Source organism: Microlunatus flavus (assembly GCF_900110855.1).
In the GTDB taxonomy this organism is placed as follows: Bacteria; Actinomycetota; Actinomycetes; order Propionibacteriales; family Propionibacteriaceae; genus Microlunatus; species Microlunatus flavus.
The window spans coordinates 114,534-227,955 of record NZ_FOFA01000001.1 but is presented as its reverse complement, the minus strand read 5'-3'; the positions used below and the strand labels follow the sequence as shown (position 1 = coordinate 227,955).

Here is a 113,422-nt window from a genome sequence, read left to right as displayed (position 1 = left end):
CGGGCGTGGCGGACGAGATGCTCATGACGGCTCCGGCGGGTCGGCGTGGACGCCTCCGGCGGTGCCGGACGCATGCTCACGCTAACGACGCCTGGCGCCCACCAGCGGGAGGCCCTGCTGGGGGGCGACATGCCTCAGCGGCGCCGCCAGGTCGTCCGCGCGACGACCGTCCCGCAGACGCCGGCCACGGCCGTCGCCGTCCCGCCGACCAGCGCGCCCACGAACAGCGCCGGGTTGTACGCGCCGAGGACCATGAGCATCCCTCCCGCGACGAGCAGGGCCATCACCATCACCGCGGCGAGCAGGGGCACGAGCGCGCCGGAGGGGCGGGTCTCGACCGGCTCCGCGGGCTCGGCGCGCAGCGCCGGCGGCGGCGTCCGGCGCGGACCGAGGTCGGCGAACAGCACCCGCAGGTCGCCCTGCGAGCGGGCGGCCATTGCGCGGGCGAGCCGGTCGTCCAGCTCGGCCGGGTCGAGCCGTCCCGCGGCGTAGTGGTCGGCGAGGGCGTCGCAGGCGGCGGCCCGCTCGACCTCGCCGACGCGCAGCGCGGCGCCGGGCCCGAGGGTGAGCGGGCGGGTGGGGGAGGGGCGGTGGGAGTAGGGCGTCAGCTGGTCCACGTACGGCAGCCTCGCCGCCGTGCGGCAGCGGCGGAAGGCCTCGGCCCGGTCCGGGGACGCAGGTCGGAGCAGCCCGAGACCCGGGTCGTACGCGCCCTGCCCGGCTCTGGCGGACGGGGTCAGACCGGGTAGACGGTGACCGCCGTCGCCTTCACCGCCAGGTGCACCGCGCGCCCCGGGTAGAGGTCCAGCTCGCCGACCGCCGCCGCCGTCACCGCGGCGGTCACCGTCTCTCCCGAGGTGGTCTCGGTGGTCACGCGGACCTCGTCGGCGTACGGCTCGAGCTCGACCACGCGCGCCGTCAGCACCGTGCGGGGGCTGCCGTGCGGCGCGTCGACGAACACCGACACCACCGACGGCGCGAACGCCGCGGCGACCGGCGACCCCGCGGGCAGCCCGGCGGTGCTCGCCCCGACGTGCAGACCGAAGGCCGTGGTGACGCCGGCGGGTCCGGCGGTCCCGAGCAGGAGGTTCAGCCCGGCGAGCCGGGCCGCGAACGGGGTCCGCGGGTGGCGCAGCACCTCCGCCGTCGGGCCCGCCTCGACCACGCGACCGGCGTCGAGGACGACGACCCGGTCGCTGAGCAGGAGGGCGTCGAGGAGGTCGTGGGTGACCAGGACGCTCGTGCGCCCGACGAGGACCTGGCGCAGCACGCGGCGCACCAGGGGGGCGAGCGTGACGTCGAGCGCGGCGAGCGGCTCGTCGAGGAGGAGCAGCCGCGGGTCCGTCGCCACCGCCCGGGCGATGGCGACGCGCTGCGCCTGGCCGCCGGACAGCTGCGCGGGCCGGCGCCCCGCGAGGTGCTCGGCCTCCACCGCCGCGAGGCAGGTCCGCGCAGCCTGCTCGGCCGCGGGGCGGCCCACCCCGGCGGCGCGAGGTCCGAAGGCGACGTTCGCGAGGACGGTGAGGTGCGGGAAGAGCAGCGGGTCCTGGGCGAGCAGCCCGACGCGCCGCCGGTGGGGAGCCGGCCAGCGCCGCGCAGCCACGTCGAAGAGCGGCTCCCCGTCGAGCTCGGCACGGCCGGTGTCCGGCCGCACCGTGCCGGCGAGGACGCCGAGGAGGGTCGACTTTCCCGCGCCGTTCGGGCCGAGCACCGCGAGCCGCTCGCCGTCGCCGACCTCGAAGGCGACGTCGAACCCGCGCTCCTGGAGCCGTGCGGAGAAGGACAGGGCCACCTCAGAGCACCCGCCCCGTACGGCCGGCGGCCAGGCCGACCACGCCGACGGCGACGGCCACCAGCAGCAGCGAGAGCGCGACGGCGGTGCTCGCGTCGGTCTCACGCTGCAGGTAGATCTCCAGCGGGAGGGTGCGCGTGACCCCCTGGAGGCTGCCGGCGAACGTGAGCGTCGCGCCGAACTCCCCGAGGGCGCGCGCGAACGCCAGGACCGACCCCGACAGCAGGCCGGGCAGCACCAGCGGCAGCGTCACACGGCGCAGCACGAGCGTCGGCCCCGCCCCGAGCGTGGCGGCAACGGTCTCGTAGCGCTGCCCGACCGCCCGCAGGGTGCCCTCGAGGCTGACCACCAGGAAGGGCAGCGAGACGAACGTCTGCGCCAGCACCACCGCGGTCGTGGAGAAGGCGACCTGGAGCCCCAGGACCTCGAGCGCGTGCCCGAGCAGTCCCCGCCGGCCGAACGTGTAGAGCAGCGCGATGCCGCCGACCACCGGCGGCAGCACCAGCGGCAGCAGCACCAGGGCGCGGACGACGCGCTGGCCGGGGAACGCCGTTCGGGCGAGCACCAGCGCCATCGGCACCCCCAGGACCAGGCACAGCAGCGTCGAGGCCAGGGACGTCCGCAGGCTCAGCCCGAGGGCGTCGAGCGACGCGGGGCTCGTGACCAGCGCGCCGAAGCGCGCCCAGTCCACGCGCGTGGCCATGGCGACGAGGGGCAGCACCACGAAGAGCGCCCCGAGCGTCGCGGGGACGTAGACCCAGAGGGGTACGCCCGACCAGCGGCGAGCCATCGATCCCGGGTCCCGGTCAGGCCGGGCCGAAACCGGCGTCGGCCAGCACCTTCTGGCCCTCCGTCCCCGTGACCAGCCGGACGAACTGGCCGGCGAGCTCGCCCTGCCTGCTCCCGCTCAGGGCGGCGACCGGGTAGGTGTTCACGGCCTGCTTCGACTCGGCGAAGGGGATGCCCTTGACCTGGTCGCCCGCCCCCTTGACGTCGGTGACGTAGACCAGGCCGGCGTCGGCCTCGCCGGAGGTGACCTTGCCCAGCACGTCGGTGACCGCGTTCTCCTCGCTCACCGGCTCCAGGGTCGTGTTCGTCGCCTTCTCGATCGTCTGCGCAGCGGCCCCGCACGGCACCTGCGGGGCGCAGAGGACGACCTTGACCCCGGGCCTGGTCAGGTCGGCGAAGGAGGTGACCCCGGCCGGGTTGTCCGGCGGGACCGCGATCTCGAGGGTGTTGGTCGCGAAGTCCACGGGGGAGCCCGCGACGAGCTGGTCGTCGACGGCCTTCTGCATGTTCTTCGTGTCGGCGGAGGCGAAGACGTCGGCGGGAGCGCCCTGCTGGAGCTGGGTGACGAGGTCGGACGACCCCGCGAAGCTGAACGTCACCGTCGTGCCGGGGTGAGCAGCCTCGAACGTCGTGCCGAGCGTCGTGAACGTCTGCTTCAGCGACGCGGCCGCGAAGACGGTGAGCGTCTGCGTGCCCGCCGAGCTGCTCGTCGGACCGGACGCGCCGGGCGTCGCACCGCACGCCGCCACCAGGGCCAGGAGGGCCGTGCTCGCGAGCGCCGGCGCGACGCGCGAACGCGGCCTCACGCTGCGGACCCGGAGCCGCCGGGGGTCTCGACGATCACCGTGGTGGCCTTGACGACCGCGACGGCGACGGATCCCGGTTCGAGGCCGAGCTCGCGCACGGCCTCGCTGCTCATCAGGGAGACCACCCGGAACGGCCCGCACTGGAGTTCGACCTGCGCCATCACCGTGTCGGCCTGCACCGCGGTGACCAGGCCGACGAAGCGGTTGCGGGCCGAGCGCTCGACGCGCGAGGGGTCAGCCGCCGGGTTGGCGTGCGCGCGGGCGAACTCGGCGAGCGCCCGCCCGTCGACGACCTTGCGGTTGCTCGCGTCGGTCTCCACCGGCAGCGACCCGGCCTCGATCCAGCGGCGCACGGTGTCGTCGCTGACGCTGAGGAAGGCCGCGGCGTCCCGGATGCGGATCTTCGGCACGAGCGCGATCTTACGTCAGCAGGTGCGGCACGATAGGCGGCGTAGTTCCGCGAGAGCGGAACCGAGAACGCTCCCTGAGCTCGTCGAAGGGCCTCGGAGAGGTCGGCGTTCCGACCCGAGCAGCACGCGGTGGAATGCTTCCTGAGCTTGTCGAAGGGCCTCGGAGAGGTCGGCGTGCCGAATCGAGCCCAACGCGGTGGAACGCTCCCTGAGCTTGTCGAAGGGCCTCGGAGAGGTCGGCGTGCCGAAGCCGCCGCACGCTAACCCGTTCCGGGCCCTTCGACAGGCTCAGGGAGCGTGCTTGCCCTTCGACAGGCTCAGGGAGCGTGCTTGCCCTTCGACGGGCTCTGGGGAGCGTTCGGCGGCGCTTCGACAGGCTCAGGGGGCGTTCGTGGGGCCCGGCCGATGAGCGCGGGCGTCGAGGCCGGTCGTAGAGGCGCGGGCGCATGCCCGTCACGAGGCGAACCATCCAGGAGGAACGCATGCTCGCCGGTTCACCCGCCTTCCACGGCTTCTCGGTCGACGACATCCCTGCGGCACGGGCCTTCTACGCCGACGTGCTCGGGCTGGAGGTGAGCGAGGAGAACGGGATGCTCTGGCTCCACCTGGCGCAGGGCACCCGCACGCTCGTCTACCCCAAGCGGGACCACGCGCCGGCGACGTACACCGTCCTGAACTTCCCGGTGCCCGACGTCGAGGCGGCGGTGGACGCCCTCGTCGAGCGGGGCGTGGCCTTCGAGCACTACCCCGGGATCGACGACCCCAAGGGCATCCAGCGCGCGTGGGGCCCGACGATCGCCTGGTTCACCGACCCCGCCGGGAACGTCTGCTCGGTGATCGAGGAGTGAGGCCCGACCGGCCCTCGAGGGGCCGGTCCCAGGCCACGTCCGGCGCGGCCGGTCCGCTGCGCGCGGGGTCGGGACCGGGGCCGGGCTGGCAGCGCGGGCACCACCAGGTGCGGCGGCGCTCGGCGTCGCCGGGCACCTCGTCGACGACGCGGACGGGCGTGCCGCAGCGCAGGCACGCCTTGCCGGCCCGGCCCGAGACCCAGTGCGAGCGGCCGTCGCGGGTGTCGCCGGTGGTGACCTGGTAGGCGCCGGGCACCAGCGCCGAGTGCCGCAGGCAGCGGGCCGCGAGCGTCACCAGGGCGGGCACGTCGAGCTCGCCGACGGGCGTCCAGGGGCTCGTCCCGCGCAGGAAGCAGAGCTCGTTGACCCACAGGTTGCCGAGCCCGGCGAGGTTGCGCTGGTCGAGGAGGGCGGCCGCCACGGGCCGGTCCGGCTGCGACTCCAGCCGGCGCACCGCCTCCGGCGCGGCCCAGTCCTCGCGCAGCGGGTCGGGGCCGAGGTGCCCGACCGCGTCGACCTCCCGTGACGTCGGCAGCACCTCCACCACCGGCAGGTCGAGCCCGTACGCCGTGGCGCCGCTGTCCAGGGCCAGCAGCACCCGCACCGAGTCCATCAGCCGCGCCGGCAGCCGCTTGCCCGCGCCGACGACCGTCCAGCTGCCCGACATCTTGAGGTGCGTGTGGAGGGTCAGCGCCTCGGCCTCGGTCGTCACGAAACGCGTGAGCTGGTGCTTGCCGTGCGTCTCGATCGAGGCGATCGACGCCCCGGCCAGGTCGAGCGTCGCGTACGCGGGGACGCGGAGCTCGGCCCGCGTCACCCGGCGCCCGACCAGCGCGGGGCGCAGCTTGCGCGCCAGCACGTAGATGCTGTCTCCCTCGGGCACCCCGCCAGTGTCCCCGTCGCACTAGGGTCGGGCCATGGCGGTCGCGGCGGTGCTCCCGGGCGCGGCACCCGTGCGCCTGGCGCCGGCCGTCGCGCTGCTGCGTCGCCTCCCGCGCCCGCTGACCCTCGGCCTCTGCCTGGCGCTGCTGCTCACCGCCGGCGGGGTGGTCCTGGCCCGGGTCGCGCCGCAGGACGCCGACGTCCCCCTCTACAGCGGGACGGTCGCCGTCAGTGCCGGCGGCGTCGTGACCGAGGTCGCGACCGGGGACGCGGCGCTGGTGCCGGGGACCCGGGTGCTCGCGGGCCCGGGCAGCGCCGCGGCCGTCGCGGCCGAGCAGGCGTGGCTCGACGCCGGCACCGCCCCGGTCGTCCCCGGCCTCGACGGCGACCTGGTGCGCGGCGCGCTGCTCGACCTGCACGTCCTGACGCAGGCGTACGGGGTGCCGGTGGCGGGCTGGAGCCCCGCCTGGCGCTACGTCTGGCCGCGGGACGCGGCCTTTGCGGCGGTCGCTTTTGCGCGCACCGGCCACCTCGACGACGCGGGGCGGATCCTCGATTTCCTCGGCCGGGTGCAGCCCGCGTCGGGGGTCTTCCAGGCGCGCTATCTGCCCGACGGCAGCGGGGTGCCCGACGACCGCGGAGCCCAGCTGGACGGGGTCGGCTGGGCGCTCTGGGCGACCGCCGAGGTGGCCGCGACGCTGCCGCCTGCCGCCCGAACCGCCTTCCTCGCGCGCCACCGGGGGCTCGTCGACCGTTCGACCCGCGCGGCCCTCGCCGCCACGGCCGGGCCGAGCGGGCTGCCGCCCGCCTCGCCCGACTACTGGGAGGTGCGCGAGACGCGCACCACGCTGGCCACCGCCGCGGTGCTGCGTTCGGGCCTCCAGGCCGCCGCCCGCGTGCAGACCTGGAACGGCGACGCGGTCGCCACGGACCGGGCGAGGGCGGGGGAGGAGCGCCTGGGCTCCGCGATCGCGGCGACCTTCGGCGCGCACGGGTATCCCCGTCGGCTCGGGGGTCGGGCGGGTAGCGTCGACCTCGGTGTGGCCTTCCTGCTGCCCCCGTTCGCGACGGACGTGGACCCGGCGGCGTACGCGCGCTTCGAGCAGGCGGGATCGCTGCTGGCCCGCCCGGCCGGGGGCCTCGCGCCCGGCGGTTCGTGGAAGCGCGACGGCGTCAGCTGGACGCCGACGACGGCGACCTGGGCCCTCGCAGCCGCGGGCAGCGGCGACACCAGGCAGGCGCTGGACCGCCTCCGCTGGCTGGCCGAGCACCGGACGGCGGAAGGTTCGCTGCCGGAGAAGGTCCTCGCCGACGGCCACCCGGCCGCCGTCGCCCCGCTCGCCTGGACCGCGGCCGCGGTCGTGCTCACGGCCGACCTGCTGGCGCCCGCGGGGGATGCGGAGCGCTGACCTCTTCGAGGCCCTTCGACGGGCTCAGGGAGCGTTCCTGCGCTCGGGGAGCGTTGTTGCGCTGACCTCTTCGAGGCCCTTCGACGGGCTCAGGGAGCGTTCCTGCGCTCGGGGAGCGTTGTTGCGCTGACCTCTTCGAGGCCCTTCGACGGGCTCAGGGAGCGTTCCTGCGCTCGGGGAGCGTTGTTGCGCTGACCTCTTCGAGGCCCTTCGACGGGCTCAGGGAGCGTTCCTGCGCTCAGGGAGCGTTCGGCGGGCTCAGAGAGCGAGCGTGCGCGTGGTCAGCGGGAGCTGAGGATCGCCCAGACGAGCAGCAGCACCAGCGCGACGCCGCCGCCGGCGGCGAGCAGCACGACCACGTCGAGGCCGCCCTTGGTCGGCGGCTCCTTGACCACCGGCGGGAGGCCGCGACGGGCGCGGTGCAGGTCGCGGCGCCGCTCGTAGTCGTGCTCGACCGCCTTGCGCGGGTCCTGGCGCCCGTCGAGCTGGGCGGGCCCGGCGACGTAGAGCAGGTTGAAGACCACGAGGGCCTTGAAGCGGTACCAGAGCCCGAAGCTGTCCTGAGCCGGAATGTTCTGCTTGCTTCGCGTCACAACAGTTAGTGTACGAAGTGTTAGCGGGCGCGTAAAGTTCTGCGGTGTGACGACCGAAACACCAGCGAACGCCGGTACCGAAGCGGGCGTCGACCCGCTCGCCCTCGAGCGCCAGGTCTGCTTCGCCCTCGCCGTGGCCGCGCGGAACGTGATCGGGGTCTACCGGCCGATCCTCGAGCGGCTCGACCTGACCCACCCGCAGTACCTGGTGATGCTCGCCCTGTGGGAGCGCTCGCCGCTGACCGTGACCGAGATCGGGCGCCTGCTGCAGCTCGACCTGCCGACGCTGTCGCCCCTGCTCAAGAGGCTCGAGGCGCTGGGCCACGTGGACCGGCGCCGCAACCCGGCGGACGAGCGCAGCTTGCAGGTGAGCCTGACCGAGAGCGGCCGGGCTCTGCGGGAGGAGGCGCTCAAGGTGCCGGGCGCGGTCATGGAACAGCTCGAGCTGACCGAGGACGACGTCGTCTCCCTGCACGCGGCGCTGGTCCCGCTGATCACCCGGAGCCGGGCCGCGCTGGCGAGCCGTACGGGTGGCTCACGGCTCTGAGAATCTGCTGTCACCTCGCGCACGACACGTTGTCGCCACGAGGGCTGGGTAACACGCACTCGGCGCCGGGCAGACCCCGCGCGGCGACCAGAGGCCCCAGGAGGAAGGTTCCATGAGCACCGTCAAGAGCAGTGTCGAGGTCGACGTCCCCGTCAGCACCGCGTACAACCAGTGGACCCAGTTCGAGTCGTTCCCGCAGTTCATGGACGGCGTCGAGTCGATCACGCAGGCCACGGAGACCAGCAACCACTGGAAGGTCAAGGTGGGCGGCGTCGAGCGTGAGTTCGACACCCAGATCACCGAGCAGACCCCCGACCAGGTCATCGCCTGGAGCTCGACGGGTGGGGACACCGGCGGCCACTCCGGCCGCGTCCTCTTCACCTCCCTCGGTGCCTCGCGCACCAAGGTCGACGTCGAGCTGGGCTGGGAGCCCGAGGGCATCGTCGAGAAGGCCGGCGCGGCGCTCGGCTTCGACCAGCGTCAGGTCGACTCCTCGACCCGCGACTTCAAGACCTTCATCGAGTCCCGCGGCACCTCCACCGGCGAGTGGCGCGGCGACGTCTCCGGCGGCAGCGCGCACTGACGACCGTCCGCACCTCCGGGCGGTGACGGCCCTGCCGGGTCGCGACCGCCTCCGACGCCCCAGACCCGCGAGGTCTGGGGCGTCGTGCGTCCGGGGTCCTAGCCCCCCGACGGGGGCACGGTCGGGCGGCGGACCTGGTAGCCGCCCACCGTGGCCACCACCGGCCAGCGCCCGATCGTGCGGCGGGTCGCGCGGCTGAGGCCCGGCGCCGTCCGGAACCGGACCACCACGGCCAGCCGGCCGCTCGCGAGGTGGTCGGTGAGGAACGCCTGCCACTGCTGGTTCGCGGGCCGGCTCACGTGCCGGGCCGCCGACGGCTGGAGGTCGTAGGAGTAGCCGCTCGGGTCGACGACGACCGGGCAGCGCAGGGCGAGGTCGCGCCGCAGGGCGCCCGTCTCGACCAGGGCGATCGGGTCGTCGGTGGTGACGCAGCCCGGCACCTGCGCCAGGACCCGCTCCAGGGACGCGCCCGGGAAGCGTGAGCCGGGGTGCAGGGCCGGCAGCGACACCGCGGCGCAGCCCAGGACGGCCGCGACCACGAGCACCCCGGCGGCGGCCCGGAGCGGACGGCCCCGCTCGCCGAGGCGGGCGACCGCGGAGCCGACGACGAGGGCCACCGACGGGGCGGCGAGCCCGGTGTAGGCGACCGACCAGGGCGGGGTCGCCAGCAGCACGGCCGTCGTGACCACGAGCAGCAGCGCGGCGAGCCGGCCGACCGGGTCACGCACGGCCAGCACGAGCGCCGCCGCGCCCAGGACGAGCGCGGCGCCGGCCAGCACCCTCGTGCTCGCGATCCCGTGCAGGCCCGACCACCCGGCGACGTCGACCACCCGCTGGGCCAGCCCGCCCGGCACGCGGCGGCGGCCCAGCTGGTCCAGCACGACCATCCGCCACATCGGACCCGGGGCCGCCACGAAGAACGGCAGGCAGACGAGGACCGTCGTCCCGACGGCCCCGGCGAGCACCAGCCCCGCCCGGCGCACGCCCAGCCGGGCCGTGGCCCAGCCGACCAGGGTGAGCACGACCGCGGCGCCCCAGATCTTGGTCCCCGTCGACACCCCCACCAGCGCGCCCGCGGCCACCAGCGGCCAGACCGGCCCGGTACGCCGGTCGCGCCCCGCGGTCAGCAGGGCCACCGCGCCGAGCAGGCACGACGAACCCACCGCCTCCAGCGAGGTTGTGTGCTCGCTGACCACGGCCGGGACGCAGAGCGCGTATGCGGCCGCGCCCAGCACCGCCGGCCAGCGCCCGCGCCGGCGCAGGACGACGAAGACGAGCGCGGCGCTCACCGCGCCCGCGGCGAACCAGGCCAGCCGGGCCAGCGCGAGGGCGTCCGGGTCGCCGACGACGGCGCCGAGCGCGGCGAAGGGCAGCAGGGCCAGCACGATCCCCGGCGGGTGCAGCAGGAGGAAGTCGCGGTAGGGGAGCACCCCGTGCGCGAGGGCCACCGCGGAGGCGTAGTAGACCGAGCCGTCGTAGCCGATGCGCCCGTGCAGCCCGCCGCTGCGCAGGTCGACCGCGAGCGGGACCGCGAAGGCGAGCGCGGCGAGCCCCAGGACCCAGGCGACGTCGACGCGCCGGGAGCGCGAGCGGACGGGCAGGAGCACCAGGACCTCCAGGGTGGGCGGGAGGTCATCGTCGGCCGCGTCCCCTGTGCCCGGCCTGAGCGGTGCCCGGCCGGAGGGGTGCCGGGCGGGCGGGGGCTCAGCGCAGGCTGGCGAAGACGTCGTCCACGACCGGCCCGGTGCGGCCCCGCTCGACGAACCACTCCGTCCCGAGCACCCGGCGGAACAGGGGCCTTGGCAGGCGCAGCAGCAGCGAGAGGGTGCGGGCCCCGCCCGCGGAGCTGGCCTGGCTGACGTGGGCGCGCATGGCCCGCCGCTTGACGTCGGCGTACGCGCGGACGTCGACGCGGTGGGTGATCTCCTCGGGCCCGCTGTAGTTGCGGTCGTAGTCGGCCAGCACCACCTCGGGCAGCAGCCCCGGCGTCGCGGCGACCAGCCGGATCAGGGGCCGGATGCGGGACCGGTCGACCGTCGCCTCCAGCACGAGCGGGGTCCCGGCGACCCGGGCCGCGTACGTCCCGACGGCGTGCACCTGGACGTGGTCGGGGTGCCCGTAGCCGCCCGCGGGGTCGTAGACGGTGAGCGCGTCGGCCCGCTCGCGGCGCAGCAGCTCGACCAGCGGCGCGGCCGCCTCCGGGACCGGGAGCCGGCTGAACGACCCGGGCGGCGCCGCGGTCCGGTAGCCGGAGTCGGCGAAGTCGAGGCGCACGACGTCCGCGCAGCCCAGGGCGGCGGCCGACGCCTCGAGCTCGGCGAGGCGCCGCGCGGCCAGCCCGCCCCGGTGGTGCTGCGGTGCGGCGAGGCCCGCGGAACCGTTCGTGGCGACCGCGACGACCACGCGGTGCCCCTCCGCCGCGGCCCGGGCCAGGGTGCCGCCGGTGTAGAGGACCTCGTCGTCGGGATGCGCGTGGAACGACACCAGGGTGAACGGCACCGGGGCAGCCTAGGTCGGCGACGCTGCTCAGGTTCGGCACAGGACCGGCTGCGCACCATCGCCTCGATGAGCGTCCACGAGGGCCGGCGGTCCCCCCTCCGGCTCCTGGCGTCGGTGGGGGTCGCCGGCGTCGCCGTGGCGCTCGTCGCGTGGGTGCCCGGGCAGAGCGGCAGCAGCTGGAGCGGCGTCGCGCAGGTCGTCCGTGAGGTCTCCGCCCCGGACCTCGCGGCCCTCGCCGTCCTCTGGCTCGCGGGGCTGGTGGCCAGCGCCACCGGTCTCGCCGCCTGCCTGCCCGGGCTCCTCGTCCGCCGGGCCCTCGCCCTCAGCCTGGCCGGGAGCGCTGTCGCCAACGTGCTGCCCCTCGGCGGCGCCGCGGGCATCGGCACCAACTACGCGATGGTCCGCTCCTGGGGCCACGGCCGCGCCGCCTTCGCGACCTACACGGTCGTCACGAATCTGTTCGACGTCGTGAGCAAGGTCGTCGTGGTGGCCGTCGCCGCGGTGCTCGTGCTCCTCGCCGGGCAGGCGGTGCTGCCCGGCGCGCTCGCGACGACGGCGCTCGGCGTCGCCGGCGCCGTGCTGCTCGGGGCCCTCCTGCTGCTCCGCACGAGTGTGGCCACGGCCGTCGGCGGCGCGGTGGACACGGCCGCGGCCCGCCTCGGGCGGGTGGTCCGGCGACCGCTCCGCACCGACCTTCGGCACCGGCTCCCGCAGCTGGGTGCCTCCTGCGTCACGCTCCTGCGCCGGGCCTGGCCCCGGGTCGTCGCGGCCGGCACCGCGTACGCCCTGCTCCAGGCCGTCCTGCTCGCCGCCTGCCAGCGCGTCTGCGGCCTCCACCCTGGCCTCGCCCTCGTGGCCGCCCTCTTCGCGACCGACCGGCTGCTCACGCTCGTGCCCGTGACGCCCGGAGGGGTCGGGGTCGTCGAGACCGCGCTGTCCGCCGTCGTCCTGGCCGGGGGGCTGCCGGCCGCACCGGGACTGGCGGCGGTGCTGCTCTACCGCGCGCTCACCGTCGCCGCGGAGGTCCCGGTCGGCGGGGCCGTCCTGCTCGGCTGGGGGTTGCGGCGCTCGTGGGGCCGGGGCGTCCGGGACCTCGCGCCCGAGCCGGCCGCGGAGGGCGCCGCGTGAGGATCCTGCACGTCAGCGACGTCTACCTGCCCCGGCTCGGCGGTATGGAGCTGCACGTCAGCGACCTCGCCCGCCGGCAGGCCCTGGCCGGCGAGGACGTCACCGTGGCCACGGCGACCGCCGGCCCCACCGAGGAGGGCGTCGTCCGCCTCGACCGCCCGGGCCGGCGGCAGGCGGACCTCGAGCGGCTGGTGGCCCGGCTCGACGTGGACGTCGTGCACGCCCACAGCTCGCTCGTCTCGCCGCTGGCCTGGGCGGGCACCCGCGCCGCGGCGGCGGCGGGCGTCCCGGCGGTGGTCACCCTGCACTCGCTCTGGCCGCAGGGCGCGCCGGGTCGCGCGCTGGGGGCGCTGCTGCGCGACGTGCCGGAGGGCACGGCCTGGACCGCCGTGAGCACCGTGGCGGCCCGCGTCCTCGCCCCCGCGCTGCCCGGGCGCACCGTCGGCGTGCTGCCGAACGCGGTCGACCCGGCGGCCTGGGCCCCGCGGACGCCGCTGACGCCCGGTCCGGCGCCGGTGCTGGTCTCGGTGATGCGGTTCGCCCCGCGCAAGCGACCCCTCGCCCTCCTGCGGGTGCTGGAGGAGGTCAGGCGCCGGGTCGGCGAAGAGCTGCCGCTGCGGGCCCTGCTCGTCGGCGAGGGACCGCTCGACGCGGCGGTCCGGCGCCGGATCGCCCGGCCGGCCCTGTCCGGGTGGGTCACCGCGACCGGGCGGTTGGACCGCCCCGAGATCCAGCGCCTGCTGGAGCGGGCCGACCTCTACCTGGCCCCGTCGCGGCAGGAGTCGTTCGGGATCGCCGCGCTCGAGGCCCGCTGCGCCGGGCTGCCCGTGGTCGGGATGGCCGGGACGGGCCTGGCCGACTTCGTCACCGACGGTGTCGACGGCCACCTCGTCGGCAGCGACGAGGAGCTGGCCGACCGGCTGGTCGACCTCGTCCGGGAGCCGGGTGCGCTCGAGGCGCTGCGGCGCACGGCCCGCCGCCCGGTCGAGGGCCTGGACTGGGCGACCGTCCTCGACCGGCACCGCGCGCTCTACGGCTCGCTGCTGCCGGCCGGCGCAGCCGCCGCGGTCAGCACGGGCGCGGCGGCCCGGCGCTAGGACCGGACGTCGCGCAAGGGCTCCTCGGTGGCGCGCGCGAGCAGCGCGCCGTGCGGACGCACCCCCTCGTCGCGGCGGTGGTGCTCCTCGACGACCTCGAGGCCCGCCGCCGCCAGCAGGTCGGCCAGCGCGTCGGCCGACCACGCGTACGCGGTCACGACCGTGTGCGCGAACGCCGCGCCCGGCTCGCCGTCCACGAAGCCGAGCAGCAGCGTGCTGTCCGGGCGCAGCACGCGCCGCAGCTCGGCGAACGTCGCCGGCAGGGCCTGCGGAGGCTGGTGGATCAGCGAGTACCAGGCCAGCACACCCCCGACGCAACCGTCGCGCAGCGGCACGGCGTCGGCGGACGCGCGCACGAACGCGACGCCCGGCCACGTCGCGCGGGCGTGCGCCAGGAACCGTGCCGAGAGGTCGAGGCCGACCGCCGACCGGCCGCGGGCGGCGAGGAGGGCGGTCCAGTGGCCGGGTCCGCAGCCGGCGTCCAGCAGCGGACCCTCCGCGGCGTCGCACCACCGCTCGACCAGCGCCCGGTCCGGCGGGGCCGCACGGTCCACGTCGCCGAACCGTTCGGCGTACGCGTCCGCCCAGGTGTCGTACGCCGCTCCGACCGCCTCGTGCGCCACGCGGCGATGCTCGCACGCGCCGCCGCCGTGCCCGTGTGCCCCGCTCCGGAGGTGCGCTCCCCGGCTCAGCGGTCGGCGTCGAGGCGGTAGCCCAGGCCGCGCAGGGTGTGCAGGGTGGTGAGCCCGAAGGGCGCGTCGAGCTTGCGGCGCAGGTAGCCGATGTAGACCTCGACGATGTTGTCGCCGCCCTCGTAGGCGGAGTCCCACACGTTGTCGAGGATCTGGGCCTTGCTCAGCACGTCGCCGGCGTTGCGCATCAGGTAGAGCAGCAGGCCGTACTCGCGCGCCGTCAGGGTCACCGCGGTGCCGCGGCGCGTGACCGAGCGCCGCGACGGGTCGAGCACGAGGCTGCCGACGGTGAGGAGGACGGGCCGCTCCGGGGCGCCCCGCCGGATCAGCGCCCGCAGCCGGGCCACCAGGATCATGAAGCTGAAGGGCTTGGTGAGGTAGTCGTCGGCACCGAGGTCGAAGGCGTCGGTCTCGTCGTACTCCCCGTCCTTCGCCGTGAGCATCAGCACGGGGGCCCACACCTTGCGGTTCCGGAGCTCCTTGAGGACGTCGTAGCCGTTCAGCCCGGGCAGCATGATGTCGAGGACGATGACGTCGTACGGGTTCGACGACGCGGCCCACAGGCCGGTGACCCCGTCGGACACCACGTCGACGGAGAAGCCCTCGGCGACCAGCCCCTCCTTCACCACCTCGGCGAGGCGGTGCTCGTCCTCGACCAGCAGGATCTTCACCCCGACGCCCTCCCCGGCAGGCCCGTCGCCATGCTCGTCCGGCATCGTGCGCCGCGCCCGCTGAGCCCGACCTGAGCAGGACCCGGACCGGCAGCGCCCGCGGGCCGTTCAGGACCGGCACAGCCGCCGCGGAGGACCGTGCTGCGCGTGCCGACCCCAGGACGCGTCGCGAGGTCCGGACCGGCGTGGCCCTGGGCCCCCGTCCGGACGGCTCGCGTCGTGCCGACGGCGTCGTGGCGCCCGCCGTGGGACGATCGCCCCGAGGTGGCGGCGGGGAGAGGTGGGGTGCGCACGCCGATGAGGCGCAGGCTGCAGCTCCTGGGCGCACGGACCGGCGTACGGGTCCGGTCGGTGCTGGTGGCGGTCGTCGTGGTGCTGGTGGCGCTGCTGCTCGGCGGTTCCGCGCTGGTGCTGGCGCTGTGGACGTCGCTGGAGCAGTCGGCCGAGGCGACCGGGGTCACGCGGGCCGCGGAGGTCGTCTCCCAGGTCGCGGCCGACGGCGTGCCGGCGACCGCCGCGACGCTGGGGGAGCGTGGCCGGACCGACGCGGTCACGCTGCTCCTGGACGACCGGGGCACGGTGGTCGGCTCCTCGCGCCGGTCCGCGACGGCGGCCCTGTCCCTGGAGCGGCCGGACGTGGGCGCGTACAGCTCTGTGGAGCGCGACATCGACACCCTCGACGAGGGCGGGGAGTGGAAGGTCGTCACCACCGCCCTGCGGTCGGCCGACCGGACCTGGTTCGTGCAGGTGGCCGTGCCGATCCGCGTGCAGCGTGACACCGTCCGCACCGTCACCGTCCTGCTCCTGGCCGCCGCGCCGCTGCTGCTCGCCGCGGTCGGCGTCGCGGTGTGGGTGCTGGTCGGGCGGGCGCTGCGCTCGGTCGACCAGATCCGCGCGACGGTGGCCGAGATCGACGCGCGGCGGCTGGACGCCCGGCTCGAGGTGCCGCCGACCCGGGACGAGATCGCTGCGCTGGCCGGGACGATGAACGCGATGCTCGACCGCCTGCAGTCCTCCGACACCGCTCAGCGCACGTTCGTGTCCGACGCCAGCCACGAGCTGCGCAGCCCCCTGGCGACGCTGACGACGGCAGGGGAGCTGGCGGCGAGGACGGGCGACGACGAGGCGCGGGCCCGCCTGCTCGCCACGATGAACGCCGAGCTCGGCCGGCTCGGCGCCCTGGTCGCGGACCTGATGACGCTGGCGCGGGTGGACGCGCACGAGACCGTCACCGCCCCGGCCGACGTCGACCTCGACGACCTGGTGGACACCGAGGCGCGGCGCCTGCGGACGACGACGGACCTCGAGGTGCAGAGCCGCGTGGAGGCGGTCCGGGTGAGCGCGGAGCCGGCCCGGGTGGCGCAGCCCCTGCGGAACCTCGTCGACAACGCGGCCCGCCACGCCGCCCGTACGGTCGTGCTCACGCTGGTCCGGGAGGGTCGCGAGGCGGTCGTCCGGATCGACAACGACGGCCCGCCCATCGACGCCGCCGACCGCGACCGGGTGTTCGAGCGGTTCGTCCGGCTCGACGCCAGCCGTTCCCGCGACGCCGGGGGCAGCGGGCTCGGGCTCGCGATCGCGCGGGCGGGCATCGCCTCCCAGGGCGGTCGGCTCGCGGTCGTCGAGCACCCCGAGGGCTGGTGCCGCTTCGAGGTGCGCCTCCCGCTGCCCGACGCCGGCGGAGCCGTCGGCGACGGACCTGACGCTCTCGGTCCGGGCACTCTCGTCCCCGACGGCGGTGGAGGCGCGTGACGCGAGGCGGCCGGCGAGGTGGCCGCGCACGTCGTCAGTCGGAGAGGTCCTCGCCCCACCCGTCGTCGACGGCCAGCGGCAAGGTCCCGGTGTGGGCCAGCACGGCCCGGTCCCAGCGCGCCACGGCTCGCCGTACAGGGTCGTTGAGGTCGGCCAGCCGCACGAGGCCGACCGGGCCCTCGGGCAGCGCCGCCAGGGCGTCGAGGTGGCGGCCGAGCTCGGTGACCAGCGCCTCGGCCGCTCGCCGCACCTCGCAGAAGGTCGGGTCGCTCACCGTCCGCACCGCTGCCTGCACGCTCATCCGTCCAGCGTCCGACCGGACGGCTGAGCCGGGCCTGAGCCGGTGCCACCGGGTCCGGGGAACCAGCCGGTGACGAGCCTGTCGGTGCACCTGGTCGTGGCCCTCGCCGTCCTGACGGGGCTGGCGGTCGTCGTCGCGGCGCTCGCGCGCCTGGGCACCGCCCGGGCCGACGCCGTCGCGGTCGTCCGGGCGCTCGGCCAGCTGGCCCTCGTCTCCCTCGTCCTCGTCGCCGTCCTCGGCCGGCTGTCCTTCTCGATCGCCTTCGCCGTGGTGATGCTCGGCGTCGCGGTCGGCACCTCGGCCCGCCGGATCGGCGCCGGACGGGCCTGGCCGTGGGTCCTGGTCGCGATGGCCTCGGGTGCGGTCCCGGTGCTGGTGGTGGTCTTCGCCTCGGGTGCCGTGCCCTGGACCGGGGCCGCCGTCGTCCCGATGGCGGGCATCGTCATCGGCGGCGCGATGACCGCCAGCAGCCTCAACGGGCGCCGCCTGTTCGCCGCCCTCCGCGAGGAGCGCGACACGTACGAGGGCGCCCTCGCGCTCGGCCTCCCGGTGCCCGTCGCGGTGCGGCTCGTCGTCGCCCGCCACCGCGCGGAGTCCCTCGTGCCCGGGCTCGACCAGACCCGCACGGTCGGCCTCGTGACCCTGCCCGGTGCGTTCGTCGGCGTGCTCCTCGGCGGCGGCAGCCCCGCGCAGGCCGGCGCCGCCCAGCTGCTCGTGCTGGTCGGGCTGCTGGCCGCCCAGACCGTCGTCGTGGTGGTCGGTTCCTGGCTGGTCGAGCGGGGCCTGCTCGTGCCGGAGGACCTGCGGGCCGCGATCCGCCGGCCGCGGCGACCCCGGGACGGGGTGCCGGTCGAGCTCTGAGCCGAGCGTTCAGGTGCGGCTCAGCGGGCGCACCGAACACTGGCCCGGCGGCCGTCGTCCTGCCCCAACCAGACGCCGGCCGCGACGCCGAGGCAGCGCCGCGCTCGGGTCGCCCGCCGACCGCCCGTCCCGAGGACCGCCATGACCGCCGCCCCCGTGCCCACCGCCGCCGCCCCCGCCGACACCCCGGCCGTCACCGACGCGACGGGTGCCCGCTCCGACCTCGCCGTGAAGGTTCCGGCGCTGACCGTTCTGTTCTGGGTCGTCAAGACCCTCACCACGGGCATGGGGGAGGCACTTTCGGACTTCCTGGCGAACTCCGACGTCGTCGTCGCCGTGGCCGTGGGGGTCGTCGGCCTGGCCGGCGCGCTCTGGCTGCAGCTGCGGACCCGTCGCCTCCGCACGCCGGTCTACTGGCTGGCCGTCGCCATGGTGGCGGTGTTCGGGACCATGGCGGCCGACGCCGTGCACCTCGTCGGGCTGCCGTACGCGGTGACGACCGCGGTCTACCTGCTCGTCGTCGCCGGGCTGCTCCTCGCCTGGCACCGCGGCGAGGGCACGCTCTCGGTGCACAGCATCACCACGCGCCGCCGTGAGCTCTTCTACTGGGCGACCGTGCTGGCCACCTTCGCGCTGGGCACGGCGGCCGGAGACCTCACCGCCGACCAGCTGGGGCTGGGCTACCTGACGTCGGCCGTCGTCTTCGCGGTCGCGATCGCCGTCCCCGCCCTGGCCTGGCGCTTCCTGCGGCTGAACCCGGTCGTCGCCTTCTGGAGCGCGTACGTCCTCACCCGCCCGCTGGGCGCCTCCCTCGCCGACTGGTGCGGCAAGCCCGCGTCGCACGGCGGGGGGCTCGGGCTCGGCGACGGGACGGTCGCCGCGGTGGCGTGCGTGCTCATCGCGCTCCTCGTCACCGTCCTGACGCTGCGCCGCCGCGAGGCCTGACCGCCTCGCCGAGGGTCCTGCCGGCCCAGGACGACGAACGGGAAGGTTCCTGCACCATGGTGGTGCGGGAACCTTCCCGGTGCTGGTGGGAGCCGGTGCCGCGCGCCTCAGCGCAGCGGCGTCGTCAGGCCCAGCGGGTCGTAGAGGCACGCGTCGCGGGCGGCCAGGACGGCGCCCTCCGTCACCGGCGGGGCCTCCTCCTCGGTGACGAGGATCCGCGTGCCGGCGTACGGGCCCTCGTGCACCCGGGCCCGGAGCTGGCGGTCGAGAGCCGGCATCAGGTACGACGCCAGGTGCCCGACGTAGCCGCCCAGGATCACCGCGTGCGGGTTCACGGAGCCGAGGACGTCGTCGACCGCGCGGCCGAGGGCCGTCCCGGCCCGGTCGAGGGCCCGGCAGACCGCCTCGTCGCCCGCCGCCGCACCGTCGGCGAGCAGCTTGACCGCTCCCTCCGGATCGGTGACGACGAGCTCGGCGGCCTCCTCGGGCGTCCGCAGGCCCGCGTGCGCCAGGAGCTCCTGGACGCGGACCACCGAGTTCAGGCAGCCGTGGCGACCGCACCAGCACTCGGCGCCGTCGGCCTGGACGTGGAGGTGGGCGAGGTCGCCCGCGCCGCCGCCGGCGCCGCGGAAGATCTCGCCGTTGACGACGAGCGCGCTGCCCATCTCGGTGACGCCGCCGAAGTAGGCGACGACGGTGGAGGAGGCGTCGCTCAGCTGGGCGCGGGCCGCGTAGAGGCCGGCGAGGTGGAAGTCGGAGGACAGGCCGACGCTGACGTCGGGGAGCCCGGCGTCGGACAGGGCGGCGCGCACGGCCTTGCCCACGCCCGCACCGTCCCAGCCGAGCGCGCGCGACGTGACGGCCATGCCGTCCGGGGTGACGTAGCCCGGGACGGCGATCTCGACCGCGACCAGCTGGAGACCCTCACCCACGTGGGCGAGCTGGTCGACGACCAGCCGGGCGAGCACCTCGGCGCCGTCGTGGTGGTCGGTGAAGGAGGCCGTGGCCGTCTCCTGCCACAGGTCGGTCCCGCCGACGGTCGTGCCCTTGACGTGGATCCGGTCGACCTCGACGTGCACGCCCATGACGGCCCACGGCTCGCCGTCGAGGGCGATCGGACGGGTGGGCCGGCCGGCGCCGGGACGCCGGATGGGGTCGAGCTCGACGACGAGGCGGCGCGAGCGCAGGTCGCCCACGAGGTCGGTCATCGTCGAGACGCCCAGGCCGCAGCCGCGGGCGGTGTCGTGACGGCTGCTGGGACCGTGGTCACGCAGGTAGCGAAGGATCGCGGTGAGGTTGCTCTGGCGCAGCTCGCCCGAGCCTCCGCCCCGCGCGAAGCCGTCCCGAACCCCCGTCGGTTCAGCCATACGTATCCCTGCCATGAGATTGAACCTTAACCGTTGAAAGAGAAACTGACGCCTGTTGGGAAACCTTGTGGAAATCTTGACGAAACCCGAACCTGACAGCGCTTTTTCTCGTCCTGGTTGGAAAGTCGCGCCGAAGGGGTCGAAGCGGGCTACATCCCTGGTCACGCTGCGATAACGGTGTCGGAGGGTCTCCGCCAACCCCCTGACCGGGCTTCCGGGCGCGCCACGCCGGTGTCGTCGGGCCGTCGGGCGGGCAAGCCCTTACCGAGCCCGCCAGGGGCCACCACCGCACCGTCGGCGACCGCCACGCGTCGCTGGGTCCGCCCCTCGTGGACGGCCACTAGGGTGCTGGTGCGCCGGCGCCGTGCCGGTCCTGCTGCAGGGAGCCCGCTCACGTGACCGTCCTCGGTTCTGACCTCGAGTCCGCCGACGTCCCCGACGCCTTCACCCAGGCCGCGTCGCGCTACGACCGGATGGTCTCGCTGAACCCGGGCTACCACCGCCACCTCCGCTCGGCCGCGGCCGGGCTGCTGGAGACGCTGGACCCCCACCGCCTGCTGCGCCTCGTCGACCTCGGCTGCGGGTCCGGGGCCTCGACCCGCGCCCTCCTGGCCGCCGCGCGGGCGGAGCGTGCCGACGTCCGTGTCACCGGCGTCGACGCGTCGGGGGGCATGCTCGAGCAGGCCCGCGCCAAGCGCTGGCCCGTCGGCGTCGACTTCCACCAGGGGCTCGCGCAGGACCTCGGCGCGCACCGCGAGGAGTGGGGGCTCCAGGCGCCGGCGGACGGCGTGCTGGCGGCGTACCTGTTCCGCAACGTCGTCGAGCGGGACGCCGTGCTCGCCGACGTGCACGCCCTCGTCTCCGACGGCGGGACGCTCGTGGTCCAGGAGTACTCGGTCGCGGGCTCCCCGCTCGCTTCGGCCGTGTGGACGCTGGTCTCATGGGCCGTCGTCATCCCGCTGAGCTGGATCACCTCGCGCCAGACGCGCCTCTACCGCTACCTGTGGCGCAGCGTGCGCGAGTTCGACTCGGTGCAGACGTTCGTCGACCGCCTGTACGCCGCCGGCTTCGTCGACGTGGAGGTCCGGACGGTCCCGGGCTGGCAGAACGGCATCCTGCACACCTTCCGAGCCCGAAAGCCAGCGTGACCTCTTCCCCCTCCGTACGCCCCCGCTCCTCCTCGTCCACCCGGCCCGCAGCGGCCGGCCGGGTCCTCGGGGTCGGCGCGTGAGCCGCGCCTGGACGCCTGGGCGTGACCCGCGGGCCGTCCGGCACGCAGCCGCGGGCGGACGGAGCCGGCTGCCCGACGACGCTGGACCCACCGTCGTCGTCGGGGGCGGGATCGCCGGCATCGCCGCGGCCACCGGGTTGGCCGAGCGCGGGGCGCGGGTCGTGCTCGTCGAGCCGGAGGAGCAGCTCGGCGGCCGCGTCCGGGCCTGGCCGCTGGCCGACGGGCGGAGCATGAGCCGCGGGTTCCACGCCTTCTTCCGGCAGTACTACAACCTGCGCGCGCTGCTGCGCCGCGCCGACCCCGCCCTCGAGCGGCTGGTGCCGATCGAGGACTACCCGCTGGTGCTCGCCGACGGGCCCTCGGACTCCTTCACCGGCATCCCGCGGACCCCGCCGCTGAACCTGGCCGCCTTCGTCGCCAAGAGCCCCTCCTTCACCCTCGCCGACCTGGCGCGGGTGGACGCGGGGGCGGCGATGGAGCTGCTCGACGTGTCCTTCCCGCAGACGTTCTCGCGCTACGACGGCGAGAGCGCGGCGGCGTTCCTCGACCGGCTGCGGTTCCCCGAGCTCGCACGGCACCTGGCGCTGGAGGTCTTCGCCCGCAGCTTCTTCGCCGACCCGGACGACTTCGCCGCCGGGGAGCTGGTGGCGATGTTCCACGCCTACTTCCTGGGCTCGTCGGAGGGCCTGCTCTTCGACGTCCCCGTCGACGACTACGAGACGAGCGTGTGGGGCCCGCTGCGGCGCCACCTCGAGGGGCTCGGGGTGGACGTGCGGACCGGTGAGGCCGTCGTCGGGCTCGACCTGTCGGCGCCCGGCGCGGCGACGCTCCTGCTCGCCTCGGGCGAGCTGCTCGAGGCCGGGTCGGTCGTCCTCGCCGCCGACCCGACGACCGCGCGGCGGCTGCTGCTCGAGGCCGGGGTGGACGACCCGTCCTGGCGCGACCGGGTGGCCGCCCAGCGACTCGCCCCGCCGTTCGCGGTCTGGCGCCTGTGGCTCGACCGCACCGCCGACGCCTCGCGGCCGCCGTTCCTGGGCACCAGCGGCTTCGGCCCGGTCGACAACGTGTCGCTGGTCGAACGCTTCGAGGAGGGCGCCCGCGCCTGGACGGCGGAGCACGGCGGCTCGGTCGTGGAGCTGCACGCGTACGCGCTCCCCAGCGGGCTCGACGACCTCGACGAGCCGGCGCTGCGCCGCCGGATGCGCGACGAGCTCACCCGGGCCTACCCCGAGCTGGCCGACGCGCAGGCCGTGCACGAGGAGTGGCTGGTCCGGCAGGACTGCCCGCTCGCCGCCCCGACCCCGTGGCTCGACCGGCTGACCGTCGAGACCCCCGACCCCCGGCTCGTGCTCGCGGGCGACGGTGTCCGCTGCGACCTGCCCGTCGCGCTCATGGAACGGGCGGCGACCACCGGGTTCCTCGCGGCCAACGCGCTGCTCGCCCGCCACGACGTCCGCGGCCACGACCTGTGGAGCGTCCCGATGCAGGCCCGCAACCGCGTCAGCCCGCCCCTGCACCGCCTGCTCGAGCGCGCCTCCTGACCCTGAGGGGTCGCGCCGGAGGTACGTCGAGCGTGGTCCCACCTCGGCGAGCGGTAGCCCTTCCCGCTCACGAACCTCGTCGGAGCGGGAAGGCGTACCGCTCGCGGACAAGCGAACCGAGGGCACACGTGGGGACGCAAGAGGGGGACGGCCCGTACGGACCGTCCCCCTCGTGCTGCGCCGGTGTCAGGCCGGCGCGGCGTCTGGTGCGTCAGCCCTTGGCGGGCGTCTTCAGCTTGAGCGCGCGGGCGATGGTGAAGTGCAGGTCGGTCTGGTCGGTCAGGCCGACGATGTTCGCGGCCTGCGGGCCGTAGCCGGCGATGCGCACCTGGGTGCCGGTGTGCTCCTGGCTGGAGCCCTCGGCGGCGGTGCCGTAGCTGAGCGTCATCGGCGCCTTGTCGGCGGTCTCGAGGCGCACCGTCAGGCCGGGCGTGGTCTCCCCGTCGTAGACGATCTGGCTCGTGTGGCCGTGGTCGGCGGTGACGAAGACCGAGGTGTTGCCGTCCTTCTTGGCGAAGTCGAGCGCGACCTTGACGGCCGCGTCGAAGCCGACGGTCTCGCCGATCTGGCCGCACGCGTCGGCGGCGTGGTCACGCTTGTCGATGCTCGCGCCCTCGACCTGGAGGAAGAAGCCCTTGTCGGCGCCCTTGAGCAGGGAGATCGACTTGGAGGTCATGGCCGCCAGCTGCGGCTGGGCCGGGGGCAGGTCCGGGTTCTGCTTGCAGCGGGCCGGGTCGGCGAGCGCGCCGTCCTTCGTGGCGGCCGGGCCGGTCCACTGCACCGGCAGGTTGCCGTCGGCGAAGAGGCCGAGCAGCGGCTTCTTCTGGTCGGCCTTCGCGACGCTCTTGAGCTCGCCGTCGGTCGTGATGACGCGGTAGCCGCGGGCCTTGGCCTGGTCGGCCAGGGTCAGGCCCTTGTACTTCCCGGCGGTCGCCTTCTCCGCGAAGGACGCCGCCCCGCCACCCATGGTGATGTCGGCGCGCGTGGCGAGCAGCTGCTCGGTGATCGAGCCGTCGCCGCCGTTCTCGAGCGCGTTCGTCGGGCAGGTCTTCGTCGTCTCCTCGGGGCCGTAGCAGGAACGGTCGGTGACGTGGGAGACCTGGACGGCCGGGGTGGCGTCCTGGATCTCGGAGGTGGTGATGTCACCGGTCTTGAGGCCGCGCTGCTTGGCGAGCTCGAGCAGGGTGACCTGCTTCTTGCCCTTGACGTCGACCGAGATCGCGCCGTTGTAGGTCTTGGTGCCGGTCGCCCAGCCGCTGCCGCTGGCCGCGGAGTCGGTGACGTAGTTGGGCTTGCCGGTCTCCTGGTCGAGGGAGAACGTCGTGTACTGGCCGGTCAGCGGCAGGGCGTCGATGCCGGGGAAGCGGCCGTCGGCGCCGAAGCGGTAGTTGCGGGCCGAGGTGATCTCGGAGTCGCCCATGCCGTCGCCGATCAGCAGGATGACGTTGCGCGCCTTGCCGCCCTCGACGGCCTTGCGGATCTTCTTGGTCTGGTCGCCGTCGAGGCGCGTGGCGCCGCCGTGCGCGGCCAGCTGGGCCGGCGAGGTCGTCGCGGGCCCGGCGACGGCGACGCCGGCGCTGAAGGCCACGGCGGTCGCGGCGAGGCCGACGACGAGCGCACGTGCGCGCGGTCGCGGGAGGGAGAGAGGCATCTGTGCACCTTCGCTACGGAGCTCCTGCCCCGTGCAGGAGTCGCACGGTGATCTGATCCACCCCCGGGGAACACCGCGTGAACGGCGGGTGAACCTCCCGGCACGGGCGGGTCAACACTGAGAGCAGGCTGTCGCGAACCTGTGCGCAGGCTGTCGGACCTGATCTTGGGACGCCTGATCAACAGGGTTGTCCACACCCTGAGGACGATCGTCGGCGAGGAGGCCGAGCCGGCGGCGGACCATGATCGCGACCGGGGCCGCTCCTGGTCAGGCCATGATCAGCCGGGGAACTCGCCCCGTCGCCGCAGCTCGTAGCGCCGCTCGGCGTAGTCGCGGTCGTCGACCCAGAGCTGGTGCGCCGTCCTCTTGATCATCGGGATCAGCAGCGGGGCCGCCAGGTTGGCGATCTTGAAGCCCTTGCGCTCGCTGTACGCGATGGTCGCCTCGGTGATCATCGTCAGCGGACGACCCTCGGCGTCGACGCCGAGCGGCGTCGCGTGCGTCTCCACGACGCTGCCGGCACCCTCGCCGTCGGTGATCGTCATGACGATCGTGCGCGGGTCGGGGCAGGCGAACTCCGCGCGCACCGGCACGCCCCAGGTCTTGTTGATCCGGAACGTCACGTCCACGACGAGGCACTCGGGCGTGCTCGCGGCGTCGTCCACGACCAGGTGGCTGAAGGCGTACGGGTGGAACCACGCGCCGTGCCACGGGTCGAGGCGGTTGGCGATCACGTCCTGCGGCTCGCACACCGCCGGCTCGGAGATGACCGCCGCCACGGAACCCTTCGCGGGCGGTCGCACCGGCAGCGACGGCCGGTCCGTGGGCGGCTCGCCCGCGGTGGGCAGGCCGACCCAGATCAGCACGCCGTCGTCGAACGTCCGGTACGGGCTCCACGTCCGGTCGCCCTCGCGGGTGAGGGCGAGGCCGTGCCAGCGGCAGTACATCGTCCCGTCGATGACGGGGCAGCGGTCCATCAGCGCCCCCAGGTGGGGGCACGAGCCGGGGCCGGCCACGAGACCGCCGTCCTCGTCGCGCCAGAAGACCACCTCGCGGCCGGCGATGGTGCGCGTCACCGACTCGGTCCGGCCCACGTCGGCGCTGACGCCGGCGACGAACCAGCCGCCGCCGGTCCGGGCCTGGGACAGGTCGAGGGACTTCCCGATCCGCGAGGGGCGTGCCAGCCGCCAGGTCTCGCTCATCTTGTCCTCGCGCGGCTGCGGCACCCGCTCGATGGGGATGCGCGCCGGCGTGCGGCCCGCGACGGGGACGGCCGGCGGGCTCGGCGGCGTCCGGCGTGCGCGGGCGCCGGTGGCGGGCTGCGCGGTGCGCTCGGCCTCGATGCTCACGCGAGCTCCTTCGTGGTCGGCGACGGGTGCGAGAGGGACCGCGGCGGCCCGGCGACCAGCACCCGGCCGGTGGTCAGCGCCTTGCGCCAGGTGGGGACCCGGACGCGCTCGCCGAACACGTCGTACCCGGCCCGCTCGATCCGCTCGAGGATGCGCGCGTAGAGCACGCGGGCGGCGCCGACGCAGCGCGCCGAGCGCGGCGGCAGCATCGCGATGCCGGTGTCGGCGTAGGTGTAGAGCTCGCGGTTGCGGGCGATCTCGAACGACAGGCAGGCGCGCCACTCCGGGGTGACCTTCCGCCCCTCGGGGCCGTGCCCTGCGGGGGGGACGACCCCCCCGGGCCCCCCCGCGACAAACGGGGACAGGTCCACCCCGAACCGGCGCAGGTCCTCCTGCGGCACGTAGACACGGCCGCGGTCGAGGTCCTCGCCGACGTCGCGGAGGAAGTTCGTGAGCTGGAAGGCGAAACCGAGCGCGCGGGCCGGCTCCTTGGCCGCGGGCGAGGTCGGCTGGAGGACCGGCAGCATCATCTCCCCGATGACGGCCGCCGAACCCTCCATGTAGCCCAGCAGGTCCTCCCACGTCTCGTACGTCGTGGTGGTCAGGTCCATCGCCATGGCGGCGAAGAACCGGTCGAAGCACTCGGGGTCGACCGCGCAGACCCGGACGCTGTGCACGATGGCGGCCATCACGGGGTCCTCGCTGCTCCCGGCGGCCAGCGCGTCGCGGAACCCCTGCGCGAAGGCCTCGAGCCGGGCGGCCGTCCGCGGGTGGTCCTGGGCGGGTTCGGGGCGCCGGGACTCGGGGTCCGGCCCCTCCTCCTGCGGCAGGTCCACGATGTCGTCGGCCAGCCGGCACAGCGCGTACACCGCGAAGACGTGGCGCCGGCGTTCCTTCGGCAGCAGCGCCGCACCCCAGTAGTAGGTGGTGCCGTGGCGCCAGGTCAGGCGCGCGCACTCGGCGTAGCCGCGCTCGAGCTTCGCGGCCTCCACGCTGCCGTCGACGGCCGTGGCGAGGCGGACGGGTCGGGCGGGCGCGGTCACCGGCCCGGCCCGGGCAGGTAGTCCGACACCCGGCGGGCGGCGAGCTTGCCCGAGATCAGGACCATGGGCACCCCGACGCCGGGAACCGTGCCGGAGCCGGCGAAGAACAGCCCCGGCAGACGGCGCTCGACGTTCGGCGGCCGGAAGGGTCCGGTCTGGGGGAACGTGTGGGCCAGCGCGAACGGCGTGCCCGCCGCCATGCCCTGCTCCTTCCACTCCAGCGGCGTCAGCAGCTCCTCGACGACGACGTCGTCGGGGTAGCCGTTCTGGCCGAGGAAGGCGTGCAGGCGGTCGCGCATCCGCGGCGCCTCCTGCTTCCAGTCGATGCGCCCGGCGTCCAGGTTGGGGACGGGCTCGAGCACGTAGAGCGACGAGCAGCCCTCCGGCGCCTGGTCGGGGGCGTCGAGGGAGTGCACCGAGACCAGCCGTGACGGGTCGGGCATCAGCGTGCCGCGCTCGAGCAGCGCATCGAAGCTCTCGTCCCACTGCTCGCCGAAGTGGATGTTGTGGTGCGCGGCCTCGGCCGGCGGGAGCCCGTTGACGCCGACGTGCCAGACGACGGCCGAGGGGGAGTAGTCGCCCTTGCCGGGGCGGGCGGCCCGTGGCGGGCGGAGGTCGGGGAGCAGCTGCTCGTATGCGACGGGGGTGTCGAGCGTGCACACCACGGCGTCGGCGCGGACGGTCTCGCCGCCGGCGAGGCGGACGCCGGCCACCCGCCCGCTCGGCGAGCGGAGCACGGCCTCCACGGGGGAGTCGTACATCAGCTGGGCGCCGGCCTTCTCGGCCGCGGCCGCCAGGGCCTGGGGGACGGCGTGCATGCCGCCCTCGGGGAAGTAGACGCCCTCGATGCTGTCCATGTAGGTGATGACGGCGTAGATCGCCAACGCCTTCTCGGGAGCGAGGCCGGCGTACATGGCCTGGAAGCTGAACAGCTTGACCAGCCGCGGGTCGGTGAAGAAGGAGCGGACGGCGTCACCGAGCTTGCGGAACGCGCCGAGGCGCACGAGCTGCGCCGCGGCGCGCGGGCTGCGGAGCAGGTCGAGCGGGGAGTCGAAGTTCACGTCGATGAAGTGCGGCATCTCGGCGAGGTAGAGCTTGCGCAGCCAGGCCACGAACTCCTCGAACGCGGCCGCGTCGACGCTGCCGCAGGTGTCGGCGATCTCCTGGCGCATCTCCTCGCGGCTGCCGCGGACCATGATCGTGCTGCCGTCGGCGTAGCGGGCGCGGTACGCGGGGTCGAGCCGCTTGAGCGGGCCCAGCGCCGACAGGTCGGACCCGGCGGCGCGCAGGGCGTCCGAGATCAGGTCGGGCATGGTCAGGACCTTGGGACCGGTGTCGAAGGAGAAGCCCCCGCGCTGCAGCTGCCCGCTGCGGCCCCCGGGGCCGGACGCGCGCTCGACGACCGTCACCTCGTAGCCCGCCCCGGTCAGGTGGCAGGCGGCGGCGAGGCCGGCGAGGCCGGCTCCGATGACGACGACGGGGCTCAACGTGTTCTCCAGGTCCTGCCCGGCGGGAGGGTGAGCCAGGTGCTCACCGGTCCCTCCAGGCGATCAGGTGGGCCATGCCGGTCAGGCCGGCGACGCCGTCCTCGGCGAGGTCGACGCGGGCGAGGGCCTCGCCCGCGGAGCGGACGTGGGCGCTGATGCGCGCCTCGACCGCCTCGACGACGCCCTGCTCGGCGAGCGCCGACTGCAGCAGCGTCACGTCGGCCGGGCTCAGCTCCGGAGTCCCGACGCGGCGCAGCACCCGCCGGGCGCTCCCGTGCAGGCGCTCGTCGGCGAGGGCCATGATCACGGTCGGCTTGCCGCTCAGCAGGTCGTCGCCGGCGGGCTTGCCGGTCGAGCGCGGGTCGCCCCACACCCCGAGCAGGTCGTCGCGCAGCGCGAAGGCCTCACCGACCTCCTCGCCGTAGTCGAGCAGCGCGTCGCGCACCTCGGCCGACGCACCGGCCGCGGCCGCGCCGAGCTCGAGGGGGCGCTGGACGGTGTAGCGGCCCGACTTCATCCGGGCCACCCGGCGGGCGTGGTCGAGGTCGCGCCGCCCCGCGGCGCTGCCCGTCAGGTCACGGCTCTGGCCGTGGACGAGCTCGATCACGAGCAGCCGCCAGATCTCGCGCATCGGCCGCGGGAGCTCGGTGACGAGGTGGTCGGCCTCGGCGTGGGCGAGGTCGCCGACCAGCACCGCGATCGACTCGCCGAAGTGGCGCGCGTCGCCCCGCGCGCCCGCGTGCAGGTGCAGCTGGGCTGCGAGCGTGTGGACCGAGGGCTGGCCGCGGCGCGAGTCCGACTCGTCCATCACGTCGTCGTGGATCAGCGCGAAGATGTGGAGCAGCTCCAGCGCGGCCCCGGCCCGGACGACGTGGGCCGCCCCGCCGTCGTCCGTCGTGCCGGCGCCCTCGGCCCCGGGACCGCCGCAGGCGACCCAGCCCCAGTACGCCATGCTCGGCCGGATCCGCTTGCCGCCGGTGCCGTTGAGCGCCTGCAGCATCTCCGGCAGGTCGTGGTCGAGCAGGATGTCGGCGGGCGGCGCCGGCGGGCTGCCCGGTCCGAGCGGGCTCGCCAGCTCCACGCGCCAGGTGTGCACCAGCCGGGCGATGGCGTCGTGCAGCGCCCGGTCCACCTCGGCGAGGTAGTCCTGCGTCAGCGCGCCGGTCGAGGCCGGCGGGAGCGAGCTCACCGAACCGTCGCCCCGGCCGGGACCGGCCCGGAGCGGCCCTGCCGCCGCGGCGCTCACGCGGCTCCCCGCGACGCGACCACGCAGCGCGGCACGCCGATCAGGCGGGGCGTGGGCCGGCGGGTCAGAGCCACGCCGTCGTCCGCTCGTCGAGCTGGGGCACCTGCAGCGCCGCCCACGGGCTGAAGGCGAACGGCGTCGCGCGTACGGCCTGCGCCAGCGAACCCCACTCCACCCACCTCCACTCCATGACCTCCGAGGCGTTCGGGGAGAGCGTCGAGCCCGGATGCGTGCGCGCGGTGAAGACCGGGCACACCTCGTTCTCGACGACGCCGCTCGCGTCGGTGGCCCGGTAGGCGAAGTCGGGCAGGGTGCAGGTCAGCTCGCCGACCTCCAGGCCGAGCTCGTCGACCATCCGGCGCCGGACGGCGTCCTCGAGGGGCTCGCCCGGGCGCGGGTGCCCGCAGCAGGTGTTCGTCCACACGCCGGGCCAGGTCCGCTTGTCCAGGGCCCGCCGCGTCAGGAGCACCCGCCCCTCGCCGTCGCCGACGTAGGAGGAGAAGGCCAGGTGCAGGGGCGTCTGCTCGTCGTGGACGCTCAGGCGCGGCGCGCTGCCGACGGGGGTGCCGTCCGCGTCGACGAGCACGACCTCGTCGGCGGCGTGGAGCGGCGAGGGGGTTGCGGTCGCGACCATGGCACGACTGTAGTCAGCGCGGCGCGCGCGGCCCGGCCCGACGAGCGGCCGTGGCGGGCGCCCTGGAGGCGCCAGGGTGCCGGGCGTCACACCCCGAGGGCCTCCGAACCGCTGCCGGGCGCCCTGCGGCTCACGTATTATTCCGCTGAGCCTTGCTGACCCCCCGAGGGCTCGGCCACCTGCCCGGCGGGCAAGGGGCGACAGACGAACAGTGCTTGAATTCAGTGTGGCCAGGCGCCGACCCCAGCCGGGACGTCGGGCGGGCCGCCCACGGGGAAGGACTCCCACGAACGGGTCGATGCGGGTCGCCATGCTCGGTACGCGCGGGGTCCCCGCGCGCTACGGCGGCTTCGAGACCTGCGTCGAGGAGGTCGGCCGCCGTCTGGTCGACGCGGGCCACGAGGTCGTCGTCTACTGCCGCCCGCCCGAGGGCGAGCGGGCCGCGGACCAGCCCTCGTCCTACCTGGGCATGGAGCTGGTCCACCTGCCGGCCGTGCGGCACCGCGTCCTGGAGACCCTGTCGCACACGGCCGTCTCGATGCTGCACCGCTCGATCTCCGACGTGGACTGCGCGATCGTCTTCAACGCCGGCAACGCCCCGCTCATCCCGGTCCTGCGCGCCCACCAGATCCCGGTGGCCACGCACGTCGACGGCCTCGAGTGGCGCCGCAGCAAGTGGCGCGGCGCGGGCCGGCGCTACTACCGCATGGTCGAGTCCCTGGCCGTGCGCTGGTCCGACGCGCTGATCGCCGACGCGGTCGGGATCGCCGACTACTACCGCACCGAGTTCGCCGCGCCGACCGAGCTCATCGCGTACGGCGCGCCGATCATCACCGACCCGGGCTCCGACCGGATCGCCGAGCTCGGGCTCGAGCCCAAGGGCTACCACCTCGTCGTGGCCCGCTTCGAGCCGGAGAACCACGTCCTCGAGATCGTGCGCGGCCACGTCGCCAGCGACTCGCGGCTGCCGCTCGTCGTCGTCGGCTCCGCGCCGTACGGGCAGGAGTACACCGCCGAGATCGAGGCCGCGGCGGACGACCGTGTGCGCCTGCTCGGCGCGGTGTGGGACCAGGAGCAGCTGGACCAGCTCTACGCCAACTCGCTCACCTACGTGCACGGCCACTCGGTCGGCGGCACCAACCCGTCGCTGCTGCGCGCCCTCGGCGCCGGCGCGTACGTCGTCGCCTACGACTGCATCTTCAACCACGAGGTCCTCAACGGCGACGGCGACTACTTCCGCACCTCGGAGGACGTCGCCGAGCTGCTGGTCGCCAGCGAGCGCGAGCCGCAGCAGGCCGTCGACCTCGGCGGGTTCGCCCGCGAGGCCGTGCGCCGCTACGACTGGGACGACGTCGCCCGGCGCTACGAGGAGCTGTGCCGCCGGCTCGTCGAGAACGGCTCGAGCCGGCGCAGCGGACGTCCCAGCGGACGCCGCGTCATGACCTGGACGGACTCGGCCGAGCTGTCGGCGGTCGAGACGACCGGTCCCGGCGAGGACGCCCGGCCGACGGCCCGCGCCGACGTGCGTCGCCACGCCGACGCGCGCGTCTGACCCCTTCCGCCGTCCTCCGGCCGGCGGGGCCGCCCCTCAGCGCCCGACCGCCGGAAGCCCGCCCAGCACCGCGGACCGCCACCGCTGGGCGAACGCACGCTCGGTGAACCGCTCCTCGTAGGTCGCCCGCGCCCGCTCCCCGGCCCGCTCCACCGTGGCCCGGTCGAGCCGGCGCAGCACGGCGGCGAGGGTGTCGACCTCGCCCGGACCGAAGAGCCAGCCGTCCACCTCCGGCGTCACGACGTCGAGGAGCCCGCCCGCGGCGCTGGCGACGACGGGCCGCGCCCGAGCGAAGGCCTCGATGGCGACCAGGCCGAAGGGCTCGGGCCGGTCGGAGGGCATGACGACCACGTCCGCCGCACGCAGCCAGGGCGACGGGTCGGGCACCTCCCCGACGACCTCCACCGAGCCGGGGTCGCCCAGCCCGGCGACGAGCGCGGGCACGTCGGTCCGGTCCCCGCTGGCCGGAGGTCCGCCGAGGACCACCAGCCGCCCCGGTGCGCCGGCGGCGTCCCACGCCGCCAGCAGCGTGGCGTGGCCCTTCCAGCCGTTCCAGCGGCTGGCCACGACGAAGCGCAGCGGACCCGTGCGGCCCGCCAGCGGTTCCGGGGCACCGGGGTCGGGCGAACCGTTGGCGACCACCGTCGTGCGACGACCGAGCCAGCCGGGCAGCGAGGCGGCCGACGCCTTCGAGATGGCGACGAGCCGTCCGCAGGCCCGGGCCGGCCCGGCGAGGGCCGCCAGGTCGGCCGCCGACCAGATCTCCTGGACGTGGCCCACCACCTGCCGCACGCCGGCGAGCCGCGCCACAGGGGCGGCGAGCAGGGTCGCGCTCGACGTGCAGTAGACGACCGAGGCCTGCGCCCGGCGCAGCTCGACGAGCAGCCGCGCCCCGCGGGCCGCGAGCCGGGCCAGCCCGACGGGCGTCCGGTACGCGCGCCGCAGCACGGGCAGGTCCAGGTGCCGGACCCGTACGCCGCGCCCCTCCAGGACCCCGCAGAGCGCCATCGCCGGCTCCGGGTGCGTCAGGTCGGTCGGCAGCCACACCTCGAGGGCCCCGACCCGCGCGTCGGCCCGCGCTGCGTCTACCATCTCCAGCAGCATCCGGTCGGCGCCGTACAGCTCGTCGCTCGGGTGGATGAAGATGAGCGTGGTGCCCGCGCGGGGGTCGTCGGGGGTCGGCCGTCCGGGGAGCATGCGCGAATCGTAGGTGGCGGGGGCCTGCGACGGTTTATCCTTCTGGCGTTCCCCATCGTCGGCGCGAGCCGGGCTGAGTGGCGCGGGTCGCGCCGCCGGCGGCCGCCCGAGAGGACCTCATGCCCCCCGAACGCACAGCCGGTGCCCCCGGCGCGCACGCGCCCGCCGGCACGACCGCCGGCACGCCGGCCGCGGCCGGCACGACCGGAGCCCCCGGGTTCCGCGAGGCGCTCGCCCGCCTGCGCGGGGCGCAGAAGAGCGCCCGCGGCGGACCCCCGTACTCGATCTTCGTCAACCGGCCGCTGGGCCGGGTGCTCGCCGCGCTGGCGTACGTCGCGGGGCTCACGCCCAACCAGGTGACCGCGCTGAGCGCCGTCGCCACGTTCGCGGGCATCGTGCTGCTGGCGCTCGCGCCCGCCACCTGGGCCACGGGGATCGGGGTCGCGCTGCTGCTCGTCCTCGGCTACGCGCTCGACTCCGCCGACGGCCAGCTCGCCCGCCTGCGCGGTGGCGGCAGCCTGCTGGGGGAGTGGCTCGACCACACGGTCGACTCGCTCAAGGTCGTCGTGGTGCACATGGCCGTGCTGGTCACGTGGTTCCTCCACCTCGACCTGGCGCCGGGCTGGCTCGTCGTGCCGCTGGCCTTCGCGGCCGCCTCGAGCGTGCACTTCTTCGGCATGATCCTCGTCGACCTGCTGGGTCGGACCACGCGGGCCGAGCTCGGGGTCCCGGCCCCGGCCAAGACCGCGCCCGGCGCCTCGAGCGCGCTGCTCAAGCTGCCGACCGACTACGGCGTGCTCTGCCTGGCGATGCTGCTGCTCGGCGCCCACGCGGTCTTCGTCGGCGTCTACACGTTCCTCGCCGCCGCCACGGTCGGCTACACGCTCCTGGTCGTGCTCAAGTGGCGCCGCGACGTCGTCGCCCTCGACCGGCTCCGCGCGGAGGCCCGGGCCGATGTCGCCTGAGCAGCCACGGCGCACCTCCGGCGCCGGTAGCGTGGGACCCGTGGAGGTCGGACGGCTCACCGGTGCCTTCGACCTGCTGACGGTCGGGCAGCTCGACGTGATCGCGCAGGCCCGGCGCCGCTGCGAGCGGCTCGTGGCCCGGGTGCGGACCGACGAGCAGGTCGAGCGGCTGGAGGGCCTCGCCCCCGTCATGCCGCTCGACGAGCGGATCAGCCTCGTCGCCGCCCTCAAGGACGTCGACGACGTCGACGTGGTCGGCCCCGCCGAGGCCGCGGCCGGGCTGGGGCCCAAGCAGGCCTACCTCTTCACCGCCGAGGCCCCGGGTGCGACGGCGGAGGTGCTGCGGCCCCGCAGCGACGCGCCGGCGCTGCCCGCGGTGGCCGAGGTCATCGTCCGCACCGAGGCGTCCGACCCCGGCGTCCGCGTGGGCTACGTGCCGGGCGGCTGGGACATGTTCCACATCGGCCACCTGCGGATCATCGAGCGGGCGCGCTCGCTGTGCGACCGCCTGGTCGTCGGCGTCGTGACCGACGAGGCCCTCGTCCGCGCCAAGGGCCGTCCGCCGATGGTGACGCTGGCCGAGCGCGCTGCGGTGGTCGACGCGATCAGCCTGGTCGACGACGTCGTCGTCGACACCTCCTCCAACAAGCTGCTGGCCTGGGAGAAGGTCGGCTTCGACGTCCTGTTCAAGGGCGACGACTGGCGCGGCACCGCCAAGGGCGACCGACTGGAGGCCGAGATGGCGCAGGTCGGCGTCGAGCTGCGCTACTTCCCGTACACCCCGCACACCTCGAGCACCGCGCTGCGCTCGGTCCTCGCCGCCCGCTGAGGGCGCCGGTGCGCGCGAGCGTCGTCGTCGGCGTCCCGACCTACCGCCGGCCCGCCGAGCTGGCGGACCTGCTGCCCCGCCTGCTCGACCAGGCCCGCGACCTGCCCGGGCGGCCGTTCGCGGTCCTCGTCGTCGACAACGACCCGGAGGGCTCGGCGCGCGCCACGGTCGACGCCCTCGCGGACGGCCGGGTGCACTACGCGCACCAGCCGGTGCCCGGCATCGCCGCCGTCCGCAACCGCATCCTCGACGGGGCGCTCGACGACCTCGACGGCGACCTGGTGGCGATGATCGACGACGACGAGCGGCCCGAGCCCGGCTGGCTCGCGGCGCTCGTCGAGACCCAGGAGGCCACCGGCGCCGTCCTCGTCGCCGGCCGGGTGGTGCCCGAGTTCACCGGGCCGCTCGACCCCTGGGTCGCCGCCGGCCGCTTCCACACCCGGCGCAACCTCGCCACCGGCGCACCGATCAGCGTCGCCGCGGCCGGGAACCTGCTCCTCGACGCCCGGCGGCTGCGCGCCCTCGGCCAGCGCTTCGACGAGAGCGTGGGCCTGGCGGGCGGGGAGGACACGCTCTTCAGCCGGCAGCTGCACGCGCGCGGCGAGGCCATGGTCTGGTGCGCGGGGTCCGTCGCCGTCGACCGCGTGCTGCCCGAGCGGATGACGCGGCGCTGGGTGCTGGGCCGGGCCATGAGCCACGGGGACGCCTGGGTGCGGGTGGGGCTGCGGCTGGCGCCCGGCCCGGTCGCCCGCACCGTCGTCCGCGCCCGTGCGGCCCTGGCCGGCTCGGTGCGCGTGGTCGTCGGCGGCCTGCGCGCCGGCGCCGGGCTCGCGCTGCGCCGTCCCGTCGACCAGGCCCGCGGTCTCCGCGCCGCCCTGCGCGGGCTGGGCATGGTGCGCGGTGCGCTCGGCCTGCACCACGCCGAGTACGCGAGGGGGACCGGTGCCGCTGCGTGACCGCGTGCCCCGGGGGCTCAAGGACACCGTGCGGCGCGCCGCCGGCGTCGTCGGCTCCGTCGAGGCCGTCCGCACGCAGCGGCCGGAGCTCGTGCTGACGTTCGACGACGGCCCGGACCCGGTGGGCACGCCGGCCGTGCTCGAGGCCCTGGCCGCCCACGACGCCACGGCGACGTTCTTCGTGCTGCTGACCCGGGTCCGCCGCCACCCGGAGCTGCTCGCCCGGGTGCGCGCCGCCGGGCACGAGGTCGCGCTCCACGGGGTCGACCACGCCCGCCTGACGCACCTGCCCCCGGCCGAGGTGCGCGCCCGCACGGCCGCCGCGAAGGCCGAGCTCGAGGCGCTGACCGGCGAGGCCGTGCGCTGGTTCCGCCCGCCCTACGGCGCCCAGACGCCGGCGACCTGGCTCGCCGTCCGGCGGGCGGGGATGGTCCCCGTGCTGTGGGGACCCACGACCTGGGACTGGCGCGACGTCACCCAGGAGGAACGGGTGGCCAAGGCGCGGCAGGGCGCCCGCGCGGGCGCGGTCGTGCTGGCCCACGACGCCTTCGCCGACGAGTCCGACGGTGCCGAGGCGCCCGACGGGCCGCTGCGCGCGCCGAGCGTCGACCGGGGCGACCTGGTGGACCGCGTGCTCACCGCGTACGCCGCCGAGGGGCTCCGCGCACGGTCGCTGGGCGACGCGCTCGCCAGCGGCGCGCCGGTGCGCGCGGCCCGTTTCCGGAGGTGACATCGGTCACGGCGTGAGCGGGAGGGGACGCCGTGACCTGGGCGTGATGTGCACGACGGCCAGAACACTTCCTACTATCGAGCCCGGCTCCGGGCTGCGTCGCCCAGGGGTCACCACTCTTTTCTGCGGCCGGGGGGCACACGCGTTGACTCACACGAGGACTGACTCGATACAGAACGGCCGACGGGCAGTCACGCTGCCCCTGACCCTGCTGCTCACGCTCGCAGGTCTCCTCGGCGCCTTCGGGCTGCCGCAGGCTGAGGCGGCGGCGCCCCCGGCCGACGTCCAGCCCGACAGCGCGTACGGCATGACGGCCGACGTGCTGCCCACCACGCAGATCAACAGCGGCGGCTACGTCCTCGACCAGGCGATCGTGGGCGACACGGTCTACGTCGGCGGCAAGTTCACCTCCGCGCGCCCGGCGGGCGCCGCGGCGGGCACCAGCCAGAGCACGCGCAACAACCTGCTGGCCTACTCGATCAGCACGGGCGCCCTCAAGTCCTTCAACCCGAACCTCAACGGCGTCGTCCGCGTCCTCGCGCTCTCGCCCGACAAGTCGCGCCTCTACGTGGGTGGCGAGTTCACCACCGTCGGCGGCGTGACCCGCAACCGCCTGGTCGCCATCAGCACCTCGACCGGCGCAGTCATCAGCAGCTTCAACGTGAACGTCGGCGGCCCGGTCTACGCGATCTCGGCGACCAGCAGCACCGTGTACGTCGGCGGGTCGTTCACCTCCGCCAACGGCGTCAACCGCGGCCGCCTCGCCGCCTTCCGGGCCACGGACGGCGCGCTGCTCAGCAGCTGGGTGCCCAAGTCCGGCGACTACCAGGTCGTCCGCGCACTGCTCGTCGCACCAGGCGGCAACGTCGTCGCGGGCGGCTCGTTCGGCAGCATCGGCAGCCTCACGAGCTCCACGCTCACCACGGCGCCCGGCTCGGCCTCGCTCGACCCGACGACCGGCGCCGCCAAGACCTGGAACGTCAACAAGGTCGTCAAGCAGTACGGCTCCGACGGCGGCGTGCTGTCGCTGCACACCGACGGCACCACCGTGTACGGCGCCGGCTTCTGGTTCGGCGGCACGCAGTCCAACTACGAGGGCGCGTGGGCGGTCCGGCCCTCCGACGGCACGATCACCTGGCTCGCCGACTGCCACGGCGACACGTACGACACCACCGTCGCCAACGGCGTCGTGTACGCGGCCAGCCACCAGCACGACTGCTCGAACATCAACGGCTTCACCCAGCAGCGGCCGACCCAGGTCGAGTGGCGCGCCAACGCGTTCACCGCCACCGCCCGCGGCCAGGTCCTGCCGAACTCGCTCTCGCCGACCAAGTTCAAGGACTACTCGGCCTACCAGGCGCCCGCGATGGTCAACTGGTTCCCGCAGTTCGCGATGGGCCCGACCACCGGCTACTACTCGGGCCAGCCGACGCTCACCATCGAGAGCACGAGCGACTACGTCGTCGTCGGCGGGCAGTTCCCGACGGTGAACGGCAAGGCGCAGCAGGGCCTCGTGCGCTTCGCCCGCGGGGGCATCGCGCCCAAGAAGGACGGCCCGCGGGTCTACTTCTCCGACCCGGGCAGTGCGAGCACGTCCGTCGGCACCCCGGCCGTGCAGGTCGTGGGCTCCAACGCCGTGCGCGTGACCGCCGCGCCCTGGGACCGTGACGACGCGGTGCTGGCCAAGGTCGAGCTCCAGCGCAACGGCTCGACGATCTACACCCAGACCAACGTCACCGCGCCCTGGTGGAAGACGACGCTCGCCTACACCGACCGCAGCGTCAGCTCGGGGACGTCGTACAGCTACCGGCTGCGGATGACCGACGCCGACGGCAACGTGACGACGAGCAACGCCCGCAGCGTCACGCCGAGCGGGTCGGCCATCCCGAGCTCGACCTACGACAACCAGGTCCGCACCGACGGCGCCTCGAACTACTGGCGCCTGGACGACCCGTCGTCGAGCAGCACGGTCACCGACTGGGCCGGGAGCACCGACCTCAACCGCGCCTCGGGGATGACCCTCGGCACCGCGGGCGCGATCGGCACCGACCGCGCGGCCACCGTGAACGGCAGCGGCAGCGCGTCCGCGGCGGCGAACAACGGCTTCGTCCGCGCCCCGCAGACGTTCAGCGTCGAGGCGTGGTTCAAGACGTCGTCGACCACGGGCGGCCAGGTCGTCGGCTTCGGCGACGTGCCCACCGGCACGAGCTACCGCCACGACCGGCAGGTCTACCTGACCTCGGCGGGGAAGCTGGCCTTCTACCTCGACCAGAACGGCACGTCGCGGACGGTGACCAGCGCCTCCAGCTACAACAACAACGCCTGGCACCACGTGGTGGCCACCCTGTCGAGCAGCGGCATGGTGCTCTACGTGGACGGCGCCAAGGTGTCGTCGAGCTCGGGGGTGACGTCGTCGCGCAACTACGGCGGCTACTGGCGCATCGGGGCGGACAAGCTGCCCGGCAGCGCCACCGGCTACCTGAGCGGCACGATCGACGACGTGGCGGTCTACCCGACGGCGCTCAGCGCCGCCCAGGTCAAGGACCACAAGACCGACTCGGGTCGCTGACCTGGCGCCGCCGTGCGGGCAGCACGGCGGCGCGACGGGCGACGACGACGACCGGAACGACGTGAGGGCGTGCCCCGAGGCGGGGGGCACGCCCTCACACCATCTGCCGGTGACCTCGCTCACCACGTGAGCGACAGGGCTTGCCGCTCTTGCCGGGTGGTAGGGGCAAAAGGCCACACGTCATTCAGGAAGCCCTTATACTCCTCGCGGGGCACGGGGACACGACTGCCCCTCACATCTCTTCGACTGCGGGGGACTTTCGCGGTGACTTCTACTTCCACGACGACGCGGCGCGCCGTCACGCTGCCGCTGACGCTCGCCCTGGGGCTCGTCAGCCTGCTGGGCGCCTTCGGGCTGCCGGCCGCCTCGGCCGCGGCACCGCCCGCGGTGGTGCAGCCCGACCCCTCGAGCGGGGTGACCACCGACGTCCTGCCGACGACGCAGATCGACCCGAACGGCTGGGTCGAGGACCAGGCCATCGCCGGCGACACGGTGTACGCGGGCGGCAAGTTCGCCTCCGCGCGCCCGGCCGGCGCAGCCGCGGGCAGCAACGAGTCGGTCCGCTCCAACCTCCTGGCCTACTCGATCAGCACCGGTGACCTCGTCAGCAGCTTCGCGCCGACGCTGAACGGCGTCGTGCACGTCCTGGCCCTGTCGCCCGACCAGTCCCGGCTGTACGTGGGCGGCGAGTTCACCAGCGTGGACGGCCAGACCCGCAACCGCCTCGTGGCCTTCAGCACCGCCACCGGCCAGGTCGACCCGACCTTCAACGTCAACCTCGGCGGCCCGGTCTACGCCATCTCCGCGACGGGCAGCACGGTCTACGTCGGCGGCTCCTTCACGCAGGCGAACGGCGTCAACCGCGGCCGTTTCGCCGCCTTCCGCGCCTCCGACGGCGGGCTGCTCTCCGGCTGGGTCCCCAAGTCGGGCGACTTCCAGGCCGTCCGCGCCCTGCTCGTCGCGCCCAACGGCAACGTGATCGCCGGCGGCCAGTTCGGCAGCGTCGGCAGCCTCACGAGCTCGACCCTCACGACCGTCAACGGGTCCATCTCGCTCGACCCGACCACGGGCGCCCCGCAGACCTGGGCGGTCAACAAGGTCGTCAAGCAGTTCGGCCAGAACGGCGGCGTGCTGTCGCTCAAGACCGACGGCACCACCGTCTACGGCGCCGGCTTCTGGTTCGGCGGGACCGACTCCAACTTCGAGGGCGCCTGGGCGGTCGACCCCGCAGGGGGCGCCATCAAGTGGCTCGCCGACTGCCACGGCGACACCTACGACACGACCGTCGCCAACGGCGTGCTGTACGCCGCGAGCCACCAGCACGACTGCTCCAACATCGGCTCCTTCCCGCAGCAGCGCCCGACGCAGGTCGAGTGGCGCGCCAACGCGTTCACGGCCGACGCCCAGGGCGACGTGCTGCGCAACTCGTACTCGCCGACGAAGTTCAAGGACTTCGTGGGCTACCAGGCGCCGGCGCTGATCAACTGGTTCCCGCAGTTCGCGATGGGCAACACCTCGACCGGCTACTACTCCGGCCAGGCCACCCTCACCATCGAGAGCACCAGCGACTACGTCGTGGTCGGCGGGCAGTTCCCGACCGTCAACGGCAAGGCCCAGCAGGGTCTCGTCCGCTTCGCCCGGGGCTCGCTCGCCCCGAAGAAGGACGCGCCGCGCGTGTACTTCTCCGACCCGGGCAGCGCGAGCACCTCCGTCGGCACCCCGAGCGCGCAGGTCGTCGGCGCCAACGTCGTCCGCGTCACCGCGGCGCCGTGGGACCGTGACAGCGCCGTGCTGGCCAAGGTCGAGCTGCTGCGCAACAACGTCGTGGTGCAGACCCAGACCAACGTCACGGCCCCGTGGTGGAAGACGACGGTGGCCTACACCGACACCGACATCACGGCGGGCACGACGTACAGCTACAAGCTGCGGATCACCGACGTCGACGGCAACGTGACGACGAGCAACGCCCGCAGCCTCGTCCCGAGCGGCGCGACCGTCGGCACCTCGGCCTACTCCCAGCAGGTCCTCGCCGACGGCGCCTCGAACTACTGGCGCCTCGACGACCCGGCCTCGGCGATCACCGACTGGGCCGGCAGCACCGACCTCACCAAGGCCTCGGGCATGACGCTCGGCGCCGCGGGGGCGATCGACGGCGACACGGGCGCGGCCGTCAACGGCACGATCAACGCCTCGGCCGCCAGCTCCAACGGCTTCGTCCGGGCGCCGCAGACCTACAGCGTGGAGGCCTGGTTCCAGACCAAGTCGACCGCGGGCGGCCAGGTCGTGGGCTTCGGCGACGTGCCGACCGGCACCAGCTACCGCCACGACCGGCAGGTCTACCTGAACGCGTCGGGCAAGATCGTCTACTACCTCGACCAGCAGGGCACCTCGCGGGCCATCACCAGCACCAAGAGCTACAACGACGGGGCCTGGCACCAGGTGGTCGCGACGCTGTCCTCGACCTCGGGCATGGTGCTGTACGTCGACGGGGCCAAGGTCGCCTCGTGGGCCGCGATCACCTCGGGCCGCGACTACGGCGGCTTCTGGCGGGTCGGGGCCGACACCCTGCCCTCCGGCACCACGGGCTTCCTGTCCGGCTCGATCGACGACGTGTCGGTCTACCCGGCGGCGCTCAGCGCGGCCCAGGTGAAGGACCACTACGGCGACACCGGCCGGTCGGCGGCGACCGCGCCGACCGCCGCGTTCACCACCAGCTGCTCGGGCCTGACGTGCTCCTACGACGCGTCCGGCTCGGCCCCCCAGACCTCCTCCGCCCTCGTGGCGGGGGAGGGCACGGGCGGTGCCGCCGACGCCGGGAGCTCCCCCTCCCCGGCCTCGACGGTGACGTCCGCGCCCGGCGACGACCTCGTCTACGACTGGGACTTCGGCGACGACAGCGTGCCGTACCACGGCCGCGACGCCAAGGTCAGCCACACCTACAAGAAGGCCGGCAGCTTCGACGTCTCGCTGACCGTGACCAACGCCTCGGGCACCAGCGCGTCGGCGAAGGAGTCCGCGGACGCCAAGGGCAACTCCGAGCCGGTCGCGCTGTTCACGGCCAAGGCGAGCGGTAAGAAGATCAGCTTCGACGCTCGTAAGTCGACCGACTGGGACGGCAAGATCACCAAGTACAAGTGGTACTTCGGTGACGGCTCGTCGAGCACCAAGTCGAAGGTCACGCACACCTACTCGGGCACCGGCAGCTACTACGTCAAGCTGACCGTGACCGACGACGACGGCGCGACCGACTGGAACGCCGAGAACGTCCGCACCGGCGGGACGACCGTCGCGGCCGACTCGTTCCAGCGCACCGGCACCGGCTGGGGCTCCGCGGACAAGGGCGGCACCTGGCGGCTCGACCCCGACGCCGGCTTCTCCGTCGACGGCGCCCAGGGCGTCCTGGCGCTCTCGCGCCCCGGCGAGGCCTGGACCGCGACGCTGCCCGTCTCCACCAAGAAGGCCAACGTCGTCGCCGACGTGACCACGGACAAGGTCGGGACCGGGTCGGGCGTGGTCGGGTCGTACGTGCTGCGTCAGAAGGGGACCAGCGAGTACCGCGCACAGCTGGTCCTGCGCAGCGGGGGCAAGACGACCCTCGTGGTGACCCGCGTCGTCAAGGGCAAGGAGACGACGGTCAAGAAGGTCGACACCAAGGTGACCTACACCGCGGGCGGCATGCTGCGGTTCCGGGCGAGCATCAGCAGCGCCAGCAAGGCGCGCATCAAGGTCACCGTCTGGCGCTCGGGCACCAAGGAGCCCAAGGCCCAGCTGTCGACGACCGACAGCACCAAGAGTCTCCGCGTCAGCGGTGCGGTCGGCTTCCGGGCCAGCCAGCCGAAGACGGCGACGAACTCGCCGGTCACGCTGGGGCTCGACAACCTGCTCGTGACCCCGAGCTGACCGGCCCCGTGGAGCACGACCGTCGACGCAGGCTGACGGGGCTGGCCGGCGTGCTGGCCGGCACCGTCCTGCTCGTCGCCGGCTGCTCGGACCCCGCACCCGCGCCGAGCCCGGCGCCCGCCCCGTCGCTCCCCAGCGCGTCGGCGAGCGCCCCGGCGAGGTCGGCCGCTCCGTCGGCGAGCCCGACCGCCGCCGCGTCCCCGTCGCCGTCCTCGAGCGGGCGCGCCTCCACCCCCGCCCCGAGCGGCGACGGCAGCACCGAGCCCAGCCGGCCGGTCGAGACCGCCCCGCCGAAGAAGCTGGACGAACCGACGCGGACCGCCGGTGCGCAGGTCTCGCTCGTCTCGGTGCGCGCCACGTCGATCAAGGCGGCCACCCCGGGTGACAGCTCCGGGCCCGGCGTCCTGCTCCGGCTCAAGCTCGTCAACCAGACCGGCAAGACCCTCGACACCGGCTTCGTGCAGGTCAACGTCACGAACGCCGCCGGTGCGCCCGGGACCGCGGTCACCGGCGCGCCGACCCGCGCGCTCGCCGGGTCGGTGAAGAAGGGCGCCAGCGCCGAGGCCACGTACGCCTTCCTGCTCGACGACGCCACCCGCGGGGACATCACCGTGTCGGTGTACGTGACGTCGGGCCAGCCCGTGGTGCAGTTCCGTGGTCGGGTCCGCTAGCACGCCCCGGCCCGGCTCCCGCCGCTTCGACCAGGCCGGGGTGCTGTTCGTGCTCGTGGCGGCCTGGGCCGTCGTGCCGAAGGTGCTGCAGACGCTGACGGCGCCGAAGTACCGCGTGTGGGTCGGTCAGGCCGAGCCGCCGCCGACCGCGCTGACGAGCGCCGCGACCACCCTCCTCACCGCGGCGCTGCTGGGGTGGTGCCTGCTCGTCGTGCTCGACGCGCTGCGGCGCAACCCGCGGCGCCACCTCGGCGGGCTCCTGCTGCTGCTGGCGCCCTGGGTGTGGGTCGTGGTGCGCGGCTGGACGCTCGGCTCGCTGCCGGGGGTGTCCGACCTCGTCTACCCGGCCGTCGTCGTCGCGGTCTGGCTGCTCCGGCCCGGCCGTCGCCACCTGCGCCTGCTCGGGCACCTCGTCGGCGTCGTCGCGCTGCTGTCGGTCGTCATCGCGGTGGCGCTGCCCGACCAGGGCGTGTTCCGCGCGGTCGACGGCAGCGAGATCACCGAGGAGAAGGCCTTCCTGCCCTTCGGCGTGCTGGTCGGGATCTTCACCCACGGCAACGTCTTGGGCCAGTACCTGCTGATGGGCCTGCCGCTCGTGGCGCTCGTGCGACCCCGTCTGGTGCGGGCCGCGTGGCTCGCCCTGGTCGCCGGGGCGCTGGCCTGGAGCGCGGCCCGGTCGTCGATCGGTGCGGCCGCGGGCCTGGCCGCCGCGGTCGGCGTGCTCTCGCTGCTCCCGCGGGACCGGCGCTCGGTGCCGTACCGGCTCGTGCTGTGGGGCGCCTTCGGCCTGGTCGCGGTGCTGCCGTTCGTGACCCACGACCCGATGGCCTTCACCACCCGCGGCCGCATCTGGGCCGTCAGCCTCGACGCCTGGCGCGCGCACCCGTGGCTCGGCCTGGGCTCGGACTTCTACGCGCAGGTCGCGCAGACCTCGGGCAACCTCGGCCCGACCGTCTCCCACGGCCACAACGAGGTCGTGCAGCTCCTCGTGACCGGCGGGGTGGTGCTCCTGGTGCTGACCGGGCTGCTCCTGCTCGCCGCGATCCGGCGCGCGGCGGACGCGCCGGACGGCGACGCGACCGGCTTCGCGCTGCTGCTGGCGCTGGCCGGCGCCTCGCTGCTGGAGATCTCCCTGCTGCCCACCGCCAACAGCGTCTTCGACGCCGTCCTGCTGCTGCCGCTGGCCACCCTGCTCGTGGGCGACCCGTGGCGCGAGGACCCGGACGCCGACGACCTCGCCGGAGCGACCGGGACCGGCACGGGCACGAGGAGCGGGCCCGTGCGCCTCGCCGGCGCGCGTGGTTGACCTCGGGCGGGCGGCGGCGCGCGGGACGGCCTTCACGCTGGGGGCGCAGGGCGGCCGGTTCGTCCTGCAGATCGGCTCGCTCGTCGTGCTGGCGCGGCTGCTGAGCCCCGAGGCGTTCGGCCTGGTGGCCATGGCCACCAGCGTGCTCGGCGTGGCCGAGCTGGTCCGCGACTTCGGGCTGTCGTCGGCGGCGATCCAGGCGAAGGAGCTGACGAACCCCGAGCGCACCAACCTGTTCTGGGTCAACGTGGCCATCGGCACGACCTGCGCCCTCGTCGCGCTCGTCGGCGCGCGACCCATCGCCGCCCTCTACGGCGACCCCCGGGTCGCGGGTGTGGTGCTCGCGCTGGCCGGGCTGCTCGTGGTCAGCGGCGTGACGACCCAGTTCCGCGCCGAGCTCAGCCGCGACCTCCGCTTCGTCGCCCTGGGCGTGGTCGAGCTCTCGGCGCAGGCGGCCGGCGTCGCGGTGGCCATCACCGCCGCCGCCCTCGGCGCCGGCTACTGGTCGATCGTCCTGCAGCAGGGGACCGTGGTCCTGACGACCTGCGTGCTGTGCGTGGTCTTCTGCGCCTGGCGGCCGGGCCTGCCCAGCCGCTCGACGTCGGTACGGCGCTTCGTCCGCTTCGGCAGCCACGTGCTCGGCACCCAGGTGCTCGGCTACGCCACCAACAACGTCGACAACGTCGGGATCGGCGCCGTCTGGGGCGCGGGGCCGCTCGGGGTCTACAGCCGGGCGTACCAGCTGCTCATGGTGCCGATCAACCAGATCAACGACCCGATGAGCCGCGTGGTGCTGCCCGTGCTCTCCCGGGTCCAGGACGACCTGCCGACGCTGCAGCGCTACGTCGAGAAGGCCCAGCGCGTGGGCACGTACGGGCTGGGGCCGGCGTTCGGCGTCGCGGCCGGGCTCGCGGCGCCCCTCGTCGCGGTGCTGTTCGGCCCGCAGTGGACCGCGGTGGTCCCGGTCTTCGTCGTGCTGGCCGTCGGGGGCGTGTTCCGCGGGGTGGGGCTGGTGACCTACTGGGGCTTCCTGGCCCGCGGCCGGGCCGACCGCCAGCTGCGGATGTACCTCCTGACCCGTCCCCTGATGATCGGCATGATCCTCGGCGGCCTGCCCTGGGGCCCCGTCGGCGTCGCCGTCGGGCACTCGGCCGCGTTCGCCGCCTACTGGGTCGTCTCGCTGGTCTCCATGGGCCGCGCCACCGGCCTCGACGCCGGCCGGCTGCTGCGGCAGGCGCTGGTCGCGCTGGTCGCCCTCACGCTGCCGCTCGGCCTCCTCGCGCACCTCGGCACCTGGCTGGTCGACGGCGCCGTGCTGCAGCTCGTCGTGGGCGGCGTGCTCGCCCTCGGCTGGGTCGGTCTGCTGCTGGCGGTCCTGCCGTCGCAGCGGGCCGAGCTCGCCGCCGCCCGCGGGCTGCTGCGGCGCGAGCGCGTCAGCCGGGCGTGACCGGGCGCCCGTACTCCACGCTGACCACGCCCAGCGCCCCGCCGACCACGCCGACCGCGGTCGAGACCTGGCACGCGCCGAGCGCCTGCCGGGCGACGTCGTGGGCCAGCCGGCCGCGCAGCTGGTTCGCCAGGCCGGTCGCCCCACGCACCGCGCCGCGCGCCACCAGCTCGCCCCGCTCCGCCAGACGTCGCGGCCCGCTCGGGGCGAGCGCGAGCGCCACCCGGGACCAGTCGTTGCCGGTGCGGTAGGAGCGCCGGCGCACCCAGGCCCGGGTCATCCGGTCGGGGGAGTGGAAGTCGAGGACCTCGGCCTCGTCGCACCAGCGGATCTCGCCCCCGGCGGCGACGATCGCGTGGGTCAGCATCGTGTCGCTGCCGCCGGTGAGGCCGAACGCCTCGTCGAAGGCCAGCCCGAAGGCCCGCAGCTGCTCCAGGTCGAGCAGCAGGTTGGCGCTGCTCGCACCGCCGAGCAGCATCCCCGTGGGGCGCACCGTGCGGTCGAAGACGCCCGAGCCCGCCACCCACGGGTCCGGCTCGCCCTCCTCGAAGCGGGGCACGGCCGGACCCGAGACCGCCGCCGGGCGCCAGCGCAGCCAGGCCTCGACCATGCGCGACAGCCACCCGGGCTGCGGCAGCCCGTCGTCGTCGACGAACACCAGCAGCCGGGCGTCGCCGGCGCCGGCCAGGGCGCGGTTGCGGGCGGCGGCGATGCCGGGACGGGGCTCGTGCGCGTAGCGGACCCGGCCCCCGGCCCAGCGGGCGACCTCCTCGCGAGCGCCTGCGTCGGGGTCGTTGTCGACGACGAGGACGGAGGCCTCGCCCGCGTACGCCTCGAGCTGGGCGACGAGCGCCGGCAGCAGGCGGGCGAGCGCGGCCGGGCGGCGGAAGGTGGCCACGCCGACGACGACCGCAGGGGCGGACGCGATGGTCGGCGAGGTCGAGGGCCGGGTGGCGGCCGGGTCCCCGGGCTCCGGGACGTCGGTCGCGGGCGACGGGTCGGCAGGCACGGTCGCCCAGATTACCGGCCTGCTCCCGGGTGCTTGTGGGATCATCGGGGGTGCTCCGTCCGGGTCCCGGGCGGTGCGGTGCACCGCTGGAGCACCCGCAAGAACACCCCCGAACAGGTAAGGACACCGGCCCGTGGAGCTGCGCGCCTACGTCAACGCGCTCCGGGTGCGCTGGGTCCTCGTGGCGGCCCTGGCCGTGCTCGGCGCGCTGCTGGGCCTCGTCGCGTACGTGCTGACCCCCACCGTGCACGCCAGCAGCCTCACCTTCTACGTGAGCGTGCCGCCCGCCGCCGGCGGCAGCTCGGCCACGGCCACGCAGTACGCCCAGGCGAAGGTCAACTCCTACGTCTCCCTGGTGCGCAGCGACGAGGCCGCCCGCCGGGTGATCGCCGACCAGGGGCTGCCCCTCACCCCGTCCGCGGTGTCGTCGATGATCAGCGCGAGCGCCCAGCAGAACAGCCAGCTGATCAGCGTGAGCGTGCGCGACGAGTCGGCCGCGCGGACGCTGGCCGTGGCCCGCGGGCTCGCGGACACCTTCGGCCCGCTGGTCGACGAGCTCGACAACCAGGGACGCCCGAGCGACGTCATCGGCATCGACGTCGTCTCCGGGCCGACGCAGGCGAGCGCGCCCGTGGGCCCGGACCTGAAGCGCTACCTCGTGCTGGGCCTGCTCGCCGGGCTCGTCCTCGGCGCGCTGCTCGCCGTGCTGCGCGACCTGCTCGACACCACCGTCCGCTCGGCCGGGAGGGCTGCAGAGCTGGTCGGGGCCCCGACGCTCGCCGTCGTCGACGAGGACCCCGACGCGGCCGCGAGGGCGGAGCCGGTCCGTCAGCTGCGCACGGGACTGGCCTTCCTCCGGGCCGCCGGAGGGCGCGAGCCGGGCGCGGAGGTCGTCGTCGTGACCTCGGCCCTCGGCGGGGAGGGCAAGACGACCACCTCCCTCGACCTCGCCCGGGCGACCGCGGAGAGCGGCGAGCAGGTCCTGCTCGTCGAGGCCGACCTGCGCCGGCCGACGCTGGCGGGGGCGCTGAACCTCGGGGCCGGGCCCGGCCTGTCGGAGGTCCTGGCCGGGCAGGCGCCGCTGAGCGCCGCCGTCCGCCCGACGGGCACCGACGGCCTGTGGGTCCTGCCCGCGGGCGCCCTCCCGCCGAACCCCGCCGAGCTGCTCGGGTCGGCGCGGGCCGTCGAGCTCGTCGCCGGGCTGCGCGGCTCGTACGGTCGCGTGCTCCTGGACTCCCCGCCGCTGCTGCCGGTCACCGACGCCGCCCTGGCGGCCGGGCTGGCCGACGGCGTCCTCGTCGTCGTGCGGTGGGGGCGGAGCAGGGCCGACGACGTCCGCGAGGCGGTGGGCATGCTCGAGCAGGTCCACGCCCGCGTGCTGGGCGTCGTGCTCAACGGACGGCGGCTGTCGCGCGGGGAGCGGCGGCGCTACGCCGCCTACCTCGGCCACGGGCCCGGTCAGGGCGCCGGCCACGAGCACAGCTGGGGCACGTCGAAGCCGGTCGGCGGCTGACCGTCCGGTCGGACGGCCGGTGACCCTCGTCACGCTGAGCGCTCGCTGAGGGATCTTCAGGCAAAGGATCAGTAATTCGCTGCGTCACGCGGCGATGTGACTCACGAGCATCGAGCGGTCGGGCTCCTGGCGCGGGGGACAACGCGCACGGGGCCCGCGGCCCGGAGGGGGACCTGCGTCCCTCGCTCCCGCCCACCCTCCAGTTCGGGGACCCCCTTGAAAGGCGCCGTGATGACGCACGCCCTCCTCCGCACCGGCCTCACCCTCGCCAGCGCGATGCTGGCCTCCGTCGCCCTCGTCGCGACCACGAGCCAGACCCAGGTGGCCACCGCCGCCCCGGTCGTCGCGCCGTCCTTCGCCAACCAGAAGACCCTCGTCGACGCGGACTTCAACTCCACCAAGCGCGGCGCCGTCGACCCCAAGTCCTTCCAGAAGCAGGTGGGCTGGGCCAGCCCGCACCGCGGCGCGTACGCGGGCATGAGCTACCGCAAGGACTACCGCCACGGCGGCGGCAACGTCGTGCGGACCAAGCTCGCGGCGGGCAAGTTCATCGCGTCGTCCGGCGAGGGCCGCGGCAACGTGCTGCCCATCCGCCTCCCCGGCTCGTGGGACTCGGCCTGCATGTCCTACGACGTGCGGTTCGCGGCGCCCTTCGACTTCAGCGCCGGCGGCAAGCTGCCGGGCTTCGTCGGCGTCGCGCCGGGCACCTCCCCGAGCGCCCCCGAGGGCGGCGGCTCCACGGCCCACGGCTGGTCCGGGCGGCTGATGTGGCTCGGTCCGAAGGTGTGGAAGTTCGTCCGCGACGCCCACAAGGAGAACATCGTCGTCACGTACCTCTACCACCCCGGCCAGGAGCGCAAGTTCGGCGACAACGTCTCGTGGGGCAGCACGTTCGTCGCGGGCCAGTGGCACAACGTGCGCCAGTGCCACACGATGAACACGATCGGCAAGGCCGACGGGGTGCTGCAGACCTGGTTCGACGGCCGGCTCGTCATGTCCGACACCCACGTCGTCTACCGGACCGACCCGAACGTGCACATCACGCACTTCGACTGGAGCATCTTCCGCGGCGGGGCCGAGGCGAACTGGGCCGGCAGCAAGACCGGCTACGTCGACCTCGACAACCTCAAGATCACGGTCGGCTGACGTTCGGCAGGTCAGTCGCCCGGCAGGGGCCCTCCGTCGTCGACGGAGGGCCCTCGTGCGTCCGGGGCCCGGGAGCCGCCGGCCGGAGCCGGGCCCGGAGAGGTGACCAAAGCTGTGACCACAGCTGCGACCAGGGCCGCGACGCCCGGGCCGCCGCCCGCCCGTCGGCTCCCGCCCTCGCGCCGCGGGCCCGGGGCGCCGCGACGAGCGGCTCCCGCCGTGGCGCCGCACGCAGGTCGGCCTGCCACTCCGCGTACGCCTGGCCGTAGGTGTGGTCCACCATCGCCGGCTCCTCGTCCTCGACCGTGGAGCGGTCGGGCAACGCGCGCCGACCGCCTGGACCTCGAGGCTCGGTCTGAGGCCGGTGGGGGCGCATCGGGAGCACGCCCTAGGTGCGGGCGCGGGGGTCGGACCGCCGCGCCCTGAGGTGCTCGGCACGCAGCCGTACGGCGAGGGGAGGCGGGCCCGGTCCACGGTCGGCGGGCCCGCCCGGCTCTGTGCGGGGTCGATACCCCGCGCACGGCGGCTCGAACACCGATCCGGACGGCCCGATCGGCAGGGCCGGTCGGCAGGGTCGGACGAGCAGGGCCGGAGCAGCGGGGCCGGCCGGGAAGACCGGTCAGGAGGTCGGGCCGCGGAGGTGCAGCGAGGCACCTCGGCAGGGGGTGCCTCGCGTGCAGGAGGGCGTCGGGCCCGTCGGTGGGGCTAGGCGGCGCCGACGCGGCGCAGCACCGCGGAGAACGTCTTCCACAGGATGTGGAGGTCCAGCGTCAGCGACCAGTTCTCGACGTAGCGCAGGTCGAGCTGGATGGCCGCGTCGCCCTCGAGGTCGGAGCGCCCGCTGACCTGCCAGAGGCCGGTGAGGCCCGGCGTGACGAGCGCGCGGCGGCTCGAGTGCGCCGGCATCTTGGCGAGCTCGTGGGCGAGGTGCGGCCGCGGCCCGACGAGGGACATCGTCCCGTTGAGGACGTTGACCAGCTGGGGCAGCTCGTCGAGGGAGAAGCTGCGCAGGATGCGACCGAGGCGGGTGATGCGGGGGTCGTCGCTCATCTTGAACAACCCTCCCTTGCCCTCGTTGCGCTCCATGAGCGAGGCCAGCTCGTTCTCGGCGCCGATCCGCATCGAGCGGAACTTGTACATCGTGAACTCCTCGCCGCCGCGCCCGATGCGCTTCTGGGCAAAGATCACCGGTCCGCCGTCCTGCAGCTTGACGGCCAGCGCGATGAGCAGCAGCACGGGCGAGATGACGAGCATCCCGAGGCCGGTGAGCACGATGTCGGTGGTCCGCTTCACGACGCGCCTCGGTCCGGTGAAGTGCGGCTCCTCGATGTGGAGGAGGGGGAAGCCGACCAGGGGCCGGATGTGCATGCGCGGTCCGGCGACCTCGACCAGGCCGGGGTCGACGAGCATCTCGACGCCGCTGCCCTCGAGCGACCAGGAGAGCTCGCGCAGGTAGGTGAAGCGCGTGGCGTCGTCGCTCGTGACGGCCACGGCGTCGCAGCCGAAGCGCTCCACCGCGGTGGCGACGTCGCGCAGGTCGCCCAGCACCGGGGCCTGCAGCCCGACCAGGCCGGCCAGCTCGGCGTCGGGGACGCAGACGCCGACCACGGTCATGCCGCACTGCGCATCGTCGGCGAGGCGGGCGGTGAGCTCGCTCGCTGCAGCGGCGCTCCCAGCGACCACGACGCGGCGCACCAGACGTCCGGCGCGCTGCTGGCGGTGCAGGAGCTTGCGGCCCACGAACCGTCCGCCGATGCCGAGGGCGACGGCGAAGGGGGTGCCGGTGACGGTCAGCTTGAGCAGGGCGTCCCGCTCGGGGGCGGTCAGCGTCGGGATCAGCTCGGCGCCCATGGCCCCGGCGACGACCACCGCGACCCACGCGCGCAGCACCGCGTGGACCTCGTCGGAACCCACGCCCACGGCCCGGCGCTGGTAGCCCTTCATCGTGGCCACGGCCAGCGGCCAGACGACGGCACCCACGACGGCGAGGAGCGCGACGCGCAGCGGCGAGGACGACAGGGTGTGGCTGGACACGGCCGGCACGAGCGCGGCGGTCCCCCCGACGAGCACGTCGAGCGCGGTCAGCGCGACGAGGTAGCGGCGGGCCCAGACCGCGAAGCGCGGTCCGGTGGGGGTGTCGGGACGCGGCGGCGACACCGTCCGGGTCGCCCGCCGGGCCGGCGCGAGCTCACCCAGCAGGTCGAAGCCGTCGACGGGCATCTCCTGCGTGCTCATCGGTGCTCCTGGGCGGTGCGCCCCACGCGCGGCATGGCGGCGCGGCCCACAACAGGTCTGACGTGCATCGGTAATCCCCCGCGTGCTCCCCGACGGCGCCCGTGCGGGCGCCCCTGACGACCCAGGCCCCGCTCCGCGCGCATCCCCTGACGAGCGCCTCGCAGGAACCGGGCAGGGTCTGGACCCCGCCCGGCTTTCCCACCTGGGAAGACGTTCCTCACCGTACTCAGAGCGGGCGGTCGTGGGGAGGGATACGGAAAATTCCCCGCGGCCGACCTCCGAGGTAAGTTCGCCAACATTGTTAGAACAAAGTCTTGACAAGCCCTGGGGACTGGGCGACGCTAGGCCGCGTCGGCACCGCCGCCGGCCTCGCCTCCTGGAGCGCCGATGACCCGGTCGTCCCGCCACGCCGCAGCCGTCACCACGGCCTCGACCGCGTACGGGTCCCCGTCCGGGTCGACCGGACCAGCACCCGCGGCGCGGCCTCGCCCTCCGGTGCCGCCACCCGCAAGCCCGCCACCGCCCGGCCGCACGTCTGCCCGCACCGCCTCCCGCCGCTCTGCACCCGGCTCTGCCCGCAGCGCAGCTCGCACCGGTGCATGCAGTTCGTAGGGCCAGTCCGCTCCGGACGCCCGGCGCCCGCCGGAACCAGCTGAACCGAAAGGAACCACCGATGACTCCGCTCCGAGACGGACGCCGCGGTCCGCGTCGTCCCCGCCTCGTGCGCGCGCTGGCCGCACTCACCGCGACCACGGCCCTCGCCTTCACCGCGGCGTGCAGCGGCGGCGGCGCCCCGCCCGCCGCCCCCGAGGCCAGCAGCGGCAGCGGCGGCGGCGGCAACAGCGGCTACACGTTCGCGATGATCACCCACGAGACCCCGGGCGACACGTTCTGGGACCGCATCCGCGCGGGCGCCGAGCAGGCCGCCAAGGACACCGGCTCCAAGCTGAACTACTCCGCCGACCCGGACGCGACCAAGCAGGCCACCCTGATCGACACCGCGGTGAACTCCAAGGTCGACGGCATCGCCAGCACGCTGGTGACGCCCGACGCGCTCATCCCGTCTCTCAAGAAGGCCGAGGCCGCGGGCATCCCGGTCGACACCTTCAACTCGGGGCTGGACTACTACCAGCAGGCCGGCTCGATCGCGCACTTCTCCTCCGACGAGAAGCTCGCGGGCCAGCAGGCGGGCGCCAAGGCCAAGGCCGCCGGCGCCACCAAGATCCTCTGCACGATCCAGCAGACGGGTTCGGTCGCGCTCGAGGACCGCTGCGCCGGCGTCAAGGACAGCTTCCCGAACACCGAGAACCTGCAGGTGAACGGCGCCGACGACTCGGCCGTGACCTCGGCGATCCAGGCCAAGCTGAGCCAGGACAAGGACGTCAACTGGGTCATCACGCTGGGCGCCCCGCAGGCGCTCGACACCCTCAAGGCCAAGAGCGCGGCAGGTCGTGACGACGTCAAGGTCGGCACCTTCGACCTCAACGTCGACGCCGCGAAGGCCGTCCAGTCCGGCGACCTGCAGTTCTGCATCGACCAGCAGCCGTACCTGCAGGGCTACCTGGCGATCACCCAGCTCTACCTCTACAAGAAGAACGGCAACATCATGGGCGGCGGCAAGGCCACGCTGACGGGTCCGTCCTTCGTCGACAGCACCAACGTCGCCACGATCCTGCCCTTCATCAACCAGAACACCCGCTGACCCCAACCGCCCCGGGGAGCCGGGTGCCGTCGGACCCGTCCGCGCACCCGGCCCCCTCCGGCCCGCACCCCACGGGAGCCACCATGAGTCAAGCCCTCAAGCCCGCGCCGGCCGGTGCGCCGGCGGAGGCGTCGAACCGGGTCTCGCTCGGCCTGTCGAACCGCCTGCTCGCCCGCCCGGAGATCGGTGCGCTGGTCGCGGCGGTCGTGATCTTCATCTTCTTCCTGATCGTCGCGCCGGCCTTCCGCTCGGCGCCCTCCTTCTTCACCGTGCTCTACCAGTCCTCGACGATCGGCATCGTCGCCGTGGGCGTCGGCATGCTGATGATCGGCGGCGAGTTCGACCTGTCGGCCGGTGTGCTGGTGACCGCGGGCGGGCTCTTCAACGCGCTGTTCTGCTACAACCTCGGGATCAACCTGTGGGTCGGCGCGATCCTCAGCCTCGTCTTCTGCCTGGCCGTCGGGTTCCTGAACGGCTACCTGGTCATGAGGACGGGCATCCCGAGCTTCTTGATCACGTTGGGCACGTTCTTCGTGCTGCAGGGGGCCAACCTCGGCGTCACCAAGATCGTCACCGGCTCGGTGTCGAGCCAGAACATCAACCAGATGGACGGCTACGCCTCCCTCAACTGGATCTTCGCCCACGTCTTCCAGATCGGCCCGGTGCAGCTCAGCATCACCGTGATCTGGTGGCTCGCCTTCGCCGTGCTGTCCGCGTACGTGCTGCAGCGCACGCGGATCGGCAACTGGATCTACGCCGTCGGCGGCAGCGCGCCCAGCGCCCGCGCGGTCGGCGTGCCGGTCAAGCGGGTCAAGATCGGGCTGTTCATGACGGTGGCGTTCCTCGGCTGGTTCACCGGCATGCACTACCTCTACAACTTCAACGTGCTGCAGGCCGGCAACGGCGTCGGCAACGAGTTCCTCTACATCATCGCCGCGGTCGTCGGCGGCACCCTGATGACCGGCGGCTACGGCAACTCGCTCGGCGTCGCCATCGGGGCCTTCATCTTCGGCATGACCAGCCTCTGCATCGTCTACGCCGGCTGGGACCCGAACTGGTTCCGCGCCTTCCTCGGCGTGATGCTGCTCCTCGCCGTGCTGGTCAACCTCTACATCAAGAAGCTCTCGACCATCAGGAAGGTGGGTTAGGCCGTGCCTCTCGTCCCTGACGGGCGCCGGCTCGGCCCCGCATCCCGGCCGGCGTCGCCGGCGTCGCTCAGCGCAGCCCGCTGCGCTTTCACTCCACCGTCTAGCCGGACCGGGCGCGGATGCCACGCCCGCGCCGGCCAGGAACCGAGAGGCACGGCCCGCCGATGACCGACACCCTGCAGGAGCACGCCGACCCCACCCTGGCCAAGGGGGAGTCCCTGGTGCAGATGATCGACGTCGGCAAGACGTACGGCGCGATCCGGGCGCTCAAGGGCATCAACCTGACGGTCAACGCGGGCGAGGTGACCTGCGTCCTCGGCGACAACGGCGCGGGCAAGTCGACGCTGATCAAGATCATCGCCGGCCTGCACCCGCACAACGAGGGCCAGCTGCTCGTCGACGGGGAGCCCCGCAGCTTCGCCTCGCCGCGCGAGTCGTTGGCCGCGGGGATCGCGACCGTCTACCAGGACCTCGCCGTCGTGCCGCTCATGGAGGTGTGGCGCAACTTCTTCCTGGGCTCGGAGATGACGGGCAGCAAGTTCCCGCTGTCGGGGCTCAAGACGAAGGACATGAAGCGCATCGCCGACGAGGAGCTGCGCAAGATGGGCATCGTCGTCAAGGACATCGACCAGCCCATCGGCGAGCTGTCCGGCGGGCAGCGCCAGTGCGTCGCGATCGCCCGCGCGGTCTACTTCGGCGCCCGCGTGCTGATCCTCGACGAGCCGACCGCCGCCCTTGGCGTGAAGCAGTCGGGCGTGGTGCTGAAGTACACCGCGGCCGCCCGCGACGCCGGCCTCGGCGTCGTGTTCATCACCCACAACCCCCACCACGCCTACCTGGTGGGCAACCACTTCATCATCCTCAAGCTGGGCCAGGCGGTGCTCGACAAGCACCGCTCCGACGTCGGCCTCGACGAGCTGACCCGCCAGATGGCCGGCGGGGACGAGCTCGCCGAGCTGAGCCACGAGCTGCAGCGCTGACGGCGACGTCGGGGTGACGCCGGTGGCGGCGGTCGGGCCGTAGCCTGCGGGTCGTGCCCGACCGTCGTGACGCCGCCCGCCCGGCGTACCGGCAGCCGCTGCTGCTCCTGCTCGTCCTCCTCGGTGGGGCGACGGGGACGCTGGCTCGGTGGGCGACCGGGCTGGCCGTCCCGCACCTCGGCCGCGTCCCTCTCGGCACCCTCGCGGTCAACGTCATCGGGGCCTTCGTCCTCGGCGCCCTCCTCGCGCACCTGGCCGGGCGCGGACCCGACGAGGGCCGGAGGAGAGCGCTGCGGGTGACGCTCGGCACGGGCTTCTGCGGCGGGTTCACCACCTACAGCGCCCTCGCCAACGACACCGCGGGCCTGCTGCGGCAGGGCCTGGCCGGCCACGCGCTGGCCTACGTCGGTGCGACGCTCGTGCTCGGGTACGCCGCGTCGGTCCTCGGCGTCGCCGCCGCCCGCCGGACCGGCCGGACGCGGGCGACCGCGTGACCGTCCTGCTGCTGGCCCTCGCCGGCGGCCTCGGCGCCGTGGCCCGCTTCGTCCTCGACGGCGTGCTCACGGGAGCGCGGGCGTGGCGCTACCCGGTCGGCACCACGCTGATCAACCTCACCGGCTCGTTCCTGCTCGGCCTGCTGACGGGCCTCGCCGCCGGACGGCTGCTGCCGCAGGACGGGCTGCTCGTCCTGGGGACCGGCTTCCTCGGCGGGTACACGACCTTCAGCACCGCGGCGTTCGAGACCGTGCGCCTCGCCGAGCAGCGACGCTGGGCCGCCGCGCTCGTGCACGGGCTCGGCCAGGTCGTGGTCGCCACGGGGCTCGCCGCGCTGGGCTTCCTGGCCGCTTCCACCGTCTAGACCGCGGGTCGGGGCGGAGCCGCGGACCGCCCGTTCAGAACCGGAGCAGCACCTTCGAGGACGTCGCCGCGTCGCGGGCCAGGGCGAAGCCGGCGAGCGCGTCGGCGACGTCGACCTCGTGCGTCACGACCGGGCCGACGCGCAGGCTGCCGTCCGCCAGCGCGTCCAGGACGGGGCCGATCTCGTCGTTGAAGCGGAAGGAGCCGACGAGCTCGAGCTCGCGGCTGATCGCCAGCGACACCGGCACGGGCTGGTCGCCCGCCGGCAGCAGGCCGACCATGACGACCCGGCCGCCGCGCCGGGCACCCCGGACGGCGCTGGCCAGCCCGCGGGCCGTCCCGCTCGCCTCGACCACGACGTCGGCCTGCACCTCCTCGACCGCGGCGGCGTCTTCGGGGCGGCGCGCGTCTAGGGTCCGGGTCGCGCCGACGTCGCGCGCGACCCGCAGGGGGAGGTCGTGCACGTCCACGGCGGTGATCTCGGCCGCGCCGGCCCGTGCGAGGACGGCGACGGCCAGCGCGCCGATCGGTCCGGCCCCCACCACGAGGGCCCTGCGGCCGGCGACCTCGCCCACGCGGCCCACCGCGTGCCAGGCCACCGCCGCCGGCTCGGCCAGCGCCGCGTCGCGCAGGGCGAGGCCGGCGGGCAGCGGGCGCAGCATCCGCGACGGCAGCGTCGCGAACCGCACGAACGCGCCGTCCCGGTGCGGGAAGCGGGCGGCGCTGCCGAGGTAGGTGCCGGCCGGCGAGAGGTTCGGGCGGTCGGCGGGGTAGCGGGTGCGCCCGTCGCCGGCGGGGGTCGCCGGGTGCACGGCGACGGGGGTGCGCTCGGGCGGCCCGCTGCCGTCGGCCGCGGGCCGGCGCACCGTGCCCACCACCTCGTGGCCGAGGACCATCGGGGCGCGCAGGACCGACTCGCCGGCCGACCCGTGCGACCAGTAGTGCAGGTCCGAGCCGCAGATCCCGCCGTACGCGACCTCGACGACCGCCTCGTCCGGTGCCGGGTCCCGCAGCGGCACCGGCTCGACCCGGAGGTCCCCGGCGGCGTGCACGACGACCCCCGGTGAGGTGGTGGGCAGCACGGCTCTTCCTCTCCTCGCTCCGGCCCGGACCGGTGCCGGTTCGTCCCGCAGCGTCGCAGGTGACCGGCCGGAGGCCCGCGTCGCCCCGTGCCACGCTGAGGCGGTGGGCGAGCGGCTGACGGTGTACGGGCACGAGGGGCTGACGTTCGACGTGCGCGACGAGGGCCCGCTCGACGGGCCGCTGGTCGTCGCCCTGCACGGCTTCCCGCAGACCTCGCGCGCCTGGCACGCGGTCACGCCGCACCTGACGGCGGCCGGCCGCCGGGTGCTCGCGCCCGACCAGCGCGGCTACTCGCCCGGCGCCCGGCCACCCGGCGTCGAGCCGTACGCGCTGGCGCACCTCGTGGACGACGTCCTCGCGCTGGTCGACGCGGCCGGCGCGGAGCGGTTCGACGTGCTGGGCCACGACTGGGGCGGCGGCGTCGGGTGGGCGCTGGCGGCCTGGCACCCGGACCGCGTCCGTTCGCTGACCGTCGCCTCGACACCGCACCCGCGGGCGCTCGTCGCCGCCATGCCGCACGGCCAGGCGCTGCGCTCCTGGTACATGGCCGCCTTCCAGCTGCCCTGGCTGCCCGAGACGCTGCTCGGGCGGCCCCGCGTCGCGCACCGACTGCTCGCCGCGATGGACACCCCCGACGAGGCGTCGGTCCGCGCGCTCCTGGCCGACCGCGACGCGGCGCGCGCGACCGTGGGCTGGTACCGCGCCGCCGCACGCAGCGTCGCCGGCGGCGGGGGGCCGGGCGTCGTACGCGTGCCCACGACGTACGTCTGGAGCGACGGCGACCCCGCGCTGGGCCGGTGGGCCGCCGAGCGCACGGCCCGCTGGGTGGAGGCCGACTACCGGTTCGTCGTCCTCGAGGGCGTCTCCCACTGGATCCCCGACGAGCGCCCGGAGGAGCTCGCCGCGCTCGCGCTCGAGCGCATGGCGACTGTTCCCTAGCGCACCGACTGGGAACCTCGGCAGAAGTCGACCCTGCTGATCTAGGGTGGCCCGGTGAGCACCCTGGTCGACGTGGAGCTGCCCTCCTACGAGGGTGCCGAGGTCGTGGTGCCCGCCCCGGCGACCGGGGCCGGCAACTGGGCGGGCGCGGCGAGCGTGGTCCTCGCCGACGGCGAGTACTGGATGGCCCACCGGGTCCGACGCCCGCTCGACGCCGGTCGCGGGGTCAGCGTCGTGGTCTCGCGCTCGGGCGACGGCGTGCACTTCGTCCCCGTCACGAGCCTCGAGCGCGACACCTTCGCGGCGGCGTCGTTCGAGCGCCCCGTGATCCTCCCCGTCCCCGGCGTCGGGTGGCGGCTGTACCTCAGCTGCGCCACGCTCGACTCCAAGCACTGGTGGATCGAGGCCGTCGACGCCGCGCGGCCCGAGGACCTGCGCGGCGGTCGGCGGACGGTCGTCCTGCCCGGCGACCGCCGGTGGGGGGTCAAGGACCCGGTCGTCACCCTGACCGACGGCCGCTGGGAGATGTGGGTCTGCTGCCACCCGCTCGAACCCACCGGCGCGGAGGACCGCATGGTGACCGCGTACGCGACGAGCACCGACGGCCTGGAGTGGGACGTCCAGGGCGACGTCCTCGAGGGCGTGCCCGGCCGCTGGGACGCGCGGGGCGCCCGGGTGACCGCGGTGCTGTCGCACGACCCGCTGCGCGTCCTCTACGACGGACGCCCCGACGCCGCGTCGAACTGGTTCGAGCAGACCGGCGTCGCGGAGGAGGTGGACGGCGTCCTCGTGGGTTCGGCCGAGCCCGTCGCCACCTCGCCCGACGGCGACGGCGCCCTGCGCTACGTCAGCGTCGTCGCCCTGCCCGACGGCCGCCGCCGCTTCTACTTCGAGGCCGCCCGTGCCGACGGTTCCCACGACCTGATGACCTCCCTCTCCGCCTGAGCGCCGCTCCCTCACCCCGCCCCAGCCCCCTCACCCCGCCCAGCCCCTCACCCCCTCCCTTGCGGACTTCTGGCAGCAGAAGTCACGCGAACGGCCCTTCTTGGTGACTTCTGCCGCCAGAAGTCATGCCGGGAGACCTCGCCACGACGCCGGCGGATCGAGGGTCCAGCGGCGGGTGGAGCGGTCGGCGAGGCCGTCGCGACGGCCGGAGACGACGCGTCGTCCAAGCTCCGGCCGGTGCTGCGCCAGGTCGAGGCTGTCCGCGCGGACGATGACCAGCCCGTGGCGCTCGAAGCCCTCCTCGCGGACGTTGTCAGCGCGGTGCTGCTCGCGTTCCCGGTGCCCGGCGCCGTCGAACTCCAGGGCGAGGCCCGCCTCGACGTCCAGCAGGTCCGGCGCCCCGAGGAACGTGCCGTGCAGGTCGAAGACCGGCGTGTTCACGAGCGGCTCGGGCAGTCCGAGGTCGAGCACGACGAAGAGGCGCAAGCGCGTTTCCCACGGGCTGCGGACGCCGGTTCGGGCCAACGCGGCCGCGCGACGCGCCTGCGCCGCACCGCGGAGCGCGGTCACCGTCGCCACCTCGACGAGCTGTCGCGGTCGGAGAACCCGGGCCCTGAGGAGGCCGTCGAGCGCGACGACGGCCTCGACGACGTCCGCGGCCTCGCGCGCCAGGTCGACGGCGGTGCGGACGGGCGCCGTCACCCGCACCCCGTGGCGCAGGACGACCTCGTCCTCGCCCAGCCGCTCGGTCCGTACGCACCGGAGACCAGGCGCGACGATGCGGCCGGCAGCGAGCGGCAGGACGACCCGGACGTCCTGCCGGCGTCCGGTGAGCGCGTCGCGACCGTCGAAGGCGTCAGCGCCGAGGACGTAGGCGGCGGCCCACCCGCTGAGACAGCCGCCGGGCACGCTGGTGACCGCCTCGATCACGCGCTGCGCAGGCACGGGCCTCGCCGCCGAGGGCACGTGCAGCCCGTTGCCGACCCGGCGCCAGGTCGGCCCTGCCAGCGCGCGAGGGGAGACGCCGCCGCCGAGCAGCTCGGCGCGGCTGCGTGGCCGTACGGCGTGACGCACGTCCTCCCGATAGCTGCCCACGCCTCGACCCTCGCAGCACGCCACGGGTCGAGGTCCGCTTTCCACAGGGCTGCGTGAACCTCTGGCAGCAGAAAGCGCGATTCGGGGCGCTACTCGTGACTTCTGCTGCCAGAAGTTTGTCGGAGGGTCGGGAGGGGAGTGGGAAGGGGGAGGTGGTGAGGGTGGGCGGCGGGTGAGGCCGGCGCTTCAGCGCGCGGCGCGCTCGGTGAAGGAACCGCGGCCCTCGACCGAGCGCCAGTCGTCGAACGACTGGCCGAGGACGTCCTCGAGGAGGCCGATGTCGTCGGTGCAGCCCTCGAGGAGCTCGGCGCGCTGGTCGGGCGTGAGGCGGGGACGGCGGTCGGGGCCGCCGGCCTGCAGCGCGCGGGTGAGGGGACGGCTCGCCCGGCGCCAGACCTGCGGGGGAGCGTACGCACCGGCGGCCGCGCCCAGCCGGATCGCGCGGCTCAGCGCCTCGGTGCGCAGGCCGGGCCTGACGAACCCGCGCGAGTTGTCCGGCGGAACCGTGCCGACGCGGCCCTCCTCGACGCCCAGGAACCGCGCCACCGTGTCGAGGGTCTCGACGGGTGCGTCGACGAGCTGGCGGTAGCGCAGCACGAGCACGCGGTCCCGCTCGACGTGGTCGAAGAGGTCGGCGAGCTGCTCGCCGTAGCGCCCCGTGCGCCGGTAGTGCCAGAACGGCGCCCACCCGGACGCGATGCGCTCGTCCTCGGCCCGGCACGCCGCCACCACGTCGGCCTCGGGCTCGAGCCCGTCGACGTAGAGGTGCATCCAGTTCGAGTACGCGCGGTCGACCGGGTCGCGCACGACGACGACGAGCTTCGCGTCCGGGAGCTCCTCGGCGATGCGGCGCCGCGCCGAGCGCAGGTACAGGTAGAAGGGCGTGCTCTCCAGCCGCACCGAACCTTCCGGCGCGGCGTCGAACAGGGCTGCGTAGTCGTCGGCGCGCCAGACCCACTCCTGCTGGCTGTGCGCGTCGCCCGGTCCGACGTACGCCGGCGGCGGCGCGTCGGTGCACATGTAGTACTTGGGTTCCTTGACCGGCGAGGCGTGGACCTGCGGGTGCCGCGCCAGAGCGGCGTGCAGCGCGCTGGTCCCGGCCTTCGGGGCGCCGACGACCAGCGCGTCCGGACGGGATTCCCTAGTGGACATGCCGGGATGCTAGCGAAAGCGGGAGCTCCCGGGTGCCCGCGCCCAGCGGCGCCGGTCCCGCAGGTCCGTCAGAGGTGCGAGAGCTCCCCGGCCGCGTAGTCGGTGCCGACGGCGCGATCGAAGCTGGCGCGCACCTCGGCCTCGGCCTCCTCGACGCCCACCCAGGTCGCGCCCTCGACGGACTTGCCGGGCTCGAGGTCCTTGTAGACCGTGAAGAAGTGCTCGATCTCGAGCAGCAGGTACTCGCGCACGTTGGTGATGTCGCGCAGGTGGTCGCGGCGGACGTCCTTGGACGGCACGCACAGCACCTTGTCGTCGCCGCCCGCCTCGTCGGTCATCCGGAACATCGCGATCGCGCGGCAGCGGATGAGGCAGCCGGGGAACGTGGGCTCGGAGACCATGACCAGCGCGTCGAGCGGGTCGCCGTCCTGGCCGAGCGTGCCCTCGATGAAGCCGTAGTCGGCGGGGTACGCCGTCGAGGTGAACAGCGTGCGGTCCAGCCGGATGCGGCCGGTCGCGTGGTCGACCTCGTACTTGTTCTTGTTGCCCTTGGGGATCTCGACCGTGACGTCGAACTCGAGTCCGCTGAGCTCGCGCACGTTCTCCGCGTTGGGTGCAGTCACGCCGACCTCCATACACTGACCGGGCTGCGGATGGTGCCGCCCCGGGTGCCGCCCGGGGATTTGCGGACGGGGCCAGGCGCGAGCCTAGCGGTCGGGAAGGGGGCGCGCCCATGGGTCTGAGACGTCTGGTCGTCCCCGTCGTCGCCCTCCTCGTGGTGACGGCGCTGGTCCTGGGGCTCGTCAGCGGGGTGCTCGGCTCCCTCGCCCACCAGGGCCTCGAGGCCGCGGGGCTCCAGACGCGGGCCGCGCCCAGCACCGCGCCGTCCGGGGCCGTCGCGGCCTCGGCGTCGAGCGCGACCGCCACCGGCAGCCCGTCCCCGTCGCCCAGCGCGAGCCGCGCGCCGATGCCCGCCGCCGTCCTCGCCGGCACCGAGGGCGAGGGCCGGACCTCCGCCGCCCGGCTCGCCGAGCGCGTGCGCGGGGTGAAGGTCAAGGACTCCGGCGGCTACTCCGGCGAGGTCCGCGACCTGCGGACGGGTACCGTGCTCTTCGCCCACCGGGCCGACAAGGGCGCCATCCCCGCGTCGACCACCAAGCTGGTCACGGCGGCCGCCGCGCTGAACCTGCTCGGCGCCGAGCACCGCTTCGCGACGACCGTGGTCTCTCCGGCCAAGGGTCGCCTCGTGCTCGTGGGCGGGGGAGACCCGTACCTGCTCGAGAAGGCCTCGCGCGCCGAGCCCACCCGCGCTTCCCTCAGCACGCTCGCCCGCTCGACGGCCCGGACCCTGAAGGCCGACGGCGTCACGAAGGTGTCCCTCGGCTACGACGCCTCCCTGTTCTCCGGCCCCTCCTGGAACCCGACCTGGCCCGGCACGTACGGCGACGTCGCCTCGAAGGTGTCGGCGCTGTGGGTCGGCGAGGGCCGGACGACGCCGGGGGGCGGCGTGCTCGGACCCCGCCAGTCCGACCCGGCCAAGGAGGCCGGCAAGGCCTTCGAGCGCCAGCTGGAGCGCCAGGGCATCACGGTCACCAAGACGCAGAAGGCCAAGGCGCCGAAGGGTGCGCCGCGGGTCGCCTCGGTCTCCTCGATGACGCTCGAGCGGATCGTCGAGCACGTCCTCATGACCAGCGACAACGACGGCGCCGAGGTGCTGCTGCGGCAGGCGGCGATCGCGGCGGGGCGCAGGGGGACCTTCACCGACGGGACCGCGGTCGTGGCCGACCAGCTGCGTGACCTGGGTGTGCAGACCTCCGGCGTCCGGCTCCGCGACGGCAGCGGGCTGTCGCGCAGCACGCGCATCCCCGCGCGCACCCTCACCGAGCTGCTGCGGGTCGCCGGCGAGGACGACCACCCGAGGCTTCGGGCGCTGATCACGGGGCTCCCGGTCGCGGGCGTGGAGGGCAGCCTCGCGACCAAGTTCGGCGACGACGAGAGCCTCGCCGGGCGCGGCGTGGTGCGCGGCAAGACGGGCACGCTGACGAAGGTCCACGGCCTCGCCGGCACCATCACCACCCGAGACGGCGCGGTCCTGACCTACGCGTTCCTCGTGAACGACCCGAAGAACGACTACAACGCCACGGTCTGGCTGCAGCGCGTGACCGCGGCGATCAGCAAGTGCGGCTGTTGAGGGCTGCTGAATCTTCTGTCCTCGCTCCGCGCGCCGCGGTCGCATCTTCTGTCCTCGCTTCGCTCGGACGCGGTCGGTGCTCTGGTCCGGCGCCTTCCTCCCTCCCTCGCACGCGGAGGACGCCGCCTGCCGGAGTCCGGCGGGCGTGCTCCTCCGGTCGTCCAGGCGCCGGCGCACCGACCGGTGGTGGTCGAGCCCGGGTGCGCCGGATCCTGCGCCTCCGCCTGGACGACCGGATGGTGACGACACGCTTTTCGTCGTCACCGACCGCGTCCGAGCGGAGCGAGGACAACAGACGGGGCCTACGCTCGTCGCATGCCCCCAGCAGCGCCTCGCATGGTCGACTGGACGCTCGCTCGCACGACGGCGACGCGGCTGGTGCGACCCGGGCCCACGATCTCGGCCGACGGTGCCGCCGCGGCGGTCGCCGAGCTGCGGGAGGCGGCCTCGCGGGCCGAGCGCTACGTCACCGAGGTGACCGGGCTGGACGCCAGCTCCGGCAGCGCGCCGGTCCTCGTCGTCGACCGGCCGGGCTGGATCCAGGCCAACCTGGACGCGTTCCGCACGCTGCTCACCCCGCTCACCGACCTCGCCGAGAGCCGGATGGCCGACAACCCGCGCGCGAGCGCCGTCGGCTCCCGCGTCACCGGCGCCGAGATGGGCGTCCTGCTGAGCTACCTGGCGCCCAAGGTGCTCGGCCAGTTCGACCCCTTCTGGGCCGGACCGGACGGCGCCGAGGGCCGGCTCCTGCTCGTCGCGCCCAACGTCGTCGAGGTCGAGCGCCTGCTCCGGGTGCCGCCGAGCGACTTCCGCCTCTGGGTCTGCCTGCACGAGGAGACGCACCGGGTGCAGTTCACGGCGGTGCCGTGGCTGCGGCAGCACCTGCTCGGCCTCATCGGGCGCCTGGTCGGCACGGCCGACCTCGACGGCGGCGTCCTCGCGCAGGTCGTCAAGGAGGCCGTGCGCCGCATCGTGGAGGGGATCCGCGACGGCGAGGAGCTCTCGGTCCTCGACCTGGTCCAGACGCCGGCGCAGCGCGAGATCGTCGACGAGATCACCGCGGTCATGTCGCTGCTCGAGGGGCACGCGGACGTGGTCATGGACAGCGTCGGCCCCGAGGTGGTGCCGAGCGTCGCCCAGATCCGTGCCAAGTTCGACGTCCGCCGCCAGGGGCAGGGGCCCGACAAGATCGTGCGCCGCCTGCTCGGCCTCGACGCCAAGATGCGCCAGTACCGCGACGGCGCCGCCTTCTGCCGCCACGTCCTCGACGAGGTCGGCATGACGGGGCTCAACCGGGTCTGGACGTCGCCCGACACCCTGCCGAGCAAGGCGGAGATCGCCAACCCCCAGCTCTGGGTCATCCGCAACCATCCCGAGCCCGCCGCGCCCGCGGGCTGATCCCGGTGGCCCGCCGGGCCCTCGGTCGGGCGACGCTCGCCGTCGCGCAGGCCGTCGAGGCCGCCCTCACCCCCCAGGACACGGCGCTGCTCGTCGCCTGCTCCGGCGGCGCCGACTCCCTGGCCCTCGCGGCCGGGGTCGCGCACGTCGCCCCGCGGTCCGGGCGCGCGTACGCCGCCGTCGTCGTGGACCACGGGCTGCAGGACGGTTCGGCGGAGGTGGCCCGACGCGCGGCGCGGACGCTCGAGGGGCTGGGCCTGGACGCGACGGTCGTGGCGGTCGTCGTGGCCGCGGCGGGCGGGGGCCCGGAGGCCGCGGCCCGGGACGCCCGGTACACCGCGCTGCGGGCCGTGGCCGAGGACCGCGGGGCCACCCTGCTGCTGGGCCACACCCGCGACGACCAGGCCGAGTCGGTGCTCCTCGGGCTGGCGCGGGGGTCGGGGGCGCGCTCGCTGTCGGGCATGGCCGTACGGGCCGAGGGACTGCTGCGCCCGCTGCTGGGGGTGAGCCGCGCGACGACCCGCGCCTGCTGCGCCGAGCTGGGGCTGGAGCCCTGGGACGACCCGCACAACGCCGACCCCGCGTACGCCCGCGTCCGGGTCCGTGCCCGCGTGCTGCCCGTCCTCGAGGCCGAGCTCGGGCCCGGCGTCCCCGAGGCGCTGGCCCGCACCGCCGATCTGCTGCGGGCGGACGCGGACCTGCTGGACGCGCTGGCGGCCGAGGCGCGCGAGCGCGTGGAGGAGGACGGCGCCCTCGACTGCACCGGCCTCGCCGCGTTGCCCGCCGCCCTGCGGACCCGTGTGCTGCTTGCCTGGCTCCGCGACCTCGGCGCCCACGACCTGATCGCGCGCCACGTCGCCGCCGTCGAGGCGCTCGTCCTCGACTGGCACGGTCAGGGCCCGGTCGACCTGCCGGGGGTCCGCGTCGGACGCACCGACGGCGTGCTCAGAGGACCGACCTGACGTCGGTGTGGCCGAAGCCGCCGCCGACGAAGAGCAGCGGCTCCCGGCGCACCGAGGCGAGCGCGTAGGAGAAGCAGTCGCCGAAGTTGAGCCGGGCCGGATGACCGCTGCCCCTGCCGAAGTCGCGGTAGGCCTGACGAGCCACGCGAGCCTGCTCGGCGTCGAAGGGCACGACCTCGATGTCCAAGCCGCTGACCAGGGCGTCGACCTTCCTCGACAGAGCGGGCTTGCGACGGCGGTCGATCACGACCCCGAGCTCGACGTAGCTCGAGGCCGACATGGCACGTGCTCCCCCGTCGAGCCCAGTCAGCGCGCTGCGCACACGTGTGGCGCCTTGCTCCTCGAGGAGCAGGGCGACGACCGCCGAGGTGTCGACGATCACGCGGGCAGCCCATTCTCGTCGTAGAGGAAGTCGGTGCTGAGCGCGGCGCGGTCCTCGTCGGTGAGGAGATCGCGCATGTCGTCGAGGATCTCGTCCACCCGGCGGCGCCGCTCCTCCTGCTCGGCGTCCAGCCGACGGAGGAGCTGGCTGATCGCCTCTTCCACCACGCTCGTCTGGCTCAGCCCCGTGCGCTCGGCGGCCTGGCGCACGAGGTCGTGCACGTGCTCGTTCTTGATGTTCAGGCTCACGTCCACCATTCTACCGGCGACGTCTACCGTTCCACCCGACGAGTGGTCGGGGCTGGGGCAGGGCTGTGGCAGGCTGACGCCGTGGACGCCCCAGACCTCGGCAACGACCTCGAACGCGTGCTCTTCACCCCCGAGGAGGTGCAGGCCCGGATCGACGAGCTGGCGGCGCAGGTCGACCGCGACTACGAGGGCAAGGACGTGCTCCTGGTGGGCGTCCTGAACGGCGCGGTCATGATCATGGCGGACCTGTCCCGGGCGCTCTCGGTGCACTGCCGGATGGACTGGATGGCCATCTCCTCGTACGGCTCGGGGACCAAGTCCTCCGGCGTCGTGCGGATCCTCAAGGATCTGAGCACCGACATCGCCGGCATGGACGTCCTGGTCGTGGAGGACATCGTCGACACCGGCCTGACGCTGTCGTACCTGATCAGCAACCTGCGCTCGCGCGGCCCCGCGAGCCTGGAGGTGCTGACCGCCTTCCGCAAGCCGGAGGCGCTCAAGATGCCGGTCGAGGTGAAGTACGTGGGCTTCGACATCCCGAGCGAGTTCGTCGTGGGCTACGGCCTCGACTACGACCAGCACTACCGCAACCTCAAGGGTGTCGCGACGCTCGCGCCGCACGTCTACAGCTGAGGGCCGCCGCCGGCACCTCGACCGGGCTGTGCGCAGGACGGTGCGCTTTGCCCGGCACCGGTAACCTGGGCCGCCAGAGGGCGCACCTTTCTCGGGCTGCGCTGCTCCCGACACTCTAGGCAGGTCATGAACCTCAAGCGCATCTTCCGCGGTCCACTCATCTGGATCGTGCTCGCCGTGGTGGCGGTCGGGCTGCTGATCGACTTCAGCACGCGGCTCTCCGGCGGCTACAAGGAGGTGCCCACCTCCCAGGTCGTCGCCCTCATCAACGCCAACGACCCGCTGTCGGAGGTGACGCTGCGCGACCGCGAGCAGACCATCCAGGTCGTGACCAAGGGCCAGCCCGAGCAGCGCCTCGAGGCGACCTGGGTCGGCAACCAGAGCGACCAGATCATCGACCGGCTCAACCAGCGCGTCGCCGACAAGACCCTCGACAGCTGGGTGGGCGAGAACCCGCAGCCGAGCTTCTTCTCGAGCCTGCTGGCGACCCTGATCCCGTTCATCCTCATCGCGGTCGTGTTCTTCTTCCTGCTCAACTCCGTGCAGGGTGGCGGCAGCCGGGTCATGCAGTTCGGCAAGTCCAAGGCGAAGGTGGCCAACAAGGACACGCCGAAGACCACGTTCGCCGACGTCGCCGGGGCCGACGAGGCCGTCGAGGAGCTCCAGGAGATCAAGGAGTTCCTCGCCGAGCCGGCCAAGTTCCAGGCGGTCGGCGCCAAGATCCCCAAGGGCGTGCTGCTCTACGGCCAGCCCGGCACGGGCAAGACGCTGCTGGCCCGTGCGGTCGCCGGCGAGGCCGGGGTGCCGTTCTTCTCGATCTCCGGCTCCGACTTCGTCGAGATGTTCGTCGGCGTCGGCGCCAGCCGTGTCCGCGACCTGTTCGAGCAGGCCAAGGAGAACGCGCCGGCCATCGTCTTCATCGACGAGATCGACGCCGTCGGCCGGCACCGCGGCGCCGGCATGGGTGGCGGCCACGACGAGCGCGAGCAGACGCTCAACCAGCTGCTCGTCGAGATGGACGGCTTCGACGTCCGCGGCGGGGTCATCCTCATCGCCGCGACGAACCGTCCGGACGTCCTCGACCCCGCCCTGCTGCGTCCGGGCCGCTTCGACCGCCAGATCCCGGTCGAGAACCCCGACCTCAAGGGCCGCCTGCAGATCCTCAAGGTCCACGCGCAAGGCAAGCCGGTCTCGCCGGACGTCGACCTCGAGTCCGTCGCCCGCCGCACGCCGGGCTTCACCGGCGCCGACCTGGCGAACGTGCTCAACGAGGCCGCCCTGCTGACCGCGCGCTCCAACAGCAAGGTCATCACGAACGCCTACCTGGACGAGGCGATCGACCGCGTCGTCGCCGGCCCCCAGAAGCGCAGCCGGCTGATGAACGAGAAGGAGAAGTTGGTCACCGCGTACCACGAGGGCGGCCACGCCCTCGTCGCCGCGGCGCTGCCGGGCACCGACCCCGTGCAGAAGATCACGATCCTGCCGCGCGGGCGGGCCCTCGGCTACACGATGGTGCTGCCGGAGAACGACAAGTACTCCAACACCCGCGCCGAGCTGCTCGACCAGCTCGCGTACATGATGGGCGGCCGCGCGGCGGAGGAGCTCGTCTTCCACGACCCCACCACCGGGGCCAGCAACGACATCGAGAAGGCGACGAACGTCGCCCGCGCGATGGTCACCCAGTACGGCATGACCGAGCGCCTCGGCGCCATCAAGCTGGGGTCGGGCGACTCCGAGCCGTTCCTCGGCCGGGACTACGGCCAGGGCCGCGACTACTCCGAGGAGATCGCCGCGGTCGTCGACGAGGAGGTCTCGCGCCTCATCAGCAACGCCCACCAGGAGGCGTTCGACATCCTCACGGCCAACCGTGACGTGCTCGACGACCTGGTGCGGGCGCTGTTCGAGCACGAGACGCTCGACCGGGCGGCCGTCGCCGGCATCTTCCAGAACCTGCGGCTGTGGCCCAAGCGCCCCGCCTGGACGGGCTCGGACACCCGCGTCCCGTCGGAGCTCCCGCCGGTCAACCCGCCGCCGCGGATCGTGCCCCAGCCGAGCCTGAACGGCACCAACGGGCACGGCTCGAACGGCTACGGCCCGGGCGCCAACGGCAACGGCCACGGCCCGGTCGACGGGGGCGAGGGCGTCCCCGCCGGCGGCGCGCCGATCCCGCCGGGGCAGTCGCCGGTCCCGCCGCAGCTCCCGCAGGGCCCGGCCGGCGGCAGCAACCTCCCGCCGCGAGGACCCGACTTCCGCTAGTCGGCAGGACACCGCACACCACGACGCGGCCGCACCCAGCAGGGTGCGGCCGCGTCGTCGTTGGCGTGCGTCATGCACCGTTCTGGAGACGCAGCGGCCTCGGTGACGTGGCCCGGAGGCGTGCGGCCCAGAGACCTGGCGGCCCGGAGGCGCCATGGCCTCGCGGCTGGGTGACGGAGCCGGGCGATCAGGCGACGGAACGGACCCGGCGTACGCGGTCGACGCCGGTGAGCAGGACGCTGGCCACGCCGTAGTAGCCGAGGTAGGCCAGCGAGAGGATCAGCGCGACCAGGTTCGGGTGGGGCATGGTCGCCAGCACGACCGCGTACAGCAGCAGCCACACCCCTGCCAGCGTCAGGTTCAGCACGCGCGCCCGCGGGGTCCGCGAGGGGTAGAGGTACTTCACCGGCACGAAGACCAGCACGGCGCAGACGACGAGGATCGCCGTCGTGACCGCCGGCCCCAGGCCGAGGACGACGACGTAGAAGGCGACGACGTTCCAGTAGCTGGGGAAGCCGAGGAAGTAGTGGTCCTCGGTCTTGGCGTCGGTGCGGCAGAACTGCACGCACGAGGCGAGCAGCGGCAGGGCCGCGACGACCAGCCCCCAGGTGCCCTCGGGGAGCCGGTCGGTGGTGAGCAGCAGCACGACGGGCGCGAAGACGTACGTCAGGTAGTCGACGATGTCGTCGAGCCGGGCGCCGTCGAAGCCCGGGATCGTCTCGCTCACCCGCAGCCGGCGCGCCAGCATCCCGTCCGTGCCGTCGATGACGACGGCGGCGAGCAGGATCCACAGGGTCCGCTCGACCTCGCCGGCGAAGGCCGCGACGACGGCGAGCAGCGCGAGGACCGAGCCGCTGGCCGTGTAGAGGTGCAGCGCCCAGCCGGCGACGCGCAGGCCCAGCGCCGCCTGCTCTCGGTCCGACGTGACCTCCGCTGTCGTCACTCGGGCACTCCCTGCTCGTCGTCGTGGTCGCCGCTGCCGACGGAGCATGCCACAGGTGTGGCGTCCCGAGGGCGACGGCAACATCCTCACCCGGCTCGGACAAGATGTGGTGGTGAGCAGCCTCGACACACCCGACCTGGACCAGGAGGTCGACGAGACGCCGCCCGACGAGCGGCCGGGCGTCGACGAGCCCCGCATCGCCGCGGCGGTCCGCGAGATCCTCGCCGCCATCGGCGAGGACCCGGACCGCGACGGCCTGCAGAAGACGCCGGAGCGGGTCGCGCGGGCGTACACGGAGATGTTCGCGGGGCTGCGTCAGGACCCGCAGGACGTGCTAGCCACGACCTTCGACCTCGGTCACGACGAGCTGGTGCTGGTCAAGGACATCGAGGTGTGGAGCTGCTGCGAGCACCACCTCGTGCCCTTCACCGGGAAGGCGCACGTCGGCTACCTGCCCAACCCCGACGGACGCATCACCGGCCTGTCCAAGCTGGCGCGCCTCGTCGACGTGTACGCCAAGCGGCCCCAGGTCCAGGAGCGCATGACGACCCAGATCGCCGACGCCCTCGAGCGCTACCTCAAGCCCCGCGGCGTCATCGTCGTCCTCGAGTGCGAGCACCTCTGCATGACCATGCGCGGCGTCCGCAAGCCCGGCTCGAAGACGATCACCAGCGCCGTGCGAGGCCACCTCCGCACCAGCGCCACGACCCGCGCCGAGGCGATGAACCTCATCCGCGGCTAGGGCCAGCAACACCCCCCTGTGCTCCGAGCGCGCACCCGCCCCGGACGCCGACGACAGCAGCGACAGGTCGACGGCACGAGCGGACCCGCCAGAGTGACGCGCGGAGCGCGACCGTGAAGGAAGACCCTCAGGACGCGGCGCTGAGCGTGGATGGGCCTGGCGGGAGCCCGGGCGCGACCGCGTACGAGTGCGGGCGTGAGCTGCGCGCCCGGGCGGATGGTTGCGAAGCGCCGCGTGCTGAGGGTCTTCCGGCGCCAAGATCGAGGGCAGCCTGCGAAGAGCTAGGTGACCGACTTCGACGACGCAGACCACGTGTTGCAGTCGCCGAAGTCGCCGGAGTCGAGGCCGCGCTCGAGCCAGCCGAACTGCGCCTTGGACGAACCGTGGTCCGGCTTGCGGTCGTCGGGCGGGTCCTCGTCTCCGGTGTAGCTGTGCCACGACTTCAGCTCCGCGCGGTCCTTGCCCGAGACGTGCAGGCTCTTGCGGGCCGTGTGCAGGAAGACGCCCTCGAAGCACTGGGCCTGCAGCTCGAGGCGGCGGCTCAGGGCGTAGCGCTGCTTATTGGACGCCTCGGCGTACTGGTCGGAGTAGCCGTTGAGCATGCCCGTCGTGAGCTGCACGTGGTGGCCGAACTCGTGGGCGACGAGGCCTACGTAGCCGAGGCGGGCGAACGTGTACGCCTCCCGGCCGTCGTCGACGGTGTCGGGCCAGTAGATGGTGCTGGTGCGGGAGCAGTAGTAGGCGGGTGACCCGCTCTGCCCGAACGTGCTGCAGGGGGTCTCCAGCTGCTTGTGGTACGTCTTCACCTTCGGCGTCTCGAGGACGAACCCGCGGGCGGCGAGCGGGCCGCGGAAGGCCTTGGTCAGGCAGCCCACGACCTCGGTCAGGTAGGGCTGGAGCTTCTTGTTCGCCAGCGGCGGCTTGGGTCGGCGCACCTCGAGGTCGCAGGAGGTCGTCACGCCGCCGAGGTCGATCCCGTACAGGGTGTTGCGCTCCAGGCTGCGGTTCGGTCCCGCAGGGGCGCTCGGCGGCTCGGCGGCGGTGGGCAGCGGGTCGGCCGGGGCGGCGGTCGGGGCCGTGGTGCCCGGGACGGGGACGGGCGTCGGGCTCGGCGTGGGGGACACGCTGGGCACGGAGGGCGGGCTGGTCGGCGCCGAGGCCGGCGTGACGCGCCGGGCGGACGCGGTCGCCGTCGTCGGCGCTGCCGGGTCGGCACGGTCGTGGTTCCGGGCCGCCATCACGATGCTGGTGGCGACGAGGCCGGTGAGGACGGCGGCGCTGACCAGAGCGAGCACCACCGGCCAGCGACGGCCGGGCTCCGGCTCGCGGGCGTGCCGCGGACCCGGCTCCGCTCCCCGGCCCAGGTGCTCGCGGGGCTCGCGCCCGCGGTCGCCCCAGGGGTCCTCGGGCGCCGGCATCGCACGAGCATAGACAGCGCACGCCCCGCAGGGCCGGTTTCGCGCCGCGGCCCGCCGCCTCTCTAGGGTGGAGAGCATGCACTTCCCGGTGGTGCCCGGCCTGCCGGCCCCGGGACGCACGCTCGTGATGGGCGTGGTGAACGTGACGCCCGACTCCTTCTCCGACGGCGGGACGTGGTTCGCGCCGGACGCGGCGCTCACGCACGGGCTGGAGCTCCTCGCCGAGGGCGCCGACGTCGTGGACGTGGGCGGCGAGTCGACCCGTCCGGGGGCCGTGCGGCCCGACCCGGACGAGGAGCTGCGCCGGGTGCTTCCCGCCGTCGAGGGCCTGGTCGCCGAGGGCGCCTGCGTCAGCGTCGACACCATGCGGGCCGAGGTCGCCGAGGCCGCGGTCGCGGCCGGTGCGCGGCTGGTCAACGACGTCTCCGGTGGTCGCGCCGACCCGGCGATGCTGCCGACCGTGGCCCGGCTCGGGGTGGCGTACGTGTGCATGCACTGGCGCGGGCACGCCCGGACGATGCAGGGCCGGGCCGTCTACGACGACGTGGTGGTCGACGTGGCCCGCGAGCTCGGCGAGCAGGCGGACCACGCGCGGTCGCTCGGGGTGCGCGACGACCGGCTGGTGCTGGACGCGGGCTTCGGGTTCGCCAAGACCGGCGAGCACAACTGGCAGCTGCTGGACCGCTTCGACGAGCTCGCCGCCCTCGGCCTGCCGCAGCTGGTCGGCGTCTCGCGCAAGTCCTTCCTCGGCACCCTGCTGCCCGGCCCGGACGGGCACCCGCGGGCGCCCCAGGGCCGCGACGACGCCACCGTCGCGCTGACCGCCCTCCTCGCCCGGCAGGGCGTCTGGGGCGTCCGCGTCCACGCCGTCCGGGCCAACCGGGACGCGGTCGAGGTCGTCCGCCGGCTGTCCACCGAGCGCGAGGGTGCGTAGGGGACGTCGGATAAGGTCGCCGTGCCTGGGGAGGTGGGATGACGAGCGCTGCGAACGACCTGGAGCCGACGCCGGCCGCGCCGAGCGGCGCCGCGTCGCGCACGACCCTGCCGCGTCCCGTGCCGGTGGGGACGCCGTACGAGCCGTTCTCCGAGCCGACCCCGGAGCCGACCGACCGGGTCGTCCTCACCGGTCTGCGGGCGCGCGGCCACCACGGCGTCTTCGGCTTCGAGCGCGAGCAGGGCCAGGACTTCGTCGTCGACGTCACGCTCCTGCTCGACCTCGCCCCCGCGTCGACCACCGACGACCTCGGCCGGACGGTCGACTACGGCGTCCTCGCCGAGGCCGTCGTCGCCGACGTCCAGGGGGAGCCCCTCAACCTCATCGAGGCGCTCGCCGAGCGCGTCGCGCAGACCTGCCTGCGCCAGCCGGGCGTCCGGCGGGTCGAGGTGACCGTCCACAAGCCCCAGGCGCCGATCTCGGTCGCGTTCACCGACGTGGCCGTCACGCTCACCAGGAGCCGCTGATGACCAGCCCCAACCCGCACGCGATCGACACCGACACGCTCAGCGGGATGAAGCCGCTGCGCAAGGTCGTCTACTCCCTCGGCTCCAACCTCGGCGACCGCCTGGGCAACCTGCAGGGCGCCGTGGACGCGCTGCGCGACACCCCCGACGTGATCGTCGTGGACGTGTCGCCGGTCTACGAGACGGCCGCCGTCGGCGGGCCCGACGACAGCCCCGACTTCCTCAACCTGGTCGTGGTCGCCGAGACCACCCTGGAGCCGCGCACGCTCCTCGAGCGCGCGCAGGCGATCGAGGACGCGTACGGGCGCGAGCGCAGCGGGCACTGGGCGCCGCGGACCCTCGACGTGGACCTGATCATGGTCGGCACCACGGTCGTCGACAGCGACGACCTCCGGCTGCCGCACCCTCTCGCCCAGGAGCGGGGCTTCGTCCTCGTGCCGTGGGCCGCGGTGGACCCGCGCGGGGAGCTGCCCGGGCAGGGACCGCTCGCCACCCTCGTCGACCAGGTCGACCGGTCGGGCATCGCCCGCCGCGACGACCTGGCCATCGACTGACGCGTCGAACCGGCACGGACCGACCCCTGCGCACCCGATGAGCCAGGCCCCCAGCGGCAACCAGGTCACCAGCACGCCCCGCCGGGCGCTGGTCGTCGCCGCGCTGTTCGGCGGGCTGGCGGGGTGGCTCCTCGCGATCACCACCGCCGCCCTCGACGTCGTCCCGCCGTCGATCCCCTGGTCGGCGCCGGTCGGACTGGTCGTCGTCGGTGCGCTGGTGGGCGCCATCGCGTGGTCGACGCACCAGCAGATCCAGGTCCGGCGCGAGCGCATGGAGCCGCAGCGCGCCGTCGCCTTCCTCGTGCTGGGCAAGGCCTCCGCCCTGGGCGGGGCGCTGGTGGCCGGTGGCTACCTCGGCTACGCGCTGTCGTTCGTCTCCCGCTTCGAGGCCGAGGGACCCCGTGAACGGGTCGTCCGCTCGCTCGTCGCCATCGTCGGCGGCGTCGGCCTCATGGTCGCCGGGCTGCTCCTCGAGCGGGCCTGCCGCGTCCCCCACGACGAGGACGAGGAGCGCGACCCGCGCCGTCCGGAGGAGGTCTGAGACCGTCGGCCACGCGTCCGGCGGCGCTGCTCGCGTGTCTGTCGGGCCAGGGCGCCGGACGGCTCTAAGGTCTGCGCATGACCCCTGCAGCGGCCCCGGCCGACCGTCGTGACCGTCCGGCCCGGCGGGAGCCCGTGGACCGGTTGCACCGGGCCACGCAGGTCGTCCTGGTCGCGGGCAGCGTCCTCGCGCTGGCCGCCGCGGCAGGCCCGCTCTGGCTGGTCCGCGTCGGGCTCGTCGTCGCCGTGGCGACGACCGTCGTCACGTGCGCCCTCGCCTGGCGCGAGCTGGCCGCCGCCCGGCGCCGGCACGCCCAGCGCCTGCTGGCGGTCGACCACCGGCACGGCGAGACGCTGCGCGACGAGCGGGCCCGCAACGCCGAGGTCGTGGACGCCCTGACCGAGCGCGTGAGCAGCGTCGGCATGGTCGTGGCGGGCCAGCGCACGGTCATCGCCCAGCTGCGCGGGGAGGTCGGCGTCCTCACCACCGAGCGCGACGCCCTGGTCGAGCAGGTCGCCGAGCGCGACGGGATCATCGGCCTGTTCCGCAGCAGCCTGCGCGAGCAGGAGGCGGCCCTGCTGGAGGTCCGCCAGGTCGAGCGCACCGGCGCCGAGGTCCACCACCTCCCGCGCCGCTCCCGCCCGGCCGACGAGCCCGCCGCCGAGGTCCTCGACCCGCAGATGGCCGAGCTGGCCATGGTGATGCCCAACTACGAGGCCACCCGCCGCGCGATTTAGCCTGGGCTGCCCGCTCGCGCACCGGGCGCCCCGATGCTCCGTCTTCCTCGCTGCGGGGCGCGACGAAAAGCGTGTCGTGCCCCTCGCTCGTCCAGACGGAGCGGCGCCCGGTCCCCGACGCTCGCGGGCTCTGTGGTCGGGCGAGCGCGTCGGCCCACCCGCCGTGGTCGCCTGTCGGTGATCACTTGTCCAGGTCGCCGACGACGTAGCCGATGGTGGCCAGCGTCGCCTCGAGGGCGTCGACGGGGACGCCGCGGAGCAGGGGCTCGAGCGCGGCGACGTGGTTGAACGACGGGGTGCGCAGCTTGAGGCGCCACGGGGTCTTCTCGCCTCGCGACACCAGGAACACCCCCGACACGCCGAGCGGCGCCTCGGTGGCCCCGTACGCCTCGCCCTCCGGCAGCCGCACCACCTTGCCGAGCCGGACGGCCACCTCGCCGTCGAGCTCGCGGAGCCGGGCGGCGCAGGCCTCGACCAGGTCGGCCGACACCCGCAGCTCGTGCACCAGCGTCGCCAGCCGGGCGTACGCGTCACCCGCGCCGGCCGGGTCCGGCCGCAGCAGCGACGCCAGCTCGGCGTAGGCCAGGTAGGGCCGCTGGCGGCGCAGGTCGACGTCCAACCCGCTGGCGCGGGCCGCCGGCCCGGTGACCCCGTACGCCTCGACGAGGTCGCGCGGCAGCACCGCCGTGCCGACGAGGAGCTCCTGGAGGGTCGCCGACGCCAGCTGCTCGTCGAGGCGGTCCGCGGCCTCGCGCACGGCGTCCAGGACCTCCAGCTCGGCGTCGAGCCAGGCGCCGTCCGCGTCCGCGGCGAGGCCGCCGACCCGGTTGACCATGGGGTGCACGCGGTTGCCGGTCAGGTCCTGCAGCTGCCGGCGCAGCGACTCGCGCAGCGCCGGGACCGACGACCCGACGCCGAGGCGGGAGGGGACCCAGCCGAGGAACCCCAGGTGGCTGAGCACGCGCGTGTGCTCGGCGAGCAGCGTGCGCAGCCAGAGCGCCCGGGGCGGGACCTCCAGGCCGAGCATTTGCTCGCAGGTCAGCGCGACGGTCAGCTCGGCGGCGAAGGGCGCCTGCCAGTCGTGGCGGTCGGCCAGCACCAGCACCTGCCGGTAGTCACGGACCTCGAAGAGCTTCTCCACCCCCCGGTGCAGGGCGCCGACGACGACGCCGGCCTCGGTGACGACGCCGTCCTCGACCCAGAGCCGCAGCTCGACGAGCCCCGTGCCGCTCGGGTGCTCGGGGCCGAGGTCGAGCAGCAGGGCGCCCGCGGGCGTGGCGCCCGTCTCGGGCAGCCGGGGCAGCACGCCGGGCCCGAGGGCGCCGACGAGCACGCGCAGCGGGGTGGGCACGGGGTCAGGGTAGGAGAGGAGCGTCCGGCGCGGCGGCCGCGCCCTGCAGGAGCCACCACAGCGGACCCCAGCGGCCGGGCGCGGTGAGCGACGCCAGCTCGCTGCGCCGCACCAGCGCCGCGAGCGGGTCGGCCCCGGACGCCGAGGCGTCGGTCTGCGGGTCGGCGGCGAGGTCGGCCAGGACCTCGGCCTGCCGGGCGAGCAGCAGGGTCTCCCCGCCGGCGCGGCGCCCGGCCGCTTCCAGGGCGTCCACGGCGACCCCGGCGGTCAGGTTGACGCTGCCGTCCGCGACGGGGGAGCGCTGCCGCCCTGCGGCGTACGCGGTCAGGCTGCCGGTCCGCGGTCGTCCGTCGGCGAGGTGGCCGTAGTCCACGGCCAGCGCACGTCCGCCACGGGCGACGGCTGCGGCCACGAGGTCCGCCCAGGCCGCGTCCCGCGGTGACCCGACCTCCGCGCGCGAACCCTCCTCGGCGCCCGGCCACCACCGGTCCAGCCAGGCCGCGTCCTCGGCGGCCACGACCCGGCCCTGTCGTTCGCGGCCCGACCCGTCGTGCGCCATCGCGTGCCAGACCTCGTGCCAGTCCTGCCGCTCCCGGACGGCGACCGTGGCCGGCAGGTCGTCGAGCCACTCGTGCGCCACCAGCAGCGGGCGCGCCCCGGTCGCGCACCAGCGTTCCGGCCCGCCCTGCTGCCACCGCCCCGCCCCGGCGTCCCAGTGGTCCACGACCCAGCCCACCCGGGGGTCGAGCCCGTCGGGTCGCGCCCGACGGTCCACGCCGACCAGCCCGACGCCCGGCAGCAGCGGGGCGAGCGCGGTGACCAGGCGACCGTCGCCCGCGCCCACGTCGACCACGACGCCCACGCCGGCCGGCGCCAGGGCCGCGACGGCGCGGGCGACGTGCGCGCCGACGCCGACGCCGGTCGTGAAGTGCGCCCCCGGCTGCTCCCGGGACCAGAAGCCGTCCTCGCCGTACGCGGCGTCGTCCCAGGCCTGGCGCCAGGACCGCCACCCGCCGGCGCCGCCCGTCCGCGCCGCCCCCGGCCGGGCCGGGCCCGTTTCGTCGTGCGAGACCATGGGGACATGCTGCCGACGTCGGCGGAGCTCGAGGACGAGCCCGCCCAGAGCACCCCGTCCACCCTGACCACCAGCGCGACCGCGGGCACCTCCACGAGGACCGCGACGGTTCCGCCGCGCCTGCACCCCAGCCCGAACCCGCCCCTGCCGCGCCGCCTCTCCGCCGAGCCCCCGGGCTGGGTGCGGGAGGTGGACGTCGTCGTGGTCGGCTCCGGTGTCGCCGGGCTCACGGCGGCGCTGGAGTGCCGCGACCGGCTGGGCGAGGCCAGCCGGGTCGTGGTCGTCACCAAGGACGTCGTCGCCTCCGGCTCGACGCGCTGGGCCCAGGGCGGCATCGCTTCGGTCCAGGCGGAGGGCGACACCGTGGCCGAGCACGTCACCGACACCCTCGTCGCGGGCGCCGGGCTCTGCGAGCCGGCCGCCGTGGACGTCCTGGTCCGCGAGGGCCCGGACGAGGTCGCGACGCTGGTCGCGCGGGGGACGCAGTTCGACCTCGACGCGACCGGGCGGCTCGCCCTGACGCGGGAGGGCGGCCACCACCGCAACCGCATCGCGCACGCCGGCGGCGACGCCACCGGTGCCGAGATCGAGCGGGCGCTCGTCGCGGCCGTGAAGTCCGACCCGGGCATCGAGATCGTCGAGCAGGCGCTCGTCCTGGACCTGCTGCCCGCCGCCACCGAGGACGGGCGGCCCGCGGTCGCCGGTGTGACCCTGCACGTCCTCGGCGAGGGCACGCGGCAGGGCGTCGGCGCCGTCCGCGCCCGGGCGGTGGTCCTCGCGACCGGCGGCATCGGGCAGATCTACGCCGTCACCACGAACCCGCCGGTGTCCACCGGCGACGGGGTCGCGGCGGCGCTACGGGCCGGTGCGCGGCTGCGTGACGTCGAGTTCATCCAGTTCCACCCGACCGTGCTGTTCCTCGGCACCGGTGCCCGCGGGCAGCTGCCGCTGGTCAGCGAGGCCGTGCGCGGCGAGGGCGGCCTGCTCGTGAACTCCGCGGGCGAGCGCTTCATGGTCGGGCAGCACGAGCTGGCCGAGTTGGCCCCGCGCGACGTGGTCGCCAAGGGGATCATGAAGGAGATGGCCCGTGAGGGCACCGACCACGTCTACGTCGACGGGCGGGCGCTCGGCGAGGAGACGTGGCGGGTCCGGTTCCCCACGATCCTGCACAGCTGCCGCCAGGCCGGCATCGACCCGACGACCGACCTGATCCCGGTCGCCCCCGCGGCGCACTACTTCTGCGGCGGGGTCGAGACCGACCTCGAGGGCGCGACGAACCTGGCCGGGCTGTACGCCTGCGGCGAGGTCGCCTCGTCCGGGGTGCACGGCGCCAACCGCCTGGCCTCGAACTCCCTGCTCGAGGGCCTGGTGTTCGCCGCCCGGATCGCCGACGCACTGGGCCGGGAGCTGCCGCCGCTGCGCGAGCCGCTCGACGACGCCCGCGAGGCCTGGCTGGTCGACCCGGCGGTCGTGCCCGCGCTGCAGCGCACCATGAGCCGCGACTGCGGCGGTCTGCGCAACGCCGTCGGGCTCGACCACGCCGCCGACCAGCTGGAGCGGCTCGCCGGCCGGCGGGTGACCTCGCCGGGCCTCGCCGCGTGGGAGGCCACCAACCTGCTCTGCGTCGCCGCCGCCGTGCTCGGCTCCGCCCGGGTCCGCGAGGAGTCGCGCGGGGCGCACTGGCGCGACGACTTCGGCGACCGGCGCGAGGAGTGGCAGCGCCACCTGGTCGTCCACGTGGGCCCGGAGGGGCTCGAGCACGAGCTGACCGAGGTCGGGAGCCCGACGAGCGCCAGCGAGGAGCGCTCAGCGGGGGGTTCGGGGGGTCGTCCCCCCGGGATGGACAGCCCGACGGGCGCGAGCGAGGAGAGCAGCCGATGAGCACCCGGATCACCGACCTGACCCAGGCCGAGGCGTTCGTCGCCGGGGCCGGCCTGAGCGTGGAGGCGCTGGCCGTGATCGTGGCCGAGGCGCTGGGGGAGGACCTCGGTGGACGCGGGGTGCTGCCGCCCGGCACCGGCAGGGGCGTCGACGTCACCTCGGTGGCCACGATCCCGGCCGACGCCACGGCGACGGCCGAGCTGGTGGCGCGCCGGCCGGGCGTGGTGGCCGGGCTGCCGGTGGCGGCGTACGTGCTGGCCGTCGTCCTCGAGGGGGCGGAGCAGCAGCCTGCCGGCGGCTGGAGCGTCGAGGTGCTCGCCACCGACGGCGACCGCGTCGAGACCGGCGACGTGCTCGTCCGCGTCCACGGCGGCACCCGTGCGCTGCTGACCGCCGAGCGCGTCGCGCTGAACCTGCTCACCCTCACCTCGGGGGTCGCCACGGCGACCCGGGCCTGGGTCGACGCCCTGGCCGGCACGGGCACCCGCGTGCGCGACACGCGCAAGACGACGCCGGGGCTGCGGATGCTCGAGAAGTACGCCGTGCGCGTCGCCGGTGGTGTCAACCACCGGATGTCGCTGGCCGACGCGGCCCTCGTCAAGGACAACCACGTGATCGCCGCGGGCGGGGTCGTGCCCGCGTACGAGCGCGTGCGGGCGATGTTCGGCGACCTGTGGATCCAGGTCGAGGTGACGACCGCGGAGCAGGCGCACGCGGTGGTCGACGCGGGCTGCACGGACGTCCTGCTCGACAACATGAGTCTCGCGGCCATGAGCGAGATCATTGCTTCGCTAAAAGGTCGCGCGGAATTCGAGGCCAGCGGCGGCCTGACTTTGGCGAGCGCGGTGTCGGTGGCCCAGACCGGGGTCGACTTCATTGCTGTGGGAGCCATCACGCATTCGGCTCCGATACTCGATATCGCGATGGACCTCGTGTGAACTTTTCTGCTCCTGCTGCGTTATCGTTCTTCCCGTCAGGAAAGTGATCCAGGGAAGGAAAGAAATGGCACAGCGGGTGGAGTACATCCTCGAGGACGATTTGGACGGCGGCAAGGCCGACGAAACCGTGCAATTCGGCCTCGATGGTGTGGAGTACGAGATCGACCTCTCGAGCGCGAACTACGAGAAGCTGAAGGACACCCTGGCGCCCTGGGTCGCCTCCGCGCGCCGCACGGGCGGTCGCCGCAAGCGCAACGCCGCCGGCATCGTCGCCCCGCGGGCCGCGACGAACGGCTCGTCCAACACCAGCGACATCCGCGCCTGGGCGCAGGAGAACGGCTACGAGGTCTCGTCGCGCGGTCGCGTGTCCGCCGAGGTCCGCGAGGCCTACGACAAGGCCCACGCCTGAGCGCTGCGCGCTCCTCGAGCCGCACACGCACGTCGACGGTTGCGCCCTGGGCGAACGCCCCTCCCCCGGGTGCGACCGTCTTCCCTGCCCCTGAAGGCCGTCGCGGCCCCGGTGCCACGCCGGAACGGGCGGCAACGGCCCCTGAACAGGCGTCAGGAAGGCTCGGGATCGGCGTCTTCGGCCGCTCGTAGGTGGAATCACCGCCCCTCGTCACAGCGTTGTCACCAGCACGGAACGTCCGACCACCCCCAGCGGGTGTCCCGGCGTGGTTCTCTGGAAGCACGACCAGGTCCGGCGCACGCCCTCCCGACTAGCATGAGACGGGCTGGAGGGCAGCCGCCGACGGGCGTCCGCACCGCAAGTAGCGAGGAGCACCGCAAGCATGTTCGAGAGGTTCACCGACCGGGCGCGTCGCGTCGTCGTGCTGGCTCAAGAAGAAGCCCGCATGCTCAACCACAACTACATCGGGACCGAGCACATCCTGCTCGGCCTCATCCACGAGGGCGAGGGCGTCGCCGCAAAGGCGCTGGAGTCCCTCGGCATTTCCCTCGAGGCCGTCCGCCAGAAGGTCGAAGAGATCATCGGCCACGGCCAGCAGTCGCCCAGCGGCCACATCCCTTTCACGCCGCGGGCGAAGAAGGTCCTGGAGCTCTCGCTGCGCGAGGCGCTGCAGATCAACCACTCCTACATCGGCACCGAGCACATTCTTCTCGGCCTCATCCGCGAGGGTGAGGGTGTCGCCGCTCAGGTCCTCGTCAAGCTGGGCGCCGACCTCAACCGCGTGCGCAACCAGGTCCTGCAGCTGCTCTCGGGCTTCCAGGGCAAGGAGGCCGCGACGTCCGGCGCTCCCGAGCAGGGTTCGACCCCGTCCTCGTCGATGGTGCTCGACCAGTTCGGCCGCAACCTGACGCAGGCGGCGCGCGAGAACAAGCTCGACCCGGTCATCGGTCGCGAGACCGAGATCGAGCGCGTCATGACCGTGCTCAGCAGACGCACCAAGAACAACCCGGTGCTGATCGGCGAGCCCGGCGTCGGCAAGACCGCCGTCGTGGAGGGCCTCTCGCAGGCCATCGTCCGCGGCGACGTCCCCGAGACGCTGCGCGACAAGCAGATCTACACCCTCGACCTCGGCGCCCTGGTCGCCGGCAGCCGCTACCGCGGTGACTTCGAGGAGCGCCTCAAGAAGGTGCTCAAGGAGATCAAGACCCGCGGCGACGTGGTGCTGTTCATCGACGAGATCCACACCCTCGTCGGTGCGGGTGCCGCCGAGGGTGCGATCGACGCCGCCAGCATCCTCAAGCCGATGCTGGCCCGGGGCGAGCTGCAGACCATCGGCGCGACGACCCTCGACGAGTACCGCAAGTACGTCGAGAAGGACGCCGCGCTCGAGCGCCGCTTCCAGCCGATCCAGGTCGCGGAGCCGTCGATCGCCCACACGATCGACATCCTGCGCGGGCTGCGTGACCGCTACGAGGCCCACCACCGCATCACCATCACCGACCAGGCCCTCGTGGCCGCGGCGCAGATGGCGGACCGCTACATCTCCGACCGCTTCCTGCCCGACAAGGCGATCGACCTGATCGACGAGGCCGGCGCCCGCCTGCGGATCCGTCGCATGACGGCGCCGCCGGACCTGCGCGAGTTCGACGAGAAGGTCGCCAGCGTCCGCCTCGAGAAGGAGGCGGCGATCGACGCGCAGGACTTCGAGCGCGCCGCGGGCCTCCGCGACGACGAGAAGAAGCTGCTGTCGGCGCGCGCCGAGCGTGAGGCGCAGTGGAAGTCCGGCGACCTCGACGTGGTCGCGGAGGTGGACGAGGAGATCATCGCCGAGGTGCTCTCGACGGCCACCGGCATCCCGGTGTTCAAGCTCACCGAGGAGGAGTCGGCCCGGCTGCTCCACATGGAGGACGAGCTGGGCAAGCGCTACATCGGCCAGCACGACGCGGTCCGGGCGCTCTCGCGCTCGATCCGGCGTACGCGGGCGGGTCTGAAGGACCCCAAGCGGCCGAGCGGCTCGTTCATCTTCGCCGGGCCCTCGGGCGTCGGCAAGACCGAGCTGACCAAGGCGCTGACCGAGTTCCTCTTCGGTGACGAGGACGCGCTCATCCAGCTCGACATGAGCGAGTACTCCGAGAAGCACACCGCCTCGCGGCTGTTCGGCTCGCCTCCCGGCTACGTCGGCTACGAGGAGGGCGGCCAGCTCACCGAGAAGGTGCGGCGCAAGCCGTTCAGCGTGGTCCTCTTCGACGAGGTCGAGAAGGCCCACCCGGACATCTTCAACTCGCTGCTGCAGATCCTGGACGAGGGTCGTCTGACCGATGCCCAGGGCCGCGTGGTCGACTTCAAGAACACCGTCATCGTCATGACGACCAACCTCGGCACGCGCGACATCGCCAAGAGCGTGTCGCTCGGGTTCAGCGCCTCGACCAACGCCGAGGGGTCGTACGAGAAGATGAAGGCGAAGGTCGCCGACGAGCTCAAGCAGCACTTCCGTCCGGAGTTCCTGAACCGCGTCGACGAGATCGTGGTGTTCCGCCAGCTCACGCAGGAGGACATCGTCCGGATCGTCGACCTGATGGTCGCCCAGATCGAGGCTCGCCTCAAGGACCGCGACATGGGCATCGAGCTCACGCCGGCCGCGAAGCAGCTCGTGGGCGAGCGCGGCTACGACCCGGTCCTCGGGGCGCGCCCGCTGCGCCGTGCGCTGCAGCGCGACGTCGAGGACATCCTCGCGGAGAAGATCCTGTTCTCCGAGCTCAACCCGGGCGAGATCGTCGTCGTCGACGTCGCCGACCCTGGGTCGGAGCACCCGTTCACCTTCACCGGGCACAAGCGGGACACCGCTCCCGACGCGCCGCCGGTGGAGTTCGACGGGATCATCGAGAACGGGCTCGAGGGCTTCGAGGAGCCCGGGGACAACGCCGCCAACGGCTGATCCCGCCTGACCGATCGACCAGCCGAGGCCCGGCACCGCGTTCGCGGTGCCGGGCCTCGCTGCGTCCGCGGGCGGTACCGGCGTGTCCGCCGGCGCGCCCCCACACCACCACGGTGCTGCTCGTCGAACGTCGGCGAGGACGATGGTGACGTGGGGGAGCGGACCGGAGGCTGGGAGCGAGACGAGCTGGCCGCGGTCGACGCCGCGGCCGAGCTGGAGATCGCCGTACGCCGGGATGACGGGGCGCTGCGCGCCTGGACGCCCGTCTGGGTGGTGCGGGTCGACGAGCAGGTGCTCGTCCGGAGCTGGTACCGGCGCGGGACGGGATGGTTCGGTGCCGTCCTCCGGTCACGGCACGCGCGGGTGCGGGTCCCGGGCCTGGAGGCCGACGTGACCGTCGACGACCTCGGGGACGCGGACCCCGTCCTCAGCGCCGCGGTCGACACCGCCTACCGGGCGAAGTACCGGGCCGGCGCGGGCTCGATGGTCACGCCCGAGGCGGTCAGCACCACGCTCCGGCTCGTGCCGTCGGGCAGGTGACTGCTCAGCGGTCGTCCGCCACGCCCTCGGCGCGCTCCTCCGCCCGCGCCTGCTCGGTCTTGCCGCGCGCGATCGTCGCGTCGTCGTCGGCGAGGATGCCCACGACCTCGGTCAGGCGGCCCGTGGCCGCCAGCAGCGCCCCGCGGAGAGCGGGCGGCCCGTCGTTCGCCTCGACCGTCTCCTCCGGCACCCGGCGCACCTCGTCGTCGGCGGGGAGGTCGCCCCGCACGTGGGCGACGCAGAGCCGGGCGACCTCCTCGGCGTCACGGTGCATGACCGAGTGGGCGGCGCCCGGGATGCGCCAGGCCCGTCCCCGCGGCAGCAGCCGCGCCACCTCCTGCGCCCACGACGGCGGGACCAGCCGGTCCTCCTCGCCGGAGACGACGAGCGTGCGCGCGCTCACGTGCGGCAGGACGTCCTCGACGCGGAAGCGCAGAACCGCGGGCAGGATGCGGAAGATCCAGCGGAGCCCGCACAGCGCGTACGCGTAGAGGGCCAGGGCGACCACGCGCGGTGGCTCGTGCAGGCAGGACTGGACGAACCGCAGCAGCACCGTCGACGCGCGGCGCTGCCGCGGGTCGGTCACCGGCGAGATGAGCACGACGTCGGACAGTGCGCGGGTGCTCGCCAGCGCCGCGACGATCTGCGTGCCCATGGAGTGGCCCACCAGGACCGGGTCCTCGAGGCCGAGCCGGTCGAGGACGCGGCCGACGAGCGCGGCGTACTCGTCGATGCTCAGGGGGTGGCGCGGGTGCGGCACGCCGCCGAAGCCGGGCAGGTCGAGCGCCACGACCGGGCCGAGCTCGTTGAGGCGGAGGGCCAGGCGCTCGAAGTAGTTCGAGGTGACGCCGATGCCGGGCACCAGGACGAAGGCCCGCGAGCCGTCCGCGCCCGCGGTGCTGACCCGGGCGTAGAGGCCGTCGGACCAGACCCGCTCGACGGTGACGTCGCTGCGCCGGCGTCCCACGCGGATCAGTGCCCGAACGTGTCCGAGTCGGTGAGGCCCTCGTCGCCCCGGTCGAGGCCGGCGATCGCCTCCAGGTCGTCCGGCGCCAGCTCGAAGTCGAAGACGGCGATGTTCTCGGCCAGGTGAGCCGGGTCGGTCGACTTGGGGATCGGGACGAGCCCCAGCTGCACGTGCCAGCGGAGGATCACCTGGGTCGGGGTCTTGTCGTAACGACGTCCGACGCGCGCCAGCACCTCGTCCTCGCGCAGCTCGGCGCTGCTCGCGCCGATCGGGCTCCACGACTCGGTCGCGGTGCCGTAGACGTCGTTGGCCGCGCGCACGTCGGGCCGCGTCGTGTACGGGCTCAGCTGCACCTGGTTGACGTCGAGGAAGATGCCGGTCTCGTCCACCACGCGCTGCAGGTGGGCGGGCTTGAAGTTCGAGACCCCGATGGCGTGCAGCAGGCCCTCCTCGCGCAGCGCCTCCAGCCCGCGCACGGCGTCGACGTAGGTGCCCTGGTCGGGGTTGGGCCAGTGCACGAGGAACAGGTCGAGGTAGTCGGTGCCCAGCCGCTCCAGGCTGGCCTCGCACGCCTGCCGCACGCCGTCGACGCTGTGCCAGCGCCGGTTGAGCTTGCTGGTCAGGAAGATCTCGGAACGGTCGACGCCCGAGGCGCGCAGCCCCTCGCCGACGCCGGCCTCGTTGCCGTAGTTCTCCGCCGTGTCGATGAGGCGGTAGCCCGCAGCGACCGCCTCCGCCACCTGGCGCACGACCGCCTCGCCCTGCACCGGGGAGGTTCCGAGGCCGAGCACCGGCATCTCGGCGCCGTGCACGAGCTTGCGCGTGGGCGCGAGTGGCGCCGGCATCGTGGGGATCGCGTCGGGGCGGGCGCTGTCGTCAGGAGTCAGGGACACCCCCTCAACCTACGGCCCGGCGACTCCGGCACCCGGCCCGCCCGGCAGCGCCCAGCGCCGCTCATCCGTGAGCATCCCCGCCGCCCGTGCGGGCACCACGAGGCCGTCGTGGACGAGCGAGCCGAGCGCGCGCTCGCGCTGCACGGCGTCCGGCCACGCGCGCGTCAGCTCGGCGTCGTCGACCGGCTCGTCGCTGCTGCGCAGCACGGCCAGCAGCGCTCCCCGGCACTGACGGTCCGTCCCCTCGTACGTCTGCCCGCGCCGCGGCGGCCCGTCCCAGGCCGGGTGGCCCGCGTGACGCCACGCGCACCGGTCGGCGACCGGGCAGGCGTCGCAGCGGGGTCGACGCGCCGTGCAGACGACGGCGCCGAGCTCCATCGAGGCGACCGCCCACCGAGCCGCCAGCGCTGGCTCGTCGGGCAGGTAGGCCTCGGCGACCGCGGTCTCGGCCCGCGTCGGGGTGGCGCCCGGGTACGCCTCGCCCGCGTGCAGGCGGACCAGCACGCGCCGGACGTTGGTGTCGAGGACGACCGCGCGGCGCCCGAACGCGAAGCTGGCCACCGCGGCCGCGGTGTAGGAACCCACCCCGGGCAGGCTGCGCAGGTCGTCGAGGTCGGCGGGCACCTCGCCGCCGAAGCGTTCGGTGATGGCGACCGCGGCGCCGTGCAGCCGCAGGGCCCGGCGCGGATAGCCGAGCCGGCCCCAGGCGCGTACCGCCTCGCCCGACGGGGTCGCCGCCAGGTCGGCCGGGGTCGGCCATCGTTCCAGCCAGCGGGCCCATGGTTCGCGGACCCGCTCGACCGGCGTCTGCTGGAGCATGAACTCGCTGACCAGGACCGCCCACGCGCTCGTCCCCGGACGCCGCCACGGCAGGTCACGGGCGTTCGCGTCGTACCAGGCGACGACCGTGCCCACGGTCTCCGCTCCGTTCGGAGGCGTCTCGCGCTCCACCCTGATGCCTTCCTCGCTCCTCCGCAGGACCGGCGCGTGAGCCGCTGGTGGTCAAGCCTACGGACGCGTACGAGTGCTGCGGCCCTCGGCGACCACTGGTCGAAGGCGGGTCGACCAAGCCACATGTCGCGCTCCCAGGTGACCGGTGGGCGGCCGGCGGAGGAGAGCGCTCAGGCGAACCCGGAGGTGCGCGGCGAGCCTGAGCGACCGGACCGGGAGGCGTCCTTAACCTCGGGCCATGAGCAGCGTCCTGCACCCGGTCGGGCCCGAACCGCGGGAGCGCTACTGGGTGCGGCGGGTCGCCGTGCTGGTGGCCGCGGTCGTCGCGATCGGGATCGTCATCGCCCTCGTCGGGAACGCCATGAGCGCGGGTTCGGCGGTGCAGGCCGAGCCGGCGCCGCCCAGCGTGTCCGCGCCGACGCTGCCGCCGACGCCCTCCGCGAGCCCGAGCGCCGAGGCGACCGCCAGCCCGACGGCGTCCGGCTCGCCCACCCCGGGCTCTGCGACCCCCTCCGCCGCCGCGCCGTCCTCGGCGGCGCCCACGCCCAGCGACACGGTGACGCCCGACCCCAAGCAGAAGCCGAAGTCGGAGCGCTCGACGCCGCCGACCTCGACGGACAAGAAGAAGGCCGAGCAGCAGGCCGCCGAGAAGAAGGCCGCGGCCAAGAAGAAGAAGGCCGCGACGGTGCTGGCCTCCTGCCCGGCCGACGACGTGCGCTCCACGCTCACCGGGCCGCGCAAGGTCAAGGCGGGCAAGTCCGCGAAGTTCTCGCTGTCGCTGATCAACGGGTCCGACAAGTCCTGCTACGCCAAGGTCACCGGCGCGAACTTCCGCCTGACGATCGTGTCCGGCTCGGACCGGATCTGGTCCTCCGAGGACTGCCCCAAGGCGGTGCCCGCGCAGAGCCGCAAGCTCACGCCGCAGAAGTCGGTCGACTGGACGATGCGCTGGGACGGCACGCGCTCGGGCAAGGGCTGCAAGGAGCGCAAGGAGTCGCCGGAGGCCGGCTACTACTGGGCGATCGCCAACTTCGACGACGCCCGCGAGGTCCGCTGGCGCCTCATCCTGACCTGAGCCCGGCCGGGCTCAGTCCAGACGGTCGCTGTACGCCGCGTCGGCCAGCCGCAGCAGGCCGTCGCGGATGATGCGGGCCCGGCTCTCGCCGACGCCCTCCACGTCCTGCAGCTCGGCGATGCTCGCCCCGAACAGGGCCTGCAGGTTGCCGAAGTGCTCGATCAGCCGGACGCCGAGGGCCGCGGGCAGGCGCCCGATCTGCGCGACCTGGCGGAAGCCGCGACTCACGACCCGGCCTTCGAGGTTGACGACCGGGCCGAAGCCGATGGTCCGCGCCACCACGGCCGGCTCCACCAGCTGGGCCGTGCTCAGGCCGCGGAGGTGGCCGAGCGAGAAGTCGGCCTCCTCGTACGGGCGGTAGTCGCGCTCCAGCAGCTCGGGCAGCCGGGCGAAGTCGACCGCCAGCTCGGACAGCTGCAGGGTGAGCAGGCGACCGTCGGACCCGAGCTCGAGGACGTAGCTCTCGATCTCGTCCTCCAGCCGGCGCACCATCTCCAGGCGCTGCGCGACCAGGGCCACGTCGCGCACGGTGACCGCGTCCTGGACCTCGAGCGAGGAGAGCCGGGAGATGACCTCGGTGAGGCGGCCGCGGTAGCGCTCGAGGGTCTGCAGCGCCTGGTCGGCCCGGTTGAGGATCTGGGCCGAGTGCTCGACGAGGTGGCGCTGGTCGCCGAGGAACAGCGAGATCGTCGCCATCGAGGAGGACACCGAGACGACGGGCAGCCCGGCCTGGCGGGCGACGCGCTCGGCGGTGCGGTGCCGGGTGCCGGTCTCGACGGTCTCGACCGACCGGTCGGGCATCAGGTGGACGCCGGCGCGCACGATGCGCGAACGGTCCTCGCTGAGGACGATGGCGCCGTCCATCTTGGCCAGCTCGCGCAGGGCGGTGGCCGTGAAGGCCACGTCGAGCGCGAACCCGCCTGTGGAGATCTCGTCGATCACCGCGTTGTCGCCGAGCACCACCAGGGCGCCCGTCCGCCCACGGAGGATCCGCTCCAGGCCGTCGCGCATCGGGGTGCCGGGCGCGAGCGCGCGCAGCTCGTCCAGCAGCGCCGGGTGCACGCCGCCGTCGCCCTCCGTGCCCACCATCCGACGCTCCCGAGTCGTCCTGCGGCCCACCCCGCAGCGGGCCGCGGCCGATTCTAAGGCCGACCGGGGCGCCTCACCCGCGCCTGAGCCCCGCCGCCGCGAGCGCGTGGGCGAGCGTCGGCACGGCGTGCACCCGCATCCCGCCGCGGTCGGTCGTCGCGAGCCGCCGGGCGTCGACGAGCTTCTTGCTGCCCGGCGGGGCCTCGGTCGGGACCAGCGCGTCGGTGAACCCGAGCCGCCCGGCCTCGGCCAGCCGCCGCTCCGTCCCCGGCACCCGGCGCAGCTCGCCGGCGAGCCCGACCTCGCCGATGGCGATGGTCCGCGGCCCGAGGGTCGCGTTGGTGGCGGCCGACGCGACGGCCACGGCGATGGCCAGGTCGGCCGACGGGTCGGACACCCGGGCGCCCCCGACGGTCGAGGCGTAGACGTCGCGCCGCCCGACCGGGACGCCGCAGCGCCGCTCGAGCACGGCCAGCACCATCGACACCCGGCCGACGTCGAGGCCGCTGACCGTGCGGCGGGGGCTCGGCAGCTCGGTGGGCGCCACCAGCGCCTGCAGCTCGGCGAGCAGCGGGCGGCGGCCCTCCATCGTCACCGTGACGCACGTGCCCGGCACCGGCTCGGCGTGCTGGGAGGTGAACAGCCCGCTCGGGTCGGTCACCTCGACGATGCCGGTCTCCGCCATCTCGAAGCAGCCGACCTCGTCGGCGGGGCCGAACCGGTTCTTCGTCGCGCGCACCATCCGGAACCCGGAGTGCCGGTCGCCCTCGAAGGCCAGGACGACGTCGACGAGGTGCTCCAGCAGCCGGGGTCCGGCGATGGCGCCGTCCTTGGTCACGTGGCCGACGATGACGACGGCCATGCCGCGGCGCTTGGCCACCCGCACCAGCGCACCGGTCACCTCGCGGACCTGCGTCGGGCCGCCCGGGGAGCCCTCCGCCTCGGCCGTCCCCACCGTCTGCACCGAGTCGACGACGAGCAGGGACGGCGCGACCTCCTCGATGTGGCCGAGGACGGTGCCGAGGTCGGTCTCGGCGGCCAGGTAGAGCTCGTCGGCCAGGGCGTGCGTCCGGCCGGCGCGCAGCCGCACCTGGGCCGCCGACTCCTCGCCGGAGACGTAGAGCGTGCGCCGCCCCGCCTTGGCCCAGCGGGCCGCGACCTCGAGCAGCAGCGTCGACTTGCCCACGCCCGGCTCGCCCGCGAGCAGGACGACCGCCCCTGGCACGAGCCCGTCGCCGAGGACCCGGTCGAGCTCGCCGACGCCGGTCAGCGTGCGGGCGGCGAGGTCGGGGTCGACCTTGGCGATGGGGACGGCCTTGGCCGTGGGGGCCTGCGACTTGACCTGGGCCAGCTTGGGCGCCCCGGCCTCGACGACGCTGCCCCAGGTCTGGCACTCGCCGCACCGGCCCTGCCACCGCACCGTCGTCCAGCCGCACTCGGTGCAGTGGAAGCCGGGCCTGCTCGCTGTCTTCGGCACGGCTCAGACGGTAGGCGGGACCTCTGACAGTTCCGCCGAGCCGCGCCCGAGCCGGGCCGCGACGTCGAGCACGCGGGCGTTGGCCTCGGGCTCGCCGACGGTGATCCGGACCCCGTCGCCCGGCTGGCCGGACACGTACGGGCGCACGACCAGGCCCGCCTCGGCGAACGTCGCCGCGACGTCGGCGGTCGCGCCCTCGGCGGGCAGCCAGACGAAGTTGCCCTGCGCGTCGGGCACGTCGAGCCCGCGCTCGCGGAGCCCGGCGAGGAGGGCGTCGCGCCGCTCGACGAGCGCGGCCACGCGCTCGAGCAGGGCCGCCTCCTGCTGCAGCGAGGCCAGCACGGCGGCCTGCGCCGGCAGCGACACCCCGAAGGGCAGCGCCACGGAACGCACCGCCTGGGCCAGCCGCGGCTCGGCGACGCAGTAGCCGACGCGGAAGCCCGCCAGTCCGTACGCCTTGGAGAACGTCCGCAGCACCACCACGTTGTCGTGGCCCTGCGCCACCTCGAGCCCCCGCACCGCGGCCGGGTCGGTGACGAACTCGACGTACGCCTCGTCGACGACGACCAGCACGTCGTCGCCCACCGCCTCGACGAAGCGCAGCACCTCGTCGTGGCGCAGCGCCGGCCCGGTCGGGTTGTTGGGACTGCAGAGCAGCACCGCGCGGGTGCGCGGGCCGACGGCGGCGAGCATCGCGTCCAGGTCGTGCTCGGCCCCGGTCGCCAGGGGCACGCCGACCCAGCGGGCGCCGGTCAGCAGCACCGAGATCGGGTACGCCTCGAAGCTGCGCCAGGCGTGCACGACCTCGTCGTCCGGGCCGCAGACGGCCTGGAGCAGGTGGTAGAGCACGCCCACCGAGCCGGTGCCGAAGGCGAGCCGGTCGGCCGTGACGCCCAGGCGGGCGGCGACGGCCTCGGCGACCAGGGCGTTCGCGATGTCGGGGTAGCGGTTCATCGAGCGGCTCGCCTCGGCGACCGCGTCGAGGACGCCGGGCAGCGGCGGGAACGGGTTCTCGTTGCTCGACAGCTTGTAGGTGACCAGGTCGTCCCGCTCGGGGGCGGGACGACCGGCGACGTACGCGGGCAGGCCGGAGACGGCCGGGCGGAGCGGGACGGGCATCAGGTGCTTTCCGGCGTCGGAGGGGGTCGGGCGTCAGACCCGGACGAGGCCGTTCGGCGTGGTGAACACGGCGGCCACCACGCCCGGCTGACCGTTCGGCGCGACCCACTCGATGTCGAGCTGGTCGAGCACCAGGTTGGCCTTGCCGCCGAGCCACTCGTCGACGCGGTCGTGGTCGCCCGCGATCTCCAGCTTGGACAGGGCCACCTCGCCGCCGCCGGCGGACGGGTGCTGCCCGGGGTCGCTCAGCCACTGCACGAAGAACGGCAGCTGCGGGTCGCTCTGCAGCCCCTTGACGCCGAGCTGGCGCCACCTCAGCTGGTGCCCCTCGGGGGTGAACCGGCTGCCGTCGACCGCCGTGCGGCCGAGCCGCTGCTCGAAGGGCCCGAGGTCGTCGACCGACACGACCCAGCCGAGCCAACCGCCGCCGTCCTCGGAGCGCGCGCGGACCGCCTGCCCGAAGGGCGCCTTCTCCGCGGCCGGGTGGTCGAGCACCTCCACGACCTCGAGGTACTGCCCGCCGGCCAGGGGCAGGATCCGGTTGCGGGTGCCGAAGCGCGGGTGGAAACCGCCCTCGACGAAGCGGGCGCCGAGCTGTCCGCCGAGCCGCCGCGTGGTCTCGTCGAGGCCCTCCGGCCCGGCGGCGAAGGCCAGGTGGTCCAGCTGCATCCGCGTCCCCTGCGTCGTCCCCTGCATCAAACCAGTCTCGCCTCCGGCCCGCTCCCGGCCCGAACCGGGTCCGCGGGGTGGGCGAGGCGACGCCCGCGCCGCGTCTCGAACTCCTCGCACAGCCCCACCAGCACCGCGTACGCATCGTCGCCCATCAGCGCGCGCAGCTCGACGGCGTTGGTGCGGTAGACCGGCTCGTCCGCCACATGGGCCTCGGTGCTGGAGGAGCAGTACCAGTCGAGGTCGTGGCCGCCGGGGCCCCAGCCGTCGCGGCCGTACTCGCCGATGCTGATCTCGAGGTAGGTCGTGTCGTCGGTGCGGGTGACGTTGCGGTACTGGCGGCGCTGCGGCAGCTGCCAGCAGACGTCGGGCTTGGTCTCGGTGAGCGGCAGGCCGACGTCGAGGGCCAGCTTGTGGAGCGCGCAGCCCGTGCCGCCGGCGAAGCCCGGACGGTTCAGGAACACGCACGCCCCGTCGTGCACGCGCGTCTTGCGGGCGGGTTCGGTGCCGGCCGGGAGCCCGGTGGTGTCCTCCAGCTCGACCCAGCCGTCGCGCAGCCCGACGTCGCGCAGCTGCCACTGCTCGGCGGTCAGCGCGTCGGCGGCCTCGGCCACCCGCTGCTCGTCCTCCTCGTCGGCGAAGTGGGCGCCGAGGGTGCAGCAGCCGTCGTCGGGCCGGTCGGCGTAGATGCCCGGGCAGCCGCGGCCGAAGATGCAGGTCCAGCGCGAGGTCAGCCACGTCAGGTCGCAGCGGAACACCTGGTCGGGGTCACCGGGGTCGGCGAACTCCGTCCACGCCCGCGGGAAACCGACGCTCACCTCCGGCATCAGGCCAGCACCTCGAGCATCGGGTCAGCGTAGTCTCGCAGGGTGACAGCGTCTGACGCCTCGGGCCAGCACGTCCCCGGCCCGCCGAAGGTGGCGCTCTCCACCTCCTCGGTCTACCCCGAGGGCACCTCCAGCGGCTTCGAGCTCGCCCGCAAGCTCGGCTACGACGGCGTCGAGCTGATGGTCGGCATCGACGCGGTCGCCGCCGACATCGACGCGGTGGAGAAGCTGCGGGACTACCACGGCGTCCCGGTGCTCGCCGTGCACGCGCCCTGCCTGCTGATCAGCCAGCGCGTGTGGGGGACCGACCCGTGGGCCAAGCTCGACCGCTCCGCCGAGGCCGCGATCCGGCTCGGCGCCGACGTCGTCGTCGTGCACCCGCCGTTCCGCTGGCAGCCGGAGTACGCCCGCGGGTTCGTCGCCGGGATCGAGCGGCTCAACCGCGAGTACGACGTCACCTTCTGCGTCGAGAACATGTACCCCTGGCGCACGCCGGGCCGCGAGGTCAAGGCGTACGTGCCCGGCTGGGACCCCACGGAGCTGGCGTACGAGCACCTGACCCTCGACTTCTCGCACGCCTCGACGGCGCTGCAGCAGTCGATCGACCTCGCGAAGTCGTGGGGCGACCGGCTGCGGCACATCCACCTGACCGACGGAACCGGGTCGCGCAAGGACGAGCACCTGATGCCCGGCTACGGCGACCAGCGGGCGGGGGAGACCCTGACCTGGGTGGCGGAGAACGGCTTCGACGGCCACGTCGTGCTCGAGGTCAACTCGCGCAAGAGCGGTTCGCGCAGCAAGCGCGAGTCCGAGCTGGCCGAGGCGTTGGAGTTCACCAGGTCCCACCTGGCCGCGGGATCGCGGTCGTTCGCGGTGGACGCGAGCGGCAGCGCGCAGGAGCGCTAGACCGCGAGGCGCTCGAGGAACGGTGCTGCGGCGTCGACGAGGGCTGACGGGTCGCGCGCGACCCAGCCCTCCCGGGCGCCCGGCACGACGACGAGCTCCGAGCCGGGCAGCACCGCGGCGAGGCGGCGGCTGGGCCCCTTGTTGATGACGTCGCGCTCCCCGAGCAGGACCACCGCCGGCACCGCGACCCGGGAGGCGAACGGGGTCCAGTCGACGGTGCGGACCTGGTCGAGCAGCTCCAGCACCCGGCGCTGCGGCCCGTGCAGCTGCTGGACGCGGCTGACCGGCAGCAGCCCGTACGCGGCGTCGGCGATCCCGCGGCGCTCGCGGTCGACGACGCGGCTGGCGGTGGTGAGCACGAGGGCGGCGACGCGCTCGGGGTGGTTCGCGGCGAGGTGCAGCGCGACCATCGCGCCGTAGCCGCTGCCGCACAGGACCGCCCGGTCCGCACCGGCGTCGGACAGGCCGGCCAGCACGGCGAGCCCCGGCGACTCGAGCACCACGAGGCCGGGCGAGGGGGTGAGGTCGGGCAGCAGGGCCGTGCGCCCGCCCGCGGCCCAGGCCTGCTGCCAGGCCTCCTCGCTGCCGCCGGCCGACGTGGCGGGGCGCAGGACGACGGCGGGGGCCTGGGTGGTCACGTGATCATCCTCGCCCACGATCAGAGCCAGCTGACGTGCGGCGCGATCAGCGCGTAGCCGACGAACGCGGCGACGTCGAGCAGCGTGTGGGCGACCACCAGCGGCGTCACCCGGCGCCAGCGCAGGAAGACCAGCACGAAGATCACGCCCATGATCAGGTTCCCGACGAAGCCGCCGTAGCCCTGGTAGAGGTGGTACGACCCGCGCACGACCGCGCTCAGGGCGACGACGGCCGGCAGCGACCAGCCGAGCTGGCGCAGCCGGACCACGAGGAAGCCGACCATGATCACTTCCTCGAGCGCCGCGTTCTGCGCCGCGGACAGCACGAGGACGGGGATGGTCCACCAGCTGTCGCCGAGCCCCGAGGCCTGCACCTGCGTGTTGAACCCGAGCGCCCGCGCGCCGAGGTAGAGGCCGAGACCCGGGATCCCGATGCAGGCGGCGATCAGCCCGCCGCCCAGCAGGTCGGTGCTCGGCCGCGGTGGGACGAGGCCGACGAGGCGGCCGGCGGGCGGGTTCGTCGCGTTGAGGAGGTAGAGCGCGAGGAGCACCGGCACCATGGCGAACCCGATGCCGACGAGCTGGTAGCCGAGGTCGAGCCACGGCCGGTCGGGCGTGGCCGAGGCGTTCAGCGTCGAGGTCTGGGACGCCAGCGGGACGCCGCGGGTCTCGCGCTCGACGATCGACAGGATCGAGTAGACCGCCGAGCGGCCGAGCGACAGGCCGAGCACCAGGAAGATCTCGAAGCCGTAGCGGCTCCGCAGCCCGTCCGGCAGGGGCGGCGGGTCGAAGGCCAGCCCGCTGAACCGGTCCCGCAACGCCAGCGCCACGCGCCCATCCTGCCCGGCGCCACCAGGGTGGCGCCGCCAGACCGCGACGCCACCCGCGCAGGCGGTGCGCGTGACGGACACGCGCCTCACCCGCACGCTGGAAGGACGGCGGCCGGGTGTAAGGGAGCACCTAGGGTGGGTCCCATGCGCGTGGGTGTGTTCGGGGCGACGGGTCAGGTCGGCGGCGTGATGCGCACGCTGCTTGCCGAGCGATCGTTCCCGGTCGACGAGATCCGGTTCTTCGCCTCGGCCCGCTCGGCGGGCAGGACCCTGCCGTGGGCCGGCGGCGAGGTCGTCGTCGAGGACAGCGACACGGCCGACCTGAGCGGCCTGGACGTCGCGCTGTTCTCCAACGGCAAGGCCGCGTCCAAGGCGCTCGCGCCGCGCGTGGCCGCCACCGGGGCCGTCGTGATCGACAACTCGTCGGCCTGGCGGATGGACCCCGAGGTCCCGCTCGTCGTCTCCGAGGTCAACCCGGACGACGCGCTCGAGCCGCCCAAGGGCATCATCGCCAACCCGAACTGCACCACCATGGCCGCGATGCCGGTCCTCGGCCCGCTGCACCGCGCCGCGACCCTCGTCCGCCTGCAGGTCGCGACCTACCAGGCCGTGTCCGGCTCCGGCGGGGTCGGCGTCGCGGAGCTCGACGGCCAGGTCCGCGCGGTCGCCGACCAGGCCGCCGCCCTCGCCTTCGACGGCCGGGCGGTCGCGATGCCCGCACCGCAGACCTACGTCAAGCCGATCGCGTACAACGTCCTGCCGCTGGCGGGCTCGGTCGTCGACGACGGTTCGCTGGAGACCGACGAGGAGCAGAAGCTCCGCAACGAGTCGCGCAAGATCCTCCACATCCCCGACCTGCGCGTGGCCGGCACCTGTGTGCGCGTGCCGGTCTTCACCGGCCACTCGCTGGCCGTGCACGCCGAGTTCGCCGACGACCTGAGCCCGGAGGAGGCCACCCGGCTGCTCGCCGAGGCCCCGGGCGTCGAGCTGTCCGACGTGCCGACCCCGCTCGACGCGGCCGGGCGCGACCCGAGCTACGTCGGCCGCATCCGCGTCGACCAGTCCGCGCCGGAGGGCAAGGGGCTGGTGCTGTTCATCAGCAACGACAACCTGCGCAAGGGCGCGGCGCTCAACGCCGTGCAGATCGCCGAGCTCCTCGTCAAGAGGCTCGCGGGCAGCCGGGCCTGACGTGAGCGCCCCCGTGACCGACGCGTCGCCTCCGGTACGCCGACTGGCCCTGCTGGGCGCCGGGGTGATGGGTGAGACCGTCCTCTCCGGCCTCATCCGTGCCGGCTGGGAGCCGGGGTCCGTCGTCGCCACCGACCGGCGCCCGGAGCGGGCCGCCGAGCTCGAGGCGGCGTACGGCATCACGATGACCTCCAACGTCGAGGCCGTGCGCGGCGCGGAGACCGTGCTCCTCGTCGTCAAGCCGCAGGACATGAGCGGCCTCCTGGCCGACATCGCGCCGGCCCTCGCGCCGTCGACGCTCGTGGTGTCGATGGCGGCGGGCGTCGACACCGAGACGCTGGAGGGCGGCCTGCCGTCGGGCCAGCCCGTCGTGCGCGTCATGCCGAACACGCCGGCGCAGGTCGACGAGGGCATGGCCGCGATCAGCGCCGGTTCGTCGGCGACGACCGACCACCTCGACCGGGTGCGCGACATCCTCTCCGCGACCGGTCGGGTCGCCGTGGTCCCCGAGCGCTACCTCGACGCCGTGACGGCGATCTCCGGCTCCGGGCCGGCGTACCTCTTCTTCGTCGTCGAGGCCATGATCGAGGCCGGGGTGCACCTCGGGCTGCCGCGCGACGTCAGCACCGAGCTCGTCGTGCAGACCATGCTCGGCTCGGCCAAGCTGCTCCGCGAGAGCGGTGAGCACCCGGCGATCCTGCGCGAGCGCGTCACCTCCCCGGGCGGCACGACGGCCGCGGCCCTGCGCGAGCTCGAGGACCACAAGGTGCGCGCCGCGTTCCTCACCGCGATGGAGGCGGCGCGCGACCGCAGCCAGGCCCTCGCCGCCTCCGCCCGTCAGCAGCGGACGGGCGCGTGACCGACGGCGCCGGACGCCCGGGCACCCCCGTCCTCGTCTACTCCGACGCGCTGACCGGCTACGACTTCGGCAAGGACCACGCCATGTCGCCGGGCCGTGTCGAGGAGGCGGTCGGGCTGGCCCGCTCGCTCGGCGTCCTCGACCACCTCGACGTGGTGGCGCCGCCACCTGCGGACGACGCCCTGCTGGCGACCGTGCACACCCCCGCCTACATCGAGGCGGTCCGACGCTGCCAGCCCGACCCCGAGCACGGGCTCGGGACGACCGACAACCCGGTCTTCCCGGGCATGCACGAGGTGTCCTCGCAGGTCGTCACGGCGACCGTCGAGGCGGCTCGCCAGGTCTGGGAGGGCGGCGTGCTCCGGGCGAGCAACATCGCCGGCGGGCTGCACCACGCCATGCCCGACAAGACGAGCGGCTTCTGCGTCTACAACGACGTCGCGGTCGGCATCCGCTGGCTGCTCGACCACGGCGTCGAGCGCGTGGCGTACGTCGACGTCGACGTTCACCACGGCGACGGGGTGCAGACGGTCTTCTGGGACGACCCGCGCGTGATGACGGTCAGCCTGCACGAGACGCCGGCCTGCCTGTTCCCGGGCACGGGCTTCCCGACCGAGATCGGTGGTCCGGGCGCCCTGGGCAGCGCCGTCAACGTCGCCCTCCCGCCGGGCACCAACGACTCCGGCTGGCTGCGGGCCTTCCACGCGATCGTGCCGCAGGTCCTCGCGGCGCACCGCCCGCAGGTGCTCGTCACCCAGCACGGCTGCGACTCGCACGCCCACGACCCGCTCGCCGACCTCGACCTCACGGTCGACGGGCAGCGGGCGTCGTACCTCGCCCTCGCCGACCTGGCCGACGAGCTCTGCGAGGGCCGCTGGGTCTCCACCGGCGGCGGCGGGTACGCGGTGCTGCACATCGTCCCGCGGGCGTGGACCCACCTGCTGGCGATCGTCGGCGGCGAGCCGCTCGACCCGGAGACCCCGACCCCGCAGTCCTGGCGCGACAAGGTCGGCGAGTACGCGCCGCTGACGATGGGCGACGGCGTCGAGGTCTCCTACCGCGACTTCGACGGCGGCTTCTCGCCGGACAGCCGGCTCGACCAGGCGATCATGGCCACCCGGCGCGCCGTGTTCCCCGAGCTGGGCATCGACCCCGGCTTCTAGGTGCAGGGAGCCCGAGCCCCTATTAGCGCCCGCGGGCACGGGCGGCGCACCCGGGCGCGCGCACGGGTACGGGCGCGCGGCGCAGGCTGCGCCTCAGAGAACTCGCGCTTCTGATGGGTCAAGCACCGGGTTCGGCGTGTTCCAAGATTTTCCTGTGAAGTGCCTATCCCAGGAGCCTCGCTTACCACTACTCTCACACCAGTGCTCGCGTGACGCCGGAGGGGAAGCCCGGCGCCGACGGCACAGAAACGAGCGCACGAGCATGGTGGACCCGACCCCCGGTGGCGTCAGGCCGATCGGCGGAGACCTGTCGAACGTCAATTTCCTCACCGTCGCCGAGGTGGCGGCGCTGATGCGCGTGTCGAAGATGAGCGTCTACCGCCTCATCCACGGCGGCGAGCTGGAGGCCGTCCGGTTCGGCCGCAGCTTTCGCGTCACGGAGAAGGCGGTCGACGCCTACCTCAAGGGCTCGTACTACGAGACCGGCTAGGCCCCGCTCCTGAGCTCTGACCGAGCCCTCACGGTCGCACCGCGAACCAGCGGCTGAGCGCCGGCACCCGGCGCAGCACCAGGTGGTCGGCCAGCAGCACCAGCAGCAGGCTCGCGCCGAACAGCGGCAGGAACACCCCCAGCGCGACCAGCGCGACCACGAGCGCGGGCGTCGTCCGCAGCGGCAGCCGGGCGCGTGGGGCGCCGAGGGTGCCGTCCCTGGGCCGCCGTCGCCACCACATCAGCGGGCCCGAGACGCACATGAACAGCACGAGCACGCACAGCGCGGCCGAGCCGACCATGTTCGCCGTCCCGAGGTGGCGCCCCTCGTGCAGCGCGATGCCGTGCGCCACGACCTTCGCCAGCACGGGGTAGTCCGCGTAGCCGTACGTCGACACCACCTCGCCGCCGAAGCGGCCCACGTGCACGGTGCGCTCCGCCGTCGGGTCGCCGAACGCGTAGCCGATCACCGAGAACACCCCGTCCTCGGTCTCGGGCAGCGCGACGGTGAGCGGGCGGGCGAGCCCGGCGCGGGCGGCGACCAGGACCGCCGTGTCGACGTTGGCGACCGTGCGCTCGTCGTCCTCCGACGGCGCCGGGCCCGAGGTGGGCCGCTCCGTCCCGCCCAGAGCCCACGGGACGTCGCGGCTGTGGCTGTGGGGGAGCGACTCGTCGAGCGTCGAGGTCGGGCTGGACACGGCACCGGGGTCGTCGGACCAGAAGGAGGTGCCGCCGCGCGTGGCCAGCTGCTGCGCCTGCGCGCCCCAGACGCCCGTCCACGGCAGCCCCGTGACGAGCACCGCGAGCAGGGCCACGCCGAGGACCGCGCCGCCGAGGGCGTGCCGCTGGCGCAGCCGCGCGTCGCGCAGCCGGGTGGAGCCGCCGGGCCGGCCGGCCGCCGTCCGCGCGTGCCGCAGCACCCGTCGCCGGGCCTTCCACCCCCGCACGAAGAGCAGGTAGCCGGTGAGCGCCAGCACGATGCCCCAGCAGACGGCCACCTCGATGACGGCGTCGCCGACCCAGCCGGTCATGAGGTTCGCGTGCAGCCGCACGGCGGTGCCGCTGAGCGTCGTGTCCGGGTCGAGCGACCCCAGGACGCGCGCGTCGTACGGGTCGACGAAGACGTCGCGCGTGGAACCGTCGGGCAGCGAGAGGCTGAAGCGGGTCGACGAGCGCGGGTCGGCGGGCTCGGTGACGGAGACGAGGGTCGCCCCGGCGAGCGCCGGGTCGGTCCCGACCCGCTCGACGACCTGCTGCTGCTGGACGGCGTACGGCATGAGGGAGCCGTCCTGCGCGGGTTCGACGCGCATCAGCGAGGGGTGCAGGGCGGGCTCGAGCTGGAAGCGGAAGAGGTAGATCAACCCGGTCGCGGCGAGCACCGCGAAGACGGGGACGACGAGGAAGCCGGCGTAGAAGTGCCAGCGCCAGAAGGGCGCGAACCAGGAGCTGCGCCGGGAACGTTCGGGTGCGGGCGCAGGGGCGCGCACGGGGGTCAGGACAGGAGCGGTCAACGAAACCTCGCGGGAGGACGGGACGGCGACGCCGCACCCGTACGCGGGCCGGCGCTCACCGAGGAAGGACAGTCGGACGCCGGCCTCAGCCGGCGGCGACCACCGGGGGTCCGCGGGGGCCGGCGACGAGCCAGGAGGGGTCGGGCCGCAGCCGCGACGACACCGCGCCCACGAGAACGACGGCGACCGAGCGGCGGAGCCGGAGGGAACAGCGCAGCCCGGCGGCGACCGCGACGGAGTCCGCCGCCCGCCACAGCCACGCCTCGCCGCGGGCCAGCAGCCAGGCGGTCGCGAGCGTCGCGACCAGGTGCGCCAGCACCATGGCCCAGCCCGGGGACGCCATGTCCATGGCGGGTGCGCCGAGAGCGTGCAGGGCCGTGGGGTCCAGGCCGTGGACCGCAGCCGCGTGGCCGGGGCCGTGCTGCCCGGCCGCCAGGTGCACGTGGGCGGCGCCGCCGGCCACGCTGAACAGCGCGTGGAGCAGCACCTGCTGCCCGGCGAGCAGCAGGGCCAGCACGACGAAGCGGCAGCGGTGGGCGGTGACTACGGCCGCGGCGAGGCCGAGCAGGACCGTGGCGACCGCGAGGACGCCGGCGCCGGGCAGCGTGCCGCCGCCGACGACGTGCGCGCCGCTCGCGAGGACCAGGGAGAGCCCGCCGAGCAGCGTCGCGCGCGCGAGGCGGACGCGGCCGGCCGTCGGCCCCACCGCCCGTCCGCTCACCTGCGACAGCATAGGGACGACCGCGACCAGGAGGTTCCGCTCGTGACCGCACGACCGTCCGGCCAGGCCGGGCGCAGCACGGCCTCGGGGGGGCTGGCCGGGCTCGGACTGGTCGCCTTCGTCGACGAGACCGTGTTCCACCAGCTCCTGCACTGGCACCACTTCTACGACCGTTCCACCGCCGACGCCGGGCTGGTGTCGGACGGGATCTTCCACGCCTTCGGCTTCGTGGCCGTCGTGACGGGGCTGTTCCTGCTCGCCGACCTCCGCCGGCGCCGCACCCTCGTGGTGGGGCGCTGGGTCGGGGGCGTCCTGCTCGGCGCGGGCGCCTTCCAGCTCTACGACGGCCTGGTGCAGCACAAGGTCTTCGGCCTGCACCAGATCCGCTACGGCGTCGACCTCGTCGCCTACGACGTCACCTGGAACGTCCTGGCCGCCGTCCTCCTCCTCGCCGGCGCCGTGGTGACGCTCCGCGCACGCCCCGCCGCCGTGACGGCGTGACCCACGAGCACCCCGCGGGCACGGTCGACCTGCTCGCCGTCCTCGGCCCGGTCGTCGGGCTCGTGGCCCTCGCGGCGTACGCCCTCGCGGTCGTGGCCAGCCGCCGCCGCGGTCGTTCCTGGCCGCTGTCCCGCAGCCTGGCCTGGACCGCCGGCTGCCTCACCGCCACGGCCGCGGTGAGCGGACCGCTGGCCACGGCGTCCACGATGAGCTGGACCGCCCACATGGCCGGGCACCTGCTGCTCGGGATGCTCGGCCCGCTGCTGCTCGTCCTCGGCGGCCCGGTCACGCTCGCCCTCCGCGCGCTCCCCGTGACGGGTGCACGGCGGCTGAGCCGCGTGCTCCGGAGCCGTCCGCTGCGCGTCCTCACCGAACCCTCGGTCGCCGCCGTCCTGGACGTCGGCGGGCTCTGGCTCCTCTACGCCACCCCGCTGCTCGCCCTCGCCCACGCGCACCCGGGGGTCGGCCTCCTCGTGCACGCGCACGTGCTGCTCGCCGGCCACCTCTTCAGCGCGGTGATGGTCGGCCGCGACCCGCTGCCGCACCGGCGCGGGACGCGGCACCTCCTGGTCGTGCTGGTGCTCGCCCTCGCGGCGCACGACGTGCTGGCCAAGCGCCTCTACGCGTACGGGTACGCGCCGATGAGCATGGCCGACCTGCCGCAGGGCGCGCAGCTCATGTACTACGGCGGCGACGCCGTCGACCTGCTGCTCGCGGTGCTCGTGTGCCTGCGCTGGTACCGCGCGGGCGGCCGGTCAGGGCAGCGCCAGCTCCACCTCGAACGCCCGCGCCCCGGGCCACAGGGCGTGCTCGGGTAGGACGTCCATGCCGCACGCCCGGCTCCCGACGCCGTGCACGGCGTCGTCGAGGAACAGGTGGGTCGCCGTCGGCGCCGGCAGCTCGTACGGGTGGCGCGCCCGGTCGACCTGCTGAGGCGTCCACGGGCTCAGCGTGAAGCCGGGCCGGTGCCCGTCGGCGGCCGCACGGGTGCGCACCACCAGCCGCGGCGCCCCGGCGTCGCTCAGCACCAGCTCGCGCAGCGACGCCCGGTGGCCCGTCTCCTGCGGGCGGGAGTAGCGCACGCCGAGCTCGTCCACCCGGCCGGAGAACCGGCCGACCCGCGCGGCGTCGTGGGTGTCGGGATAGCTCTCGTCCGGCCCGGTGCCGAACCACGTGGCCCGCTCGAGCGCGAGCGGGAGGTCGAGCCGCACGCCGGCGCGCGGCCAGGTGCAGTCCCAGGCCGGGTCGGGCTGGAGCTCGACGCGCAGCCGGACCCCGTCGTCGGTGGTCTGCCAGCGGTAGGTGACCTCGACACCGAGCGCGCGGGTGGCACCGGCGACCCGCACCCGCACCTCCGCCTCGTCGCCGTCGGCCCCCTCGCGGACGTCGCGGACCCGGTGCAGCAGGCGGTCCAGCCCGCGTTCGCGCCAACGGGCGGCCGACGACGGGCCGGGCGCACCCTCGCCGTGGGTGTCCTCGGGTGCCCCCAGCTCGTACGAGCCACGCTCGCTGCTGCGGTCGTTGTCCGTCGGGGCGCGCCACAGCTCGAGCCGCGGCCCGGAGACCTCCAGGTCGCCGAGCCGCGTCAGCAGGCCGGTGGCGAGGTCGAGCTCCGCCGGGCCCAGGCGCACGTTCCCGGAACGTCGCGCAGGCCGCAGCCCGGTCGACGTCCACGACCGCCCGGCGCGCGGTACGGGCGCCGGCGGCGTCAGGTCCCACTGCCCGGTCGCGATGACGTGCCCGGCGGGCGCCCACGGCGTGGCGTCGGCCTGCTCCACCCGCACGGTCAGCCACGTCTCGACGCCGCGCTCGTCGGACGCCTCGAGCAGCGCCGGCGGCAGGGCGATGCCGGCGGTCTCGCCCGCGGGGACGGGCAGCGCGTCGATCCGCACGGGCGTGTCGGCGACGCCGTCGACCTCGCGCACCCCGACGAGCCGGAACCGTGCGGTCGTCGCCGAGTGCTGGCGGTTGGCGACGCGCAGCGTGGAACCGTCGCGGCCCAGCCGTACGGGAGCGTTCACCTGCGCCCACTCCGCGAGGCCGGGCGTGGCGGTGCCGTCGGGCAGCACCATGCCGTCCATGACGAAGTTGCCGTCGTGGACGACCTCGCCGAAGTCGCCGCCGTAGGCGAAGTAGTCGCCACCGTCGGGTGTCCGGGCCAGCAGCCCGTGGTCGCGCCACTCCCAGACGAACCCGCCGTGCAGCCGCGGGTGCTCCTCGAACAGGTCGTCGTAGGTCCGCACCCCGCCGGGCCCGTTGCCCATCGCGTGCACGTACTCGCACAGCACCGTCGGGCGCTGCCGGATGCGGACGCCCTCCGCGGCCGAGCGCAGGTAGCTGACGAAGCCGGACTCCGACCCGATCGCCGCCGTCTCGGCGTAGTTCGGGTACATCCGGGAGTAGAGGTCGGTGTAGGCGCAGCTGTGGTCGCCCTCGTAGTGCACCGGGCGGCTGGGGTCGCGCCGGTGCACCCAGTCGCTCATCGCCGCGAGGTTGCGCCCGTCGCCCGCCTCGTTGCCGAGCGACCAGACCACGACGCTGGCGTGGTTCTTGTCGCGCTCGACGGTGCGCTCCATGCGGTCGAGGTACGCCTCGGTCCACGCTGGGTCGTCGCTCGGGTTGCCGCGCCAGTCGGTGAAGACGAAGCCGTGCGTCTCCAGGTCGCACTCCAGGACCACCCAGAGGCCGATCTCGTCGGCCAGGTCCAGCACGCGCGGGTGCGGCGGGTAGTGGCTGGTGCGGATCGCGTTGACGTTCGCCCGCTTCATCGCCAGCAGGTCGGCGCGGGCGAAGTCCTCGTCGAACATCCGCCCGCGCTCCGGATGCGTCTCGTGCCGGTTCATGCCGCGGAAGACGAGCCGGTCGCCGTTGACGAGGAGCCGGTCGCCGACCACCGCCACGTCGCGGAACCCGAGCCGCAGGCTCACCGTCTCCCCGCTCGAGCTGACGCTGGCCGCGTACAGGCGCGGCGACTCCGCGGTCCAGGGCTCGACGTCGCCGACGGCGAACGGCCCGAGGTCGGCCGCCGACGCGAACGTCCGCTCGACGCCCAGCTCCGGCACCCGGACCGTCACCGGGTACGCCTCGGCTCCGGCGACCAGGCGCGGGTCGACGGTTCCGGTGCCGCTCGTCCGGCTCACCCGGGTGTAGCCGGTGGCGAGCCAGACGTCGTCGAGCGACCCGACGGGGCGCTCGAGCAGGGTGACCGAGCGGAAGATGCCGGGCAGCCACCACTGGTCCTGGTCCTCGACGTAGCTCGCGGCCGACCACTGGTGGACCCGGACCGCGAGGACGTTCTCGCCGGGCCGCAGGGCCTCGGTGACGTCGAGCTCCTGGACCAGCCGGCTGCCCTTGCCGATCCCGACCTCGACGCCGTTGAGCCACACGCGGTAGAGCGACTCGACCCCGTCGAACCGGACGAGGGTGCGTGCGCCACCGCGTGCTTCCGCCTCGTCGGTGACCCAGGCGGGCGCGGTGAACCGGCGCCGGTGGTCGCCCGTCGGGTTGTCGTCGGGCACGTGCGGCGGGTCGACGGGGAAGGGGTACTGCACGTTCGTGTAGGCCGGGGCGCCGTAGCGGCGCTCGCCCGAGGGGTCGCCGTGCAGCACCCAGTGCGACGGCACGGGCAGCGTGTCCCAGGCGGCGTCGTCGAAGGCCGGGTCCGCGAAGTCCGGGCGCCCGGGGTCAGGGTCGAGGCCCACCGGGGAGGGCGACCAGCGGAAGCGCCAGTCGCCGTCGAGGCTCAGCGAGCCGGCGTCGGTCGCGAGCCAGGCCCGCGCCCGGCTGCGGCGACCGCAGCCCGGGCCGGTGTCCTCCAGGTACGCGAGGGGGTGCAGGTCTGCCGGTGACGCGTCCACGACTTCGACGTTAGCGGTCGCGCCAGGTAGGCTTCCGTGGCCGTCGGTGAACCGGCGCGCCAATCTATTTTCGTACGTCGTCCGGGGCCAGGCTGTCTCGGGAACGAGAGGGTCTCACGTGGGTTCGGTCATCAAGAAGCGACGCAAGCGCATGGCGAAGAAGAAGCACCGCAAGCTGCTGAAGCGCACGCGCATCCAGCGTCGCCGCGCCGGCAAGTAAGCACCGGCGCACCAGCGCCACCTGAGGGCGGCAGGGGATGACGCGCAAGGTCCTGGTCACCGGGGCCTCGCGCGCCCTCGCCGCCCGTTTCGCGCGCTCGCTCGCGGCGGACCCGGAGTTCGAGGTCATCGGGGTCGACCTGATCCCGCCGCGCGACGACCTCGGCCTCGCCTCGTTCGTCCGGGCCGACATCCGCAGCCCCGCCGTCGGCCGGGTCGTGGAGGCGCGCGGCGTCGACACGGTCGTCCACATGGCCGTGACCTCCGCGCCCGCGGGCGCGGTCGGTCGGCAGTCGAGCGAGGTGGCGAAGGAGATCAACGTCATCGGCACGCTCCAGCTCCTCGCCGCGTGCCAGCGGGTGCCATCGGTCCGCAAGCTCGTCGTGCAGAGCTCGGTGTCGGTGTACGGCGCCTCCCCTCGCGACCCCGCCTCCTTCACGGAGGACGACTCGGCGCGCGTGTCGCCCAGGACCGGCTTCGGCAAGGACACCATCGAGATCGAGTCGTACGTCCGCGGATTCGCTCGCCGGCGCCCCGACGTCGTCGTGACCACGCTGCGCCTCGCCGCCCTGATGGGCGCGACGGTCGACAGCCGCATCGCGCGCTACCTCGCGCTGCCGGTCGTGCCGCGGGTGCTCGGCTTCGACGCGCGGCTGCAGTTCCTCCACCCGGACGACGCCGTCGGCGCGCTCGAGCACGCGGTGCGCGAGGACGTGCCCGGCACGTTCAACGTGGCCGCGCCCGACGTGGTCACCCTCGGCCAGGCGCTGCGCCGGATGGGCCGTCCGACCGTCGGCGTGCCGCGGGGGAGCGCGTCCAGCGTCGCGTCGCTGTTCCGCGGCTGGCGCGGCGCGGACTTCTCGGCCGACCAGATCGACGCACTCACCTACGGTCGCGTCATGGACACCTCCCGCTTCGCGGCGGCCGGCTTCGTCCCGACCCGCTCGAGCGCGGACGCGCTGGCCGAGTTCGTCGCGGCGTCGCGTCCCGGGCTGCTGTCGGCCGAACGGGTCGAGGGCGCGGTCGGCGCCGTGACCCGCTTCGCGCGGGGCGTCGAGGAGCGGGCGGGCCGTGCCTGACGCGGAGGTCGTCCGGCTCGAGGACTGGGCCGACCGGCACCGCGGCGCCGAGGACACCCCGGCCGCGCGCGAGGCGCTGGCGCGGTTCCTGCGCCGCCGCCTCGAGGGCGACTACCCGGTCGACGAGTTCGGCTTCGACGTCGAGCTGACCGAGCAGGTGTTCCTGCCACTGCTGCGCCCGCTCGTCCGGTCCTGGTTCCGCGTGGAGCTGCGCGGCGCCGAGAACCTGCCGACCACCGGCCCGGCGCTCCTGGTGTCCAACCACGCGGGCGCGCTCCCGCTCGACGGCATGGTCCTGCACTCGGTCGTGTTCGACGAGATCGGCCGGCACCCGCGGATGCTGGGGGCCGACCTGATCTTCTCCACGCCCTTCTCAGCCGACCTCGCCCGCAAGACCGGCACGACCCTCGCCTGCCCGGAGGACGCCGAGCGCCTGCTGCGGGCCGGCGAGCTGGTGTCGGTCTTCCCCGAGGGCTTCAAGGGGCTGGGCAAGCGCTTCGCCGACCGCTACAAGCTGCAGCGCTTCGGACGCGGCGGCTTCGTCTCGACCGCCGTACGGGCGTCGGTCCCGATCATCCCGGTCTCGATCGTGGGCTCGGAGGAGATCTACCCGCTGCTGGGCCGGCTGCCGACGCTCGCCCGCGCGTTCGGGTGGCCGTACTTCCCGCTCACCCCGACGTTCCCGTGGCTCGGGCCGCTCGGGATGGTTCCGCTGCCCAGCAAGTGGGTGATCGAGGTCGGCGAGGCGATCGCCACCGACGAGCTCCCGCCGGGCGCGGCCGACGACCCCATGGTGGTCTTCGACGTCACCGACCAGGTCCGCGAGACCATCCAGCAGACCCTCTACACGCTGCTCATGCAGCGTCGCGGCACCTTCTTCTGAGCGGCGCGACGACCTCGTGTACGCCCCCATCGCGGTGCTCGTCGCCGCCACCGCCCTGTTCGCCGCCGGGATCGTCTGGCGCCGCGTCCGCCGCCCCGGTGCCCCGGCGGCCACGACCGGCCTTGGCGCGCTCGACCTCGACCAGCTGCAGGGCTTCGTCTTCGTCGGCTCCGGCACCCTCGTGCTGCTCGCGGTCGCCGTCGTCGTGGTCGGCCTCACCGGGCGCGCGGGCCAGGCGGAGGCGATGGGCGTGCTCGGCCTGATCGCCTACCTGGTCTACCTGCTCGTCGCGGTCGCCCTCATCTCTCGCACGGCGAGGCGCGCGGCGCGGCGGGCGGTCAGCGGCGGAAGAAGCGCGTGACCGCCACGCCGGCGGCGACGGCCCCCGCCGCCGCTCCGGCCGCGCCCGCGCCGAGGAGCCCGAGCCGGGCCGCGCGCCGGCCGCGGCGGAAGTCGCGGACCTGCCAGTCCTGGTCCTCGGCGTGCGCGGCGAGGCGGCGGTCCGGGTTGATCGCGCACGGGTGGCCGACCAGCGACAGCATCGGCAGGTCGTTGTAGGAGTCGGAGTAGGCGAAGCTGCGGCTCAGGTCGAGCGAGTGCTCCGCCACGAGGTCGCGGACGGCGTCGGCCTTGGCGGGCCCGTGCAGCATCTCGCCGACCAGACGCCCGGTGTAGACGCCCTCGACGTGCTCGGCGATGGTGCCCAGCGCCCCGGTGAGGCCGAGGCGGGCGGCGATGATGCCCGCCATCTCGATCGGCGCGGCCGTGACGAGCCAGACCTGCTGACCGGCGTCGAGGTGCAGCTGGGCGATCGCGCGGGTGCCGGCCCAGATCCGCTGGGCCACGAACTCCTCGTAGACCTCCTCGCTGACCTGGGTGATCTCGGCGACGGTGTGGCCCTCGATGAAGGCGAGCATCGTCTCCCGGGCGTCGGCGACGTGGGCCGCGCTCTCCTTGCCGACGGCGCGGAAGTAGGTCTGGAACCACAGGGCCTTGGCGATCGTGCGCGCGTCGAAGAAGCCGCGGCGGTAGAGCCCCTTGGCGAAGTGGAAGATCGACGCGCCCTGGACGATCGTGTTGTCGAGGTCGAAGAACGCGGCGGCCCCGGGGTCGGGCTGGATCACGGCCTGGCCGCGCGGCTCCCGTTCGAGCCGCACCGCCCCGGCGCCGTGCGGGAGCGCCTCGGCCTCCACCCCGTCCGGCAGCCCTGCCTCCGGCGCGTCCACGGGCGCCAGCCTAGGCGGTGGGAGACTGCAGGCGTGGAGCCCACCGACCCCGCCCGTCCGCCGCGCGTCCGGCTGCTCGTGCGCGAGGGCTGCCACCTCTGCGACGAGGCGCGCGCGGTCGTGCAGGCGGTGTGCGACGAGACGGGGGAGGCGTACGAGCTCCTCGACCTGGACCGCGCGGCCCAGGACGACCCCGCCCTGCTGCGGCGCTACACCGACGAGGTGCCCGTGACCTTCGTCGACGGCGCGCAGCACGACTACTGGCGCGTCGACCCGGCCCGGCTGCGGGCGGCGCTCGCGCGCCCTCGGGCGTAGGCCGGCTGCGTAGAGTGGGCCGGTGATCTCGGACCTGCTGCCGGGTCCCGGCGCAGGGACGAGGCCGGCGCGCGGCGTGCCCTCGGCGACCGTCGCGCGGCTGCCCGTCTACCACGAGGCGCTCCAGCGGCTGTTCGCCGGGCACGTCGAGGTCGTCAGCAGCGCCGCCCTGGCGGAGGCGGCCGGGGTGAGCCCGTCGCAGCTGCGCAAGGACCTGTCCTGCCTCGGCACGTACGGCACCCGCGGCGTCGGCTACGACGTCGCCCGCCTGCAGCGCCAGATCGCCACGCACATCGGCGCCGCCTCCGAGTGGCCGGTGGTCGTCGTCGGCGTGGGCCACCTGGGCACGGCGCTGGCCAACTACGCCGGCTTCGCGGCGCGCGGCTTCCGCCTCGTCGCCCTCGTCGACCCCGCACCGGAGCGGGTCGGCACCACGATCCAGGGCATCGAGGTCTCCGACCTCGCCGACCTGGAGGAGGTCGTCCGGAACACGGGCGCGGTGATCGCGGTCATCGCCACGCCCGCCGAGGCGGCGCAGGACGTGACCGACCGTCTGGTGCATCAGGGAGTGACGAGCATCCTCAACTTCGCGTCCACCGCACTGGTGGTCCCTGAAGGAGTCAACGTGCGCAAGGTGGACCTCGGCCAGGAGCTCGCGATCCTGGCGTTCCACGAGCAGCGCAAGGTGGAAGAGGCCGTATGAGCATCCTCGCGGTGAGCGTGTCGCACCGCTCGACGTCCGTCGCGCGCCTCGCGGCGCTGGCGATGGACCGGGCGACGGCGGCCAAGCTCGCGCAGACGCTGGTCGGCAGCGAGCACATCGACGAGGCGGTCGTTCTGTCGACGTGCAACCGCACCGAGCTGTGGGCGTCGGTGTCGCGCTTCCACGGCGGCCTCGACGACGCCGTGCTCGCGCTGTCCGACCTGGCCGGGGAGCCGGTCGACGAGCTGCGCGCCATGGCCCGCGTCTTCTTCGACGAGGGGGCCGTCGCGCACGCGTTCTCGGTCGCCTCCGGGCTCGACTCGGTCGTCGTGGGGGAGAGCCAGATCCTCGGGCAGGTGCGGGCCGCGCTCGCCCTGTCGCAGGAGCAGGGCACGGTGGGCACCGTCCTCAACGCGCTGTTCCAGCAGGCCATCCGCGTCGGCAAGCGCGTGCACACCGAGACCGGCGTCTCGGGCGCCGGCCGCTCGATGGTGACCGCCGCGTACGACCTGCTCGTCGAGGCGCAGGGCGAGCTCGACGACCGGCGCGTCCTCGTCGTGGGCGCCGGCGCGATGGCGGGGCTGGCCGCCCGGACCGCGGCCGCCGCGGGCGCGCGCGTCACCTGCGTGAACCGCACCTTCGAGCGCGCGCAGCGGCTCGCCGACGTGGTCGGCGGGCGCGCGGAGCCGCTGGAACGGCTGTCGGCCGCCCTGACCGAGGCCGACGTCGTCGTCACCTGCACCGGGGCACGCTCGCTCCACCTCGACGCGGCCGACCTCGCCGGCACGCCGGTGACGGCCGCCGTCGACCTGGCGCTGCCCGCCGACATCTCCGCCGACGTGACCTCGCTCGGCATCCTGCTGGTCAACCTCGACCTGCTGGTCGCCACCCGCTCGGAGACCGCGACGCCCGAGGTCGAGGCCGCGCGGGCGCTCGTCCGCTCCGAGGTCCACGACTTCCTCGGCGCACGCCGCGCCGCCGCGGTCGCCCCGACCGTCGTGGCGCTGCGGTCGATGGCCTCCCAGGTCGTGGCCGCCGAGATGAAGCGCCTCGACGCCCGGGTGCCCGGCCTCGACGACCACGAGCGCGACGAGGTCGGCCGGACCATGCGCCGCATCGCCGACAAGCTGCTGCACCAGCCCACGGTGCGGGTCAAGGAGCTCTCCGCCGACCCCGACGCCCTCGACTACGCCGCCGCGCTGCGCGAGCTCTTCGCCCTCGACCCGCAGACCGTCGCGGCCGTCATGTCAGCCGAGACGAACGCCTAGCCCCCGCCCCGAACGGGCAGGATGAGGCCCGTCATGACCGACCCCTCGGCGTCCGGGACGCCCGCCGTGCCCGAGGCCCCCGCGCTGCGGCTCGGCGCGCGGACCTCGCCGCTCGCGCGCGCGCAGGTCGACCTGGTGGCCGCGATGCTGGCGGCGCACGGCGTCGGCTCGTCCTTCGTCGGGGTGACCACGACCGGTGACGTGGACCCGCGGCTGCTGACCGAGATCGGGGGCACGGGCGTCTTCGCCAGCGCCGTGCGCGACGCGCTGCGCGTCGACAAGATCGACTGCGCGGTGCACTCGCTGAAGGACCTGCCCACCGC

109 protein-coding genes and 1 pseudogene (2 of these 110 only partly in view) are annotated in these 113,422 nt (G+C 74.5%); 62 read left to right on the top strand and 48 right to left on the bottom strand.

Features of this window, described 5'->3' with window-relative positions:
- From BMY04_RS01070 to BMY04_RS01045, 7 genes and pseudogenes are all read right to left on the bottom strand, one after another.
- Nucleotides 1–25 carry the start of a glucose-6-phosphate dehydrogenase gene (locus BMY04_RS01070; RefSeq protein ID WP_198409870.1) on the bottom strand. 1,406 nt of this gene lie to the left of the window's left edge, so the window shows 25 of its 1,431 coding nt (coding positions 1–25); its start codon is at nt 23–25; its stop codon lies off the left edge, out of view.
- Between the two features lie 109 nt (nt 26–134).
- Entirely contained in the window at nt 135–617 is a 483-nt protein-coding gene (locus tag BMY04_RS01065) for a DUF1707 SHOCT-like domain-containing protein (RefSeq protein ID WP_139209697.1), read from the bottom strand.
- 119 nt (nt 618–736) lie between these two features.
- Nucleotides 737–925 carry a TOBE domain-containing protein gene (locus BMY04_RS23740; protein ID WP_456299021.1) on the bottom strand — a complete coding sequence of 63 codons (189 nt, stop codon included), beginning with the start codon at nt 923–925 and terminating at the stop codon, nt 737–739.
- 441 nt (nt 926–1,366) lie between these two features.
- A pseudogene (locus tag BMY04_RS23735) lies at nt 1,367–1,726 on the bottom strand (ATP-binding cassette domain-containing protein); the annotation flags it as partial.
- A 67-nt stretch (nt 1,727–1,793) separates the two neighbouring features.
- Entirely contained in the window at nt 1,794–2,582 is a 789-nt protein-coding gene (locus BMY04_RS01055) for an ABC transporter permease (RefSeq protein ID WP_091177283.1), read from the bottom strand.
- A gap of 16 nt (nt 2,583–2,598) precedes the next feature.
- Complete coding sequence (modA, locus tag BMY04_RS01050; protein ID WP_091177282.1) at nt 2,599–3,387, bottom strand: molybdate ABC transporter substrate-binding protein; 789 nt, start codon at nt 3,385–3,387, stop codon at nt 2,599–2,601.
- Nucleotides 3,384–3,797 (bottom strand): TOBE domain-containing protein, encoded by a 414-nt coding sequence (locus BMY04_RS01045; protein ID WP_091177281.1) that lies wholly within the window; start codon nt 3,795–3,797, stop codon nt 3,384–3,386. Before BMY04_RS01045 ends, modA begins: the two co-directional genes overlap by 4 nt.
- A gap of 446 nt (nt 3,798–4,243) precedes the next feature.
- Between BMY04_RS01045 and BMY04_RS01040 the strand changes: the two genes are divergently transcribed.
- Nucleotides 4,244–4,645 carry a VOC family protein gene (locus BMY04_RS01040; RefSeq protein WP_232506019.1) on the top strand — a complete coding sequence of 134 codons (402 nt, stop codon included), beginning with the start codon at nt 4,244–4,246 and terminating at the stop codon, nt 4,643–4,645.
- Here BMY04_RS01040 and BMY04_RS01035 read toward each other — a convergent pair.
- On the bottom strand, nt 4,602–5,528 hold the full coding sequence (locus BMY04_RS01035; RefSeq protein WP_091177279.1) for a DNA-formamidopyrimidine glycosylase family protein: 927 nt from the start codon (nt 5,526–5,528) through the stop codon (nt 4,602–4,604). The two genes, BMY04_RS01040 and BMY04_RS01035, sit on opposite strands and share 44 nt — an antisense overlap.
- 34 nt (nt 5,529–5,562) lie before the next feature.
- Here BMY04_RS01035 and BMY04_RS01030 point away from each other — a divergent pair, with 34 nt between their 5' ends.
- Nucleotides 5,563–6,936 (top strand): glycoside hydrolase family 15 protein, encoded by a 1,374-nt coding sequence (locus BMY04_RS01030; RefSeq protein WP_091177278.1) that lies wholly within the window; start codon nt 5,563–5,565, stop codon nt 6,934–6,936.
- Nucleotides 6,937–7,217: 281 nt separating this feature from the next.
- Here BMY04_RS01030 and BMY04_RS22215 read toward each other — a convergent pair whose 3' ends face one another.
- The gene (locus BMY04_RS22215) at nt 7,218–7,529 is read right to left on the bottom strand and encodes a hypothetical protein (protein ID WP_139209696.1); all 312 of its coding nucleotides are present in this window, start codon (nt 7,527–7,529) and stop codon (nt 7,218–7,220) included.
- Between the two features lie 46 nt (nt 7,530–7,575).
- Here BMY04_RS22215 and BMY04_RS01020 point away from each other — a divergent pair, with 46 nt between their 5' ends.
- Nucleotides 7,576–8,076 (top strand): MarR family winged helix-turn-helix transcriptional regulator, encoded by a 501-nt coding sequence (locus tag BMY04_RS01020; RefSeq protein ID WP_091177277.1) that lies wholly within the window; start codon nt 7,576–7,578, stop codon nt 8,074–8,076.
- A 112-nt stretch (nt 8,077–8,188) separates the two neighbouring features.
- Complete coding sequence (locus BMY04_RS01015; protein ID WP_091177276.1) at nt 8,189–8,659, top strand: SRPBCC family protein; 471 nt, start codon at nt 8,189–8,191, stop codon at nt 8,657–8,659.
- Between the two features lie 98 nt (nt 8,660–8,757).
- Here the strand turns inward: BMY04_RS01015 and BMY04_RS01010 are convergent, their stop codons facing one another.
- Nucleotides 8,758–10,266 carry a hypothetical protein gene (locus tag BMY04_RS01010; RefSeq protein ID WP_091177275.1) on the bottom strand — a complete coding sequence of 503 codons (1,509 nt, stop codon included), beginning with the start codon at nt 10,264–10,266 and terminating at the stop codon, nt 8,758–8,760.
- 97 nt (nt 10,267–10,363) lie between these two features.
- A complete protein-coding gene (locus BMY04_RS01005; protein ID WP_091177848.1) occupies nt 10,364–11,158 on the bottom strand; it encodes a PIG-L deacetylase family protein in 795 nt (264 codons plus the stop codon).
- A gap of 66 nt (nt 11,159–11,224) precedes the next feature.
- Between BMY04_RS01005 and BMY04_RS01000 the strand changes: the two genes are divergently transcribed.
- Both BMY04_RS01000 and BMY04_RS00995 read left to right on the top strand, forming a co-directional pair.
- Complete coding sequence (locus BMY04_RS01000; RefSeq protein WP_170853934.1) at nt 11,225–12,286, top strand: lysylphosphatidylglycerol synthase domain-containing protein; 1,062 nt, start codon at nt 11,225–11,227, stop codon at nt 12,284–12,286.
- Nucleotides 12,283–13,383 (top strand): glycosyltransferase family 4 protein, encoded by a 1,101-nt coding sequence (locus tag BMY04_RS00995; protein ID WP_091177273.1) that lies wholly within the window; start codon nt 12,283–12,285, stop codon nt 13,381–13,383. Before BMY04_RS01000 ends, BMY04_RS00995 begins: the two co-directional genes overlap by 4 nt.
- Here BMY04_RS00995 and BMY04_RS00990 read toward each other — a convergent pair.
- Both BMY04_RS00990 and BMY04_RS00985 read right to left on the bottom strand, forming a co-directional pair.
- Nucleotides 13,380–14,006: a class I SAM-dependent DNA methyltransferase gene (locus BMY04_RS00990; protein WP_170853933.1), complete on the bottom strand. Its 627-nt coding sequence runs from the start codon at nt 14,004–14,006 to the stop codon at nt 13,380–13,382. The genes BMY04_RS00995 and BMY04_RS00990 overlap by 4 nt on opposite strands.
- Nucleotides 14,007–14,071: 65 nt before the next feature.
- On the bottom strand, nt 14,072–14,746 hold the full coding sequence (locus tag BMY04_RS00985; RefSeq protein WP_091177271.1) for a response regulator transcription factor: 675 nt from the start codon (nt 14,744–14,746) through the stop codon (nt 14,072–14,074).
- A gap of 297 nt (nt 14,747–15,043) precedes the next feature.
- On the opposite strand from BMY04_RS00985, the gene BMY04_RS00980 reads away from it, so the two are divergent.
- Nucleotides 15,044–16,498, top strand: coding sequence for a sensor histidine kinase (locus BMY04_RS00980; protein WP_139209694.1), 1,455 nt, complete (start codon nt 15,044–15,046; stop codon nt 16,496–16,498).
- Nucleotides 16,499–16,532: 34 nt separating this feature from the next.
- On the opposite strand, the gene BMY04_RS00975 is transcribed toward BMY04_RS00980, so the two are convergent.
- Complete coding sequence (locus BMY04_RS00975) at nt 16,533–16,799, bottom strand: hypothetical protein (protein WP_091177269.1); 267 nt, start codon at nt 16,797–16,799, stop codon at nt 16,533–16,535.
- A 69-nt stretch (nt 16,800–16,868) separates the two neighbouring features.
- Between BMY04_RS00975 and BMY04_RS00970 the strand changes: the two genes are divergently transcribed.
- Together BMY04_RS00970 and BMY04_RS00965 are read left to right on the top strand one after the other, a co-directional pair.
- Nucleotides 16,869–17,660 carry an ABC transporter permease gene (locus BMY04_RS00970; protein ID WP_091177268.1) on the top strand — a complete coding sequence of 264 codons (792 nt, stop codon included), beginning with the start codon at nt 16,869–16,871 and terminating at the stop codon, nt 17,658–17,660.
- A gap of 141 nt (nt 17,661–17,801) precedes the next feature.
- Nucleotides 17,802–18,605: a COG4705 family protein gene (locus BMY04_RS00965; protein WP_091177267.1), complete on the top strand. Its 804-nt coding sequence runs from the start codon at nt 17,802–17,804 to the stop codon at nt 18,603–18,605.
- 107 nt (nt 18,606–18,712) lie between these two features.
- Here the strand turns inward: BMY04_RS00965 and BMY04_RS00960 are convergent, their stop codons facing one another.
- Nucleotides 18,713–19,972 carry an ROK family protein gene (locus BMY04_RS00960; protein ID WP_170853932.1) on the bottom strand — a complete coding sequence of 420 codons (1,260 nt, stop codon included), beginning with the start codon at nt 19,970–19,972 and terminating at the stop codon, nt 18,713–18,715.
- A 395-nt stretch (nt 19,973–20,367) separates the two neighbouring features.
- Between BMY04_RS00960 and BMY04_RS00955 the strand changes: the two genes are divergently transcribed.
- Nucleotides 20,368–21,120 carry a class I SAM-dependent methyltransferase gene (locus tag BMY04_RS00955; RefSeq protein WP_091177265.1) on the top strand — a complete coding sequence of 251 codons (753 nt, stop codon included), beginning with the start codon at nt 20,368–20,370 and terminating at the stop codon, nt 21,118–21,120.
- 79 nt (nt 21,121–21,199) lie between these two features.
- Nucleotides 21,200–22,744 (top strand): FAD-dependent oxidoreductase, encoded by a 1,545-nt coding sequence (locus BMY04_RS00950; protein WP_091177264.1) that lies wholly within the window; start codon nt 21,200–21,202, stop codon nt 22,742–22,744.
- Between the two features lie 211 nt (nt 22,745–22,955).
- On the opposite strand, the gene phoA is transcribed toward BMY04_RS00950, so the two are convergent.
- The 6 genes from phoA to idi all read right to left on the bottom strand — a co-directional run bounded on the left by phoA (nt 22,956) and on the right by idi (nt 30,154).
- Nucleotides 22,956–24,395, bottom strand: coding sequence for an alkaline phosphatase (gene phoA, locus BMY04_RS00945; protein WP_091177263.1), 1,440 nt, complete (start codon nt 24,393–24,395; stop codon nt 22,956–22,958).
- Between the two features lie 278 nt (nt 24,396–24,673).
- Complete coding sequence (locus tag BMY04_RS00940) at nt 24,674–25,744, bottom strand: Rieske (2Fe-2S) protein (protein ID WP_198409869.1); 1,071 nt, start codon at nt 25,742–25,744, stop codon at nt 24,674–24,676.
- Nucleotides 25,741–26,787, bottom strand: coding sequence for a phytoene/squalene synthase family protein (locus tag BMY04_RS00935; RefSeq protein WP_232506018.1), 1,047 nt, complete (start codon nt 26,785–26,787; stop codon nt 25,741–25,743). The genes BMY04_RS00940 and BMY04_RS00935 overlap by 4 nt, the downstream gene beginning before the upstream one ends.
- The gene (gene crtI, locus BMY04_RS00930) at nt 26,784–28,274 is read right to left on the bottom strand and encodes a phytoene desaturase family protein (RefSeq protein ID WP_091177262.1); all 1,491 of its coding nucleotides are present in this window, start codon (nt 28,272–28,274) and stop codon (nt 26,784–26,786) included. The genes BMY04_RS00935 and crtI overlap by 4 nt, the downstream gene beginning before the upstream one ends.
- Nucleotides 28,275–28,317: 43 nt before the next feature.
- The gene (locus BMY04_RS00925; RefSeq protein ID WP_232506017.1) at nt 28,318–29,520 is read right to left on the bottom strand and encodes a polyprenyl synthetase family protein; all 1,203 of its coding nucleotides are present in this window, start codon (nt 29,518–29,520) and stop codon (nt 28,318–28,320) included.
- 64 nt (nt 29,521–29,584) lie between these two features.
- The gene (gene idi, locus BMY04_RS00920) at nt 29,585–30,154 is read right to left on the bottom strand and encodes an isopentenyl-diphosphate Delta-isomerase (protein WP_091177261.1); all 570 of its coding nucleotides are present in this window, start codon (nt 30,152–30,154) and stop codon (nt 29,585–29,587) included.
- Nucleotides 30,155–30,452: 298 nt separating this feature from the next.
- Between idi and BMY04_RS00915 the strand changes: the two genes are divergently transcribed.
- Entirely contained in the window at nt 30,453–31,706 is a 1,254-nt protein-coding gene (locus BMY04_RS00915) for a DUF1972 domain-containing protein (protein WP_091177260.1), read from the top strand.
- Between the two features lie 36 nt (nt 31,707–31,742).
- On the opposite strand, the gene BMY04_RS00910 is transcribed toward BMY04_RS00915, so the two are convergent.
- Nucleotides 31,743–32,903 carry a glycosyltransferase family 4 protein gene (locus BMY04_RS00910; protein ID WP_091177259.1) on the bottom strand — a complete coding sequence of 387 codons (1,161 nt, stop codon included), beginning with the start codon at nt 32,901–32,903 and terminating at the stop codon, nt 31,743–31,745.
- A gap of 119 nt (nt 32,904–33,022) precedes the next feature.
- On the opposite strand from BMY04_RS00910, the gene BMY04_RS00905 reads away from it, so the two are divergent.
- The 9 genes from BMY04_RS00905 (at nt 33,023) to BMY04_RS00865 (ending at nt 46,276) form a co-directional block, all read left to right on the top strand.
- Nucleotides 33,023–33,868, top strand: coding sequence for a CDP-alcohol phosphatidyltransferase family protein (locus BMY04_RS00905; RefSeq protein ID WP_091177845.1), 846 nt, complete (start codon nt 33,023–33,025; stop codon nt 33,866–33,868).
- Between the two features lie 40 nt (nt 33,869–33,908).
- Complete coding sequence (locus BMY04_RS00900) at nt 33,909–34,697, top strand: adenylyltransferase/cytidyltransferase family protein (RefSeq protein WP_232506016.1); 789 nt, start codon at nt 33,909–33,911, stop codon at nt 34,695–34,697.
- 8 nt (nt 34,698–34,705) lie between these two features.
- Nucleotides 34,706–35,653 carry a glycosyltransferase gene (locus BMY04_RS00895; RefSeq protein ID WP_091177258.1) on the top strand — a complete coding sequence of 316 codons (948 nt, stop codon included), beginning with the start codon at nt 34,706–34,708 and terminating at the stop codon, nt 35,651–35,653.
- On the top strand, nt 35,640–36,383 hold the full coding sequence (locus BMY04_RS00890; protein ID WP_198409868.1) for a polysaccharide deacetylase family protein: 744 nt from the start codon (nt 35,640–35,642) through the stop codon (nt 36,381–36,383). The genes BMY04_RS00895 and BMY04_RS00890 overlap by 14 nt, the downstream gene beginning before the upstream one ends.
- Before the next feature lie 307 nt (nt 36,384–36,690).
- Nucleotides 36,691–38,952 carry a LamG domain-containing protein gene (locus BMY04_RS00885; protein WP_170853931.1) on the top strand — a complete coding sequence of 754 codons (2,262 nt, stop codon included), beginning with the start codon at nt 36,691–36,693 and terminating at the stop codon, nt 38,950–38,952.
- 264 nt (nt 38,953–39,216) lie between these two features.
- Entirely contained in the window at nt 39,217–42,852 is a 3,636-nt protein-coding gene (locus tag BMY04_RS00880; RefSeq protein ID WP_091177256.1) for a PKD domain-containing protein, read from the top strand.
- Nucleotides 42,853–42,860: 8 nt separating this feature from the next.
- Nucleotides 42,861–43,523 (top strand): hypothetical protein, encoded by a 663-nt coding sequence (locus tag BMY04_RS00875; protein WP_091177255.1) that lies wholly within the window; start codon nt 42,861–42,863, stop codon nt 43,521–43,523.
- A complete protein-coding gene (locus BMY04_RS00870; RefSeq protein ID WP_091177254.1) occupies nt 43,507–44,829 on the top strand; it encodes an O-antigen ligase family protein in 1,323 nt (440 codons plus the stop codon). The genes BMY04_RS00875 and BMY04_RS00870 overlap by 17 nt, the downstream gene beginning before the upstream one ends.
- On the top strand, nt 44,822–46,276 hold the full coding sequence (locus tag BMY04_RS00865) for a lipopolysaccharide biosynthesis protein (RefSeq protein ID WP_091177253.1): 1,455 nt from the start codon (nt 44,822–44,824) through the stop codon (nt 46,274–46,276). Before BMY04_RS00870 ends, BMY04_RS00865 begins: the two co-directional genes overlap by 8 nt.
- Here the strand turns inward: BMY04_RS00865 and BMY04_RS00860 are convergent.
- Nucleotides 46,263–47,285: a glycosyltransferase family 2 protein gene (locus tag BMY04_RS00860; RefSeq protein WP_170853930.1), complete on the bottom strand. Its 1,023-nt coding sequence runs from the start codon at nt 47,283–47,285 to the stop codon at nt 46,263–46,265. The two genes, BMY04_RS00865 and BMY04_RS00860, sit on opposite strands and share 14 nt — an antisense overlap.
- A 133-nt stretch (nt 47,286–47,418) precedes the next feature.
- On the opposite strand from BMY04_RS00860, the gene BMY04_RS00855 reads away from it, so the two are divergent.
- Nucleotides 47,419–48,798 (top strand): tyrosine-protein kinase domain-containing protein, encoded by a 1,380-nt coding sequence (locus BMY04_RS00855; protein WP_091177251.1) that lies wholly within the window; start codon nt 47,419–47,421, stop codon nt 48,796–48,798.
- A 231-nt stretch (nt 48,799–49,029) separates the two neighbouring features.
- Complete coding sequence (locus BMY04_RS00850; RefSeq protein ID WP_091177250.1) at nt 49,030–49,944, top strand: polysaccharide lyase; 915 nt, start codon at nt 49,030–49,032, stop codon at nt 49,942–49,944.
- 705 nt (nt 49,945–50,649) lie between these two features.
- Here the strand turns inward: BMY04_RS00850 and BMY04_RS00840 are convergent.
- Nucleotides 50,650–52,179 (bottom strand): sugar transferase, encoded by a 1,530-nt coding sequence (locus BMY04_RS00840; RefSeq protein ID WP_091177248.1) that lies wholly within the window; start codon nt 52,177–52,179, stop codon nt 50,650–50,652.
- A 673-nt stretch (nt 52,180–52,852) separates the two neighbouring features.
- On the opposite strand from BMY04_RS00840, the gene BMY04_RS00835 reads away from it, so the two are divergent.
- The 5 genes from BMY04_RS00835 to BMY04_RS00815 all read left to right on the top strand — a co-directional run bounded on the left by BMY04_RS00835 (nt 52,853) and on the right by BMY04_RS00815 (nt 56,868).
- Nucleotides 52,853–53,881, top strand: coding sequence for a substrate-binding domain-containing protein (locus BMY04_RS00835; RefSeq protein ID WP_091177247.1), 1,029 nt, complete (start codon nt 52,853–52,855; stop codon nt 53,879–53,881).
- A gap of 83 nt (nt 53,882–53,964) precedes the next feature.
- Nucleotides 53,965–55,029, top strand: coding sequence for an ABC transporter permease (locus BMY04_RS00830; protein ID WP_091177246.1), 1,065 nt, complete (start codon nt 53,965–53,967; stop codon nt 55,027–55,029).
- Nucleotides 55,030–55,193: 164 nt separating this feature from the next.
- Nucleotides 55,194–56,009 (top strand): ATP-binding cassette domain-containing protein, encoded by an 816-nt coding sequence (locus tag BMY04_RS00825; RefSeq protein WP_091177245.1) that lies wholly within the window; start codon nt 55,194–55,196, stop codon nt 56,007–56,009.
- Between the two features lie 53 nt (nt 56,010–56,062).
- Nucleotides 56,063–56,503, top strand: coding sequence for a fluoride efflux transporter FluC (locus BMY04_RS00820; protein ID WP_091177244.1), 441 nt, complete (start codon nt 56,063–56,065; stop codon nt 56,501–56,503).
- Nucleotides 56,500–56,868 carry a fluoride efflux transporter FluC gene (locus tag BMY04_RS00815; RefSeq protein ID WP_091177243.1) on the top strand — a complete coding sequence of 123 codons (369 nt, stop codon included), beginning with the start codon at nt 56,500–56,502 and terminating at the stop codon, nt 56,866–56,868. The genes BMY04_RS00820 and BMY04_RS00815 overlap by 4 nt, the downstream gene beginning before the upstream one ends.
- 34 nt (nt 56,869–56,902) lie before the next feature.
- On the opposite strand, the gene BMY04_RS00810 is transcribed toward BMY04_RS00815, so the two are convergent.
- Nucleotides 56,903–57,949, bottom strand: a complete 1,047-nt coding sequence (locus BMY04_RS00810; RefSeq protein ID WP_091177242.1) for a zinc-binding dehydrogenase — start codon at nt 57,947–57,949, stop codon at nt 56,903–56,905.
- Between the two features lie 103 nt (nt 57,950–58,052).
- Here BMY04_RS00810 and BMY04_RS00805 point away from each other — a divergent pair, with 103 nt between their 5' ends.
- Together BMY04_RS00805 and BMY04_RS00800 are read left to right on the top strand one after the other, a co-directional pair.
- Nucleotides 58,053–58,889 carry an alpha/beta fold hydrolase gene (locus BMY04_RS00805; protein WP_091177241.1) on the top strand — a complete coding sequence of 279 codons (837 nt, stop codon included), beginning with the start codon at nt 58,053–58,055 and terminating at the stop codon, nt 58,887–58,889.
- 54 nt (nt 58,890–58,943) lie between these two features.
- Nucleotides 58,944–59,834 carry a glycoside hydrolase family protein gene (locus BMY04_RS00800; RefSeq protein WP_091177240.1) on the top strand — a complete coding sequence of 297 codons (891 nt, stop codon included), beginning with the start codon at nt 58,944–58,946 and terminating at the stop codon, nt 59,832–59,834.
- 123 nt (nt 59,835–59,957) lie between these two features.
- On the opposite strand, the gene BMY04_RS00795 is transcribed toward BMY04_RS00800, so the two are convergent.
- From BMY04_RS00795 to BMY04_RS00785, 3 genes are all read right to left on the bottom strand, one after another.
- A complete protein-coding gene (locus tag BMY04_RS00795; protein ID WP_091177239.1) occupies nt 59,958–60,929 on the bottom strand; it encodes a hypothetical protein in 972 nt (323 codons plus the stop codon).
- Between the two features lie 186 nt (nt 60,930–61,115).
- On the bottom strand, nt 61,116–62,081 hold the full coding sequence (locus BMY04_RS00790) for a sulfotransferase family protein (protein ID WP_091177238.1): 966 nt from the start codon (nt 62,079–62,081) through the stop codon (nt 61,116–61,118).
- Between the two features lie 68 nt (nt 62,082–62,149).
- The gene (locus BMY04_RS00785) at nt 62,150–62,704 is read right to left on the bottom strand and encodes an inorganic diphosphatase (protein WP_232506015.1); all 555 of its coding nucleotides are present in this window, start codon (nt 62,702–62,704) and stop codon (nt 62,150–62,152) included.
- 110 nt (nt 62,705–62,814) lie between these two features.
- On the opposite strand from BMY04_RS00785, the gene dacB reads away from it, so the two are divergent.
- The 3 genes from dacB (at nt 62,815) to tilS (ending at nt 66,632) form a co-directional block, all read left to right on the top strand.
- Nucleotides 62,815–64,272: a D-alanyl-D-alanine carboxypeptidase/D-alanyl-D-alanine endopeptidase gene (gene dacB, locus BMY04_RS00780; protein WP_091177236.1), complete on the top strand. Its 1,458-nt coding sequence runs from the start codon at nt 62,815–62,817 to the stop codon at nt 64,270–64,272.
- Between the two features lie 315 nt (nt 64,273–64,587).
- Nucleotides 64,588–65,670, top strand: a complete 1,083-nt coding sequence (locus tag BMY04_RS00775) for a zinc-dependent metalloprotease (protein WP_232506014.1) — start codon at nt 64,588–64,590, stop codon at nt 65,668–65,670.
- Nucleotides 65,671–65,675: 5 nt separating this feature from the next.
- Nucleotides 65,676–66,632, top strand: coding sequence for a tRNA lysidine(34) synthetase TilS (gene tilS, locus BMY04_RS00770; protein ID WP_091177234.1), 957 nt, complete (start codon nt 65,676–65,678; stop codon nt 66,630–66,632).
- On the opposite strand, the gene BMY04_RS00765 is transcribed toward tilS, so the two are convergent.
- Together BMY04_RS00765 and BMY04_RS00760 are read right to left on the bottom strand one after the other, a co-directional pair.
- Nucleotides 66,616–67,014 carry a type II toxin-antitoxin system VapC family toxin gene (locus tag BMY04_RS00765; protein WP_091177233.1) on the bottom strand — a complete coding sequence of 133 codons (399 nt, stop codon included), beginning with the start codon at nt 67,012–67,014 and terminating at the stop codon, nt 66,616–66,618. The genes tilS and BMY04_RS00765 overlap by 17 nt on opposite strands.
- Nucleotides 67,011–67,262 (bottom strand): type II toxin-antitoxin system VapB family antitoxin, encoded by a 252-nt coding sequence (locus tag BMY04_RS00760; RefSeq protein ID WP_170853929.1) that lies wholly within the window; start codon nt 67,260–67,262, stop codon nt 67,011–67,013. The genes BMY04_RS00765 and BMY04_RS00760 overlap by 4 nt, the downstream gene beginning before the upstream one ends.
- Before the next feature lie 81 nt (nt 67,263–67,343).
- On the opposite strand from BMY04_RS00760, the gene hpt reads away from it, so the two are divergent.
- Both hpt and ftsH read left to right on the top strand, forming a co-directional pair.
- Nucleotides 67,344–67,895 (top strand): hypoxanthine phosphoribosyltransferase, encoded by a 552-nt coding sequence (gene hpt / locus BMY04_RS00755; RefSeq protein WP_091177231.1) that lies wholly within the window; start codon nt 67,344–67,346, stop codon nt 67,893–67,895.
- A gap of 126 nt (nt 67,896–68,021) precedes the next feature.
- Nucleotides 68,022–70,151, top strand: coding sequence for an ATP-dependent zinc metalloprotease FtsH (gene ftsH / locus BMY04_RS00750; protein WP_091177230.1), 2,130 nt, complete (start codon nt 68,022–68,024; stop codon nt 70,149–70,151).
- Between the two features lie 187 nt (nt 70,152–70,338).
- On the opposite strand, the gene BMY04_RS00745 is transcribed toward ftsH, so the two are convergent.
- Nucleotides 70,339–71,094 (bottom strand): CDP-alcohol phosphatidyltransferase family protein, encoded by a 756-nt coding sequence (locus BMY04_RS00745; RefSeq protein WP_232506013.1) that lies wholly within the window; start codon nt 71,092–71,094, stop codon nt 70,339–70,341.
- Between the two features lie 136 nt (nt 71,095–71,230).
- Between BMY04_RS00745 and folE the strand changes: the two genes are divergently transcribed.
- The gene (folE, locus tag BMY04_RS00740; protein WP_269766189.1) at nt 71,231–71,836 is read left to right on the top strand and encodes a GTP cyclohydrolase I FolE; all 606 of its coding nucleotides are present in this window, start codon (nt 71,231–71,233) and stop codon (nt 71,834–71,836) included.
- A gap of 281 nt (nt 71,837–72,117) precedes the next feature.
- On the opposite strand, the gene BMY04_RS00735 is transcribed toward folE, so the two are convergent.
- Nucleotides 72,118–73,254 (bottom strand): neutral zinc metallopeptidase, encoded by a 1,137-nt coding sequence (locus BMY04_RS00735; protein ID WP_091177228.1) that lies wholly within the window; start codon nt 73,252–73,254, stop codon nt 72,118–72,120.
- Between the two features lie 76 nt (nt 73,255–73,330).
- On the opposite strand from BMY04_RS00735, the gene folP reads away from it, so the two are divergent.
- The 5 genes from folP to BMY04_RS00710 all read left to right on the top strand — a co-directional run bounded on the left by folP (nt 73,331) and on the right by BMY04_RS00710 (nt 76,547).
- Nucleotides 73,331–74,188 (top strand): dihydropteroate synthase, encoded by an 858-nt coding sequence (gene folP / locus BMY04_RS00730; RefSeq protein WP_091177227.1) that lies wholly within the window; start codon nt 73,331–73,333, stop codon nt 74,186–74,188.
- Between the two features lie 38 nt (nt 74,189–74,226).
- Complete coding sequence (gene folB / locus BMY04_RS00725; RefSeq protein ID WP_091177226.1) at nt 74,227–74,715, top strand: dihydroneopterin aldolase; 489 nt, start codon at nt 74,227–74,229, stop codon at nt 74,713–74,715.
- Nucleotides 74,715–75,269: a 2-amino-4-hydroxy-6-hydroxymethyldihydropteridine diphosphokinase gene (folK, locus tag BMY04_RS00720; RefSeq protein WP_091177225.1), complete on the top strand. Its 555-nt coding sequence runs from the start codon at nt 74,715–74,717 to the stop codon at nt 75,267–75,269. Before folB ends, folK begins: the two co-directional genes overlap by 1 nt.
- Before the next feature lie 37 nt (nt 75,270–75,306).
- Nucleotides 75,307–75,810 carry a DUF3180 domain-containing protein gene (locus BMY04_RS00715; protein ID WP_091177224.1) on the top strand — a complete coding sequence of 168 codons (504 nt, stop codon included), beginning with the start codon at nt 75,307–75,309 and terminating at the stop codon, nt 75,808–75,810.
- Between the two features lie 77 nt (nt 75,811–75,887).
- The gene (locus tag BMY04_RS00710) at nt 75,888–76,547 is read left to right on the top strand and encodes a hypothetical protein (RefSeq protein WP_139209693.1); all 660 of its coding nucleotides are present in this window, start codon (nt 75,888–75,890) and stop codon (nt 76,545–76,547) included.
- 181 nt (nt 76,548–76,728) lie between these two features.
- On the opposite strand, the gene BMY04_RS00705 is transcribed toward BMY04_RS00710, so the two are convergent.
- Nucleotides 76,729–77,898: an NADH-quinone oxidoreductase subunit D-related protein gene (locus tag BMY04_RS00705; protein ID WP_198409867.1), complete on the bottom strand. Its 1,170-nt coding sequence runs from the start codon at nt 77,896–77,898 to the stop codon at nt 76,729–76,731.
- Between the two features lie 4 nt (nt 77,899–77,902).
- Nucleotides 77,903–78,973, bottom strand: coding sequence for an SAM-dependent methyltransferase (locus BMY04_RS00700; protein WP_091177222.1), 1,071 nt, complete (start codon nt 78,971–78,973; stop codon nt 77,903–77,905).
- 6 nt (nt 78,974–78,979) lie between these two features.
- Here BMY04_RS00700 and BMY04_RS00695 point away from each other — a divergent pair, with 6 nt between their 5' ends.
- The 5 genes from BMY04_RS00695 (at nt 78,980) to BMY04_RS00675 (ending at nt 85,676) form a co-directional block, all read left to right on the top strand.
- Nucleotides 78,980–80,854, top strand: a complete 1,875-nt coding sequence (locus BMY04_RS00695; protein ID WP_091177221.1) for an L-aspartate oxidase — start codon at nt 78,980–78,982, stop codon at nt 80,852–80,854.
- Nucleotides 80,851–81,792, top strand: coding sequence for a carboxylating nicotinate-nucleotide diphosphorylase (gene nadC / locus BMY04_RS00690; RefSeq protein ID WP_091177220.1), 942 nt, complete (start codon nt 80,851–80,853; stop codon nt 81,790–81,792). Before BMY04_RS00695 ends, nadC begins: the two co-directional genes overlap by 4 nt.
- A gap of 64 nt (nt 81,793–81,856) precedes the next feature.
- Nucleotides 81,857–82,201: a histone-like nucleoid-structuring protein Lsr2 gene (locus BMY04_RS00685; RefSeq protein ID WP_091177219.1), complete on the top strand. Its 345-nt coding sequence runs from the start codon at nt 81,857–81,859 to the stop codon at nt 82,199–82,201.
- A gap of 382 nt (nt 82,202–82,583) precedes the next feature.
- On the top strand, nt 82,584–85,136 hold the full coding sequence (locus BMY04_RS00680) for an ATP-dependent Clp protease ATP-binding subunit (RefSeq protein ID WP_091177218.1): 2,553 nt from the start codon (nt 82,584–82,586) through the stop codon (nt 85,134–85,136).
- A 150-nt stretch (nt 85,137–85,286) separates the two neighbouring features.
- Nucleotides 85,287–85,676 (top strand): DUF2255 family protein, encoded by a 390-nt coding sequence (locus BMY04_RS00675; RefSeq protein ID WP_091177217.1) that lies wholly within the window; start codon nt 85,287–85,289, stop codon nt 85,674–85,676.
- A gap of 4 nt (nt 85,677–85,680) precedes the next feature.
- On the opposite strand, the gene BMY04_RS00670 is transcribed toward BMY04_RS00675, so the two are convergent.
- The 3 genes from BMY04_RS00670 to BMY04_RS00660 are packed head-to-tail and all read right to left on the bottom strand — an operon-like array spanning nt 85,681 to nt 88,451.
- The gene (locus BMY04_RS00670) at nt 85,681–86,643 is read right to left on the bottom strand and encodes an alpha/beta fold hydrolase (RefSeq protein ID WP_170853928.1); all 963 of its coding nucleotides are present in this window, start codon (nt 86,641–86,643) and stop codon (nt 85,681–85,683) included.
- A gap of 5 nt (nt 86,644–86,648) precedes the next feature.
- Nucleotides 86,649–87,536: an aldo/keto reductase gene (locus tag BMY04_RS00665; RefSeq protein WP_232506012.1), complete on the bottom strand. Its 888-nt coding sequence runs from the start codon at nt 87,534–87,536 to the stop codon at nt 86,649–86,651.
- 9 nt (nt 87,537–87,545) lie between these two features.
- Nucleotides 87,546–88,451 (bottom strand): HhH-GPD family protein, encoded by a 906-nt coding sequence (locus BMY04_RS00660; protein ID WP_232506011.1) that lies wholly within the window; start codon nt 88,449–88,451, stop codon nt 87,546–87,548.
- A gap of 274 nt (nt 88,452–88,725) precedes the next feature.
- Between BMY04_RS00660 and BMY04_RS00655 the strand changes: the two genes are divergently transcribed.
- The gene (locus BMY04_RS00655) at nt 88,726–89,562 is read left to right on the top strand and encodes a hypothetical protein (RefSeq protein WP_091177215.1); all 837 of its coding nucleotides are present in this window, start codon (nt 88,726–88,728) and stop codon (nt 89,560–89,562) included.
- A 12-nt stretch (nt 89,563–89,574) separates the two neighbouring features.
- Here the strand turns inward: BMY04_RS00655 and disA are convergent, their stop codons facing one another.
- The 5 genes from disA to BMY04_RS00630 all read right to left on the bottom strand — a co-directional run bounded on the left by disA (nt 89,575) and on the right by BMY04_RS00630 (nt 94,743).
- Nucleotides 89,575–90,651 carry a DNA integrity scanning diadenylate cyclase DisA gene (disA, locus tag BMY04_RS00650; RefSeq protein WP_091177214.1) on the bottom strand — a complete coding sequence of 359 codons (1,077 nt, stop codon included), beginning with the start codon at nt 90,649–90,651 and terminating at the stop codon, nt 89,575–89,577.
- Nucleotides 90,652–90,724: 73 nt separating this feature from the next.
- The gene (radA, locus tag BMY04_RS00645) at nt 90,725–92,128 is read right to left on the bottom strand and encodes a DNA repair protein RadA (protein WP_091177213.1); all 1,404 of its coding nucleotides are present in this window, start codon (nt 92,126–92,128) and stop codon (nt 90,725–90,727) included.
- Between the two features lie 3 nt (nt 92,129–92,131).
- A complete protein-coding gene (hisC, locus tag BMY04_RS00640; protein ID WP_091177212.1) occupies nt 92,132–93,247 on the bottom strand; it encodes a histidinol-phosphate transaminase in 1,116 nt (371 codons plus the stop codon).
- Nucleotides 93,248–93,280: 33 nt separating this feature from the next.
- Nucleotides 93,281–93,916: a VOC family protein gene (locus BMY04_RS00635; protein WP_091177838.1), complete on the bottom strand. Its 636-nt coding sequence runs from the start codon at nt 93,914–93,916 to the stop codon at nt 93,281–93,283.
- A gap of 26 nt (nt 93,917–93,942) precedes the next feature.
- Nucleotides 93,943–94,743 carry a DUF3109 family protein gene (locus BMY04_RS00630; RefSeq protein ID WP_091177211.1) on the bottom strand — a complete coding sequence of 267 codons (801 nt, stop codon included), beginning with the start codon at nt 94,741–94,743 and terminating at the stop codon, nt 93,943–93,945.
- Nucleotides 94,744–94,785: 42 nt separating this feature from the next.
- On the opposite strand from BMY04_RS00630, the gene BMY04_RS00625 reads away from it, so the two are divergent.
- The gene (locus BMY04_RS00625; RefSeq protein WP_091177210.1) at nt 94,786–95,649 is read left to right on the top strand and encodes a sugar phosphate isomerase/epimerase family protein; all 864 of its coding nucleotides are present in this window, start codon (nt 94,786–94,788) and stop codon (nt 95,647–95,649) included.
- Here the strand turns inward: BMY04_RS00625 and BMY04_RS00620 are convergent.
- Nucleotides 95,646–96,287: an alpha/beta fold hydrolase gene (locus tag BMY04_RS00620; RefSeq protein ID WP_091177209.1), complete on the bottom strand. Its 642-nt coding sequence runs from the start codon at nt 96,285–96,287 to the stop codon at nt 95,646–95,648. The two genes, BMY04_RS00625 and BMY04_RS00620, sit on opposite strands and share 4 nt — an antisense overlap.
- 20 nt (nt 96,288–96,307) lie before the next feature.
- Nucleotides 96,308–97,063, bottom strand: a complete 756-nt coding sequence (locus BMY04_RS00615; RefSeq protein WP_198409922.1) for a CPBP family intramembrane glutamic endopeptidase — start codon at nt 97,061–97,063, stop codon at nt 96,308–96,310.
- A 189-nt stretch (nt 97,064–97,252) separates the two neighbouring features.
- Here BMY04_RS00615 and BMY04_RS00610 point away from each other — a divergent pair, with 189 nt between their 5' ends.
- The 4 genes from BMY04_RS00610 (at nt 97,253) to BMY04_RS00595 (ending at nt 100,817) form a co-directional block, all read left to right on the top strand.
- Nucleotides 97,253–98,305 (top strand): aspartate-semialdehyde dehydrogenase, encoded by a 1,053-nt coding sequence (locus BMY04_RS00610; protein ID WP_198409866.1) that lies wholly within the window; start codon nt 97,253–97,255, stop codon nt 98,303–98,305.
- 1 nt (nt 98,306) lies between these two features.
- Nucleotides 98,307–99,164, top strand: coding sequence for a pyrroline-5-carboxylate reductase (gene proC, locus BMY04_RS00605; protein WP_269766178.1), 858 nt, complete (start codon nt 98,307–98,309; stop codon nt 99,162–99,164).
- Complete coding sequence (locus tag BMY04_RS00600) at nt 99,161–100,327, top strand: acetoin utilization protein AcuC (RefSeq protein ID WP_232506010.1); 1,167 nt, start codon at nt 99,161–99,163, stop codon at nt 100,325–100,327. Before proC ends, BMY04_RS00600 begins: the two co-directional genes overlap by 4 nt.
- A gap of 262 nt (nt 100,328–100,589) precedes the next feature.
- Complete coding sequence (locus BMY04_RS00595) at nt 100,590–100,817, top strand: helix-turn-helix domain-containing protein (protein ID WP_091177208.1); 228 nt, start codon at nt 100,590–100,592, stop codon at nt 100,815–100,817.
- 28 nt (nt 100,818–100,845) lie between these two features.
- On the opposite strand, the gene BMY04_RS00590 is transcribed toward BMY04_RS00595, so the two are convergent.
- Nucleotides 100,846–102,303, bottom strand: a complete 1,458-nt coding sequence (locus BMY04_RS00590) for a PepSY-associated TM helix domain-containing protein (RefSeq protein WP_232506009.1) — start codon at nt 102,301–102,303, stop codon at nt 100,846–100,848.
- Nucleotides 102,304–102,412: 109 nt separating this feature from the next.
- Entirely contained in the window at nt 102,413–103,048 is a 636-nt protein-coding gene (locus BMY04_RS00585) for a hypothetical protein (RefSeq protein ID WP_139209692.1), read from the bottom strand.
- Nucleotides 103,049–103,090: 42 nt separating this feature from the next.
- Here BMY04_RS00585 and BMY04_RS00580 point away from each other — a divergent pair, with 42 nt between their 5' ends.
- The gene (locus BMY04_RS00580) at nt 103,091–103,549 is read left to right on the top strand and encodes a DUF2243 domain-containing protein (protein ID WP_091177206.1); all 459 of its coding nucleotides are present in this window, start codon (nt 103,091–103,093) and stop codon (nt 103,547–103,549) included.
- The gene (locus BMY04_RS00575; RefSeq protein ID WP_091177205.1) at nt 103,546–104,367 is read left to right on the top strand and encodes a cytochrome c oxidase assembly protein; all 822 of its coding nucleotides are present in this window, start codon (nt 103,546–103,548) and stop codon (nt 104,365–104,367) included. Before BMY04_RS00580 ends, BMY04_RS00575 begins: the two co-directional genes overlap by 4 nt.
- On the opposite strand, the gene BMY04_RS00570 is transcribed toward BMY04_RS00575, so the two are convergent.
- Nucleotides 104,305–107,406 carry a glycoside hydrolase family 2 TIM barrel-domain containing protein gene (locus BMY04_RS00570; RefSeq protein ID WP_232506008.1) on the bottom strand — a complete coding sequence of 1,034 codons (3,102 nt, stop codon included), beginning with the start codon at nt 107,404–107,406 and terminating at the stop codon, nt 104,305–104,307. The genes BMY04_RS00575 and BMY04_RS00570 overlap by 63 nt on opposite strands.
- 118 nt (nt 107,407–107,524) lie before the next feature.
- Here BMY04_RS00570 and BMY04_RS00565 point away from each other — a divergent pair, with 118 nt between their 5' ends.
- The 4 genes from BMY04_RS00565 to BMY04_RS00550 are packed head-to-tail and all read left to right on the top strand — an operon-like array spanning nt 107,525 to nt 109,948.
- A complete protein-coding gene (locus BMY04_RS00565; protein WP_042842924.1) occupies nt 107,525–107,626 on the top strand; it encodes a 30S ribosomal protein bS22 in 102 nt (33 codons plus the stop codon).
- Between the two features lie 37 nt (nt 107,627–107,663).
- Complete coding sequence (locus tag BMY04_RS00560) at nt 107,664–108,704, top strand: NAD-dependent epimerase/dehydratase family protein (RefSeq protein WP_091177204.1); 1,041 nt, start codon at nt 107,664–107,666, stop codon at nt 108,702–108,704.
- Nucleotides 108,697–109,587 (top strand): lysophospholipid acyltransferase family protein, encoded by an 891-nt coding sequence (locus BMY04_RS00555; RefSeq protein ID WP_091177203.1) that lies wholly within the window; start codon nt 108,697–108,699, stop codon nt 109,585–109,587. Before BMY04_RS00560 ends, BMY04_RS00555 begins: the two co-directional genes overlap by 8 nt.
- A 16-nt stretch (nt 109,588–109,603) precedes the next feature.
- On the top strand, nt 109,604–109,948 hold the full coding sequence (locus BMY04_RS00550; RefSeq protein WP_091177202.1) for a hypothetical protein: 345 nt from the start codon (nt 109,604–109,606) through the stop codon (nt 109,946–109,948).
- Here the strand turns inward: BMY04_RS00550 and BMY04_RS00545 are convergent.
- Complete coding sequence (locus tag BMY04_RS00545) at nt 109,926–110,813, bottom strand: HAD family hydrolase (protein ID WP_170853927.1); 888 nt, start codon at nt 110,811–110,813, stop codon at nt 109,926–109,928. The two genes, BMY04_RS00550 and BMY04_RS00545, sit on opposite strands and share 23 nt — an antisense overlap.
- A 33-nt stretch (nt 110,814–110,846) precedes the next feature.
- On the opposite strand from BMY04_RS00545, the gene BMY04_RS00540 reads away from it, so the two are divergent.
- The 4 genes in view from BMY04_RS00540 to hemC are tightly spaced (at most 33 nt apart) and all read left to right on the top strand, a layout consistent with a single transcriptional unit that may run on beyond the window.
- Nucleotides 110,847–111,128, top strand: coding sequence for a glutaredoxin family protein (locus BMY04_RS00540; RefSeq protein ID WP_091177830.1), 282 nt, complete (start codon nt 110,847–110,849; stop codon nt 111,126–111,128).
- Nucleotides 111,129–111,150: 22 nt separating this feature from the next.
- Nucleotides 111,151–111,831 (top strand): redox-sensing transcriptional repressor Rex, encoded by a 681-nt coding sequence (locus tag BMY04_RS00535; RefSeq protein WP_232506007.1) that lies wholly within the window; start codon nt 111,151–111,153, stop codon nt 111,829–111,831.
- A complete protein-coding gene (locus BMY04_RS00530; protein ID WP_091177201.1) occupies nt 111,828–113,099 on the top strand; it encodes a glutamyl-tRNA reductase in 1,272 nt (423 codons plus the stop codon). Before BMY04_RS00535 ends, BMY04_RS00530 begins: the two co-directional genes overlap by 4 nt.
- Before the next feature lie 33 nt (nt 113,100–113,132).
- On the top strand, nt 113,133–113,422 hold the 5' end (the start) of the coding sequence (gene hemC / locus BMY04_RS00525; RefSeq protein ID WP_091177828.1) for a hydroxymethylbilane synthase. The gene runs 793 nt beyond the window's last position; the window shows 290 of its 1,083 coding nt (coding positions 1–290); the start codon lies at nt 113,133–113,135; its stop codon lies beyond the right edge, outside the window.

Excerpts from the sequence above, each read along its gene's own strand:
- BMY04_RS00960 (WP_170853932.1), bottom strand. The coding sequence starts at position 19,972 with ATGGCTGAACCGACGGGGGTTCGGGACGGCTTCGCGCGGGGCGGAGGC.
- BMY04_RS00635 (WP_091177838.1), bottom strand. The coding sequence starts at position 93,916 with ATGCAGCTGGACCACCTGGCCTTCGCCGCCGGGCCGGAGGGCCTCGAC.
- BMY04_RS01055 (WP_091177283.1), bottom strand. The coding sequence starts at position 2,582 with ATGGCTCGCCGCTGGTCGGGCGTACCCCTCTGGGTCTACGTCCCCGCG.
- BMY04_RS00715 (WP_091177224.1), top strand. The coding sequence starts at position 75,307 with ATGAGCCAGGCCCCCAGCGGCAACCAGGTCACCAGCACGCCCCGCCGG.
- BMY04_RS00695 (WP_091177221.1), top strand. The coding sequence starts at position 78,980 with ATGCTGCCGACGTCGGCGGAGCTCGAGGACGAGCCCGCCCAGAGCACC.
- BMY04_RS01030 (WP_091177278.1), top strand. The coding sequence starts at position 5,563 with ATGGCGGTCGCGGCGGTGCTCCCGGGCGCGGCACCCGTGCGCCTGGCG.
- BMY04_RS01000 (WP_170853934.1), top strand. The coding sequence starts at position 11,225 with ATGAGCGTCCACGAGGGCCGGCGGTCCCCCCTCCGGCTCCTGGCGTCG.
- dacB (WP_091177236.1), top strand. The coding sequence starts at position 62,815 with ATGGGTCTGAGACGTCTGGTCGTCCCCGTCGTCGCCCTCCTCGTGGTG.
- folB (WP_091177226.1), top strand. The coding sequence starts at position 74,227 with ATGACGAGCGCTGCGAACGACCTGGAGCCGACGCCGGCCGCGCCGAGC.
- BMY04_RS00685 (WP_091177219.1), top strand. The coding sequence starts at position 81,857 with ATGGCACAGCGGGTGGAGTACATCCTCGAGGACGATTTGGACGGCGGC.
- BMY04_RS00595 (WP_091177208.1), top strand. The coding sequence starts at position 100,590 with ATGGTGGACCCGACCCCCGGTGGCGTCAGGCCGATCGGCGGAGACCTG.
- BMY04_RS00655 (WP_091177215.1), top strand. The coding sequence starts at position 88,726 with ATGAGCAGCGTCCTGCACCCGGTCGGGCCCGAACCGCGGGAGCGCTAC.
- BMY04_RS00775 (WP_232506014.1), top strand. The coding sequence starts at position 64,588 with ATGCCCCCAGCAGCGCCTCGCATGGTCGACTGGACGCTCGCTCGCACG.
- BMY04_RS00905 (WP_091177845.1), top strand. The coding sequence starts at position 33,023 with ATGCCCCCCGAACGCACAGCCGGTGCCCCCGGCGCGCACGCGCCCGCC.
- BMY04_RS00915 (WP_091177260.1), top strand. The coding sequence starts at position 30,453 with ATGCGGGTCGCCATGCTCGGTACGCGCGGGGTCCCCGCGCGCTACGGC.
- BMY04_RS00980 (WP_139209694.1), top strand. The coding sequence starts at position 15,044 with ATGAGGCGCAGGCTGCAGCTCCTGGGCGCACGGACCGGCGTACGGGTC.
- BMY04_RS00840 (WP_091177248.1), bottom strand. The coding sequence starts at position 52,179 with ATGAGCACGCAGGAGATGCCCGTCGACGGCTTCGACCTGCTGGGTGAG.
- BMY04_RS01015 (WP_091177276.1), top strand. The coding sequence starts at position 8,189 with ATGAGCACCGTCAAGAGCAGTGTCGAGGTCGACGTCCCCGTCAGCACC.
- idi (WP_091177261.1), bottom strand. The coding sequence starts at position 30,154 with ATGGTCGCGACCGCAACCCCCTCGCCGCTCCACGCCGCCGACGAGGTC.
- BMY04_RS00560 (WP_091177204.1), top strand. The coding sequence starts at position 107,664 with ATGACGCGCAAGGTCCTGGTCACCGGGGCCTCGCGCGCCCTCGCCGCC.
- BMY04_RS00910 (WP_091177259.1), bottom strand. The coding sequence starts at position 32,903 with ATGCTCCCCGGACGGCCGACCCCCGACGACCCCCGCGCGGGCACCACG.
- folK (WP_091177225.1), top strand. The coding sequence starts at position 74,715 with ATGACCAGCCCCAACCCGCACGCGATCGACACCGACACGCTCAGCGGG.
- BMY04_RS00790 (WP_091177238.1), bottom strand. The coding sequence starts at position 62,081 with ATGTCCACTAGGGAATCCCGTCCGGACGCGCTGGTCGTCGGCGCCCCG.
- BMY04_RS00965 (WP_091177267.1), top strand. The coding sequence starts at position 17,802 with ATGACCGCCGCCCCCGTGCCCACCGCCGCCGCCCCCGCCGACACCCCG.
- BMY04_RS00680 (WP_091177218.1), top strand. The coding sequence starts at position 82,584 with ATGTTCGAGAGGTTCACCGACCGGGCGCGTCGCGTCGTCGTGCTGGCT.
- BMY04_RS01040 (WP_232506019.1), top strand. The coding sequence starts at position 4,244 with ATGCCCGTCACGAGGCGAACCATCCAGGAGGAACGCATGCTCGCCGGT.
- BMY04_RS00735 (WP_091177228.1), bottom strand. The coding sequence starts at position 73,254 with ATGCCGGCGCCCGAGGACCCCTGGGGCGACCGCGGGCGCGAGCCCCGC.
- BMY04_RS00975 (WP_091177269.1), bottom strand. The coding sequence starts at position 16,799 with ATGAGCGTGCAGGCAGCGGTGCGGACGGTGAGCGACCCGACCTTCTGC.
- BMY04_RS00835 (WP_091177247.1), top strand. The coding sequence starts at position 52,853 with ATGACTCCGCTCCGAGACGGACGCCGCGGTCCGCGTCGTCCCCGCCTC.
- disA (WP_091177214.1), bottom strand. The coding sequence starts at position 90,651 with ATGGTGGGCACGGAGGGCGACGGCGGCGTGCACCCGGCGCTGCTGGAC.
- phoA (WP_091177263.1), bottom strand. The coding sequence starts at position 24,395 with ATGCCTCTCTCCCTCCCGCGACCGCGCGCACGTGCGCTCGTCGTCGGC.
- BMY04_RS00630 (WP_091177211.1), bottom strand. The coding sequence starts at position 94,743 with ATGCCGGAGGTGAGCGTCGGTTTCCCGCGGGCGTGGACGGAGTTCGCC.
- BMY04_RS00530 (WP_091177201.1), top strand. The coding sequence starts at position 111,828 with ATGAGCATCCTCGCGGTGAGCGTGTCGCACCGCTCGACGTCCGTCGCG.
- hisC (WP_091177212.1), bottom strand. The coding sequence starts at position 93,247 with ATGCCCGTCCCGCTCCGCCCGGCCGTCTCCGGCCTGCCCGCGTACGTC.
- BMY04_RS00710 (WP_139209693.1), top strand. The coding sequence starts at position 75,888 with ATGACCCCTGCAGCGGCCCCGGCCGACCGTCGTGACCGTCCGGCCCGG.
- nadC (WP_091177220.1), top strand. The coding sequence starts at position 80,851 with ATGAGCACCCGGATCACCGACCTGACCCAGGCCGAGGCGTTCGTCGCC.
- BMY04_RS00885 (WP_170853931.1), top strand. The coding sequence starts at position 36,691 with ATGACGGCCGACGTGCTGCCCACCACGCAGATCAACAGCGGCGGCTAC.
- folP (WP_091177227.1), top strand. The coding sequence starts at position 73,331 with ATGCACTTCCCGGTGGTGCCCGGCCTGCCGGCCCCGGGACGCACGCTC.
- BMY04_RS00830 (WP_091177246.1), top strand. The coding sequence starts at position 53,965 with ATGAGTCAAGCCCTCAAGCCCGCGCCGGCCGGTGCGCCGGCGGAGGCG.
- BMY04_RS00700 (WP_091177222.1), bottom strand. The coding sequence starts at position 78,973 with ATGGTCTCGCACGACGAAACGGGCCCGGCCCGGCCGGGGGCGGCGCGG.
- BMY04_RS00850 (WP_091177250.1), top strand. The coding sequence starts at position 49,030 with ATGACGCACGCCCTCCTCCGCACCGGCCTCACCCTCGCCAGCGCGATG.
- ftsH (WP_091177230.1), top strand. The coding sequence starts at position 68,022 with ATGAACCTCAAGCGCATCTTCCGCGGTCCACTCATCTGGATCGTGCTC.
- BMY04_RS00825 (WP_091177245.1), top strand. The coding sequence starts at position 55,194 with ATGACCGACACCCTGCAGGAGCACGCCGACCCCACCCTGGCCAAGGGG.